The organism is Paracoccus sp. FO-3 (genome assembly GCF_006386455.1).
In the GTDB taxonomy this organism is placed as follows: domain Bacteria; phylum Pseudomonadota; class Alphaproteobacteria; order Rhodobacterales; family Rhodobacteraceae; genus Paracoccus; species Paracoccus versutus.
In genome coordinates this window covers 1-83,941 of the sequence record NZ_VCBQ01000009.1, presented here as the reverse complement: position 1 = coordinate 83,941, position 83,941 = coordinate 1, and the positions used below count along the sequence as shown (strand labels likewise).

The following is an 83,941-nucleotide window of genomic DNA, read 5'->3' as shown; positions in this document are numbered from 1 at the left end:
CCCGCAGCCGCCCGAGGCGCCGCAGGCTGCACCGCTGCCGGCGCCGATGACGCGTCACCTGCCGGTGCCGATACTGCGGCAGCCGCCGCGGCCGCCGCAGCCGCCGGTGCCGCCTCCGCCCCGCGCGGTGCGATTCGGCAGCTACAGCTGGCCCATCACCGCCCTGCGGCTGATCCGGGCCGAGGAGCATTACATCCGCGTCGTCACCAAGGAGCAGGAGGTGCTGGTGCGCTATCGCCTGTCGGACGCGGTCACGCAACTGCCCGAGGATGCGGGGATGCGGGTGCATCGCTCTTATTGGCTGAGCTACGACGCCATCGTCGAGCATGCGCCGCTGCCCGACAGCCGGCTGCTGCTGACGCTGTGGAACGGGACCACCGTCACCGTGCCCCGCGCCCACCGCAAGCGGCTGGAGGCGGCCTTTGCGGCGCGGCGGCAGGCGACGGGCCAGGGCTGATGCGGGCGCCCGCGGGCCGGGCCCGGCGCGGGAAGGGGGCGGTTGGCATGGCCCCGTGTTCTCGACTAGGCAGGGGCAGCCGACGCCATTCCTCCGGGAGCTTGCCCTGACCGTGACGACCAACTCCGACGCCCAGCCGCAATTCGGCGACGACGACCCGCGGACCGCCTATAACCGGGTCTTCTTCGCCATCCTGCGCATCCATCGCACCCTGATGCCGCAGATCGAGAAGGCGCTGCGCGAGGTCGGCATCGCCGACCCGATCTGGTACGAGATCCTGCTGGCCACCGAGGAGGCGGGCGAGGCCGGCGTGCAGATGCAGGTGCTGGAGCGGCGGCTTTTCGTGCCGCAATATGCGCTGTCGCGCCATGTCGCCCGGATCGAGAAGGCGGGCCTGATCCGGCGCGCCGCGGCGGGTGGCGCCGGGCGCGGGCAGATCCTTTACATCGCCGAGGCGGGCAGGGGCCTGCCGGCGCGGATCTGGCAGATCTATGTCGACAAGATCCAGTCCGCCTTCGCCCCCGCCCTGACCACGGACGAGGCCTATGACCTGGTGCGGGTGCTGAACCGGCTTTACCGCTGACCGGCGGGACGGCCCGTCAGAACCGTTTCGTCGCCACCAGCGAAAGGGTGCGCCCCGGCTCGCGCAGCGGGGTGACGGTGGCATAGTCGCCGCCATAGGTGGCGCGGTCGGCGTAATCCTTGTCGAAGAGATTCGCGACCTCGGCCCGCAACACCAGCCCCGGCACCGCGGTCGGCGCGTATTCCGCGAACAGGTTCAGCACGGCATAGCCGGGGATGGTGCGGTCGGAATCGCCCTCGATGCGGTCGTATTTCGCCGCCGCCTCGATGCTGCCGCCATAGGTGAAGGGGCTGCCCAGCGGCGTGTGCTGCGCCTCGATGGAAAACACCCGGCCCAGCGGCGCGCCGAAATCCAGCGCCTGGTAGCTGGAGGCCGGGTCGCCGTTCACGCTGACCCGGCTGTCCGACATGCTGGCGCGCAGATAGCCGCCGTCCCAGCCATAGCCCAGGCCCAGGTTGTAGCCCCGGCTTTCGAAGTCGAAATTCTCGATGCCGGCATAGGCCCCGCCGCGGGCGTTGTCGACCTGGGTCAGGAACAGCTCGCCATCCAGCCGCAGGTCGCCGGCCTGATAGTCGAAGCCCAGCGTATAGTTGCGCGCGCGCGCCGGCCGCAGCACGTCGTAGTCCCAGGCGCCGTTGAAGATGTAGTTGTCCTCGATGGCGATGCCGCCGAAGACGGTCGAGGCCCCGGCGCGCAGCACCAGCGCATCGGTGACGCCATAGGCGACCGAGGCATTGCCGCTGAAGCCGGAGTTCCGGTCCTTCCAGCCGCTGGTGCCGGTAAACTCCTGCCGGTCCCAGCGCAGGCCGAAGGACAGGTCCAGCCGCTCGACCGGCTCGAGCCGGGCCTGGGCGTAAAGCCCGATGTTGCGGGCGTTCTCGTCCAGCGCACTGGCGGGATCGCTGTAGGTGCTTGAACGGTCGTACCAGTCGATCCCCGCCGTCACGCTGTCGGCGTCGTTCAGGTGGAAGCGGTTCTCCAGCTTGGCCGAGAAGGTGTCGCTGTCGCCTTTGCTGACATAGGGCGGCGCAGCGGTCGGCTGGTCGACGTGCACCCGGCTTTCCGAGCGGCCGATGACGAATCGGGGATCCCAGAAGCCCTCGGCCTGGGTGTTTTCATAGGACAGCGACCAGCTGGTTCGGGTGGTGTCGTAGCGGCGCAGTTCGGGGACCGGGCTGCCGCCCTCGATATGGCCGATGTTGGCGCGATAGGGGCGCAGCGCATCGTCGTGCAGCCGCTGGCCGGACAGCTCGATCCGGTGGCCATCGGGCGTCTCGTAGGCCAGCTTCAGCAGCGCGCTTTGCAGGTCGGCGGCCGAGCCGGTGATCCTGTCGCCGCCGGCGGCCTTGTAGTCGTCGCCGGTCGCGGATTTCAGATAGCCCAGCCATTCGAAGCCGCCCGCCTGCCCGGCCAGCGTCGCCGCACGGCCGAAGGTCCGGCCGTTGTCGCCATAGGACAGGCGGATGTTGCCGCCGAAGCTGCGCCCGTCCTCGAGGATGTCGGCGGCGTCCACCGTCTCCATCACCACGGCGCCGGCGACGGCATGCGGGCCGGCATCCGCCGCCGCCACGCCGGCATCGACGCGGACGAATTTCAGCAGGCCGGGGTCGATGGCATTGGCGCTGACATGGTGGAAGGCGCGGTTGTTCTGTTCGACCCCGTCCACCGTCACCGACAGGTTCAGCATGTCCACGCCGTTGATGAAGATCTTTTGCGCCACCGGGATCGCGCCCCCGACCGAGACCGAGGCGATGCCGGTGAACAGATCCTTCAGATCGCCCATCCGCGCCCGCTCCAGCTCGGCCGCAGCGACATATTGGCTGGCGCCGCGGTCGGCGGCGCTGCCGTCGGCATCCAGCGCCTGCAGGGTGATCGGGTCCAGCAGGACCACTGTCTCTGCCGTCTCCTGGGCCGCGGCGGGCAGGGCAAGCGCCGCGGTGGCGGCCATGATCAGGCGGGGGGAAAAGGGTGCGGCCATCAGCAAGCTCCGTTCCGGGAAAGGCTGGCTGAGGCCCGCGGCCCTGGCTTTTCCACCGCCGGATAGCGGTTCCGGTTCAAACATGCAACTGCATGTTTAGACTCATCCGTAGAAAAGCGCGATGCGTTGCCCGTCGATCTCGCGCACGGCGATCTGCATCTCGTAAAGCTCGCCCAGCAGGTCGGGGGTGACGATCTGGGCCGGGGTGCCGGCGGCGAAGATGCGGCCCTGCCGCATGGCGACGATGCGGTCGGAATGGCACGAGGCGAAGTTGATGTCGTGCAGCACCACGATCACCGTCTTGCCCAGTTCCCGCGCGGCGCTGGCCAGCAGCCGCATCATCGCCTGGGCGTGCTTCATGTCCAGGTTGTTCAGCGGCTCGTCCAGCAGCAGATAGTCGGTGTCCTGCGCCAGCACCATGGCGACGAAGGCACGCTGGCGCTGCCCGCCCGACAGCTGGTCGATGAAGCGGTCGGCCAGCGGCGCCAGCTCCAGATAGTCCAGCGCCCGGTCGATGGCGGCGCGGTCCTGGGGCGTCAGCCGGCCGGCGGAATGCGGGAAGCGGCCGAAGCCCACCAGTTCGCGCACGGTCAGCCGGGCGACGAGGTGGTTTTCCTGCCGCAGGATCGCCAGCCGCCGCGCCAGCACCGGGCCGGGTGCGCGGGTCACGTCCAGCCCGTCCACCGTCACGCTGCCCGAATCCGGTGCGATCAGCCGGGCGATCAGCGACAGCAGCGTGGATTTCCCCGCCCCGTTCGGCCCGATCAGCGAAGTGATCCCGCCCCTTGGCAGGCTCAGCGACACGTCGTGCAGCACGGGTGTCGCGCCATAGCTCTTGCAGAGGTTGCTGATCTCGATCATCGGCGGCCCTTTCCGATCAATAGCGCGATGAAGGTGATGCCGCCGGCGAATTCGACCAGGATGCCAAGCGCGGTGTTGAAGGCAAAGACCCGCTCCAGCACGGTCTGGCCGCCGACCAGCAAGATGATGCCGACCAGCGAGGCGGCGGGCAGCAGGTAGCGATGCGCCGATTGCCCGACCGCCAGATGCGCCAGGCTGGCCGCGATCAGGCCGAAGAACAGCACCGGCCCGACCAGCGCCGCCGAGACCGCGACCAGGACCGAAACCGCCGCCAGCACCGAGAGCACCTCGGACCGCCAGCGGATGCCCAGGTTCACCGCCACCGGCCGGCCAAGCGCGATGACGTCCAGCCGCGACAGGCGCGGGACCAGCCACAGCGTCACCCCCGCGACCGCGGCGGCGGCGATGCCCAGGAGCGTCGGGGGGATGGTGCCGAAGCTGGCGAACAGCATGTCGGACAGCACCATGAACTCGTTCGGGTCCAGCAGGCGCTGAACGAATTCCGCCAGCATGCGCAGGAAGATGCCGAAGACCACGCCGATCAGCAGCAGGCGGTGCAGGCTGCGCTCTTCGCCGCCGAAAAGCCACAGGTAAAGCGCCATCGAGGCCCCGACCATCAGCAGGACGTTGAGGCCGAAGACCAGCCGCGGGTCCAGCCCCGCCACCGCGGCCGAGCCGAACAGCGCCACCAGCACGGTGCTGCACAGCACGAAAAGCGAATCGAAGCCCATGATCGCCGGGGTCAGGATGCGGTTCGCCGTCACGGTCTGGAACAGCACCGTCGAGCAGGCGACGGCATGGCCGACCAGCAGCAGGCCCAGCAGTTTCCTGCCGCGAAACGGCAGCACGAAGCCCCAGTTGCCGCGCGCGCCCAGCGTCATGAAGGCCAGGATCGCACTCAGGGCCAGCAGGCCCAGGACCAGCAGGGCCAGCCTGGCGCGGCGCTCATGCGGCACGGTCGCGGCTCCGCAGGATCAGGACCAGGAAGACGCCGCTGCCCAGCACGCCCAGCACCGTGCCCAGGGGCACCTCGTAGGGCGCGCGGATCACCCGGCCCAGGATGTCGCAGGCCAGGACCAGCGCCGCGCCCGAGACCGCGACCCAGGGCACCGCCCGGCGCATGTTGTCGCCAAGCGCCAGGCTGACGATGTTCGGCACGATCAGCCCCAGGAAGGGGATCATCCCCACCGTCACCACCACGACCGCCGTGACCAGCGCGACGATGGCCAGCCCCAGCGCCACCACCCGCCCATGCGCAAGGCCCAGCGAGCTGGCGATGTCCCGGCCCAGCCCGGCGACGGTAAAGCGGTTTGCGGCCAGCCAGGCAAGGGCGGCCATGGCCGCGCCCAGCCACAAGAGTTCATAGCGGCCGCGCAGCACGCCCGACAGGTCGCCCTGGGTCCAGGCCAGCACGGTCTGGATCAGGTCGAAGCGATAGGCGACAAAGGCGGTGCCGGCATAGATCACCCCGCTCAGCAGGATGCCGACCAGCGGCACCAGCATCGGGTCGCGCAGCGGCACGCGGCGCAGGATGGCCAGGAACAGCGCCGTGCCCGCCATGGCAAAGCCCGCGCCGGCGGCCATCTTGGCGATGATCGGCGCGCCGGGCGCGACCAGCGTCATCACCAGCAGCCCCAGCCCCGCCGATTCCATCGTGCCGGTATTGGCCGGCTCGACGAAGCGGTTGCGGATCACGATCTGCGTCAGCAGCCCGGCGATCGCCATCGAGGCGCCCGACAGCAGCAGGGCCAGCATCCGCGGCAGCCGGCTTTCGACCAGCACCAGCCAGTCGAGCTCCTGCCCCGCCAGGATGCCGCGCAGGCTGACATGGGACACGCCGACGAACAGGCTTGCCAGCGCAAGCCCGGCGGTCAGGGCCACCGCTGCCGCAAGCCGGGACATCTCAGGATCGCGCCGCCAGCGCCTCGGTCAGCTGGTCCAGCAGCCGGTTCAGCGCGGTATAGCCGCCGAAGGCGATATAGGCGGCATGCGGGTCCAGATGCACGACATGCCCGTCCCGCACCGCCCTGGTCCGCGCCATCAGCGGATTGTCCAGCGCGGCGCGGGCGCCCGCGCCCGCCTCGCCCACGCCGGCATCGCGGTCGATGACGAAGATCCAGTCGGGGTCGCGTTCCAGGATATATTCGAACGAGATCACGTCGCCGCCGTGGAAGCGGTCGTCGATGTCCGGGGCGACGGTGGCAAAGCCCAGCTGGCTGTGGATCCAGCCCACCCGCGACTTGGGCCCATAGGCGCCCAGCTTGCCGCCGTTCGTGACCAGGATCAGCGCGGTTCCGGCCTTCGGCGCGATTTCCTTCAGATGCGCGATCTTGGCGTCCAGCGCCTCGACCATCCGGGCCGCCTGCTCGGGCTTGCCGAAGATCCGGCCCAGCGTCTCGACATTGCCGCGGACCGAGGTGAAGAGGTCGTCGCCCAGGCTCAGGTCCACGGTCGGCAGGATCCGCGACATTTCCGCATAGGCCGGTGCGGTGCGGGTGCCGACGATCATCAGCGCGGCGTCCGAGGCGGCGATGGCCTCGTAATCCGGCTCGAAGATCGTGCCGACCTTGGGCAGGGGGTCGGCATAGTCCTGCAGGTAATCCGGCAGGTTGCTGCCCAGCACGCCGGCCGGCTGCGCGCCCAGGGCATGGGCGATGTCCAGCGCGTTGATGTCCAGGATCAGCACCTTTTCGGGCGGCGCCGGCAGAACCGTTTCGCCCTGGGAATGGGCGATGGTCATCGGCTGGGCCCAGGCCGCGGCCCCCAGGACAAGCGCCGTTGCGGTCGCTGCGATCAATCTGCCAAACATCCCTGCCTCCTGCGGATCGTCGGGCGCAGGTAAATGCCCGGCGGGGACGGGGTCAAGCTTTGACCTTGGGTTTTTATCGGGATTGCCGGGCGCGCGGCCGCTAGACCGCGTCCCGGCCCGGCAGGCCGTTGATCCGCATGGCGGCAAAGCGCTCGCGCAGCCAGCGCGCGGCGGGGCCGCTGGGGCGCTGCTTGTGCCAGACCAGTTCCAGCGCCACCGGCCAGTCGGCGCCGTCGAATTGCAGCGGCGGCGTCACCAGCTCGTCGCGGACCGGAGAGTTGTCGATGATATGGTCCGGGACCAGCGCCCAGCCGATGCCCTGCCGGACCATTTGCAGGATCACCCAGTGGCTTTCGACCCACCAGACCTCGGCCGCCGTGCGCAGGCGCTGCTTTTCCGGCCCCTCGCTGCGCACCGCCACCATCAGCTGGCGGTGGCGCTTGAGTTCCTCCCAATCGACCAGCGTGTTCGCCAGCGGGTGGTCCTTGCCGCAGACCAGCTTCAGGGGCACCCAGCCCAGGGTGTGAAAGGCGATCTCGGTCGGCAGGATTTCCTGGCGCCACATCACGCCGATGTCGGCCTTGCCGTCCAGCACCAGCCGGCTGACGTCCTCCATCATCGGGAACAGCAGCTCCAGCTCGACATGCGGGAAATGCGCGGCGAAATCGGCGAAAAGCGTGGCCAGCGGCTGTTCGGGGTAAAGCTCGTCGATGGCGACGGCCAGCCGATGCTCGACATGCGCAGTCAGGCTGGCGGCGACGCCGATCAGGTGTTCGCGGCGGTCCAGCACCACCCTGGCCTCGGCCAGCAGCCGCTCGCCCGCCGGGGTCAGCACCGGGTTGCGCCCCTCGCGGCTGAACAGCGCGACGCCCAGGTCGTCCTCCAGGTTCGAGACCTGGGTGCTGATCGCGGATTGCGCCTTGCGCAGCGCCCGCCCCGCGGCCGAGAACGAGCCGTGCTGCGCGGCGGCGACGAAAGCTTCCAGCTGGTCCAGCGATACGGTCATCGATCCATCTCGTTTTCAGATGGAAGCTAACTTTGCTCTGCTGAGAATCAAGATAGAAACGGCGCAACACGCAACAACGGAAAGATTCGGACCATGACGATGCGCAGTTTCCCCGACCGGGTGCGGCATGCGCTGATGTTCGAGACCATCGGACTGGCCATCATCACCCCGGCGACGGCCTGGCTTTACGACAAGCCGCTGCTCGACATGGGCGTGGTGGGCGTGGGGGCGGCGACGCTGGCGACGGTCTGGACCTTTGTCTTCAACCTGGGCTTCGACCATGCGATGCGCTGGCTGCACGGCCATACCCGCAAGGCGCTGCATCACCGGCTGCTGCATACCCTGCTGTTCGAGGGCGGCCTGCTGGTCATGCTGCTGCCGCCGATGGCCTGGTACCTGGGCATGACGCTGTGGCAGACGCTGCTGCTCGACCTGTTCATCGTGGCCTTCTACCTGGTCTATAACTTCGTCTTCAACATCGCCTATGACCGGATTTTCCCGCTGCCCGACATGCCGCGCGGGCAGCCGGCCTAGCCGGGATCGCGGGCGATCTCGTCCAGCAGGAAGGCGCGGAACTTGCGGATGCTGGGGCGGTTGCGGCGGCCGGTGGGATAGACCAGCCAATAGCTGCGGCCGTTCTGCGCCACCAGCGGGAAGGGCTGGATCAGCCCGCCGGTCGCCAGCTCGAAGCGAAAGAAGCGCGGCGTCAGCAGCGCGACGCCATAACCCTCCAGCGCCGCCCGCGCCTCGTGCAGGTCGGTCGAAAGCGTCAGGCCGGGCTTGGGCGGGATTTCCCAGAAATCGACGCCGGCCTCGCGCATCCAGACCGCCCAGTTCGGGTCCACCCGGTCCAGCAGCGGCAGCTTCAGCAGGTCGGCCGGTTCGCGCAATTCGTGCTTTTTTGCCAGTTCGGGCGACAGCATGGGCGTGTATTCGATGGGCATCAGGCAATGCGCCTCGAGGCCCGGCCAGCCGCCCTCGCCGGCGCGGATCGCGACGGTGATGTCCTCGCGCCCGAAATCGACCAGGTTGTCGGCGGTCTCTAGCCGCACGGCCAGGTTCGGGTGGTTCATCTGGAACTTGCCCAGCCGCGGCGACAGCCACGCCCCGGCAAAGGTCGGCACGGTCGAGATCGACAGGGTCGAGACCGAATCCGCCGAAGGGTCGGCATAAGCCTCGCGCAGCATGTCGAAGGCGTCGATGGTGGGGCGGGCGAACAGCGCCCCGGTCTCGGTCAGCACGATGCCGCGCGGCTTGCGCAGGAACAGCGGCGTCGCCAGCCGCTCCTCGAGCAGGCGGATCTGGTAGCTGACGGCGGCCTGGGTCATGCCCAGTTCCTCGGCGGCGCGGGTAAAGCTCAGGTGCCGCGCCACCGCCTCAAAGGCGCGCAGGGCGGCGAGAGGGGGGATGGACATAAGGCTGCCTTATGGGTGCTTGCCGAGGCTTTGTTGGTCAAACCGGCGCCAGACTAGCATGATCGCGTCATGGATCAACCATGACCACTGAAAGGAGGGCTGAAATGTCCGACCATCCTGCATGCGACCGTGAACGCCCTTTCCTGCCGATCCTGTCGCGGCTGTTCGCCATGCTGCGTGGCGATAAGCCCAGCCTATCGCCCTGCCTGGACCGGATGGCGGCGTTGGATCATCCGGCGACGCGCAAGGCGCTGGCCGACCTGCCCGAGCATCTGTTGCGCGACATCGGCGTGGCCGACACGCGCAGCGATGCGGCCGCCCCCTCGCAGGAAGGCGACGCGCTACGCCGTCATCTGTGGTAAACCAGCCTGTGCCGCGCGCCCCTGATGCACCGGGTGCGCGGCAGTCGCATGCCGGTGCCTGACTTGTCCGCGAGGCGCCGGCGTCAGCCCGTATCGGATCTGCAGCGCGCCAGGGCCAGGACGAAGACCGTCGCCACGCCCGATCCGGCATAGAGCGCCAGGCTGCTGACCAGGCCGCAAATTCCGAACAGGCATCCTGCCAGGGCGGAAAGCGTCGCCACCAGCATCGAAACGATCAGGATGCCCATGCAGAACCGCACCCGCCGCGCAGGTCAGTCGAGGGTGCGGGAATTTTTCGTGCCGGTCGCCGCCTGTCGTTTCTTTCCATACCTGTCTGCACTGATTCGCGTATCTACGAAGCAGACTATATAGACAAAATCCTGACGGTATCCTGATAAAAGCGTCGAAACGCATCAGGGGCGTTTCGACGCAGGGGCAGGCGCGGCCTGCCCGACCCGGATCAGAGGTGGATCGCGGCGAATTTCGTCTCGTCGATGCCCAGGCGGCGCAGGTCGGCTGCGGCGGGACGGCGGTGCGCTTCGGCCGCCGAGGCGACGGCGATGGCGGCCCGCAGGGTCGAAAGGGCCGAGGTGAGGGAATGATAAGCGCGGTGCATTTTTCTGCCTGTCTTCTAGGTTTCATCGAACATGTCGATGACAGACAGATGGGCTTCGCCCGGCCTTTCTGCAACGCGGCAAAACGGCAAGGCGGCCATGACGCCAGCACATGGCGGGCCCGGCCCTTGTCGGGCCGGGCGGCGGGTCAGTCCTCTTCGCCGGCCAGCTGGCTCAGCACCTCGCCCTTGCCGCGGGCGCGCAGGATCAGCGGCACGATCAGCGCCAGTGCGGCGATGCCCAGAAGCACCGCGGCGATGGGCGATTGCACCAGCGTCGTCCAGTCGCCCTGGCTGATCGCCAGCGCCCGGCGCAGCTGCTGCTCGGCCATCGGGCCCAGGATCAGGCCGACGACGATCGGCGCGATCGGATAGCCGAAAAGCCGCATCACATAGCCCAGCACGCCAAAGCCCAGCAGCATCCCCAGCTCGAAGGCCGAGGGGTTGGCGCCGATGGTGCCCAGCGTCGCGAACAGCAGGATGCCGGCGTAAAGCCAGGGCTTCGGCACCGTCAGCAGCTTCACCCACAGCCCGATCAGCGGCAGGTTCAGCACCAGGAGCATGGCGTTCGCGATCAGCAGGCTGGCGATCAGCCCCCAGACCAGCGTCGGGTTGGTGGCGAACAGCAGCGGGCCGGGCTGCAGCCCGAACTGCTGGAAGCCGGCCAGCATGATTGCCGCCGTGGCCGAGGTCGGCAGGCCCAGCGTCAGCAGCGGCACCAGCGTGCCGGCCGCGCTGGCGTTGTTCGCGGCCTCGGGGCCGGCGACGCCCTCGATGGCGCCGTTGCCGAATTCCTCGGGATGCTTGGTCAGCTTCTTCTCGGTGGCATAGGACAGGAAGGTGCCGATCTCGGCCCCGCCCGCCGGCATGGCGCCGATGGGAAAGCCGATGAAGGTGCCGCGCAGCCAGGGCTTCCACGACCGCGCCCAGTCGCGGCGGCTCATCCAGATCGAGCCCTTGACGGCCGTCACCTCGTCCTCGACCTGCAGGCGCTGGCCGGCGATGAACAGCGCCTCGCCCAGGGCGAACATGGCGACGGCCATGGTCGTCACCTCGATCCCGTCCAGCAGCTCGGGCACGCCGAAGGACAGCCGCGCCTGGCCGGTCAGCTGGTCGATGCCGACGCAGGCCAGCGCCAGTCCCAGGAACAGCGATGTCAGCCCGCGCAGCGCCGAATCGCCGAAGGCGGCCGAGACGGTGACGAAGGCCAGCACCATCAGCGCGAAATATTCGCGCGGGCCGAAGACCAGCGCCACCTTGACGATCCAGGGCGCAAGGAAGGCCAGCAGCAGCGTCGCGATCAGCCCGGCGATGAACGAGCCGATGGCGGCGGTGGCCAGCGCCGGCCCGCCGCGGCCCTTGCGGGCCATCTTGTTGCCTTCCAGCGCGGTGATGATCGAGGCGCTTTCGCCCGGCGTGTTCAGCAGGATCGAGGTGGTCGAGCCGCCATACATGCCGCCGTAATAGATGCCGGCGAACATGATGAGCGAGCCGGCCGGATCCAGCCGGTAGGTCACGGGCAGCAGAAGCGCCACGGTCAGCGCCGGGCCGATGCCGGGCAGCACGCCGACCGCGGTGCCCAGCGTCACGCCGATCAGCGCGTAAAGCAGCATCATCGGGTCGGCGGCGGTGCCGAGCCCCTGCATCAGGAATTCGAATGCGCTCATGGCTCAGCCCCGCGGAAAGACCAGATGCTCAAGCGGCCCGGCGGGCAAATGCAGCATCAGAAGTTGCGAGAAGATCGCCCAGACCACGAAGGCGAAGACGATGCCGATGGGGATCGTCATCGCCAGGTTGCGCTTGCCGAAGGCCCGCGCGGTAAAGGCGAAGAGGATGCCCGTGGCGATGGAAAAGCCCGCGACATGCAGCAGCATCAGCTGCGCGGCCAGGCCCGCGACGATCCACAGGACCGGCACGGCGTTCTGCGGCGGGCGCTGGGGGAAATCGCCGCGCAGCGCCTCGATGGCGGTCCAGGCGGCCAGGCCGATCAGCGCGAAGCCCACGACGCGCGGCACGCTGGCGGGGCCCACGCCGGAATAGCCGCCCAGGTCGGCCAGGCGCGCGCTGTCCCACAGCATCACGCCGCCGACCGCCACCAGCCCGGCGGCGATGATCAGCGCCGCCGTATCACGGCGGCGCGGCGGTTCGTGGCGGTTGCCGCTCATTTCACCAGACCGATGTCCTTGAGGATCGCCTCGGTCGAGGTGACGTCCTGTTCAAGCTGGGCCTCGAAGTCCGGGCCGGCCAGGTAGGTGTCCATCCAGCCCTTGTCCGAAAGCTGCTTTTGCCAGTTTTCCGACTTGGCCATCTTCTCGATGTCGGCGGTGACCTTGGCCTTCTGCTCGTCCGACAGGCCCGGCGCGGCGGCGACCATGCGCCAGTTCTCCAGCGTCACGTCCAGCCCGGCCTCTTGCAGGGTGGGCGCATCGACGCCCTCCAGCCGCTCGGGCGAGGTCACGGCCAGAAGGCGCAGCGTGCCGGCCTGGATCTGGGCCTCGAACTCGCCCAGCGAGGAAATGCCCGCCGTCACCTGGTTGCCCAGGATCGCCGCCAGGGCCTCGCCGCCGCCGGAATAGGCGATGTAGTTGATCTTGGTCGGATCGACGCCGGCCGCCTTGGCGATCAGGCCCACGGCGATATGGTCGGTGCCGCCGGCCGAGCCGCCGGCCCAGCTGACCGCGCCGGGATCGGCCTTCAGCGCCTCGATCAGCCCGGCGATGTCCTGGATGGGCGAGGCGGCGGGAACCACGATCGCCTCGTATTCGCCGGTCAGCCGGGCGATGGGGGTCACGTCCTTGAGCGAGACGGGCGAGTTGTTGGTCAGGATCGCCCCGACCATGACATAGCCGCCGACGATCAGCGTATCGGGGTTGCCCTTGTTCTGGCTGGCGAATTGCGCCAGGCCGATGGTGCCGCCGGCGCCGGGCACGTTCTGCACCTGCACCGATTTCGAGATGCCTTCCTCTTGCATCACGGTCTGCATGGTGCGGGCGGTCTGGTCCCATCCGCCGCCGGGGTTGGCCGGGGCGATGATGGTGTAATCGGCCATGGCCGGGACCGCGACGGCCCCCGCGAACAGGCTGGCGAGAACGAATTGCTTCATGGTCTTCCTCCGCATCGGCCGGACGCATCCGCGCCGGTCCCGTTATCCGCATTTTCTGGGTCTGGCCTGCATCTCTCCCGGAATGCAGGCGTCCTCCGCAAGCCCGCGCGCAGGCGGGCCCCGTGCCTTTCCAGCACAGAAAGCTGTCATGGACCTGACATCGCGGCGAAAATTATTCCCCGGCCAGCGCCTTGTTCCAGCGCGCCAGCAGCTTGGCCCGCGTCGCCTGGTCCAGATAGGCCAGAAGGCCGGGGCTGACCGGCACCGGCTTCAGCCGCAATCCCGCCAGATCCTGCATCCCGCCCGCGGGGCCGGGCTGGCCCGCGACCTCCAGGCTGACGGCCGAAAGCCGCAGGGTGCGCGACAGCAGGCTCTGCCCCTCGGGCGACATCAGGAAGGCCAGGAAATCCGTCCCCAGCCCCGGCTGGCGCGCCGCCGCCGGCACCAGCCCCACGCGCGAGACGACGACGGTGAAGTCGCGCGGCAGGATCACCCCCAGGTCGGGATGCCGCCGCGCCCAGTCCGCGGCGTAAGAGCCGAGCAGGTTGTAGCCGACCGCCAGCCGCCCGTCGGCGATCCGCTCCAGCAGCTCGGCCGAGGTGGGGAATTGCTGCACCCCCGCCCGGCCCATCGCCTGCACCACCGACCAGATGCCGGGATAAAGCTCCTGGTCGCGGGCCAGGAACAGATAGCCCACGCCCGAGCGCGCCACGTCATAGGTGCCGATCCGGCCCTGCGCCTCGGCCGGATGCTCGGCCATCCAGCGCATCAGGTCGGCGCGGGTGGCGGGCGGCGGATGATCGGCGAAGCTGGGCTTGTGATAGGCAAAGACCGCCGGCTCGAAGGTCAGCGCATAGGCGGTGTCGCGCCAGTTCGCCCAGCCGGGCCAGCCCGGCGTGTCCGGCGTTTCGACCGGGCGGGCGAAGCCGTCGTTCGCCAGCTTGACCTGCAGGTCCATGGCCGAGGAAAAGGCGAAATCCGCCGTGCCGCCGCCCGCCTGCGTCTCGGCGACGATGCGGTCGTGCAGCTGGGTCGTCAGCAGGTTCTCGTAGCGCACGGCGACGCGGGGATGGCGGCTCTGGAAGGCGGCGACCAGCGGCGCGGCCAGGTCGTCGTCGAGCGAGGAATAGACCGACAGCTCCTGCCCATCGCCCTGCGGGGCGGGAAACAGCGTCACCTGCGCCGATGCCGCGCCCGGCCACAGCGCGAGTGCGGCGGCGATGGCTGGCAAAAGGCGGGCGAGCGGGCGCATGATCGGCGACTTTGCCAAAGCGGCAGCCCGTTCACAAGCCCGCCGCGCCCCGCTAGGTTGCGGCCAAGGGGGGAACCATGCGCATCCTGCTTGTCGAGGACAATTTGTCGCTGGCCGAGGGGCTGACCGCGCTGCTGCGGCAATCGGGCTATGCGGTGGACGTGGTCCATGACGGCGCCTCGGCCGAGGCCCTGGCTGCGGCGGAAAGCTTCGACCTGGTGATCCTGGACCTGAACCTGCCGCAGATGGACGGGCTCGAGGTGCTGCGGGCGATGCGGGCGCGGCGCAATCCGGCGGCGGTGATGATCCTGACCGCGCGCGGCGCCCCCGAAGAGCGGGTGCGCGGCCTCGACCTTGGCGCCGACGACTATCTCATCAAGCCCTTCGACATCGGCGAGTTCGAGGCCCGCATCCGCTCGCTGCTGCGCCGCCAGGCGGGCTTGCGCAATTCCACCGTCAGCTTCGGCGACCTGGTGCTGGACCAGGCGGCGCGCAGCTTCCTGCTGGCGGGCCAGCCGCTGGACCTGCCGGCGCGGGAACGCGGGCTGCTGGAGCTGCTGATCATGCGCGCCGGCAAGGTGGTGGCGCGCGAATCGATCGTGCAATCGCTGACCTCGCTCGAGGACGACCTGTCCGCCAATGCCATCGAGCAATATGTCAGCCGGCTGCGCAAGCGACTGGCGCCCGCCGGGCTGACGGTCAGGACCGCGCGCGGCATCGGCTATTTCCTCGACCGGGCCTCGCCGTGATCCGGCGGCCGTTTTCCCTGCGCCGCCGGCTGCTGGGCTGGCTGCTCATGGGAACGCTGGCGCTGGGCACCGCCGCGCTGATCGACACCTGGCGCGAGGCGGTGCGCATGGCCAATGCGCTGGCCGACCGGGTGCTGGCCGGTTCGGCGCTGGTGATCGCCGAGCGCGCCTCGCTGGACGACCAGGGCCGCATCGCCATCGAGATCCCCTATGGCGCGCTGGAGATGCTGAGTTCGGCCGCGCAGGACCGGGTATTCTATCGCGTGGACGGTCCGCCCGGCCATATCGTCACCGGCTATGGCGACCTGCCGATGGCGCCGGCGCGGCCGGGGGGCGAGCCGGCCTATGCCGACGGCGTGTTCCGCGGCGAGCCGGTGCGGGTCGCCAGCCTGGCCCGCGCCGCCTCGACCGGCATCGACGAGGTGCCCTTCGTCGTCACCGTGGCCGAGACCACCAATGCCCGGCGCGAGCTGACGCGGGCGATCCTGATGCGCTCGGCCCTGCGGCTGGCGCTGATGATCGCGGGCGCGGCGCTGATCGTCTGGATCGCGGTGACGCTGTCCCTGCGCCCGCTTTACCGGCTGAGCGAAGAGATCGCCGCGCGCAACCCCGACGACCTGAGCCCGATCGAAACGCCGGTGCCGTCGGAGGTGCGCGGGCTGGTCGGCACGGTGAACGGCTTCATGCGGCGGCTGGGCGCGGCGCTGGACGGGATGCGCAACTTCACCGGCAATGCCGGGCACCAGCTGCGCACGCCGCTGACGGTGGTGCGCACCCAGCTGGCGCTGGCGGCGCGGGCCGCGACCCTGCCCGAGGCGCAGGCCGCCGCGGCCAAAGGCGACGCCGCCGTGGCCCATGCCGAGCGCATTCTGGCGCAGCTGCTGCTGCTGGCGCGGGTCGATACCGCCGAGGGCGCGGCGCTGGCCGCGCCGCTGGACCTGGCGGCGCTGGCCCGCGATCTGACCGCCGAGCATATCCCCGCCGCCGCCGAGGCCGGCATCGACCTGGGCTTCGAGGGCGAGGGGCCGGTGACGGTCCGGGCCGAGCCGCTGCTGATGGGCGAGGCGCTGAGCAACCTGATCTCGAACGCGCTGCTTCATGCGGGCCGCGCGGCGGTGGTGACGGTGCGCGTCGGGCGCGCGGGCGGCGACGCGGTGCTGGAGGTCGAGGACAACGGCCCCGGCATCCCGGCCGAGGCGCGTGCCGCCGCCGTCAGCCGATTCGCGCGGGGCGAGACCTCGGGGCCCGGCATGGGCCTGGGCCTGCCGGTGGCGCTGGAGATCGCCAGCCTGTTCGGCGGCCGGCTGACGCTGGACGAGGGCGCCGGCGGGCGCGGGCTTCTGGCGCGCATCACCCTGCCGGCGCTGGCGCGGGCCGGGTCCGTGCAAGAAAATGCCGGGATCGATACGGAACCCTTGCAATCGTGACCCGGATTCGCCATCTTTTGCGCGTTCGCGTCTTCGTGAACGCAGTTTGATGGCCGGGCCCCTCTGGCGGACGTGGCGGCACGTTCGTGATGTCGGCATCGATCTTTGACCAGCCGCCTGGATCTTGTTCTGACATGCAGCAAGGAAACAACCCGCCCTTGGGGGGCTCGACGAGTGGAACCCATCGTCCCACCCTGCAATATTTCAAATGGTCCTTCATCGTCACCGCGCTTGGCCTTGCGCTGGGCGCGTTGCTGGGATGGCAGACCACCGGAACCGTCGGCGGCACGCTGACGATCTTCTTCATCTGCGCCGTGCTGGCGGTGCTGGAAATCTCGCTTTCCTTCGACAACGCCATCGTCAACGCCAACAAGCTGAAAGAGATGACCCCGAAGTGGCAGCGCCGCTTCCTGACCTGGGGCATCCTGATCGCCGTCTTCGGCATGCGGATCGTCTTTCCGCTGCTCATCGTGGTCGTCGCGGCCAATATCGGCCCCTGGCAGGCGATGGTCCTGGCCGCAAGCCAGCCCGACGAATATTCGCGCATCATGCATGACGCGCACCTGCCCATCGCGGCCTTCGGCGGCACCTTCCTGATGATGGTCGGCCTGAGCTTCTTCTTCGACCATGAAAAGGACGTGCATTGGGTGCGCTGGCTGGAACATCGCATGCAGCGCTATGCCACCGTCCGCGGCATCGAGGTCGCGGTGGTGCTGGTCACGGTGCTGATCTTCTCGCGCTTCCTGGAAGGGGCCGATTCGCAGGTGTTCTTCCATTCCGCGATCTGGGGCCTTCTGACCTTCCTGCTGGTCGAGGTGCTGGGCGGCCTGCTGGACAGCTCGCAAGAGGCGCTGCAGGCCGGCGCCAAGGGCGGCATCGGCGCCTTCCTCTACCTGGAAGTGCTGGATGCCTCGTTCAGCTTCGACGGCGTGATCGGGGCCTTTGCGCTGACGCATAACCTGTTCGTCATCGCCATCGGCCTGGGCATCGGCGCCATGTATGTGCGCTCGATGACCATCATGCTGGTCGAGCGCGGCACCCTGGCCGAATACCGCTTTCTCGAACATGGCGCCTTCTATGCCATCATCGCGCTGTCGGTGATCATGTTCGTCCAGCCCCTGGTGCATATCCCCGAGGTCATCACCGGCCTGGGCGGCGCGACGCTGATCGGCATCTCGTTCTGGTCCTCGATCCGCTGGAACCGCAAGAACCACGCGGTCGAGGCGTAAGCCCCGCCCGACGGGACCGACACGGCCGCCGCCTTTCGGGGCGGCGGCCTTTTTGCTATCCCTGAGCCCGTGGTTCGGAACGAGGGATGGACATGCGTTACCTGCTTGCCCTGCTGGTCGTCGTCGCGGTGGCGGCGCTGTTCTATTGGCGCCATGCGCAAAGGGCCGGCGCCGCGCAGGACGACGGCGCCGACGTGCAGGCGCTTTACCAGGCCGGCCGGGCGCTGCCGCAGGGGCCGCTGCGGGTCTATCACCTGGGCCACAGCCTGGTCGGGCGCGACATGCCGGCGATGCTGGCGCAGCTGGCCGGGCAGGGGCACGACTATGCGTTGCAGCTGGGCTGGGGCACCGCGCTGCGCGAGCATTTCCAGGGCGGCGCGGCGATCAACGGCTTTGCCCAGGAAAACGCCACCCCCCGCTATCGCGACGCGCATCAGGCGCTGGCGAGCGGCGAATACGACGCCTTCGTCATGACCGAGATGGTGCGGCTGCAGGATGCGATCCAATACAAGGAAAGCCGCCTCTATGCCGGGAAATGGGCGGCCGAGGCGGCGGCGGGCAATCCGGCCGGGCAGGTCTTTCTTTACGAAAGCTGGCACGCGCTGGACGATCAGCCGGAATGGCTGTCGCGCCTGCCCGACGACCTGGAGACGATGTGGAAGCCCGGCCTGCTCTGGCCCGCCGCCCGCGCCGCCGGCAGGCCGGTCTGGCTGATCCCGGTCGGGCAGGTCATGGCCCGGCTGGTGGCCGAGGCCGAGGCCAGGGGCGGCATCGCCGAACTGCAATCGCGCGAGGATCTGTTCGCCCGCAGCCCGGACGGCACGCTGGACCCCATCCACCCCAACGACCTGGGCGTCTACCTGGTGGCGCTGACCCATTATGCGGTGCTTTACGGCCAAAGCCCGGTCGGCCTGCCGCATGCCTTGCTGCGCGCCGATGGCAGCCCCGCCGATGCGCCCTCGGCGGAACTGGCGCGGCGCATGCAGGAAGTGGTGTGGGAGGTGGTCAGCACCAACCCGCTGACCGGCTTGTGACCGCCAGGAATCCGAACGCTGTTTTTACGGATCGTTGAAAACATTTCGATTGATCCGGCGCGGGATTTGCCTTCTTGGCAGGCATGGGCTGATCGTATTCCGGGCAATTGCCCAAGACGCGGTCAGCCGTGCTGAGGAGGTCCGATGCTTACCGGGTTCGTGCTGTTCTATGTCGGCGCCGTGCTGTTTCTGAACGGGCTCTGGCTGATGGGCCGGATCGCCGATCGCGAGATCGTCGTCATCAACATCGTCGCCGCGCTGGTCTCGGGCGCGGCGGTGCTGCACGACGCCTTCGGCGCCGGGGCCAGCGCGGCCAGCATCCGCAACGGCGCGCTGAGCCTCTTGTTCTGCACCACCTATCTGTGGGTCGCCTATAACCGGCTCAGCGGGGCGGACGGGCGCGGCCTGGGCTGGTTCAGCCTGTTCGTGGCGGTGACGACGGTGCCGGTGTTCCTGCGCGCGCTTGCGGCGGCCGGCTCCGCGGCTGAGCTTTGGCTGGCGGCGAACTGGGCTGTCTGGGGCGTGCTGTGGTTTCTGTATTTCCTACTGCTGGCACTTGGCCGCCCGATCCAGCGGCAGACCGCCTGGGTCACGCTGCTGGCCGGGATCTTCACCGGCTGGCTGCCGGGTTTCCTGCTGCTCGACGGGCTGCTCTGATCACCAGAACAGATGCGCCTCGTCGATGGCGCGGCGCCAGAAGGCGTCGCGGTCGGCTTCCGGCGTCCAGCCCAGCAGGCGCTTGGGCTTGGCGTTGTCAAAGGGCGACAGGTGCCCGCGCGATTTCCAGTCCGCCAGCGAGGCGGGTGCCGCGCCCTTGCGGCGCAGCGCGTGGCGCTTCAGCCCCTGCTTGACCGCATCGACCGCCCAAAGCGCGGTCAGGTTCGAGCCGCTGACCTTCAGCCGCGCGCCGGTGCGGCGGTGGATGGCGTCGAAATAGTCGCGCCCCGAGAACATCGGCTCGCCGATCAGGTTGAAGCTTTCGCCGATGGCCTCGTCCCGCTCCATCATCGCGATCAGCCCGTCCGAGACGTCGTCGGCCAGCACGAAGGGCAGGATGTTGCGGCCGTTGCCCCAAAGCCGCACCGCGCCGGCGCCGTGCCAGCGGCCGATGCCCCAATGCTGCAACGGCCCGCCGTCGCCCAGCACGATGCCGGGCCGGGCGATGACCAGCCGCAACCCCTGCGCCTGCATGGCGATCAGCCGCCGCTCGCCCTCGGCCTTGGACCGCGCATAGATGTTGCGGCTGTCCATCTGGCCGAAATCGCTGGCCTCGGTGATGGTGCGGGCGGGGTCGGACATGTCGTATGAGGCGATGGTGCCGGTATGGACCAGCCGCCCGACGCCGGCGCGGATCGCGGCGCGGCCGATGCGCTCGGTCGTGGCCACGTCGTTTTCCAGCGCCGCCTGCCAGCTCTTGTCGGTGGATTTCGCCAGGTTGAAGACGCAATCCATGCCCTGCATGGCGGCCGCCAGCCCGTCCTCGTCGCGCAGCGAGACGCCCAGCGTCTCGACATGATCGGCGATGTCGGGGAAGGGGCCGTTGCGGCCGCGCGACAGCACGCGCACGTCATGGCCGCGCTGGACCAGCCGCCGGGTCAGGTTGCGGCCGATGAAGCCGGTGCCGCCGATCACCATGACGCGCGGCTGCGGCGTGCCGCTGGGCCGGGCCGGAACCGCGGGCAGGGCGGGCAGGCGGGCCAGCGCATCCTCGATCCCCTGCATCACCGCGCGGGCCGAGGCGGGGGCAAAGCGCGGGTCGGGCCGGCCGGCGCGGATGCCGTCGTAGAATGCCGCGACGGTGGCGCGGAAGCTCAGCCCATAGGGGCTTTTCTGGTTCAGCGAGGCGGCCTGGCGCAGGGCGTTCCGCGCGCCCTCGTGCAGATGCGCCCCGGCGCGGGACAGTTCCTTGACCAGCGGGTTCAGCACCAGGTCGGCGGTATTGTCGCGCGTGACCACCAGCGCATCGGCCGCATAATCCAGCCGCGCCATGCCGGACGAGCCGCGCAGCATGACCGAGCGGTCGTCGAAGGTCTCGACCAGCGACAGGGCGATGGTCACGTCCACCTTGCCGGCGCGGGCGAGGATGCGCCAGCTTTGCGGCCGCCGCTCGCCGCCGGGCAGGGTGATCCATTGGCCCAGGCTGACATGCTCGACCTCCAGCGCACCGAACAGGTCTACGGCGAAAGAGAAGGGGTGCGGGCCAAGCTCCAGCAGCAGGTTCTGCGTCTGCCGCAGCATCCACAGCGCGTAGGGCCCCGAGCGCAGCGGCACCAAGGGCAGCGCCCAGTTGATCTGCGCGCTGGAGACCAGGCCCAGGTCGCCCGCCTGCACCGCCCGCTTCAGCCGTTCGTAACCCGGCAGGCCCAGGAAGTTGTGGCAGGCGCCCAGCTGGCGGCCGGCGGCCTGGGCCGCGGCCTCCATCGCGTCGATCTCGGCCACCGACAGGGCCACGGGTTTCTCGACCAGCACATGCAGCCCGGCGCCCAGGCATTTCACCGCCAGGTCGCGGTGCAGGTTCGGCGGCGTCAGGATATGCACCACGTCGCAGACCCCGGCCGCGATCATCTGGTCCAGCTCGGCAAAGGCGGCGACGCCATGGCTGGAAGCCAGCGCCTCGGCCGCGTCAAGGGCGGGGTCGCAGATGGCCACCAGCCGCGCGCCCGGCGCCGCCTTGATCGCATCGGCGTGCCACGAGGCGATGTAGCCGGCCCCGACGATACCGACGCGCAAGTCCGAGGTCATGGCAAGCTCCTATTTATACTCGATAATATGCATGGCGTCGCCCCGCTGGCGGCGACGGAAATATGTCAGCATTCCCAGAAGGTTGGGGATCTTGGCCAGCGTCAGCAGCGCCGCCTGCCGGCCCGCCATCGGCTGGCCGCACAGCCCGCGCCAGGTCTTCCACAAGGACAGCGCATAAAGCCCCAGCACCGCCAGCGAAAGCCAGGGGCTGGTGAACAGCCCCAGCAGGAAGAGCAGCGGCAGCGCCAGCCCATAGGCCCAGACGCGCAGCCTTTCGCGCTTGAAATGCGGCGGATGCATGGCGCCCACCTGCGCGAAGCCGTGGCCGTTGCGGATGGTGCGCTGCCACCATTGGCCGAATCGGGTCATGTCGGCGTCGTGCCAGGTCATCTGCACCGGCAGGCGCATCAGCCTCCAGCCGGCCTTGCCGAGCCGCAGGCAGAATTCGTCGTCCTCGGCCGCGATCACGATCGGGTCGAAGCCGCCGACCTGGCGAAACGCCGCGGCGCGCACCATCATGTCGCCGCCGCAGGTGGTGATCGGCCCGGCGGGGCGATGCCAGTCCACCTGGCACATCTGGTTGTAGACCGAGGCGGTGGGGTGGATCTCGGACCGCCAGCCGGTGACGAGGCCCAGGCCGGGGTCGGCCTGCAGGGCGGCGATGCCGGCCTCCAGCCAGCCCGGCTCGACCCGGCAGTCGCCATCGACGAATTGCACCAGGTCCAGATCGCCCCCCGCCAGCAGCGCCTCGGCCCCGGCATTGCGGGCGCGGGCGGCGGTAAAGGGAACCGAGGTGTCCAGCTCGACCACGGCGACGCCTAGGCTGCGGGCGAAGGCGACGCTGTCGTCGCCCGAACCGCTGTCCACATAGACCACCCGCTCGCAAAGCGGCACCAGCGAGCGCAGGCAGGCCTTGAGCCTGTCGCCCTCGTTGCGGCCGATGGCCACGGCGCCCAGCGTGGGACGGGTCATGTCTGCCCTCGTGCTTGTTCCGGCAGGGGCAGCCTATCCCCGCCGCCGTGCGTTCTGCAATGCGGCGCGGCCTGTCGTTATCGGCATGTTCAGGGCGTCGGCGGCTCTTGCCGCAGGCTTTGCCGCGCCAGGGCCGAGATCAGGTCGGTCTGGGTCACGATGCCGACGATGCGCGACCCGTCCAGCACCGGCACCGCCTCGCATTCGCCCGAGGCGAGCATCGGCAGCAGCGTCCCGATGGGCGCGTCGGGCGCGACATGCGGCGGGTCGGTCTGCATGATCTCGCGCGCGCGGGGCGGCGTGCCGCGCCTGGGGTTCATCAGGTCCGACAGGGCGGCCAGGAAGCGGCGGTTGTGGCGAAAGGCGTCCTCGCGGGCGCGGCGGATCAGGTGCAGCTGGAAGATCACGCCGCGGAACTGGTCGCCCGCCTCGACCACCGGCAGCGAGGTGAAGCCGTGCTTGCGGAAGATGTCGGCGACGCGCACGAGCCGCGTGTGCGGCGCGACGGTGACGAGGTCGCGCGACATCACGTCCGCCGCGGTCAGCGGCCCGGTGCGATGGGCGGCGGCCTGCAATTCGGCGGCGCCGATCAGGCGCGCCAGATCCTCGACCCCCAGGTTTAGCGACTGGCGATAGCGTTGCAGGATCTCGGTCAGCTCGTCCTTGGACAGGCCCAGCCGCTCCATCGCCGGATGGTCGGCGGTGCCGTGCGGCCCCGGCTCCTCGAACTGGCGAAAGGGATAGCGCCGCCCGGTCAGCCGGGCATAGATCATCGCCAGCCCGACCAGCGCCAGCGTGCCGACCAGGACCGGCGCCAGCACGAAGTGAAAGCCAAGCTCGCGGATCGCCTCGGGGTTCAGCGCGGCGGTCATGGCGACCGCGCCGGCCGGCGGATGCACGGCGCGCAAGAGGATCATCGCGGTGATGCTGAGCCCCACCGCCATCGCGACGCAAAGCGCCGAATGCGGCGTCGCCATGCAGGTCAGCACGCCGATGGCGGCGGCGATGCAATTGCCGACCACCGCCGACCAGGGCTGGGCCAGCGGGCTGTTCGGGACCGCAAAGACCAGCACCGAGGTCGCCCCGAAGGGCGCGATCATCGACAGCCCCAGCCGCAGGTCGGTCGCGGGCGACAGCAGGAACATCCCCGCGACGCCCAGCCCGACCAGCGCGCCCACCCCCGCCCGCAGCGCCTCGCGCGGCGAGCCGGGTGCGATCGCCGGGCCGAGTGCCTGCGTGATCTGGTGCAGCACGGCCCCGGCCGGTCTGGTCATCCGAGCTTGTCCTTCGCGCCTGCCCGCAAAACGGGCTTCCGATGCGCCTAATTGTCGCAGGAATGGGCAGGTTGCAAGTCCCCGGAAAGGCTGAGCGGCGGCGGGTTCAGCCCAGCCGGGCAAAGGCTTCCAGCACGGCGCGCTCGGACTGGTTCAGGTAATCCTCCAGCATCCGGGCGGCGCCGGGCGGATCGCCGGCCTCCAGCCTGCCCAGGATCTCGGCATTGCGCGAAATATAGGGGCGGTGCAGCAGCTCGGGGCTGTCGAGCAGGCCGAAGGCCAGCCGCAGCTCGGCGATGATCTGGGTAAAGAACTGGATCAGCCGCGGGCTGTCGGTCAGCGCGACGATGGCGGCGTGGAACTCCATGTTGGCGCTGCCGACGCCGCGCCAGTCGGGGATGGCCTGCAGCGTCTCGGCCCGCTTCACCGCGGCGCGCATCCGGTCGACGGCGGCATGGCCGGGCCAGGCCTGGGCCAGGGCCGGCACCTCGATCAGCCGCCGCACCCGGTAGATGTCCAGGATCGAGGCCATCGAGGGCACCGCGACGAAGACCCCCCGGTTCGGTTCATGCCGCAGGATGCCCTCGCGCGTGAGCAGGCGGAACACTTCGCGCAGCGTATTGCGCGAAATGTCCAGCTCGGCCGCCAGCCGCGCCTCGGACAGGCGCTGGCCCGGCACCAGAGCGCCGCCGGTGACCTGGTCGCGCAGCCGGGCGGCGATGCCTTCGGCAAGGCTGGGGGCGGGTTCGCGGGCTTCGGCCATCGCGGCTGGTTCCTTTGTCATCGGGGCTGTCCCGTCCCTCGGGGGCCGCGCGATCTTGGCCGAGCGGCCGGGGGCAGGCAAGCCGCCCCGCGATGATTCGCCGGGTTTTTCGTCGCCCTGGCCTGACCAGCATCGCCGCCTGACAGGGCAGGATGCCGCCGGACTGCCCATCATCCGGGCATATCATCCCTGCTTTCCGTATGTTTTGTTCAACAATATACAGATGTATGTCAAATTATCGTTGACGGATTGTCTTGTTGAATTCACAGTCGAGCCATTCCCAAGACGCACTCCACCCTTGCAGCAGGAGCAGACCGATGGCCGAATCCGTCACCTCCCCCTCTGCCGCCTCGGCCGCCGCGCGCGGCGGTTTCCTGGCGGCGATCTTCCTGATGGCGACCTCGGCCATCGGGCCGGGCTTCATCACCCAGACCGCGACCTTCACGGCAAAGCTGGGCGCTGCCTTCGCCTTTGCCATCCTCGCCTCGATCGTGATCGACTTCGTGGTGCAGCTCAACATCTGGCGCATCACCGCGTTGACCCGGCGCAACGCCTCGGACACCGCGAACGCCGCCATTCCCGGCGCGGGCTACCTGCTGGCGGTGCTGGTGCTGGTCGGCGGGCTGGCCTTCAACATCGGCAACATCGCCGGGGCCGGGCTGGGCCTGAACGCCATGTTCGGGCTCGAGCCCAAGATCGGCGGCGCGCTGTCGGCGGCCCTGGCCATCGGCATCTTCCTGTCGCGCCGGGCCGGGCTGCTTCTGGACCGTTCGCTGATCGGGCTGGGCTTGCTGATGATCGCCATGACGGTCATCGTCGCCCTGGTCTCTAACCCGCCGGTCGGCGACGCGGTGCGGCAGATGGTGCTGCCCGAGATCGTCGATTTCGCCACCATCACCACCATCGTCGGCGGCACCGTCGGCGGCTATATCACCTATTCCGGTGCGCATCGCCTGCTCGACAAGGGACTGGTGGGCGAGCAGAACCTGGCCGCCGTCACCCGCGCCTCGCTGACCGGGATCGCGGTCACGGGGGTCATGCGCTTCATCCTGTTCCTGGCCATCCTGGGCGTCGTCGCCTCGGGGGTGACGCTGGACCTGTCGGGCCAGGCCGCGAACCCCGCCGCGCAGGCCTTTGCCGTGGTGCTGGGCGAATGGGGGATGCGCATCTTCGGCCTGATCTTCTGGGCCGCGGCCATCACCTCGGTCATCGGCGCGGCCTATACCTCGGTCAGCTTCCTGGTTGCCTTTCGCACCATGGGCGACCGCGACCGCAACATCGCGACGGTGATCTTCATCGCCATCTCGCTGGCGGTCTATCTGTCGCTGGGCACGGCGCCGGCTGCCATCCTGGTCTTTGTCGGCGGCTTCAACGGGCTGATCCTGCCCATCGGCCTGACCATCTTTACCTATGTCGGCTTCGCGCGGGCCGACCTGATGGGCGGGCATGTCTACAACCGCCCGCTGCTGATCGCCAGCGCCGTGGTCTGCGCCTTGACCTGGTACATGGGCTTCAAGTCCATCGGCCCGATCTTTGCCTTCCTGGGCGCCTGAGCCATGATCGCGGCGGGCCCCCCGCGGGCCCGCCGCCCCAATTCCCGCCCCAATTCCCGGAGGATCACATGACCCGCAACATCGACCTGAACAGCGACCTGGGCGAGGGCTATGGCGCCTGGAAGATGGGCGACGACGCCACCATGCTGGGCATCGTCAGCTCGGCCAACGTCGCCTGCGGCTTTCACGCCGGCGACCCGCTGACCATCCTGGCCACCGTGCGCGAGGCGGCGGCGCGGGGCGTGGCGGTCGGGGCGCATGTCTCCTATCCCGACCGGGTGGGCTTCGGCCGCCGGCCAATGGACGTGACCCATGCCGAACTTGTGGCGGACGTGATCTATCAGATCGGCGCGCTGCAGGGCATCTGCGCGAGCGCCGGCACCCGCGTCCGCTATGTCAAGCCGCATGGCGCGCTTTACAACACCATCGCCGTGGACCCGAAACAGGGCGCAGCGGTGATCGAGGGCATCCGTGCCGTCGATCCCTCGCTTGCCATGATGGGCCTGGCCGGGACGCAGATCCTGGCCCAGGCGGCCGAGGCCGGCCTGCCCACCATCGCCGAGGCCTTTGCCGACCGCGCCTATCGCCCCGACGGCCAGCTGGTCTCGCGCCGCGAGCCGGGCGCGGTGCTGCACGACCCCGAGGCCGTCGCCGCCCGCATGCTGCGCCTGGCGACCGAGGGCAAGATCGAGGCGGCGGACGGCTCGACCCTGCACCTTCAGGCCGACAGCATCTGCGTGCATGGCGACAGCCCCGGCGCGGTGGCCATGGCCGCCCGCATCCGCGAGGCGCTGCTGGCGGGCGGCGTCGCCATCGCCCCGGCCACGGGGGGCGCGGCATGACCCTGTTGCCCGATCCGGCCGGGGCCCGTGCCGCCCGCCTTGCCTGCCGTCAGGAAGCCCCGCGTCCCACCGCGGGCATGGCGCCGGGATTCACGCAATGCAACATGATCTCGCTGCCCAGGGACTGGGCCTGGGATTTCCTGCTTTACGCGCAGCGCAACCCCAAGCCCTGCCCGGTGCTGGACGTGACCGACCCCGGCAGTCCCCGCACCGCCCTTGCGCCCGATGCCGACCTGAGGACCGACATCCCGCTGTATCGCATCTGGCGCGACGGCGTGCTGGCTGAAGAAACCCCCGACGCCACCGCCGCCTGGGCCGAGCATCCCGACCTGGTGACATTCCTGATCGGCTGTTCCTTTACCTTCGAGACGCCCTTGCAGCAGGCGGGGATCGAGGTGCGCCACATCGCCCAAGGCTGCAACGTGCCGATGTTTTTGACCGACCGCGACTGCCGTCCGGCGGGGCGGTTGCATGGCAAGATGGTGGTTTCCATGCGGCCGATCCCGGCGGGCCGGGTGGCCGAGGCGGCGATGATCTCGGGCCGCACGCCGGCGGTCCACGGCGCCCCGGTGCATGTCGGCGCGCCCGAAGCCCTGGGCATCGCCGACCTCATGCGTCCCGATTTCGGCGACCCGGTGCAGATCCGGCCGGGCGAGGTGCCGGTGTTCTGGGCCTGCGGCGTGACCCCGCAAGCGGCGCTGATGGCGTCGAAGCCGCCCTTCGCCATCACCCATGCGCCGGGCTACATGTTCATCACCGACGTGCCCGACACGCATTGGCAGGTGTGACCATGCGCTTCCTGCCCATCGGCCCCCGCACCCTGCTGGCGGAACTGGACGACCTGGACCAGACGCTGGCGCTGTTCGACGCTTTGCTGGCCGATCCGGTGCCCGGCGTGGCCGAGATCGTCCCGGCCGCGCGCACGCTGATGATCCGCACCGCCCCCGGCACCGCCGCCGACGGCCGGCTGGCCGGCGCGGTCCTGGCCCGCCAGCCCGCCCCAGGCACGCCACCCAACGCCCGCGCCAGCGAGACGGTCGAGCTGCCCGTGACCTATGACGGCGAGGATCTGGCCGATGTCGCGGCCCATATGGGCCTGACCGAGGCCGAGGTGATCGCCGCCCATCAGGAGACCACCTGGCAGGTGGCCTTTTGCGGCTTCGCGCCGGGCTTCGCCTATATGACCTGCGACGATCCGCGCTTCGAACTGCCGCGCCGCCCGGCCCCGCGCACCCGTATCCCGGCGGGTTCGGTGGCGCTGGCCGGGCGCTTCTGCGGCGTCTATCCGCAGGAGACCCCCGGCGGCTGGCAATTGATCGGCCGCACCGAGGTGCCGATGTGGGATCTGTCCCGCGACCCGCCGGCGCTGCTGCGTCCCGGCGTGCGCTGCCGTTTCGTGGCGCGCCGGGCCGAGATTCGCCCCTTGGCCGCCGTCCCGCAGCCCCAACCCCGGCAGGGCCTGCGCGTGCTGTCCACCGCCTTTCCCATCGTCTTTCAGGACGAGGGGCGGCCGGGGCAGGGCGGGCAGGGCGTCTCGGCCTCGGGTGCGCTCGACATGGGCGCGGCGCGGCGGGCCAATCGCGCCGTCGGCAACCCCTCGGACGCGCCGGTGCTGGAGATCACGCTGGGCCCTGTCCGGCTGCGGGCCGACCAGCCGATGACCCTGGCCCTGACCGGCGCGTCGCCGGCCAGCGTCGCCGGCCATGCCGTCCCGCGCGGCGCGGCCTTTGCCGTGGATGCGGGCGACGAGATCGCCATCGACCCGCCGCAGGCCGGGATGCGCAGCTATCTGGCGCTGCGCGGCGGCTTCCGGGTCGCGCCGGTGCTGGGCTCGGCCGCCACCGATACGCTGGCCCATGTCGGGCCCGAGCAGGTCGCGGCGGGCGCGGTGCTGGCCGCCGCGAACCGTCCCGCCACCGCCGCGGCCGCGGCCGAACCCGAACCGGCGCTGCCGAAACCCGGCGATCTGGTGGAATTGCCGGTGACGCTGGGCCCCCGCGCCGACTGGTTCACGCCCCAGATGGTCCAGCATTTCCTGACCCAGGAATGGCTGGTGACGCCGCAAAGCTCGCGCGTCGGCATCCGCCTGCAAGGCGAGCCGGTGACGCGCGAGGACGCAACCGAACTGCCCTCGGAAGGGACCGAGACCGGCGCCATCCAGATCCCGCATTCCGGCCAGCCGGTGCTGTTTCTGGCCGACCATCCGCTGACCGGCGGCTATCCGGTCATCGCCACCCTGCGCCCCGAGGCGCTGGATCTGGCCGGGCAGATCCCGCCCGGCGCCCGCATCCGCTTTACCGCCAGCGCCGATTTCGCCCCCATCACGCCAGAGAGGCCCGCATGACCATTTTCGCCACCGGCCCCAGCCGCCCGATCCGCCGCCTGCTGATCGCCAACCGGGGCGAGATCGCCGTCCGCGTGATCCGCGCCTGCCGCGACGAGGGCATCGAAAGCGTCGCCGTCTATGCCGATGCCGATCGCGACGCGATCTTCGTGCGCATGGCCGACCAGGCCCATGCGCTGGGGGGCGACAAGCCCTCGGACACCTATCTGGATGCCGGCAAGATCATCGCCATCGCCCAGGCCGCCGGGGCCGATGCCATCCATCCGGGCTATGGCTTCCTGTCCGAACGCGCCGATTTCGCCCAGGCGGTGCAGGATGCCGGGCTGATCTGGATCGGCCCCGACCCCAAGGTGATCGAGGCGCTTGGCGACAAGATCGAGGCCCGCCGCATCGCCGAGGCGGTGGGTGCGCCGCTGGTCGCCGGCACCCCCGGCCCGGTCGAAAGCGCCGCCGAGGCGCTGGCCTTCGCAAAGGAACACGGCCTGCCCATCGCCATCAAGGCCGCTTTCGGCGGCGGCGGCCGCGGCATGAAGGTCGCCTGGCGGCTGGAAGAGGTCGAGGAGCTGTTCGAATCCGCCACCCGCGAGGCGCTGACCGCCTTCGGCCGCGGCGAATGCTTCATCGAGCAGTTCCTGGATCGCCCGCGCCATGTCGAGGCGCAGGTGCTGGCCGACAGGCACGGCACCGTCAAGGTGATCGGCACCCGCGACTGTTCCCTGCAGCGTCGCAACCAGAAGCTGGTCGAAGAGGCGCCGGCGCCGTTCCTGACCGACGAGCAGCGCGCCCGCATCCACGATTCCGCCCGCGCCATCTGCGCCCATGCCGGCTATTCGGGCGCGGGGACGGTGGAATACCTGCTCTCGGCCAATGGCACGATTTCCTTTCTCGAGGTGAACACCCGGCTTCAGGTCGAGCATCCTGTGACCGAGGAAACCACCGGCATCGACCTGGTGCGCGGCATGATCCGCGTGGCACAAGGCGCCAAGCTGGCCGACGAGACCGTGCCGGAGCCGCGCGGCCATGCCATCGAGTTCCGCATCAATGCCGAAGACCCCGCGCGCGGCTTCCTGCCCACGCCCGGCCCGGTCGAGGTCTTCGATGCGCCCTCGGGGCCGGGCATCCGGCTGGACAGTGGCGTCGCCCAAGGCTCGGTGGTGCCGGGCAGTTTCGATTCGCTGATGGCCAAGCTGATCGTGACCGGCGCCACCCGCGAGGAAGCCTTGCAGCGCGCCGACCGGGCGCTGCGCGAATTCCGCATCGGGGGCGTGGCCTCGGTGCTGCCCTTTGCCCGCGCCGTGCTGGCCCAGCCGGATTTCCGCGCCGAGGACGGGGATTTCCGCGTCCATACCCGCTGGATCGAGACCGATTTCGCCGAACCGCTGGCCGAGGCGGTCGCCCCCCATGCCCGCGTCGCGCCCGCCGCGCAGGCGCCGCTGCTGCGCCTGGCCATCGAGATCGACGGCAAGCGGCATGAGCTGGGCCTGCCCGCGAGCATGCTTGCGGCCTTGCCCTCGGGCGGCGCCCCCGCGGAGGCTGCGCCCGAGACGGACGAGGCCCTGCTGGCCGCCCCGGTCCCCGGCACGCTGACGCTGTGGCAGGCCGAGGACGGGGCCGAGGTCGAACAGGGCCAGGTCGTCGCCGTCATCGAGGCGATGAAGATGGAGACCCGGATCGAGGCGCATCGGGCGGGCCGGCTGACCCGCATCGCCGCGCAGGGCGAGGTGCTGGGCTTTGGCGCGGCCCTGGCGCGGATCGGCTGAGGCGCTTTGACATTTCCCGGCGGGCCGTGCCAATTCGGCCCGCCGGCCCCTGGCCGCCGGATACCTGCCGGGAAAGACGATGAGCCTGCTGAACCGCCGCCTCCTGACCTTTGCGCTGGCCGCCCTGGGCGGCGCGGCCTTTCTGCTGTTGCACCTGCCGCTGCCCATGCTGCTGGGGCCGATGCTGGCCTGCCTGGTCGCGGCGCTGGCCGGCGCGCCTTTGGCCGGGGCCGGGCAGTTCGGCATCTTCATGCGCACCATCCTGGGGGTGGCGGTCGGCGCCTCGATCACGCCCGGCGTGCTGGCGGAACTGCCGGACGTGGCGGCCTCGCTGCTGTTCGTGCCGGGCTTCATCGGGGTGATCGCGCTGGTCGGCTATCCCTTGTTCCGCCGCGCCTTCGGCTTCGACCACGCCACGGCCTGGTATGGCGCCATGCCCGGCGGCTTGCAGGACATGCTGGTCTTTGGCGAAGAGGCGGGCGGCGATGTCCGCGCGCTGTCGCTGATCCATGCGACGCGGGTGCTGGTGATCGTCACGGTCGCGCCGCTGATCCTGACCGGCTGGTGGGGCGTGGACCTGTCGCAGCCGCCCGGCGCGCCGATGCGCACGACCGGCGCGGCCGAGATCGCGCTGATGGTCGCCGCCGGGCTGGTCGGCTGGAAGGGGGGCGAGCGGCTGGGCATCTTCGGCGCCTCGATCCTGGGGCCGATGGTGCTGACGGCGGCGCTGTCGCTGTCGGGCCTGATCACCCAGCGCCCGCCGGCCGAGATGATCCAGGCCGCGCAATTCTTCATCGGCATCGCCGTCGGGGTGAAATATGCCGGCATCACCCTGCGCGAGTTGCGCCTGCATGTGACGGCCGGGCTGGTCTATGCGCTGCTCTTGGCGGGGATCAGCCTGGTCTTCATCGAGGGGATCATGCACCTGGGGCTGGCGCCGGGGCTCGACGCCTTCCTGGCCTTCCTGCCGGGCGGGCAGGCCGAGATGGTGGTGATCGCGCTGATCGCCGGGGCGGACATGGCCTATGTCGTCAGCCACCACCTGCTGCGCATGGTCATCGTGATCGTGCTGGGTCCGGTGGTGGGCAAGGTGCTGGGCCGCCGCCGGGGCTGAGGCAACCGCGGCCCCGAGGGGCCGGAACCAAGGGGAGGAACCGCATGAGCCATCGCATCCTGAAAGCCGCCGACCATCGCCGCATGCCGTGGAAGAACGGCCGCGGCGAGACGGTCGAGATCGCCGTCCACCCCGCGGGCGCGGGCCTTGCCGATTTCGGCTGGCGCGTCAGCATGGCCGGCGTGACCGAGGACGGCGATTTCTCGATCTTCCCGCAGATCGACCGCACGCTGGCGGTGCTGATCGGCGCGGGGATCGCGTTGCAGGTGCAGGGGCAGCCCGCCCAGCGGCTGACGCCGGAGAGCGCGCCGCTGGCATTCCCGGCGGATGTGCCGACCTCGGCGCGGCTGCTGGCGGGGCCGATCACCGACCTGAACGTGATGACCCGGCGCGGCGCCTTCACCCACCGGCTGGCGCGGCTGACCCAGGCGGCCGAGGGCGCGCCCGGCTGGCGGCTGTTGCTGGCGACCGCGCCGGTGGTGCTGGATTTCGCCGGCGGGACCGTGGCGCTGGACCAGCTCGATGCGCTGTTCTGCGAAGAGCCGGAGGCCGCGCTGCCGGTCGGTCCCGCGCCGGATGTCTGGCTGATCGAGATCGCCCGCGCCTAGTCCCGACGATTGCCGAGCAGCAGGTCGCGGCCGGCGAAGATGCCGCCGACGCATTCCATCTCGAAGCGCTCCATGTCGCGGCCGCGGATCTCGGCCATGACCTCGTCGACCTCGTCGGGGTCGTCGCCAAGCTGCAGCAGCGCCTCGCGGCCCAGGGCGAAGGCGCTTTCCAGCGTCTCGCGCAGTTGGTAGTCGGCGCCGGCCTCGACCAGTTCGCGCGCATGTTCGCGGTCGAAGGCGCGGGCGATGACCGGGACCAGCGGGAATTCGTGCTTGGCCAGCTCGACGATGCGGGTGGTGGCCTGCCTGTCGCCGGGCACGGCGACGATCAGGCTGGCATTGCCGGCGCCGGCGGCGTGCAGGATGTCCAGCCGCGCCCCGTCGCCATACCAGACCTTGAAGCCGAACTCGTCGGCGTCGCGGATGGTCTGCGGATCGCTTTCGACGATCGAGATGGAATGGCCGCGCGCGATCAGCGGCTGGCTGACGATCTGGCCCATGCGGCCGAAACCGATCATCAGCACCCGCGCTTGCAGCCCCTGCGCCGCCTCGACCCCGTCGAGCGAGGGGGCGGGCTTGGGCGCCAGCCGGTCGTGCAGGATGATCAGCAGCGGCGTCAGCACCATCGAGACGATGACGATGGCGGTCAGGATGGCATTGTCCTGGCCGCTGATGATGCCGAACTGCATGGCGCTGGAATAAAGCACAAAGGCGAACTCGCCGCCCTGCGCCATCAGCACCGCGCGCTCCAGCGCCTCGGCCCGGCTCGCGCGCAGCACCCGGCCGACGGCATAGATCACCAGCATCTTCAAGAGCATGTAGGCCGGCACGCAGATCGCGATCAGCGCCCAGTTGGCGGCGATGACGGTCAGGTCCAGCGCCATGCCGACGCCCAGGAAGAACAGGCCCAGCAGCAGGCCGCGGAACGGCTCGACATCGGCCTCGAGCTGGTGGCGGAAGCTGGATTCGGACAAGAGCACCCCGGCCAGGAAGGCGCCCATCGCCATGGACAGCCCGCCCCATTGCATCAGCAGCCCCGCGCCCAGCACCACCAGCAGCGCGGCGGCGGTCATCACCTCGCGCCCGCCGAAGCGCGCCAGCAGGCCGAACATCGGGTTCAGCAGATAGCGCCCGGCCGCGACCAGCGCGGCGATGCAGCCCAGCCCGATGGCGATGCCGGCCAGGCGCTGGGGCAAGGTCACTTCCTCGCCGCCCGGCGCCAGGAAGGCGACCAGCGCCAGCAGCGGCACGATGGCCAGATCCTCGAACAGCAGGATGGCGATGATGCGCCGGCCCTTGGGCAGGGCGATTTCGCCCCGCTCGGCCAGCATCTGCATGACGATGGCGGTCGAGGTCAGCACGAAGCCGGTCCCCGACACGAAGCTGGCGGCGACCGGAAAACCCAGCGCCAGCCCGACGCAGGTCAGCGCCGCGATGGCCAGCAGCACCTGGGCAAAGCCCAGCACGAAGATCTCGCCCCGCATCGCCCAAAGCCGCGAGGGCTGCATCTCCAGCCCGATCACGAACAGGAACAGCACCACGCCCAGCTCGGCCACATGGATGATCGCCTGCGGGTCGTCGAAGAAGCCCAGGCCGAAGGGCCCGATCGCCAGCCCCGCCGCCAGATAGCCCAGCACCGAGCCCAGCCCCAGCTTGCGAAACAGCGGCACCGCCAGCACCGCGGCCGCCAGCAGCACGACCACCCCCACAAGCGGCATCCCGCCGCCGCCATGCCCCGCCGCCTCGGCGGCGGCCGTCATCTCTGTCGCCATCCGGTCCCCGTTCGCGCTGGTTTCCGGGGGTAAGCCTATACCCGGCGCCCCCGATCACAAAGCGCCGCGCTCAGCGCCAGCCAAGCGCCGGGGCGACATGGGCCAGAACTGCCTCGATCACATGCAGGTTGTAATCGACGCCCAGCTGGTTCGGCACGGTCAGCAGCAGCGTGTCGGCCTCGGCGATGGCCTCGTCCTCGCGCAGATCCTCGACCAGCCGGTCGGGCTCGCCGGTATAGCCGCGGCCGAAGATCGAGCGGGTCTCCTCGATGAAGCCGATCTGGTCGGCCTCCTTGCCGCCATGGCCGAAATACATCCGGTCGCGGTCGTCCATCAGCGGAAAGATCGAGCGGCTGACCGAGACGCGCGGCTCGCGCTCATGCCCCGCCGCCGCCCATGCCTCGCGATAGGCGCGGATCTGCTCGGCCTGCTGGACGTGGAAGGGCTTGCCGTTCTCGTCGGTCTTGAGCGTCGAGCTTTGCAGGTGCATGCCCAGCTGCGCCGCCCAGCGGGCGGTGTCGTTCGAGGCCGCGCCCCACCAGATTCGCTGGCGCAGGCCGGGCGAATGCGGCTCGATCCGCAGCAGGCCGGGCGGGTTGGGGAACATCGGCCGCGGGTTCGGCCGCGCGAAGCCATGCCCCTCGATCACGTTCAGGAACACCTCGGCATGGCGCCGCGCCATGTCGGCGTCGCTTTCGCCCTCGGCCGGGGAGTAGCCGAAATAGCGCCAGCCCTCGATCACCTGCTCGGGCGAGCCGCGCGAGATGCCCAGCTGCAGCCGCCCTTGCGAAATCAGGTCGGCGGCGCCGGCATCCTCGGCCATATACAGCGGGTTTTCATAGCGCATGTCGATGACGGCGGTGCCGATCTCGATACGGCTGGTGCGCGCGCCCACCGCCGCCAGCAGCGGAAAGGGCGAAGCCAGCTGGCGGGCGTAGTGATGGACGCGGAAATAGGCGCCGTCCGCGCCCAGCTGCTCGGCGGCGACGGCCAGCTCGATGGATTGCAGCAGCGTGTCCAGGGCGCTGCGGGTGTGCGAGGCGGGCTCGTCCGACCAATGGCCGAAGGACAGGAAACCGATCTTCTTCACGGGACCACCTTTGGGATTGCGGGTTCCTGGGATATGGGATCGCTGCGGCCCCCACCCCAGCCCGCCTGCCACGAGGGCTGGCGCAATTCCGCCGCCACATGGTCGATGAAGCGGCGCAGCTTGGCGGGCATGGGCAGGACCGGCGGCCAGACCGCGACGATGGGCAGCGGCCTGGTGCCAAAGCCGGGCAGCACCCGTTCCAGCCGCCCGTCGGCCAGCGCCGGCGCGACGATGAAGCCGGGCAGGATGGCCAGCCCCAGCCCCTCGACGGCCATGTCGCGGATCGCCTCGCCATTGTTCATCGACAGCCGCCCCTGCACCAGCGGCGAGACGAAGCGGTCGCGGTCCTGGAACTGCCACAGCTGGCTGTTGGGCAGGTGGCTGTAGCCGATCACCTCATGCTCGCGCAGGTCGGCCAGGGTTTGCGGCCGGCCCTTGCGGTCCAGATAGGCGGGGCTGGCGCAGGCGACGCTGGCGTCCTCGCACAGCTTGCGCTGCATCAGCGCCTTGTCGCGCATCTTGCCGATGCGGATGCCGATGTCGAAGCCCTCGCGCGCCAGGTCGCGGCTGCGGTCGTCGTAGTCGACGCTGATCTCCAGCTCGGGGTTCTGGGCGGCGAAGCGGGCGATGATCGGCCCCAGGTGCAGCACGCCAAAGCTCATCGGCGCGGCGACGGACAGGCTGCCGCGCAGGGGCGCCAGCCCGTCCATGTCCCAGGCGGTGCTTTCGGCCGCCGCGACCAGTTCGGCCAGCGCGGGACGCAGCCGCTCGGCCAGGCGCAGCGCCGCCTCGGTCGGGGTGATGCGCCCGGCATTGCGGCGAAACAGGGCGGCGCCCAACGTCGCCTCCAGGTCGGTGATCCGCTTGCTGACCACCGATTTCGACAGGTTCAGCCGCGCGGCGGCGGCGGTGACGGTGCCCAGTTCCATCACCGTCAGGAAGGTTTCCAGGTCGTTCAGGTCATAGCGCATGGCCCGAGCTTACCCGTTCGTCGGCGCCGAACACAAGGTTCGCAGCCGGCGCCGTGGCGCAAAAGCCGCCCATGGCCGATATTGGTGCCGACAGAAAGGAGGCCCATCATGGAGCTGACCGGAATTCACCACCTGACGGCGATCACCGCCGATGCGCCCGGCAACAAGCGGTTCTATACCGACACGCTGGGGCTGCGGCTGGTCAAGAAGACCGTCAACCAGGACGACACCAGCGCCTATCATCTGTTCTATGCCGACGGGCTGGCACGGCCTGGCACCGACCTGACCTTTTTCGACTGGCCGGCGGCGCGGGAACGGCGCGGGACGCATTCGATCAGCCGCACCGGGCTGCGGGTCGCGGGCGACAGCCTGGACTATTGGGCCGGGCGGCTTCAGGACCGCGGCCTGACCGTGGGGCAGATCGCCCGGATCGACACCCGCGCCAGCCTCGATTTCGAAGACCCCGAGGGCCAGCGTTTCCGCCTGGCCGAGGACGCCGCCGATGCCGTGGCCGCGCCCTGGGAAAAAAGCCCGGTGCCGGCGCAGCACCAGATCCACGGGCTGGGGCCGATCACCATCTCGGTGCCGGAACTGGCCCCGACCGAGGCGGTGCTGACCCATGTCATGGCCATGCGCAAGGTCCGCGACTATGCCAGCCCCGACGGGCACGGCACCGTCCATGTCTACGAAATGGGACAGGGCGGCCCTGCGGCCGAGCTGCATGTGGCGGTCCAGCCCGACCTGCCGGTGGCGCGCCAGGGTGCGGGCGGGGTGCATCACGTCGCCTTCCGCGTGCCCGACAAGCCGGCGATCCACGCCTGGGCCGCCCGGCTTTCCGAGATGCGGGTGCCCAATTCGGGCGAGGTCGAGCGCTATTATTTCCGCTCGCTCTATTTCCGCGAGCCGGGGGGCAACCTGTTCGAGATCGCCAGCGACGATCCCGGCTTCGCCGTGGACGAGCCGCTGGAGAGCCTGGGCGAGACGCTGTCCCTGCCGCCTTTCCTGGAAGGGCAGCGCGCACAGATCGAGGCGCGGCTGAAGCCGCTGGACTGAACCCTGCCGAACCGAACGAAAGGCCGCCGGATCGCTTCGGCGGCCTTTTTCTTGCGCGCAAGAATCCGCCCGCGGCCTTCGGGCCTGTTGCCGCATCGGGGGTTTCGCCCCATGCTCTGCTGCGCGACAGGACGAAAGGGAGCGATACCCCATGAGCCAGCCGGAAACGGACAAGCCCGCCTCGGAACTGATCGACGCACGGATCAAGGAGCTGGGCGACTGGCGCGGCGAGACCTTGGCGCGGCTGCGCGCCCTGATCCACGAGGCCGATCCCGAGGTGGTCGAGGAATGGAAATGGCGCGGCGTGCCGGTCTGGTCGCATGACGGCATCCTCTGCACCGGCGAGACCTACAAGCAGGTGGTCAAGATGACCTTCGCCAAGGGCGCGGCGCTCGAGGATCCGGCGGGCCTGTTCAACGCCAGCCTGGAAGGCAACACCCGCCGCGCCATCGACCTGCGCGAGGGCGAGCGGATCGACGCCGAGGCGCTGAAGGCGCTGATCCGCGCCGCCGTGGCGCTGAACACGGCCAGCAAGAAAAAGGGGCGGTCGAAGTGACCGCCCCGTGAACTGATTAACAAGATAATATCAGGCGGTCTTGGCGCGCTGCGCCATGGTCGCCTCGGCCCACCAATGCAGCTCGTCCAGCATGGCCTCCAGCGCGGGCAGCAGGTTCGCCTCGACCTCGGCCATCTCGCCATTGGCGCCCAGGGGCGAGACCTTGAAGAAATCGCCGCCGCCCAGATGCACGGCGTTGCGCAGCGGCACCATCTGCAATTCGACGGCGATGCCGCGCAGATGCTCGATGGCGCGGGCGGCGCCGACGCCCCCATAGCCCATGGCCGCCGCCGGCTTGCGGTTCCATTCCTTGTAGGCCTGATCCAGCGCATTCTTCAGCGAGCCGCTGACCGAGTGGTTGTATTCCGAGGTCAGGAAGACATAGCCGTCGAACTCGGCCAGCTTCTGCTGCCATTTCACCGCGCGCGCATCCTGCGACGGCACCCAGAGGTTCGAGGCGACCTCGTCGAACAGCGGCAGGTCGTAGTCGCGCAGGTCCACCAGCTCGAAGCTCATGTCCTCGCGCTTCCGGGCGTTTTCCAGCAGCCAGGCGGCGGGCTTGTCGGCAAAGCGCGCCGCGCGGGTCGAGCCGATGATGATGGCGATATGCGGTTTCCGGGTCATGGTCTGGTCCTTCGTCATGGTTTGGCGGGCCGGACGCGGCCCTTCTGGTTGAATGTCGTGGCCTCAAATTGGGCCCTGCGAGGCTTTCGGACAAGCCAACCGAAATCGGAAGCGGCGTTCGGAAATCGGAAACAGGCCGCGCCGGAAGGAAGCAGGCGGGCTTCGCGACCCGCCTGTCCATCTTCTCTGTTCCACAAATACCCATGCGGCAGCGCGGACGGGCGCCGCGCTGCCGGCCTGGGCGTCAGTCGCGGCCCAGCCATTCGCCGGCCAGCGACACGTCCTCGGGCCGCAACTCGTGCCCCGCATCGACGGTCCGCGCCTCCAGCGCCGCGCCGCCGCCCTGCAAGGCGCGCTCCAGCGCCGGGGCCATGCGGGCAAAGGGATCGCGGGCGCCGGTCAGCATCAGCACCCGGCTGCCGGCCAGGGCCTGCGCGTCCAGCGCCGGCGGCGCCTCCAGCACCTGCACGGCGCGGATCAGCACCGCGCGCCCGATCAGGCCGGGATGCAGCTGCAGCACCGCGCCCAGCAGGTTCGCGCCGTTGGAATAACCCAGGTAGACCAGCGCCTCGGGGTCCAGGCCATAGGCCCGCGCGGCTTCGTCGATGAAGCCGGCAAAGGCCTCGGCCTCGGCCCGGACATCCGCCTGATCGTAGGTCACCGCGTCATAGCGGCGGAACCAGCGGTTGATCCCCTCTTCGGTCGAGCGGCCGCGGACGCCCAGCAGCGTGGCGCGGGGCGCGATGCGATGGGCCAGCGGCATCAGATCGGTTTCGTTGCCGCCGGTGCCATGCAGCAGCACGATGGTGCTGCCGTCCGGGTTTTCCGGCCGGTGGAAGCGGTGGATGAAATGCAGATCGCGCATCGGGCTCCTTTCCTCGCCCGGCAGGGCGAATTGCGGCAGGATCACGCGCAGGTCGTCGGCGCGGGCCGCGTCATCGGGCGGGACGAACAGCGTTCGGCCCAGATCCTCGGGCGTCTCGTCCAGGGTGAAGCCGGGCGCGTCGGTGGCATATTCCAGCAGCGTCCCCGCCGGCTCGCGCACATAAAGCGACAGGAAATATTTCCGGTCATGCACGCTGGTTGCATCGGTATCCTGCAACGCCAGCCGCATCCGGCGCAGCGCATCGGCATCCGGCGCGCGAAAGGCGACGTGGTCCAGGATGCCGGTGCCGGGAATGCCCGGAAAGAAGCCGGTGGCGTCGCGGATGTCGACGACATCCGTGTCTGAGGCCATGCGCTGCACCGCGCCCTCGGCCGTGCCGGGGCGATAGCCGAAGCGGGTCAGAAAATCGCGCGTCGCCGCAGGCTGCTCGGTCAGGATGGTGACGCCGCGCAGCCGCGTCGGCGCGATCGGGTCGGGCAGGGGGGCCGTGGCAGGCAGGTCCGCCCCCACCAGCTTGACGATCACGCCGTCGGGGTCTTTCAGCCGCAGCACGGTTTCGCCCCGCTCGCGCAGCGGCCCCTCGACCGGCACGCGGGCGGTCATGGCGCGGGTCAGCCAGTCGCCGATGCTGTCGGGCGGCACGGCCAGCGCGATCTCGGCGACCTGGCCATGGCCGACCCGGCCCCTTGCCCCGTCCTCCCACACCAGGAAGGTGACGAGCGAGCCGGGCGAGCCGAGCGCGTCGCCATAGAACAGGTGCAATTGCTCGGCATCCTCGAAGCCGCCGGTGCGCTTGACCAGGCGCAGGCCCAGGAAGCCGGCGTAGAAATCGACATTGGCCTGGACCCGGCGGGTGATGCCGGTGACGTGATGGATGCCACTGGGCATGGCTTTCCCCTTTATGCGCCCTCTTCGCGGGCCAGGACGGTCTGCACGGCCGGATCGGCCGCGATGCGGTCATGCAGGGCCTGCACATTGGCCCAGCCCTGGGTGCCCTCGGGCAGCAGCTTCCCGGCCCAACGCAGCATCGGAAAGGCATAGGCGTCGATCACCGAGCGGCGGCCCAGGATCCAGTCGCGGCCGTCCAGATGCGCGTCCAGCAGCGCCAGCCGCTTGCGGACCAGCTTGCGCGCGGCCTCTTGCACCGCTTCGCGGTCGGCCTCATCGCGGCGGGTGGTATAGCGCTGCGGCGTGAACAGCGGGAAGAAGGCCGGATGCAGGTCGCCGGTGAAGAAGCTCGACCAGCGGTCGAGTTCCGCCTGCGCCCGCAACTCGTCGCCGCCGGCCAGGTCGGCCTCGGGATGCTTGCGGGCCAGGTGGTGCAGGATCGCGCCCGCCTGGGTCAGGATCCAGCCGTCATCCTCGCGCAGCACAGGCACGGCGCCGGCCGGGTTCACCGCCATCAGTTCCGCCGAGCCGAATTCGACCGCCACCGCCTCGTAGGGCGCTTGGGTCCATTCCAGCACGATATGGGGCGCGAGCGAGCAGGCGCCGGCATGGTAGAACAGGGTGGGCATGGGATCCTCCGTCTTGCGATGCGTCCAAGATAGCGTCGCGCCGCGTTTCCCCAACCGGCAAAGGCTGGAACGCGGCGTTCTGCATCATCGAACGCGCCGGGGCGGGGATCGGTTCAGGCGCTATGCGCGCCCTTGGCCAGGTCCGCGACGAAGGACAGGATCTCGGGCACCGGGCGGCCCTCGCCGATCAGCTTGACGATGGCCGAGCCCACCACGCAGCCGTCGGCCACGCCCGCCACCGCCTGCGCAGCCTCGGGCGTCGAGATGCCGAAGCCGACCACGACCGGCAGCCCGGCGCTGGCGCGGATCCGGGCGACCTCGGGCGCGACCTCGGCCGCGTTCGCCGCGGGGCCGCCGGTGATGCCTGTGACCGAGACGTAATAGACGAAGCCGCTGGTGTTCTGCACCACGGCGGGCAGGCGCCGGTCGTCGGTGGTCGGCGTCGCCAGGCGGATGAAGTTCAGCCCGGCCTCGCGCGCCGGCAGGCACAGCTCGGCATCTTCCTCGGGCGGCAGGTCCACCACGATCAGCCCGTCCACCCCGGCCTCGACCGCCTCGGCGATAAAGCGGTCCACGCCGCCCTTGCGGGCATAGATCGGGTTGTAATAGCCCATCAGCACGATGGGCGTGGCGTCGTCCTGGGCGCGAAAGGCGCGCACCATGTCCAGCACGCGGGTCACGCTGCCGCCCGCCGCCAGCGCGCGCTGGCCCGCCGCCTGGATCGTGGCGCCGTCCGCCATCGGGTCGGTGAAGGGCATGCCCAGCTCGATGATGTCCACTCCCGCGCCGGGCAGGCCGCGCATGATCTGCAGCGAGGTGTCGAAATCCGGGTCGCAGCCCATCATATAGGCGACGAAGGCCTTGCCGCCGGTTTCGGCCAGCCGCGCGAAAGTGTCGTCGATTCTGCTCATGCGCCCCGTTCCCTCATGGTCCGCCCAGCCCTAGCCCGGCTTGAGGGGCAAGATCAACGGCCCGCCACTGGACTTGCGCGTCATCGCCCCATAATAAGCGCGGAAATCCGGGAAAAGGGGTGCATCATGGGCTTTCGCATGGGGATCGTCGGCCTGCCGAACGTGGGCAAATCGACGCTGTTCAACGCGCTGACGAAAACCGCCGCCGCGCAGGCCGCGAACTTTCCCTTCTGCACCATCGAGCCGAACGTGGGCGAGGTCGCCGTGCCCGATCCGCGGCTGGACAGGCTGGCCGAGATCGCGGGGTCCAAGCAGATCATCCCGACCCGCATCACCTTCGTCGACATCGCCGGCCTGGTGAAGGGCGCCAGCAAGGGCGAGGGGCTGGGCAACCAGTTCCTGGCCAATATCCGCGAGGTCGATGCCATCGCCCATGTGCTGCGCTGCTTCGAGGATGGCGACGTCACCCATGTCGAGGGCCGCGTCGACCCCATCGCCGACGCCGAGACCATCGAGACCGAGCTGATGATCGCCGACCTGGAATCCGTCGAGCGCCGGCTGGCCAATATCCAGCGCAAGCTGAAGGGCGGCGACAAGGAGGCGGTGGCGCAGGAAAAGCTGCTGAAAGCCGCGCAGGCGGCGCTGGAATCCGGCCGCCCCGCCCGCACCGTCGAGGTCGCGGACGAGGATCGCAAGGCCTGGGACATGCTGCAACTGCTGACCGCCAAGCCGGTGCTGTTCGTCTGCAACGTCGAAGAGGACAAGGCCGCCAGCGGCAACAGCCAGTCCGAGCGCGTGGCCCGGATGGCGGCCGAACAGGGCGCCGGCCATGTGGTGATTTCCGCCAAGATCGAGGAGGAGATCAGCCAGCTTCCGCCCGAGGAGGCCGGCATGTTCCTCGAGGAGATGGGCCTGCACGAGGCTGGCCTGGATCGCCTGATCCGCGAGGGCTACAAGCTGCTGGGCCTCGATACCTATTTCACCGTCGGCCCCAAGGAGGCGCGCGCCTGGACCATCCACAAGGGCACGCTGGCCCCGCAGGCGGCGGGCGTGATCCACGGCGATTTCGAGCGCGGCTTCATCCGCGCCGAGACCATCGCCTATGACGACTATGTCACCTGCAAGGGCGAGGCCGGCGCGCGCGAGGCCGGCAAGTTCCGCGTCGAGGGCAAGTCCTATGTGGTGCAGGACGGCGACGTGCTGCATTTCCTGTTCAACGCCTGACCGGCAGCCTTGTCCTCACCTTCCGCGTCGCATCCTGGCCGCGGGTATGGCCGGGCGCATCGTCCTTCTGCTCCCGAGGCGGAGGATGCAGGGCCTTGGCGCGGGCTGCCGGGGCCGCGCCGGTCTGCAGGCTGACGCCCCGCCCTGTCTCGCACCTTTTCCCGGACCGCGCCGGCCTGCTGGCGGCGCCGATCGCCCTCGCCGGCCTGCACCGGGTTTTGCTCGCGGCCCGGCGCCTGGCCCCGACCGTCCGGGCGGGGCGGATTTGGTCGACCGGAGCGACGGACGCATCGCCTCCGCGGCCCGTGCGGCAGGGCACCCGGCGCCGTTCGCGGCCCGCTGCGGAGAATTTTGCGTGAAACGCCCCTTCCATGCGATTTGCCCTTGTTTTTCCCGCCTCTGCCCTGCTAGACCGCGCGGCGGAGACGTGGCCGAGTGGTCGAAGGCACACCCCTGCTAAGGGTGCAGGCGGGAAACCGCCTCGAGGGTTCGAATCCCTTCGTCTCCGCCACACTCAGATACTGAATCCGACCAAGGGCCCCGATTGGGGCCTTTTTTCTTTTTGTTTCAAAGGGCGTTGGTAGGGCCATCCGCCCTTCGGAGACTGGGCGCTTGACGCGGAATGGGTCTCCGAATGGCCTGCGTCTCTCTTCGAGCGCCCCTCGACGGCCACGGGACGGCGTAAAACATCTTTGCATTTCCAATGGGTTGCCGCGTTCATGGGGTCGTCCCGTTCGCGAGACAATCCGGTGGCGGAGACTGACATGAAGGCGCAGGGCGGTCAGAAGGACGGCTCCGTGGCGGCCGATCACCAGGCCTTGGCGCTGGTGCATGGGGCCGGCGATAGCAGCGAGATCCCTGCCGGAAGTCTCTGATGACAAACAGACTTCGTGCCCATAGCCTGGCGCAATGTCGAACGGGCCCTGGACGGATCAAGAGAACGACCTGATCGTCGCGGATTACTTCGCGATGCTGGCCGACGACATCTCCGGGCGCCGCTACAGCAAGGCCGAGCATCGCCGCGCACTCCTCCTGCTGCTGAACGACCGGTCCGAGGGGTCCGTCGAGTTCAAGCACCAGAATATCAGCGCGGTGCTGAAGGGGCTCGGCGAGGACTGGATCCCCGGTTACAAGCCCGCGTTCAACTTCCAGATTACCCTGGTGGATGCCGTGGCGCGGTGGCTGGCGCTGAATCCGGCCTGGCTCGGGCGCGAACCTGGCCTGCAACCCGCAGGCGGTTTGCGCGAGGCGGCGCAGATCAGGGTGGGGCCGCCGCCGACGCTGTCGAACCAGCCGCCGCCGCAGGAGCTGGAGCAGATGCTGCACATCGCCCGCAAGTTCGACGTGGCGGCCAATGTTCTGACGCCGCTTGTTGATCAGATCGACACGCAGCAAGCCGAAATCGCATTGGTCGCAGACAAGCTCCGGTCCGTGTTTCGACGCCATCGGATACTGGCCCGCGGCGGCCAGGCTGTCGAACTCACCCGGGTCGGGGACAACATGGCAACTCTGTTTGTTCCGGGGAAAGGCAGCATCGACATCAAGGGCGAGAACCGCATTGATGTCAAGCGCTGCCACCACCTTCAGGACGGTGCTGAACTCGGGATTGCCCTTCTCGCTCAAGGCGCGGTAGAGGCTTTCGCGCGACAGCCCGGCATCCTCGGCGATCTGCTTCATGCCCTTGGCGCGCGCGACCACGCCCAGCGCATCCGCGATGAACGCCCCATCCCCGGTTGCCAGGGCATCGGACAGGTAGCCCGCAATCGCCTCGTCGTTGTCGAGGTATTCGGCCGGGTCAAAGGCCGTGGTTTCCAGTGCCATGCTCAACCCTCCATCTCTGCGACAAGCCGCTTCGCCTGTTCGATGTCCGCCTGCTGGCGGCTCTTGGTGCCGCCGCACAAAAGCACGACCAGCACCGATCCGCGCTGAACGAACTGGACCCGATAGCCGGGCCCCTCGTTGATGCGCCTCTCGCTCGCGCCAGCGCCAACCGGCTTCACATCTCCGGGGTTTCCGAACCGCAGCCGCTGGATGCGGCTGGCAATCTTCCGGTTGGCCCTTGCATTGCGAAGGGACAGCAGCCATTCCCGGAAGGTATCTGTCTGGCGGATCTCGATCATGAGATGTAGCTTGCAGGCTACATGAAATCAAAGGCAGCAGGATGGTTCAATCAAAGGCAGCAGGATGGTTCCTTGGTTGCCGCTCTGAGGTGGCCAGCGCCAATGCATGCAGCGGGGATGGATCACGGCGGGGTCACCCATGCAGCAGGCGGTCAGCAGCCTCGCGAAGAACGCGCGCCACCTCGGGATGAGAGACGGCGGCCTTGTCCTGGTAGGATCGGGCGGTCTCATGCTCGCGCCCCGGCCGCAGCAAGGGCGAACTCAGCAGCAAGTCCATCACGAATGCCTCGAGCGCCTCACCACGTTTGTCGTTGCTTTCCATCGTTTCATCCCTCTCCGAACTCTGCCCGATCCTGCCCCACGGTTGGCGTGATGTGCAGGCAGCGGAAGGGCGAGACATTTTCAAAGGATCCGGGGGAATTTCGAAGCTTCGGTGTCAGGGAATATCTTGATGTCTGTATCATCACACGATACGTATCGTTGCATGATACAGAGCATCAGGGGCGAGTTGACCGCGCAAGTCCTGGCTGGCAAGCCGGGCAAGGGCTTTCCCGCCAACCTGTCCAAGATCGCCGTCCGCAAGGTGGCGATGCTGCAAGCGGCTCACCTCCTGGACGACCTGCGGGCGCCCAAGGCGAACCGGCTGGAAGCCCTCAAGGGCGATAGGGCGGGCCAGCATTCGATCCGGGTCAACGACCCGTGGCGCATCTGTTTCACCTGGACCCAGAACGGCCCTGCCAATGTCGAAATCGTGGACTACCACTGAAAGGAACCGCCATGACCATGCTGCAAGTGCCGGTCCATCCCGGCGAAATCCTGAAGGAAGAATTCCTGGACGACTTGGGGATCAGCGCCGGCAAGCTGGCCCGGCATATCCATGTGCCCCGCACCCGCATCGAGCGCCTTGTGAAGAAAGAAACCGCCATGACCGTGGACACGGCGCAGCGGCTCGCCAAGGCCCTGGGAACCTCGGTGGAGTTCTGGATGAACCTTCAACTGAACTACGACCTGATTACGAACACGCCAGATCCAGACGTGGCCGATATCCAGCCGCTGGCAGCGGCGTGAGCGTGCTTGTGCTGACCCTGCTCGCCGTGTTCGCCTTCCCGCCGCTGACGCCCGTCGCGCTGGCGGTCATCACCGCGGGCGTAGTCTGAGCCGCCCGCGGACAGGGGTTGCTGCGGTCTGGCTGTGTCCGCCTTGGGTCATGGTGTTGCGTCCTCCGGCGCGTCTAACCGTGCCGGAGGCGGGATGTTCCAGCAGAGCCTCTCAGCGGCCCTTGAGCCGGTCGATGGACAGCGCTCCGGGGCCGGTGGTCACGAGCAACAGGAAGACGAAGCAGAACAGGATGGCTGCATCGCCGCCGTTGGCCACGGGGAAAACGCTCTTGGGGGCATGCGCCATCCAATAGGCAAAGGCCATGTGCCCGGACAGGACGAACGCCACCGGCCGAGTGAACAGACCGAGGATGATCAGGGCGCCGCCGATGACCTCCAGCAGCCCGGAGACGAGCGGCAGCGTGCCGAGGGTTTCGGGGCCGGGGATGGGGATGCCGAACAGCTTTTGGGTTCCATGCTCGAAATAGAGCAGCCCGGCGACGATGCGCAGGGCTCCGATTGCATAGGGCTGTAGCGCCGAAAGCTTGCCAGTCATTGCCGTCCCTCATCTTTGGGTTGATGCTGCGGACAGTGGATGGTCGCGTTCGTCAGAATGCAAGCGGGATGAAAGGCGGAGCGCAAAGCAATCGCATTGATCTTCGAGAGAATGCCGCGATGCAGAGCCGCACGGTTTCAAGCCGTATCGGACCCATCAGCTCTCATCGCCACCCCAGGCCCCACCGCGACCTGCCCGCCTTCGAGGAACTGAACGCCTCGGGCCTCAAGGGCCTTGCGGATAGCTTCCTCGTTCTCCAGGTCCAGGGCTTTTGTGCGGCCACTCTCGAAGGAGCGCAGCGTGTCATGTGATACGGCAGCAGCATCCGCAAGGTCGGAAGCCTTCCAGTCAATGAGCAACCGACGCTGAGTTCAGCGCTCTGTGCGCACGTCGCCATGCCATGGAAGTGGCCCTAATCGACCTGCCGGCAGCCAACGCGCAAGACGCCATAGCGAAGGTGGTGGTATATGCCGGCATCGGCGTTGACGACCTGCGCGCAGAAGCCAAGCTTGAAGAAATCTTGTCCGAAGCCCGCGCGCTCGTCGGAGGTGCAGCATGATAGTGCAAGACATCACGATACCGGACGACAGGATCGACCGCTTCATCCTCGACCTGCTGACCGCGCTGGACGAGACGCAGATCAGCATGACGGAGATCCGCGTCTACCTCGTTCTCAGCCAGTCGCCCCAACCGCTGAGCCTGAGCGAGATAGCAAGGCGGATCAATTGAGACCGGAAGATGGCTCGAACCATCATCAATAAGATGCGCGAATCCAGCTTCGTCGCCAATGAGCGAGATGGGATTTCCCTCACGCAGGAGGGTGAGGATGAGCGGCAGAGGCTCAATGGTCTCGTGGCAGATGCTCTTGGGGCTAGTGTCGGGACCAGAAAGCGCAGTTCTGGGCCGAGGCCCGCAGAATGATCGGTTGAAACAGAAGTCCCCAGCTCCAGTCGGGCGCCTCCATTCTTTCATCCCATCTTCAACCGGCGCGAGGGCGCATCTGCATGGACACGGCCTATTCGATCAACCGGCACTGGTCGGATCGTTTCATCCCCGAGATCCGCCGCATCGTCGGCGCGCATCTGCTGCGGGTCGCGCCGGATTACCTCGATACCCGCCATGCCACCGATCTGCTGATGCTGGATGGGCGCGACATGCGGATTGCCGCCAGAGTGCGGCGCCACGGCTATGCCGGCCGCTATCCCTATGACTTCACCATTCGCTCGCGCCTGCCTTCGGGCAACCCGACCGAACTGGCCAAGATTGTGAACGGCGAGGGCGACTGGCTGTTCTATGGCCACGCCAACGCCGCCGGGACGGGCTTTGACCTGTGGTGGCTGCTGGACCTGCGGGCCTTCCGGGCCGGGCGGATCCGCCATGCCTCGAACGGCTACCCCATCGCCTCGGGCGACCGGGTGAACACGGACGGCACCTGCTTCAAGTGGTTCGATATCCGTTCCTTCCCCAAGGAGCCGCCGCTGGTGCTGGCGACCTCGGGGACTCGCAGCGCCGGCCCGTCGCCCTGGCATGACTGACCGCTGATTTCTCGGCCCAACCCAGAAGGGGGTGAACAAGAGCGCATTGGCAGCCTCCGCATGGTGCGGGGCTTCGCCGTGTCAGGGGCTGCGGATCTGCCATGCCTCGGCCGATCCCTGTTCCATGGGCTGGTCGACCCTCCCATTCTGGCAAGCACAAAGCACAGCGGCCAGTGTTATCGCTTGTCCGGGACCTCAGGACTTCCTAGCCTAGGCCCAAGCGTTGAAGGGAAAGTGGATCATGCAGAAAAAAGCCATTCTGATCGTCGGGCCGTTGCTGCTCGCCGCCTGCACCGCATCGGACAATTACAGCGAAATCATCGCGCGCTCCACGCCGCCCAGCGCCGCCTTGAAGTCCGAGATTGTGGCTGGTGCCAAGGAACTCATCTATGACCCCGCCTCGATCCGCGATGCCGAGATTTCCAACGTGGCGACCTTGCCGGATGGGTTGCAAGGCGTCTGCGTCCGTGCCGACAGCAAGGATGTCTCGGGCCGCTATCTGGGGGTGCACAGCATCGGCATCCCGATCCGGGACGGCAAGATTGCCGGCGGCAGCCTGGATCACCCCCTCTGTGACCGCTCGGACATTCAGTGGCAGCCCTTCCCCGAGCTTGAGCGGCTTCCTGGCGCATAGGGGCTCCTGCTTCGTGTTTGCCGCTCCCTCCGCTGCATCCCTTGTGTAGTGGAAGGAGCGGTTTGCGATTCCAAAGGGCCATGCTCCTCCCGACGCCTGCGACACACACGCCCTTTGTCGCGAATGTCGCGACATCCAATCCTCGCCCCATGGTGTTATCCTTCGACAGGAGCAATCGGAGCGCGCACAGCCATGGCAGAGGAACGGAACGAGCGGGCAGCGGCGGTGAGAGGGCTGATGGGCAGGTGCCCGCATTGCGGCAAGGGTCGGCTGTTCAGGGGATACCTGACCATCGTGCAGGAGTGCGAATCCTGCGGCGAGCCGCTGGGGCTCTATCGGGCGGCCGATGGCCCGGCCTTCTTCACCATGACCATCATGCTCCTGCTGTTGATCCCGATGATCGGCCTTGCCTGGGGGCTTTATCGGCCGGATCCGGTCACGCTGCTGGTCTCGGTAGGGCTGGCGACAACCGTGCTGACCCTGGTCATCCTCCGTCTCGTGAAGGGCGCGTTCGTGGGATACCTGTGGGCCAAGCATGAACAGGACAGGGGCGCCTGACCCTGCGCCGGCCAAGGCCAGCCCCCGCGAACCCGTTTCCGCAGGGGCGGCCGCCGGTCAGCCGAGCAGCCAATAGGCGGCCAGGGCAATCCCGCCAAAGCCGGCAAGCATGATGCACCAGTTCAGCAGCACGGCCTTGCCGGACTGGAGCTGTTCGGGTGTGGGCGGTGTTTCGGCAGGTTCAGGCGCATCGCCGGTCTTTGGTTTTTCGGCAAAAGGTGTCCGGCGCGTGGCCGGTTCATCTTCGTGGGAAGTCATCTGTCGTCCTTCGTGAACGCAAGGGTCATGATCTGCCAGCCCGGAACCGGGGGCAGAATGCTGTCAGGCGGTCATGGGAAGGGACGGGGGTGCACGGGCGCAGGGGGCAAGCCTGCCGGCACAGACACCGGTTTGTGGCTGATAGGCATAGGCGAGAGATGCCGCGATGCGCGGCGGAAGAGACGGGGGCTCTGGTGGCGGCAGCGCCGTCGCGGCCAGCGGGCGGATCTGCACCGCATCCTTGCGGGCGATCAGGTCGCGCCCGTGGATCGCCGCCAGGGTCAGGGCCGGCGCGGTCAGTTTCTGGGACTGGCCTGCCGCCTCGGTGACCTGTGGTCCGGGCAACATAACGACCAGCAGGGCCAGCAGCAGGGCCAGCCACAGCCTTGCCACATGCGATGGATGTGCCGTTTCAGGGGCCTGTGGGTCCGTCATGCTCCGACTGATCCATGTATTCCGGCTGGGACGCAAGGCTTCAGGGTTGCCCCCACCCGGCAGAGTGGCAACCGAATAGCCGCAGGTTGCGATTCCTGATCGTCGCGAAAGCCAGCCACGGCAACCCTTCTGACGACCCGATTGCCCAGAATCGCGGAATAGCGACAATCGCAGGTCGAGAAAGATGGAAATGCTCGGGTGCGACAATGCTCGCACAGCGCCGGCAGGCCCGTTCCGCTGGCCGGGGTGTCTGACAGAGCGAATCTCAGCCTGCCTGGGACTATCGCGCCGACCTCCGGGCGCGGGCTGTCGCAGCGGCGCCAGCAGACTGTCCGATCAAGGGCAACATCTCGAACAAGGGCGAGCGGATCTATCACACGCCCTGGTCGCCGGCCCATACCAAGACCCGGATCGATGAGAGCAGGGGCGAGCACTGGTTTTGCAACGAGGCCGAGGCCATTGCGGCCAAGTGGTGCGCGGCGCGCTGGCGCTAGATTCGGAGCGTCCTGAGCGGCTTCGAATTGTCCCCCATGTGTCCCCCAGGGAGGTGTTAGCGCCCAAACCGCCTCGTAGACAGTTTCTCGTAACCGCTTGTCATGTAAGGAAGTTCAGTGGTGAGCCCGACAGGATTCGAACCTGTGACCCACTGATTAAAAGTCAGTTGCTCTACCAACTGAGCTACGGGCCCATCGCACGGGGGGCTAACTACGGTCGGCGGCTGACAGGGTCAAGCGGAAAAATCGCGCCTCTGGCAGAATCTTTTCGGCAGGAGTATGTCAGCGCCATGGAACACCAGCAAAACCTCGGTCAGGGCACCCCTCTGCCCTTCATGAAGATGCACGGGCTCGGCAACGACTTCGTCGTCGTGGACAGCCGCCGCTCGGGCGCGCTGCCCGATGCCGCGACCGTGGCCGCCATCGCCGATCGCCATCGCGGCGTCGGATTTGACCAGCTTGCCGTCATCCTGCCCGGCGAGAATGCCGATGCGCGGCTGGTGTTCTTCAACGCCGATGGCTCGGTCTCGGCGGCCTGCGGCAATGCCACGCGCTGCGTCGCGCGCTTCCTGATGGACGAGACCGGCGCCCCCGCGCTGCGGCTGGCCACCGACCACGCCGTGCTTGCGGCCGAGGATGCCGGGAACCGCCTGACCCGCGTCAACATGGGTGCGCCGGTGCTGGACTGGGCCGGGATCCCGCTGGCCGGGGATGTCGATACGCTGCACCTGCCCGTCGAGGGCGATCCGGTGGCGACCGGCATGGGCAACCCGCACATGACCTTCTTCGTGCCCGATGCGGCGGCGGTGGACCTGGACCGCTTCGGCCCGGCGCATGAGCATCATCCGCTTTATCCGCAGCGGACGAATGTCGAGATCGTTCAGGTCGTCTCGGACAGCGAGATCATCCTGCGCATCTGGGAGCGCGGCACCGGCATCACGCTGGCCTCGGGGTCGTGTTCCTGCGCGGCCGTCGTCGCCGCCGCAAGGCGCGGGCTGACCGGGCGGCGGGTCAGGGTCAACGTGCCGGGCGGCGTGCTGGAGATCGACTGGCGCGAGGACGGGGTCTGGATGACCGGCCCGACCGCGCATGTCTTCGACGGGGTCTGGCGCGGATGAAGGACATGAAGCCCCCGGTTTTCGCGACCCTCGGCTGCCGGCTGAACGCCTACGAGACCGAGGCCATGCGCGAGATGGCCGAGGCCGCCGGGCTGCAGGGCGCGGTGATCGTGAACACCTGCGCGGTGACGGCCGAGGCGGTGCGCAAGGCCCGGCAGGAGATCCGCCGGCTGGCGCGGGAAAATCCCGGCGCCCCGGTCATCGTCACCGGCTGCGCGGCGCAGACCGAGCCCGAGACCTTTGCCGCCATGGCCGAGGTCAGCCGGGTCATCGGCAACCATGAAAAGATGCAGCCCGCGACCTGGGCCGCGATGCAGGCCCCCGATCTGATCGGCGAGACCGAGAAGGTGCAGGTCGACGACATCATGTCCGTGCGCGAGACGGCGGGCCACCTGATCGACGGCTTCGGCCGGCACCGCGCCTATGTGCAGGTGCAGAACGGCTGCGACCATCGCTGCACCTTCTGCATTATCCCCTATGGCCGCGGCAATTCGCGTTCCGTGCCGGCCGGGGTGGTGGTGGACCAGATCCGGCGGCTGCGCGACCGCGGCTTCAACGAGGTGGTGCTGACCGGGGTCGACCTGACCTCCTGGGGGGCGGACCTGCCGGGGCAGCCGCGGCTGGGCGACCTGGTCATGCGCATCCTGCGGCTGGTGCCGGACCTGCCGCGGCTGCGGATCAGCTCGATCGATTCGATCGAGGCGGACGAGAACCTGATGCTGGCCATCGCCACCGAGCCGCGGCTGATGCCGCATCTGCACCTGTCCTTGCAGGCGGGCGACGACATGATCCTGAAGCGGATGAAGCGCCGCCACCTGCGCGACGACGCCATCCGCTTTTGCGAGGAGGCGCGGCGGCTGCGGCCCGGCATCGTCTTTGGCGCCGACATCATTGCCGGCTTCCCGACCGAGACCGAGGCGATGTTCGACAATAGCCTGAAGCTGGTCGAGGATTGCGGGCTGACATTCCTGCATGTGTTCCCCTATTCGGCGCGCAAGGGCACGCCCGCGGCGCGGATGCCGCGCGTGCCCGGCCCGGCGATCAGGGAGCGGGCGGCGCGGCTGCGGGCGGCGGGCGATGCGGCGCTGGCCCGGCATCTCGAGGCCGAGGTCGGCGCGGCGCGCATGGTGCTGACCGAGGGGCCGCGCCTGGGCCGGACGGAGCATTTCACCGAGGTTGCCTTTGATCGCGACATGCCCGAGGGCACGCTGATGGATGTGCGCATCGCCGGCCATGACGGGCAGCGGCTGAGGGCCTGAGGGCGGTCCATCGTCGCGGTCGCCGGGGGGCTGTCTGCCCCCCGTCCATCGGCCTGGGGCCGATGGCCTCCCCCCGAGGATATTTGTCCACGGAAGAAGCCGGGGAGGGGTGCCGCCATTGCGGTCCTGATGGGCATTTGCCCTGCCGGGGGGCGGGATTTTCGGCCAGGTCGGGAACATTTCCTTGCCGGGCGGGGCGGCTGTCCATAATCCTTGGGCCGATGACCTTGCTTTATACGCATCCCTCGGGGCTTTTGCATGTGACGCCGCCCAGCCATCCCGAGCAGGTGGCCCGGCTGGATGCCGTGCTGGCGGCGCTGGAGGGGGCCGACCTGCAGCGGCGCGAGGCGCCCGAGGCGGTAGACCGGGACATCCTGCGCGCCCATCCGGCCGAATACCTGGCGCTGTTGCGGCGGAAGGTGCCGGCCGAGGGCTGGAGCATGCTCGATTCGGACACCTACCTGGCGCCGGGCAGCCTGGAGGCTGCGCGCCATGCCGTGGGCGGGGTTTGCGCCGCCGTGGATGCGGTGCTGGCGGGCGAGGCGCCCAATGCCTTCGTCGCCATGCGCCCCCCCGGCCACCATGCCGAGCGCATGAAGGCGATGGGATTCTGCATCCTGTCCTCGGTCGCGATCGGGGCCAAGCGGGCGCTGGAGCATCATGGGCTGGACCGGGTGGCGGTGCTGGATTTCGACGTGCATCACGGCAACGGCACCCAGGACGTGCTGTGGGACGAGAAGCGGGCGCTGTTCGCCTCGACCCACCAGGTGCCGCTTTATCCCGGCACCGGCGCGCCGGCCGAGCGTGGCGCGCATGGCCAGGTCGTCAATGTCGCGCTGGCGCCGGGCAGCGGCGGGGACGAGGCGCGTGCCGCCTGGGCGGCGATCTGCGGCCGGGTCGCGGCATGGCGGCCGCAGCTGGTGCTGGTCTCGGCCGGGTTCGACGCCCATGCCGCGGACCCGCTGGCCTCGCTGATGTGGGACGAGGCCGATTTCACCGCCATCACCCGGATGATCTGCGATACGGCGGCCGCCTGTTCGGCCCCGGTGGTATCGGCGCTGGAAGGCGGATATGATCTTGCCGCTCTGGGCCGCTCGGCGCGCGCCCATGTCGATGTGCTGAGGGAGACTGCGGCGTGACCGAGATCGAGAACATGTCCTTCGAGGATGCGATGAAAGAGCTGGAGGCGACCGTCGGCCGGCTGGAGCATGGCGAGGCCACGCTGGAGGAATCGATCAAGCTTTACGAGCGCGGCGCCTTGCTGCGGGCGCATTGCGACCAGCGCCTGCGCGAGGCCGAGGAGCGGGTGGAAAGGATCACGCTTGCCGCGAACGGCCAGCCCCAGGGCACCGCGCCGGCCGAGGGGCTGTGATGCAGGAGCGCCTGGGCGAGGTGAAGGCGCAGGTCCAGGCCGCGCTGGACGGGGCCATGGCCGGCCTGCCCGCGGGCGAGCTGGCCGATGCCATGCGCTATGCCTGCACCGGCGGCAAGCGCATCCGCGCCTTCCTGGCCATGGAATCGGCGCGGCTGTTCGGCCTGGGCGACGCGGCTGCGCTGCCGGTCGCGGCGGCGGTCGAGGCGCTGCATGCCTATAGCCTGGTCCATGACGACCTGCCCTCGATGGACGACGACGACCTGCGCCGCGGCCTGCCGACCGTGCATGTGCAATGGTCCGAGGCGACCGCGATCCTGGCCGGCGATGCGCTGCAAAGCCTGGCCTTCGGCCTGCTGACCGAGCCGCAGATCGGGCCGCCCGAGGCCCGGCTGGCGCTGGTGCGGGGCCTTTCGGAGGCGGCGGGCGGGCGCGGCATGGTCTGGGGCCAGGCGCTGGACATCGCCGCCGAGACCGCCGCCGCGCCGCTGGACCTTGCCGCCATCACGCGGCTGCAGCAGGCCAAGACCGGGGCGCTGATCCAGTTCGCCGCCACCGCCGGCGCGGTCATGGCCGGCAAGGATCCCGGCCCGCTGGCGGACTATGCCCGCAACCTGGGCCTGGCCTTCCAGATCCAGGACGACATCCTCGACGTGACCGGCAGCGAGGCCGAGACCGGCAAGCGCACCGGCAAGGACGGGGCCGCGAACAAGGCGACCTTCGTCTCGCTCTTGGGGCTGGAGGGCGCGCGGGACAAGGCGCGCGCGCTGGTCCGCGACGCCGAAACCGCCCTGGATGCCTATGGCGAGGGCGCAGGAAACTTGCGGCAGCTCGCGCGTTTCGTTATCGAACGCGACGCCTGACAGCCCGCCCGGAGAGGGGCAAGCCATGACCCATGAGACTTCCGACCGCCCCGCGACGCCGATCCTGGACCGGGTGCATCTGCCGTCCGACCTCAAGGATCTGACCGATCGCGAGCTGCGCCAGCTTGCCGACGAGCTGCGGGCCGAGACGGTCAGCGCGGTTTCCGTGACCGGCGGCCATCTGGGCGCGGGCCTGGGCGTGGTCGAACTGACCGTGGCGCTGCACGCGGTCTTCGACGCGCCGCGCGACAAGATCATCTGGGACGTGGGGCATCAATGCTATCCGCACAAGATCCTGACCGGGCGGCGCGACCGCATCCGCACCCTGCGGATGGAGGGCGGGCTTTCCGGTTTCACCAAGCGGTCGGAAAGCGCCTATGATCCTTTCGGGGCCGGGCACAGCTCGACCTCGATCAGCGCGGCGCTGGGCTTTGCCATGGCGCGCGAGCTGGGCGGCGATCCGGGCGATGCCATCGCGGTGATCGGCGACGGCGCGATGAGCGCGGGCATGGCCTTCGAGGCGCTGAACAACGCCGGCGACCTGGGCAAGCGGCTCTTCGTGGTGCTGAACGACAACGAGATGTCCATCGCGCCCCCGACCGGGGCGCTGTCGCGCTATCTGACCCGGCTTTACGCCGAGGGGCCGTTCCAGGACTTGAAGGCCGTGGCCAAGGGCGCCGTGGGCTTCCTGCCGCCCAGCCTGCAAGAGGGCGCGCGCCGCGCCAAGGAGATGCTCAAGGGCATGGCCGTCGGCGGCACGCTGTTCGAGGAACTGGGTTTTTCCTATATCGGCCCGGTCGACGGCCATGACCTCGACCAGCTTCTGCCGCTTCTGCGCACGGTCAAGGCGCGGGCGACGGGGCCGGTGCTGCTGCATGTCGTGACCCGCAAGGGCAAGGGCTATGCCCCGGCCGAGCGCGCCGCCGACAAGGGCCATGCCACGGCGAAATTCGATGTCGAGACCGGGACGCAGGCCAAGGCCAAGTCGAACGCGCCCAGCTATACCTCGGTCTTCGCCCGCGCGCTGGTCGATCAGGCCAGCCGCGACGCCCGAATCGTCGCCGTCACCGCCGCCATGCCGGACGGCACCGGGCTGAACCTGATGGCCGAGCGTTTCCCGCGCCGCTGCTTCGACGTGGGCATTGCCGAACAGCATGCCGTGACCTTCTCGGCCGGGCTGGCGGCGGGGGGGATGAAGCCCTTCTGCGCGCTTTATTCGACCTTCCTGCAGCGCGGCTACGACCAGGTGGTGCATGACGTGGCGATCCAGCGCCTGCCGGTGCGCTTTGCCATCGACCGCGCCGGTCTGGTCGGGGCCGATGGCGCCACCCATGCCGGCGCCTATGACATCGCCTTCCTGGCGAACCTGCCCGGCATGGTGGTGATGGCCGCCGCGGACGAGGCGGAACTGGTGCATATGGTCGCCACCGCCGCTGCCCATGACGAAGGCCCCATCGCCTTCCGCTATCCGCGCGGCGAGGGCACCGGCGTCGAGATGCCCGAGCGCGGCGAGGTGCTGGAGATCGGCAAGGGCCGGGTCGTCGCCGAGGGCAAGCGCGTCGCCATCCTGTCCTTTGGCACCCGGCTTGCCGAGGTCATGCGCGCGCGCGAGGCGCTTTCTGCGCGCGGGATCTCGCCCACGGTGGTCGATGCCCGCTTCGCCAAGCCGCTGGACCGCGCGTTGATCCTGCGCCTGGCCCGCACGCATGAGGCGCTGATCACCATCGAGGAGGGCGCGGTCGGCGGCTTCGGCAGCCTGGTCGCGCAGTTGCTTGCGGACGAGGGCGTCTTCGACGGCGGGCTGCGCTTCCGCCAGATGGTGCTGCCCGACACGTTCATCGACCACGCCAGCCCCGAGGCCATGTATCGCGACGCCCGCATGTCCGCCCCCGACATCGAGGCCAAGGTGCTGGACGTCCTGGGCGTGGCCCGGATCGGGGAAAAGCGGGCGTGAGCGAAATTCCGTCAAGCAGCGATATGCTGCCTGTATGTTTACGCTTGTTGGCCGATGGCGCGCGGAATGCGCGTGAATGCTTGCCGGGTCTGCAACGGCATTTTTCCCTGAACGATGAGCAGATGGCTGAACTCATCCCCAGCGGAGGCCGCACGCGCGTCTTTGATCGGGCGGATTGGGCAATGCTCTGGTTGCAACAAGCCGGGTTAACAGAAAAAGTCGAGCGTGGTCATAATGTGATTACCCCAACCGGTCGTGAACTGGTTGCGTCGGGTAGATCCTTCGATAGGAAATATGTTCAAGGGCTGCCTCCATATATCGCGTGGCGGGCCAAACGAAAGGGCCGGACCGCAACCTCTTCTGCTGCCCAAACTGTCGAGGTTGCCGAGGAAGCACAGACTCCATCTGAACTGATCGAGTTTGCCTATTCTCAACTCGACACCGCTCTGGCCGACGACCTGCTCGAACAGGTTCTGGCGCTGACCCCTGCCCGTTTCGAATGGCTGATCGTCGAGCTTCTGCTGGCCATGGGCTATGGCGACGGTCGGACCGAGATGGGGCAGGCCATCGGAAAATCCGGCGACGGTGGCATCGACGGCGTGGTCAACGAGGACAAGCTGGGCCTTGACGCCGTCTATATCCAGGCCAAGCGCTACGGCCTGGACAATGTCGTCGGGCGCCCGGCATTACAGGCCTTCATCGGCTCGATGACCGGCGAAAGCGCCACGAAGGGCGTGTTCGTGACCACCTCGTCCTTTTCGCGCGAGGCGCGGGAGTATGTGCGCCGCGTGCAGCAGCGCGTGGTCCTGATCGACGGTGCCCGGCTGGCCCGGCTGATGATAGACCATGGCGTCGGCGTCAGGATCGACAAGACCTATGTGCTGCGCTCGATTGACGCTAACTTCTTTGATGTGGACTGACCGGAGGCGACGCTTACCATGAGCAAGCAGATTCTGCGTATCCTTCTGACCGGCCTTGCCCTTGCCGCGCCCCTGGCGGTGCAGGCGCAGGATCATCTGCCCAACCTGTTCGACGTCACCGTGGTCGAGACCTGGGACACGCTGAACGTGCGCGAGGCGCCGGACGGCAAGGCCAAGGTCATCGGCCGGCTCGCCTCGACCGCCAAGGGCGTGGAACTGCTTTCCCGCGACGCCAGCGGCAAATGGGGCCGGGTGAACGTGGGCGAGACCACGGGCTGGGTCGCGCTGCGCTTTCTCAAGCCGCAGGCGACGGTGTGGAAACCGGCCGAGCTGCCGCTGGCGCTGCATTGCAGCGGGACCGAGCCCTTCTGGTCGGTCAAGACCGTGCAGAAGGGGCTGGTCTTCAGCGAGCCCGACCAGCCCGAGCGCCAGCTTTCGCTGCGCAAGGTCATGGATCGCGGCATCGAGGGCGAGCCCACGCGCGGCATCATCGCCGGCGACGACAAGGGCCGGCTGACCGCCTTCCTGCGGCCCGAGCAATGTTCGGACGGCATGTCGGACCGCAGCTATGCCCTGGCCGTCGCGGTGATCCTGGACGGGCAGGAGCAGCCCTCGCGCATGCTGACGGGCTGCTGCTCGATCGCGCCCTAGCAGGCTGCTGAAAAAGTCCTTGCGACAGGACAGCGCGGGCGGGGAACTGGGAAATCCGCCTCAAATTTGCCGAAAACACCCTATTTTCGGGCCAATATCAGCTGGATCCAGAACGATTTCCGCTGCGTCGCCCTCTCAAAATACTTTTTCAGCAGCCTGCTAGGCCTCGATCCCCTCGGCGCGGGCCAGTGCGGCCAGCCCGGCGCGATAGTCGGGATAGCGCAGGGTCACGCCCAGCTCGCGCTTGATGCGGTCGTTGGCGACGCGCTTGTTCTCGGCATAGAAGCTGCGCGCCATGGGGGTCATCTCGGCGCTCGCGTAATCCTCGGCAGGGGGCAGGGGCAGGCCCAACAGCTCCGCGGCATGGCCGATCACCGCCTCGGGCGGGGCCGGGTCGTCGTCGCAGACATTGTAGATCGCGCCCGGCCGCGGCGCGTGGATCGAGGCCAGCAGCACCTGGGCGATGTCCTCGGCATGGATACGCGAGAAGACCTGGCCGGGCTTGACGATGCGCCGCGCCGTGCCCGCCCTGACCTTGGCAAAGGGGCCGCGCCCCGGCCCATAGATCCCGGCCAGGCGAAAGATGTGCAGCGGCAGGCCGTGTTCGGCGGCGAGCCGCTGCCAGCCCTGCTCGGCCGCGACCCGCTCGCGCCCGCGCCGGGTCGAGGGGGTGCAGGGCGTGTCCTCGTCCACCCAGCCGCCCTCCCGGTCGCCATAGACGCCGGTGGTGGAAAGATAGCCCAGCCAGCCCGGCCGCGCCGCCGCGATCTCGGCCCCGAAGGCGGCCATGACCGGGTCCGCGCCCTGTTCCGGCCCGACCGAGACCAGGATCGCGTCGGCCTGGGCGATGGCGCGGCGCACGTCATCCTCTTGCCCCGGCCAGCGCAGCGGCTGGGCGCCGGCCTGCGCCACGCGATCGGTGGCGGCGCGGGTGGTGCCGGTGACATGCCAGCCCTCGGCCAGCAGCAGGGGCGTCAGGAAGCCGGCGGAATAGCCGTGGCCGAAAACCAGCATCCTCGTCATGCGCGCGCCCGCAGGATCTCGGCCGCCATGGCGAAGGAGCGGTGCCGCGCGCCCTGGTCGTAGATATTGCCGACCAGGATCAGCTCGTCGGGCTGGTGGCGGGCGATCAGCCGGTCCAGTTCGGCGGCGACGGTATCGGGGCTGCCGACGGCGCTGACCGCCAGCGCGGCGTTGACCGTGGGCAGGATGCGCACCGGGATCGCCTCAAGCACGTCGTCGACCGGGGGCGGCAGCAGGCCCGGCATGCCCAGCCGCAGCCGGGCGAAGCTGATCTGCTGGCTGCTGCGCAGCCGCTGCGCCTCGGCGTCGCTGTCGGCGACGATGACGTTCACCGCCAGCATGAAGCGCGGCGCCTGGCCAAACTCGGTGGGCTGGAACCGCTCGCGGTAAAGCCGCAGCGCGTCCTCGAGGTCGCCGGGGGCGAAATGGCTGGCGAAGGCATAGGGCAGGCCAAGCGCCGAGGCGAGGCTCGCGCCGTAAAGCGACGAGCCGAGGATCCAGACCGGGACATTCGTGCCCTGGCCCGGATGGGCCGCGACCGGGACGCCGGGGCGGGGCGGGCCGAGATAGTGCATGAGCTCGACCACGTCGTTCGGAAAATCCTGGTTGCCCTGCAGGGACCGGCGCAGCGCATGCATCACCGCCCCGTCGCCGCCCGGCGCGCGGCCCAAGCCCAGGTCGATGCGCGGCCCGTGGATCGTCGCCAGCGTGCCGAACTGTTCGGCGATGGCCAGGGGCGCGTGGTTGGGCAGCATGACGCCGCCGGCGCCGACGCGGATCGTCCGGGTATGGTCCGCCACATGGCCGATCAGCACCGAGGTGGCGGCACTGGCGATGCCCGGCATGTTGTGATGTTCGGCCAGCCAGAAGCGGCTGTAGCCCCAGCCCTCGGCGGCTTGCGCCAATGCCACGGAATTGGCGATGGCCCGGCGCGCGTCCGAGCCCTCGGCCACCACCGCCAGATCGAGAATGGAAAATTCCATGCGCATCACTCCTTTGCCTTCCCCAGATAAGGCGTCCGGTGCCGGCTTGCCAGCCCGCCGCCGCGCTGGCACTCTCCGCCGAAACTGGAGAGCGCGCATGTTGACCGACAGCCGGAGACTTCCCATCGAGACGCCCGAGCCCGCCGAGCGCGTCTATTTCGACGACCCGGCCGCCGCCGTCGCCCGGCTGGTCGAGCTTTACGAGCGCGCCTCGCATTTCCTGCTGGACCATTTCCTTGCCACGCTGAAGGGCGGCCGGCCGGCGGCGCGCTATCGCGCCTTCTACCCGGAACTGCGCATGACGGTGCCGATCCATTCCAAGACGGATTCGCGGCTGTCCTTCGGCCATGTCGCGCTGCCGGGCACCTATTCGACCTCGATCACCAGGCCGGACCTGTTCCGCGGCTACCTGACCGAGCAGATCGGGCTTTTGATGCGCAACCACGGCGTGCCGGTGGCGATCGGCGAAAGCGGCACGCCGATGCCGGTGCATTTCGCCGTGGCCACGCAAAGCGACCTGAACGTGCCGCAGGAAGGCGTGCTGGACTATTCGCTGCGCGACGTCTTCGACGTGCCGGACCTGAACACGATGAACGACGACATCGTCAACGGCACCGCCGGGCCGAACCCGGACGGCAGCCATCCGCTGTCGCCCTTTACCGCGCAGCGCGTCGACTACTCGCTGGCGCGGCTGGCGCATTACACCGCGACCCTGCCCGAGCATTTCCAGAATTTCGTGATGTTCACGAACTACCAGTTCTACGTGGACGAGTTCGAGCTTTTCGCCCGCCGGGCGCTGGCCGATCCGCATTCGGGCTATACCGAGTTCGTCGCGCCGGGCAACCAGGTCCTGGAACGCCCCGAGGACATCATCGCCACCGGCGCCAAGATGCCGCAGATGCCGGCCTATCACCTCAAGCGCGCGGACGGCGACGGCATCACCCTGGTCAATATCGGCGTCGGCCCCTCGAACGCCAAGACCGCGACCGACCATATCGCCGTGCTGCGCCCGCATGCCTGGCTGATGGTCGGCCATTGCGCCGGGCTGCGCAACAGCCAGAGCCTGGGCGATTTCGTCCTGGCCCATGCCTATCTGCGCGAGGATCACGTGCTGGACGACGACCTGCCGGTCTGGGTGCCGATCCCGGCCCTGGCCGAGGTGCAGGTCGCCCTGCAAGAGGCGGTGGCCGAGGTCACGCAGCTGGAGGGCTATGAGCTCAAGCGCATCATGCGCACCGGCACGGTGGCCACCATCGACAACCGCAACTGGGAATTGCGCGACCAGTCCGGCCCGGTGCAGCGGCTGTCGCAATCGCGCGCCATCGCGCTGGACATGGAAAGCGCCACCATCGCCGCGAACGGGTTCCGCTTTCGCGTGCCCTATGGCACGCTCCTGTGCGTCAGCGACAAGCCGCTGCACGGCGAGTTGAAGCTGCCCGGCATGGCCACGGATTTCTATCGCACCCAGGTCGCGAACCACCTGCTGATCGGCATCCGGGCCATGGAAAAGCTGCGCGAGACGCCGTTGGAGCGCATCCACTCGCGCAAGTTGCGCTCGTTCAACGAGACCGCCTTTCTCTAGAATAGGGCCCTTGGCGACGAATTTCGCAGCGTTTGCTGGGGAAAGACGCCGAAAAAGCTTGATCTGCGCTTAAAAAGCTTGTGTAGCGGCAAGCGTGCCGCCAAGGTGGCGTCCGAAAATTTCCCGAACGGGGAACAACGAGGAGACAGAATATGGCCCAGGCCGCTTCGAAACCGATGACCAAGACCCAGCTCGTCGCCACGCTGGCCGATGAAATGGGCAGCGACAAGAAGACTGCCGCGGCGGCTCTGGACGCGCTTTCGGCCGTCGTGTCGCGCACGGTCGCCGAAGGTGGTGCCGTCACCCTGCCGGGCATCGGCAAGGTTGCCTGCCGCACCCGCCCCGAGCGTCAGGTCCGCAATCCGCAAACCCAGGAGATGATGACGAAGCCCGCCGACAAGGTGGTCAAGGTCACCATCGCCAAGGCGCTGAAGGACAGCGTGAACGCCTGATCCCGGCTTTCGCCGCAGAAGGGGCCGCGCATGACCTGCGCGGCTTCTGTCGTTTCCGGCCCTTGCGCCCGCCGGCCCATCTGCTAGCCCATGGGGGTGCGGGCAGGGGGGCGACATGGATTTCAGGGCCATTCTGATGGGCTTCGGCTTTGCGGTCGTCTGGGCCTCGGCCTTTACCTCGACGCGCATGATCGTCACGGCCGCGCCGCCGCTGACCGCGCTGGTCATCCGCTTCGGCCTGTCTGCCATGGTCGCGATCCCGCTGGCCCGCGCCATGGGCCAGAACTGGCGCCTCAGCCGGGCCGAATGGCGCACGGTGGTCCTGTTTGGCCTGTGCCAGAACGCGCTTTACCTGGGTTTCAGCTGGGTCGCGATGCAATATGTCGAGGCATCCGTCTCGGCCATCATCGCCTCGATGATGCCGCTGGCCGTGGCCTTCCTGGGCTGGCTGCTCTATGCCGAGCGGCTGCGCCCCATCGCCGTGGCCGGGCTGGTCGCGGGGGTGGCCGGCGTCACGCTGATCATGGGGGTGCGGCTCCGGCACGGGCTGGACGTGCCGGGGGTGATCCTGTGCCTGATCGGCATGGTGGCGCTGACCTTTGCCACGCTGGCGGCGCGCGGCGCCGGCGGCAGCCGCAACATGATGATGATCGTCGGGCTGCAGATGGCAGTCGGCGCCGGCCTGCTGCTGGTCCCGGCCATGCTGATGGAATGGGGCCGCCCGGTGGAATGGAGCGCGGGCCTGCTTTGGGCCTTTGCCTATACGGTGATCGCGCCGGGCATCGGCGCGACCTGGCTGTGGTTCCGGCTGGTCAACCGCATCGGCGCGGTGCGGGCGGCGACCTTTCATTTCCTGTCGCCGATCTTCGGCGTCGCCATCGCCGCCGCTTTGCTGGGCGAGCGGTTCGGTGCCTCGGACGTGATCGGCGCGCTGATCGTGGCGGCGGGCATCCTGATGGTGCAGCTGGCCAAGCTGCCCGCCGCCGCCGCGGCGGCGCCTCAGCCGCCCAGTTCCGCCGCCCGCGCCATCGAGGGGCGCGACTGAACCCGCCGCGCCCAGTCGTCGATGGCGGGCGTGCGCGGCATCCCCTCGCCAAAGAACAGGAAGGGGCTGGCGATCAGCAGGTCGGCGCCCGAGAAGCGGTCGCCTAGCAGCCAGGGCTGCTTGCCCAGCACCTCGTCCAGCCGCCGGATCGCGGTGTCGTAGTCGCGGAAGGTCGCCTCCAGCGCCGGATGCCGGATCTTGAAGAAGTTCAGGATCGCCACCGGCTCCAGCACGCCCTGATACCAACTGAGCCAGCTCAGATACTGGCCGCGCCTGGGATCGCCCGGCAGCGGGCCCAGCCCCGCCTCGGGGAACATGTCGGTCAGATACAGGATGATGGCGCCGCGTTCGCGCACGTGATCCTCGCCATCGACCAGATAGGGCACCTTGCCCTCGGGATGCGGGTTCGCCGGGTCGCGCCCGCCCGAGCCGTCCTGGCGCGGGATCGTGACATGGCGGATCTCGACCTTGTCGGGGATGCCCAACTCGTCCAGCAGGGCAAGGATGCTCGACGAGCGGCTTTTCGGGGCGTGGTATAGGGTCGGCATCTTGGCCTCCTGTGTTGACGGGGGCAGAATGGCGCAGGGCCCCTGACAGAAGGTGACAGCATGTCCCGCACCGACCGGCTGATGCGCCTGATGGATGCGCTGCGCCGCCTGCCCGCGCCGGTGACGGCCGCGCGGCTGGCCGAGGAGACCGGCGTCTCGCGCCGCCAGCTTTACCGCGACATCGCCACGCTGCGCGCCGGCGGCGCGCTGATCGACGGCGAGGCGGGGCTGGGCTATGCGCTGACCGAAGACCCGGCCCTGCCGCCGCAAAGCTTTTCGCGGCTGGAGATCGAGGCACTACTGCTGGCCGTCTCGGGCCTGCGCACGCTGGGCGATCCCGAACTGACCCGCGCGGGCGAGGATGCGCTGGCCCGCATCATCGCCACCCTGCCCGAAAGCCAGGGCCGGCACGCCATGCACACCACCATGCGCCTGTTTCGCGAACCGGCGCAGCGTCCCAGCCCGCAGGTGGACATGGCGCTGCTGCGCGAGGCGCTGTGGGAAGAGCGCAGCCTGGTCATCGACTATCTCGACCTGCAGGACGCCGCCACGACGCGCGAGATCTGGCCCTTGGGCCTCAGCTACAGCGACAACCACATGATGCTGCTGGCGCATTGCACGCTGCGGCAGGATTTCCGCACCTTTCACGTGCCGCGCATCCGGGCCATGCGTCCCGGCGGCACCAGCTTTCGCCCGCGCCGGGTGGCCCTGGTGCGGGACTATATCTCGCGCCCCTGCGCTAGGCGGCCGCAACCGGGGTGAAGATCGCGGTGGCGCGGTCGCAGCGGTAATGCGCCAGGTGGTCGGCCGCGTGATCGGCCAGGTCGCAGACGGCATCCAGGATCGCCTCGACCTCGGCGCGCGGGGCCGCCCAGCACAGGTTCAGCCGCACGAAGCCGGGCTTCTCGATCTCGTCCCCGGCCAGGATCGCGGCGCGCAGCCGGGCCGAATCCTCGGGGCCCAGCCCCAGCAGGTGATGGACATAGGGCCCGGCGCAGGCGCAGCCGCCGCGCGCCTGCACGCCGTAAAGGTCCGACAGCATCCGCGTCGCCAGCTGCTGGTGGACAAAGCCGCCCCGCCCGTCGCGGATGCGGAAGCTGAAGAAGGGCAGGCGCGGCGCGTCCGGGTTGCCCAGCAGCTCGATCCGCGGATGGCTCCGCAGCCGCGCCATCCCCAGCGCCAGCCATTCGGCATTGCGCGCGTCGATGGCGTCCTGCCCCACGGCGGCCTTGGTCAGAAAGACCAGCGCGGCGCGGATGTCGCCGATCACGTTCGGGGTGCCGCCTTCCTCGCGCGCCTCCAGCGACGGCGCATAATCGTGGCCCTGGGGCGAGACGAAGCGCACCGTGCCACCGCCGGGCAGGGTGGGGCGCCCGGCCAGCACCGCGTCGCGGCGCAGGATCAGGACGCCCGAGGCGCCGGGCCCGCCGATGAACTTGTGCGGCGAGATCACCACCGCATCCATGCCCAGCCGCATGTCGATGGGCAGATAGGGCGCGCCGCCGGCCTGGTCCCAGACCACCCTGGCCCCTGCCGCCTTCAGGATGCGCGTGACCTCGGCCATGTCGGTCAGCGTGCCGGTGACGTTCGAGGCGGCCGAGAAGCTGCCGATCACCGGGCCGCCCGCGCGCGCCAGCGCCTGCCGTAGCGCCGCCAGGTCCGGCCCGCCGGTCGCGGCCTCGGGGATCGTCACCACCTCGGCCCCGCTTTCGCGCCAGGGCAGGATGTTCGAGTGATGCTCGTAAGGCCCGATCAGCACCGTCGTTCCCGGCCCGGCGGCCATGAGATGCACCAGCCGGTTGATGCCCTGCGTCGCGCCCGAGCCGGTGAAGATCACCGCATGTTCCGCCCCGGCATGGGTGCAAAAGCCGATCGCCTCGCGCGCCGCGCGGCGCATCCGGGTCATGGTGCCGCCGCAATGGCTGGCCTCGGTATGGCTGTTGGCATACCAGGGCAGGACGTTCTCCATCACCCAGTCCTCGATGGGCCGCAGTGCCCGGCCCGAGGCGATGTAATCGGCATAGATCATCCGGCGCGGCCCGAAGGGGCCGTCGATCACCGCGTCGCGGCCGATCACGCCGTCATGGATCACCTGCATCGGGTCGTCGCCCAGCCGGGCGAGATAGCTGTCGAAAGGCGGCATCGGATTCCTCGTCTTCATGCGCGCATCTTGACCCGCCGCTGGCGAGAAATCATTCTGAATATCTGCCAGTATCCCACTGATCGGTTGTCAAATGAACGACAAGACCTCTTCCATAGACGAAATCGACAACCGCCTTCTGGCGCTGCTGCAACGCGATGCCGGCCTGTCGCAGCGCGAACTGGCCGAGCGGGTGGGCCTGTCGCAGAACGCCTGCTGGCGGCGCCTGCAGCGGCTGACCGAGGCCGGCGTGCTGCAAGGCAGCCGCGCCGTCATCGACGCGGCGGCGCTGGGGCTGGGGCTGACGGTCTTTGTCATGATCCGCACCCGCCATCATGACGACGCCTGGGCGCGGCGCTTTCGCGCCCGCATCGAATCGCTGCCGCAGATCACCGAGTTCCACCGCATCGGCGGCGAATGGGACTATATGGCCAAGGCGGTGGTGGGCGGCATGGCGGGTTATGACGCGCTTTACAAGCAACTGATCGCCGACATGGATCTGGAACGCGTCACCGGCGTTTTCTCGATGGAGACGATCTTCGAGGGCCGGCCGCTGGCGCCGGCTTGATTTTCACGAAATGTTCTACATCTTCGGGTCATGCGTGCCGATTCCATCCTGTTCCCGACCGAAGCCGGCCTTTTCTGCCCCGAGGGCGGCTTTCACATCGACCCGCTGCGTCCGGTCGAGCGCGCGCTGATCACCCATGGCCATTCCGACCACGCCCGTTTCGGCCATGGCGCGGTCATGGCCACGGCCGAGACGCTGGAGATCATGCGGCTGCGCATGGGCGACGGCTTTGCCGGCGCGACCCAACTGGCCGAGGCCGAGACGCGCATCGGCGGCGTCACCGTCAGCTTCCACCCGGCCGGTCATGTGCTGGGATCGAGCCAGATCTCGGTCGAGGCCGGCGGTTGCCGCATCGTCGTCTCGGGCGATTACGCGCGCCAGCCGAACCCGACCTGCGCGCCCTTCCAGCCGGTGCCCTGCGACGTCTTCGTGACCGAGGCGACCTTCGGCCTGCCGGTATTCCGCTTTCCCGAGCCCTCGGCGCAGGTGGCCAAGCTTCTGGCCAGCATGGCCGAGTTTCCCGACCGCCCGCACCTGATCGGCGCCTATGCGCTGGGCAAGGCGCAGCATGTCATCGCGCTGATGCGCGAGGCCGGCTATGACGCGCCCATCGCTATCCATGGCGCGCTGAAGGCGCTGTGCGATTTCTACACCTCCCGCGGCATCGACCTGGGCGCGCTGGTGCCCGCCACGGCCGAGGATGTGGCGGCGCAGCTGGTGATCGCGCCGCCCTCGGCATTCGCCAGCCCCTGGGTGCAGCGGTTCCGCGACCCGGTGATCGGCTTCGCCTCGGGATGGATGGCGGTGCGGGCGCGGGCGCGGCAGCGCGGGGTCGAACTGCCGCTGGTCATCAGCGACCACGTGGATTGGCCGGCGCTGACCGGCACGTTGGCGGAACTGGCGCCGTCCGAGGTCTGGGTCACGCATGGCGCCGAAGAGGGCGTGATGCGCTGGTGCGAACTGGCGCAGATCCCCGCCCGGCCGCTGCGGCTGGTCGGCTACGAGGACGAGGCGGAATGAAGGGTTTTGCCGCCCTGCTGGAACGGCTGGCCTTCACGCCGGCGCGCAATGCCAAGCTGCAGCTTTTGCAGCACTATCTGGAGCGCACGCCGGACCCGGATCGCGGCTGGGCCCTGGCGGCGCTGACCGGCGATCTGGCGTTGCGCCGGGTCACGCCCTCGCTTCTGCGGGCCCTGGCGGCCGAGCGGGTGGACGCCGAGCTTCTGGCGCTGAGCTATGATTTCGTCGGCGACCTGGCCGAGACCATCGCGCTGGTCTGGCCCGAGGGGGCCGAGGACGACCCCTCGCTGTCCCAGGCGGTGGCCTTGTTGCAGGGCACCGGCAAGGCGGCGCTGCCCGGCGCCATCGCTGCGTTGCTGGACCGGCTGGGCCCGTCCGAGCGGCTGGCCTTCCTGAAGCTCGCCACCGGCAACCTGCGCGTGGGCGTCTCGGCCCGCATGGCGCGGATGGCGCTGGCGGCGATGGGCGTGCCCTCGGTCCCCGAGATCGAGGAGATCTGGCACGGGCTTACGCCGCCCTATGCGCCGCTGTTCGGCTGGCTGGGCGGTGGGGCGCGGCCGGAAAGCGCGGCGCTGGCGCCGTTTCGCCCGGTGATGCTGTCGACGCCGACCGACCTGGACGAATTGCGGGCGCTGGAGCCCGGCGATTATTTCGCGGAATGGAAATGGGACGGCATCCGCGTGCAGGCGGTGGCCGAAGGCGGCATGCGGCGGCTGTATTCCCGCACCGGCGAGGACATCTCGCACGCCTTTCCCGACGTGATCGAGGCGATGGATTTCCACGGCAGCGCCGATGGCGAGCTGATCGTGCGCCGCGAGGGCGAGGTCGCGCCCTTCGGCGAGTTGCAAAAGCGGCTGAACCGCAAGACCGTCGGCAAGGGCCTGCTGGCCAGCCACCCGGCGGGCTTGCGGCTTTACGACCTGCTGCTGTGGGATGGCCGCGATCTGCGTGCCGAGCCGCTGGAGGCGCGCCGCAGGGTGCTGGAGGCGGTGGATTTCGGTGCCCGCATCGACATCTCGCCGCTGTTGGACTTCGCCACCTGGGAAGACCTGGCCGCGCTGCGTGCCGAGCCGCCCGCGGCGGTGATCGAGGGGGTGATGGTCAAGCGCCGCGATTCGACCTATGTCGCCGGCCGGCCGCGCGGGCCCTGGTTCAAGTGGAAGCGCGACCCGATGGTGGTCGACGCGGTGCTGATCTATGCGCAGCGCGGCCATGGCAAGCGTTCGGGCTTTCACTCCGACTTCACCTTTGGCCTGTGGGACGGCGGTGAACTGGTGCCGGTCGGAAAGGCCTATTTCGGCTTTACCGATGCCGAGCTGCGCGAGCTGGATCGCTTCGTGCGCCAGAACACCGTCGAGCGTTACGGGCCGGTGCGGGCGCTGGCGCCGAAGCTGGTGGTCGAGGTGGCCTTCGAGGGGCTGAACCGCTCGGCCCGGCACCGTTCGGGCGTGGCCATGCGCTTTCCCCGCATCAGCCGCATCCGCTGGGACAAGCCGGCGGCCGAGGCGGACCGGCTGGAAACGCTCGAGGCGATGCTGTGATCCTGCCGCCCGCGTTCCAGGACTGGTTCGCGCGCCAGGGCTGGCAGCCGCATCCGCATCAGCTGGCGCTGCTGGCGGCGACGGGCGACAGCCTGCTGATCGCGCCGACCGGCGGCGGCAAGACGCTGGCGGGGTTCCTGCCCTCGCTGGTGGAGCTGGCGCAGGCGGCGCGGCCGGATGGGTATTGGGGCAACAGAGAAGCGGCACGGGGCGGGCTGCATACGCTTTACGTCTCGCCGCTGAAGGCATTGACTGCCGACATCGGCCGCAACCTGGCGCGGCCGGTGGCCGAACTGGGGCTGGGGGTGCGGGTCGAGGACCGGACCGGCGACACCGGGCAGAGCCAGCGCCGGCGCCAGCGCGTCGATCCGCCCGAGATCCTGCTGACCACGCCCGAGAGCCTGGCCCTGATGCTGAGCTATCCCGAGGCGCCGGCGATCTTTGGCGGATTGCGCCGGGTGGTGCTGGACGAATTGCACGCCCTGGCGGAAAGCAAGCGCGGCGACCAGCTGATGCTGGGCCTGGCGCGGCTGCGGGCCTTGTCGCCGGGGCTGCGGGTGACGGGCCTGTCGGCGACGGTCGAGGATCCGCAGGCGCTGGCCGGGTTCATGGCAGGCGCTGCGCCGGTCACGGTGGTCGAGGCCGATCCCGGCCCCGATCCCGACATCGCCATGCTGGCCACTGCGCGGCCTGCGCCCTGGTCCGGCGGCGGCGGGCATCATGCCATCCCCGAGGTGCTGGCGGCGGTGAAGGCTGCGCGCACCACCATCATCTTCATCAATACCCGCGCCCAGGCCGAGCTGTTCTTCCAGGCGCTTTGGGCTGCGAATGACGAGAACCTGCCCATCGGGTTGCACCACGGCAGCCTGGCGCGCGAGCAGCGCGCGCGGGTCGAGGCGGCGATGGCGGCGGGCGAATTGCGTGCCGTGGTGGCGACCGGCAGCCTGGACCTGGGCATCGACTGGGGCGCGGTGGACCTGGTGATCCAGGTCGGTGCGCCCAAGAACGTCAAGCGGCTGGTGCAGCGCATCGGTCGGGCGAACCATCGCTATAATGCGCCCTCGAAGGCGCGGATCGTGCCGGCGAACCGTTTCGAGCAGATCGAATGCGTCGCCGCGCTGGAGGCGGTGCGGGCGCGCGACCTGGATGGCGATCCGCGCGGGCCGGGGCCGCTCGATGTGCTGTGCCAGCATATCCTGTTGACTGCCTGCGCCGCACCCTTCGACGCCGATGCGCTTTATGCCGAGGTCGCCACCGCCGGCCCCTATCGCGGGCTTTCCCGCGCCGATTTCGACGCCTGCCTGGATTTCGCCGCGACCGGCGGCTATGCCCTGCGCGCCTATGACCGCTGGCAGCGGCTGATGCTGCGCGGGGGCCTGTGGCATCTGCGCGACGCGAGAGCGGCGAAACTGCTGCGGATGAATGTCGGCACCATCGTCGAGGCCGAGATGATGAAGGTCCGCCTGCGCGGCCGCGGCGGCGCGCCCCTGGGCGAGGTCGAGGAAGCCTTTGCCGCCAGCCTGACGCCGGGCGACAGCTTCCTGATCGGCGGGCGGGTGGTGCGCATGGATGCGATGCGCGAGATGGTGATCGAGGTCACGCCCGACCCGACGCGGCAGCCCAAGATCGCGGTCTATTCCGGCGTCAAGCTGGCCATGTCCACGCAGCTTTCGCATCGGGTGCTGGCGCTGATCGGCGATCCGTCGCGGCACGATGCCTTGCCCGCGCAGACGCGGGACTGGCTGGGCTTGCAGGCCGAGGTCTCGGCCCTGCCGGAACCGGGGCTGCTGCTGTCCGAAAGCTTTCCCCATGCCGGGCTGTGGCATTTCGCGCTTTACGGTTTCGCCGGTCGCAATGCCTTGCAGACGCTGGGCCTGCTGCTGACCCGCGAGATGGAGGAGGAGGGGCTGGGCCCGCTGGGTTTCCTGTCGACCGATTACGCGCTGCTGGTCTGGTCGCTGGACCCGCTGTGCGATCCCGCGCCGCTGCTGGACCGGGCGCGGCTGCGGGCGGGCCTGGGCGACTGGCTGGGCGGGAATGCGGTGATGAAGCGCACCTTCCGCAACGTGGCCACCGTCGCCGGGCTGATCCAGCGCAACATGCCCGGCCAACGCAAGAGCGGGCGGCAGGCGACATTCTCCAGCGACATCCTTTACGACACCCTGCGCAAATACGACCCCGGCCACCTGATGCTGCGCATCACCGCCGAGGAGGCGGGGCGGGGCCTTGTCGATTTCGGCCGGATCGAGGAGATGCTGGACCGCTCGCCCCGGCGCGAGCATCGGATGCTGGACCGCGTTTCGCCCATGGCCGCGCCCTTGCTGCTGGAGGTCGGCCGGGTGCCGATCCGCGGCGAGGGCCGCGAGCGGCTGGCGCAGATCGAGGCCGAGGCACTGATGCGCGACGCCGGGCTGGAAGGGATTGCATGAGCGGATATGTCTTTGACTTCCACGGCTTGTGGCTGGAGGCGCGGGGCTCGGGCGTGCTGTGGTGGGGGATGGGCGGCTGGCTGGTCGTGGCCGACCTGCACCTGGGCAAGTCCGAGCGCATGGCCCGGCGCGGCGGCCCGCTGCTGCCGCCTTACGAGGGGCTGGCGACGCTGGAGCGGCTGGCGGCCGAAATCGCGGCGCTGGACCCGCAGGTGGTGGTCAGCCTGGGCGACGGTTTCGACGACCTGGCGGCGGCCGAGGCGCTGGACCCGCTGGTCGCCGGCGCCCTGGCCCGGCTGGCGCAGGGGCGGGACTGGGTCTGGATCGGCGGCAACCACGATCCCAGCGCGCCGGCGGGCCTGCCGGGCCGGGCGGCGGACAGCCTGCGGCTGGGCCGGGTCACGCTGCGGCACCAGGCGGGGCAGGGGCCGGACATATCGGGCCATTTCCACCCCGCCGTGCGGCTGGCAGGAGAGCGGCGGCGCGCCTTCCTGCTGGGCGGCGATCACCTGCTGCTGCCGGCCTTCGGCGCCTATACCGGCGGGCTTTTGCAGGACGATCCGGCGCTGGCGGCGCTGGTGCCGCAGGGGCTGGCCATCGCTTGCGGCGCCCGCGCCATTCCGCTGCCGCTGGGCCGCCGACGGTCGTGAGAAACGAAAAAGAGCCGCCCAGGGCGACCCTTTCCCGTCCGTGGAGCCGGATCAAGCGTTCGGGGTCAGAACTTGAAGTTCAGGCCCAGTTTCAGGTTGTGATAGTCGGGGGTGGCCTGAGTCGATGCCGTTTCACTATTGAGAGTGAAGGTGCGCGTGGACTTGCCGAAGTTGGCATATTCATATTCGCCCGTTACCGACATGCGATCGTTCAGCTTCTTTTCGACGCCAAGGCCCAGGATATAGCCGCTCTGCTTGTAATTCGCTTCGTCGCTGAAGGAACCGCCTGCGTCATCCGTGGCAGCGACCCGATACTCGATGTCGGCCCTGGCAAGGCCTGCCACGCCATAGACCAGCAGGTCGGGCTGAACCACATAGCCGGTCTTGACGCGCAGGGCCAGGACGCTCTTGACCTTGGAGGACACATCGGTCGAGCCGTCGTATGCGTTGTCATAGGTCAGCACGTCGTCGATATTGCCGCCTTCAAAGCCCAGTTCCGGGCCGAACACCCAGCGGTTGCGCTGCCAGCGATAGCCGATGCGCAGCCCGGCATTGGCGCCGCTAAGCTCAAGCTTGCCGGCGGTGCCCAGATAGCCGCCTGGGATCTCGGTGAAGCCCACGTATTCGCCCTCGCCGAAGGCATAGCCCAGCGTCACACCGGCATAGCCGCCGGCCCATTCGCCGGCGGGGACTTCGACGATCGGGGCGGTGACGCCGCTGTCAACGATCGGCAGTGTAAAACCTCCCGCATTCGCGGCCAAAGCGGCGGCCAGCGTCAGCGAGGCGGCGGCCGCAGTGGCGTGAAGGGCGTTCATCCGAACAGCGCACATGTCCACATCTCCTATGCGTGATGCCTATAGAAGGTCCAAAATCCCCGGCATCAAAATCAATTAACAACTCGGCCTGCGGTCGGAAGGCCGCAAGCGGCGCCTGAAGGCGCCGCCGTTTTGTGGCGCAGATCGCGACATGATAGCAACATAAAACTAAAGATCGTGTAAAATTTAAGGGGTTTGTGGCGCCATTGGCACCGTTAAGCCTTATATGTCCAGATTCTCCACGCTCAGGGCGTTCTGCTGGATGAAATCGCGGCGCGGTTCGACCACATCGCCCATCAGCTTGGTGAAGATGTCGTCGGCCTCGCCCAGATCCTCGACCCGCACCTGCAGCATGGTGCGCGCCGCCGGGTCCAGCGTGGTTTCCCAAAGCTGCTCGGGGTTCATCTCGCCCAGGCCCTTGTAGCGTTGCAGCGACAGGCCCTTTTCGCCCTCCAGGAAGATGGCTTGCAGCAGGCTCATCGGGCCGTGGATCGGGATGCCGCGATCCTTGCGGATCAGCTGCGCCGGCTGGCCATAGACCTCGTGCAGCGCATCGGTCATGGCGCCCAGCCGCCGGCTTTCGGCGCTGCGCAGCATCGGGCCGTCCAGGGTGCGGCTTTCCTCGACGCCCCGCAGCAGCCGGGTCAGGCGGATGCCGGCATCCTGGGTCGGGCGGCCGGTCCAGCCGCGCTCGTATTCCTCGGCGATCAGGTCCAGCCGCTGGGCCACGGCATTGGCCACGCCCTGCGCATCGGCATCGACCCGGCCCTGGACCAGCGCGCCGGCGATGGCGGCCTGTTCGGTGATATGGGGCGGGTAATGCGTCGGATAGGCGCGCAGGATGCGGCGCACGGTGCGCGCCTCCTCGACCACGCGGGCCAGGTCGGCGCCGGTCAGGGTCTCGCCATTGCCCAGCCGCAGGCTGGCGCCGTCGATGCCCTGCTCGATCAGGTAGTCCTCAAGCGCCGCCTCGTCCTTGAGATAGACCTCGGACCGGCCGCGGCTGACCTTGTAGAGCGGCGGCTGCGCGATATAGAGATGCCCCGCCTCGATCAACTCGGGCATCTGCCGGAAGAAGAAGGTCAGCAGAAGCGTGCGGATATGCGCGCCGTCCACGTCGGCATCGGTCATGATGACGATCTTGTGGTAGCGCAGCTTGCCCAGGTTGAACTCGTCCCGGCCGATGCCGGTCCCCAGCGCGGTGATCAGCGTGCCGATCTGGTCGCTCGACAGCATCCGGTCGAAGCGCGCCCGCTCCACGTTCAGGATCTTGCCGCGCAAGGGCAGCACCGCCTGGTTCTGGCGCGAGCGGCCCTGCTTGGCGGACCCGCCGGCCGAGTCGCCCTCGACGATGAACAGTTCCGACAACGCCGGATCCTTTTCCTGGCAATCGGCCAGCTTTCCGGGCAGGCTGGCCACGTCCATCGCGGTCTTGCGGCGCGTCAACTCGCGCGCCTTGCGCGCCGCCTCGCGCGCCAGCGCCGCCTCGACGATCTTGCCCAGGATGGATTTCGCCTCGGCCGGGTTTTCCTCGAACCATTCGGCCAGCTTCTCGCCCACCAGCCCCTCGACCGCGGGACGCACCTCCGAGGAAACCAGCTTGTCCTTGGTCTGGCTCGAGAATTTCGGGTCCGGCACCTTGACCGACAGCACGCAGGTCAGCCCCTCGCGCGCGTCGTCGCCGGTGAAATCGACCTTTTCCTTGCGCGCCTGGGCATTGGTCTGCGCGTAATTGTTGATGACGCGGGTCAGCGCGCCGCGGAAGCCGGCCAGATGCGTGCCGCCGTCGCGCTGCGGGATATTGTTGGTAAAGGGCAGCACCGTCTCGTGGTAGCTGTCGTTCCACCACATCGCCACCTCGATGCCGATGCCGCCGCGCTCGCCGGTGATGAAGATCGGCTCGGGCATGACCGGGGTTTTCGAGCGGTCGATGAATTTCACGAATTCCCGCACGCCGCCTTCATAGAAAAGCTCGGTCCGCAGCGGTTCGGCATGGCGCTCGTCCTCCAGGATGATGCGCACGCCCGAGTTCAGGAAGGCCAGCTCCCGCAGCCGGTTCTCCAGCACCTTATAGCTGAAGTCGCGGTTCGAGAAGGTGCCGTCCGCCCGGTCCTCCTTGGACGAGGCCAGGAAACGCACCTCGGTGCCCTTCTCGCCCGGCTCGGCATCGCCGACCACGCGCAGGTGCTCGACGGTGTCGCCGTTCTCGAAGCGGGCGTAATGTTCCTTGCCGTTACGCCAGATGCGCAGCTCCAGCCAGTCCGACAGCGCGTTGACGACCGAGACGCCGACGCCGTGCAACCCGCCCGAGACCTTGTAGCTGTTCTGGTCGAACTTGCCGCCGGCATGCAGCTGGGTCATGATGACCTCGGCCGCGCTGACCCCTTCGGTCGGGTGCATGTCCACCGGGATGCCGCGGCCGTTGTCGCGCACCGAGACGCTGCTGTCGGCGTGAATCCTCACCCGCACGAAATCGGCATGTCCGGCCAGCGCCTCGTCGATGCCGTTGTCCACGACCTCATAGACCATGTGATGCAGGCCCGAGCCGTCGTCGGTATCGCCGATATACATGCCGGGACGCTTGCGCACGGCTTCCAGGCCCTTGAGAACCTTGATGGAATCGGCGCCGTAGTCGGAGGTCTGGGGGGCGGGTTCGGTCATTGTCTTCTTATCCTGCCTTGGACTCGCATCTTATAGTGTGCGCCGCACGGAATGTCACGGGAAAGCCACAAGATTTAGCGGCTTCCCACCGGCCGGCGCCCCGCCATGCCCGCCGCGCCGCGCGCCCGGCCATCCGGCGCGAAACCTCCGGCTTCTTCGTTCCCCAAATACCCATGCCGCCCGCCCCGCCAGGCGCTCCGCCCGCCGCCTTGTCCTTGGGCTTTCACCGTTTCCCAAATACTCCCGCCCGGCGCGCAATGTGCCCCGCCCCGTCCGGCCTTCCACCCTCTCGGGCGATACCCAGGCCGGTTCAAGCCAGCCCGTCCTCCTCCAGCAGGGTCCGGCCGTCGCGGCTCTCGATCTCGATCACCCACAGGTCGGGGTCGCGGGCGATGTTGCGGGCGATCCCGGCGTCGATCTCGCGCTCCTCGGCCTCGTTCAGCTGCAGCCAGGCCCGCCGGTCGGTCTCGAAATCCCATTCCCGGATCCACAGGCTCGCCCGGCCGTCCAGCGTGGCGCATTTCACCATCACGCTGCCGGCGGTGTCGTCGCCATGCCGGGTGACATAGGCCGGGATGCCGACAAGCCCCAGCCGGCGCAGATAGGCCGCGACCCAGACGCCGGCGGCCAGGCGCGGCTCAGGCATCGGGCGCCTCAGGCATCGCCGTCGCGGAAATCGAGGCCCATCTCGTTATAGCGCTCGGCCTCGTCCAGCCAGTTCTCGCGCACCTTCACCTGCAGGAACAGGTGGACCGGGCGGCCCATGAACTCGGCCAGTTCGGCCCGCGCCGCCTGGCCGATGGCCTTGATCGTCTCGCCGCCCTTGCCCAGGACGATGCCCTTGTGGCCGGGGCGGGCGACATAGACGATCTGGTCCACGCGGGCCGAGCCGTCCTTGCGCTCTTCCCATTTCTCGGTTTCCACCGTCAGCTGATAGGGGATTTCCTCGTGCAGGCGCAGGGTCAGCTTTTCGCGGGTGATCTCGGCGGCGATCATGCGCATCGGCAGGTCGGCCACCTGGTCCTCGGGGTAAAGCCACGGCCCCTCGGGCACTTCCTGCGCCAGCCAGTCCAGCAGGTCGTCGCAGCCATAGCCCTTTTCGGCCGAGATCATGAAGGTGCGGGTAAAGTCGAAGGCGGCATTCAGCTGTTGCGACAGCGCCAGCAGCGCCTCGGACTTCACCCGGTCGATCTTGTTGATGACCAGCGCCACCGGGGTCTGGCCGGCATGCTGGCGCAGGTTGTCGATGATCGCCTGCGCGCCGTCGGTCAAGCCGCGATGCGCCTCGATCAAGAGCAGGATCACATCGGCATCGGCCGCGCCCCCCCAGGCCGCCTTGACCATCGAGCGGTCGAGCCTGCGGCGCGGGCGAAAGATGCCGGGCGTGTCGACGAAGACGATCTGGCTGTCCCCTCGCATGGCGATGCCGCGGATGCGGGCGCGGGTGGTCTGCACCTTATGCGTCACGATCGAGACCTTGGCCCCGACCATCCGGTTCAGCAGGGTGGATTTCCCGGCATTCGGCTCGCCGATCAGGGCGACGAAGCCCGCGCGTGTCTGGGTCATGGCGTTCTTTCGATCTGTTCCAGCATGGCGCTGGCGGCGGCCTGCTCGATGCTGCGTTTGGTGCCCCTGCCGCTGGCGGCGGCCTCGCGGCCGTCGTCCAGCCGGACGGTGATCTGGAATTCCGGCGCATGGTCGGGGCCGCTGCGCGCGGTCTGGATATAGCGCGGCGGGCTCATGCCCTGCGCCTGCGCCCATTCCTGAAGCGCGGTCTTGGCGTCGCGCGCATCGCTTTCGACATTGGCGAGCCGGCTTGCCCATAGGCGCAGCACCAGTTGGCGCGCCGCCTCGAAGCCGGCATCCAGATAGACGGCGGCGATCACCGCCTCCATCGCATCGGCCAGCAGCGCCTCCTTGCGCCGGCCGCCCGACAGCATCTCGGAGCGGCCGAGCTTCAGCACCTCGCCCAGCCCGATCTCGCGGGCGACGGCGGCGCAGGTCTCGCCCTTGACCAGCGTGTTGTAGCGCGGCGCAAGCTGGCCTTCGGTCGCGGCGTGGTCGGCCGAGAACAGCGCCTCGGCGATGGTCAGGCCCAGCACGCGGTCGCCCAGGAATTCCAGCCGCTGGTTGTCGGGCCGGGTGGCGCTGGCGATCGAGCCATGGGTCAGGGCGCGGCGCAGCAGGTCGGGGCGCGAGAATTCGTGCCCCAGCCGTTCCGAGAATGCGCGCAGGTCTGCGGAAATCTTCATGTCGCGATCCTGCCACGGCGCGGGGCGCCGCGGCAATTCTTCCCTTAGTCCACGGCCTTCAGGAAGCGGTCTGCCCGCCAGGTCCAGAAATACAGCAGCGACTTGCCGGCCGAGGAGAACATGATCCGGTCGGCGCGCCCGATCAGGTATTCCGCCGGCACCATGCCGACGCCGCCCACCGCCGCCGGCCAGCGCGAGTCGCCGGAATTGTCGCGGTTGTCGCCCAGGAAGAAGTAGTTCCCCTCGGGCACGGTGAACTCGGCGGTATTGTCGCCCGGTCCGTTGTCGAAGATGTTCAGCACGTCATGCGTGCGCCCGTTGGGCAGCGTCTCGGTGTGGCGGTCCTTTTCGCAGGCGGCGCCCTCGGGGACCGGCTCGTTGCGGCATTTCGGCAGGCTTTGCTGCGGGCCCTGCGGGGCATAGGGTTCGGTGAAGGTGCCGGCGGGCTGCTGCGGCACCTCCTGCCCGTTGATCCACAGCACGCCGTCCCTCATCTGGATGCGGTCGCCGGGCAGGCCGATCACCCGCTTGATGAAATCGTCGCCCCGCGTCGGGTGGCGAAAGACCACGACATCGCCGCGCTCGGGCTCGGAGCCCAGGATGCGGCCCGAGATCGGGCAGATCGCGAAGGGGCAGGACACCCGCGAATAGCCATAGGCCATCTTGTTCACGAACAGGAAGTCGCCGATCAGCAGCGTGTCCTTCATGCTGCCCGAGGGAATCCAGAACGGCTGGAAGAACAGGGTGCGGAACACGCCCGCGATCACCAGCGCCCAGAAGATGGTCTTGACGGTTTCCCAGATGCCGCCATCCTTGCGGGCTTCGCTTTTGGCCATGGATGCCATTCCCTTCATCGGCAAGTCGCGCGTTCATGGGGCGCGGGGGGCGGCAAAGTCAAGCCGTGCCTGCCCCGCCGTCATCCGGAAGCGCCTCGATCACCACCAGGGCCTGCGCCCAGGGATGGTCGTCGGTCAGCGTCACATGCACATGCGCGCGGTGGCCGGGGGGCGTCATCGCCGCCAGCCGCTCGGCCGCCCAGCCGGTCAGCTCCATGGTCGGCTGGCCGGTCGCAAGGTTCCTGACCGCCATGTCGCGCCAGGCGATCCCCATGGCCAGCCCGGTTCCCAGCGCCTTGGAGCAGGCCTCCTTGGCCGCCCAACGCTTGGCGAGCGTCGCGGCCTCTTGCCGGCGCCGCGCGGCCAGCGCCAGTTCGCGTTCGGTAAAGACCCGCCGGCGGAAGCGGTCGCCGTGGCGCGCGAGCACCCCGGCGATGCGGTCTATGTTGCAGAGGTCCGAGCCTATGCCGAGAATCATGCGCCTGGTTGGTCCTGTGGTGACATGGGTATTTGGGCAACGGAGAAATCAGGCGCGGGTGGCGTCCATGCGCCGGCGCATTTCGCGGATGGCCGGGCCGAGGCCGAGGAAGACCGATTCGGCGATCAGGAAATGGCCGATGTTCAATTCGCGCAATTCGGGGATGGCGGCGATGGGGCCGACCGTGTCGAAGGTCAGGCCGTGGCCGGCATGGACCTCGAGTCCCAGCAGATGCGCCTGGGCCGCGGCCTTGCGCAGCGCCTCGAGCTCCAGGTCGCGTTCGGCCGGCCGCCCTTCGGTGTCGAGGTCGCAATAGGCGCCGGTATGCAGTTCCACCACCGCGGCACCGATGCGGGCGGCGGCCTCGACCTGGCGCGGCTCGTGGCCGATGAAGAGCGAGACCCGGCAGCCCGCCTCGCGCAGCGGCGCGATGAAATCGGCCAGGAAGGCCTCGTTGCCGGCGACGTCGAGCCCGCCTTCGGTCGTGCGCTCCTCGCGCTTTTCGGGGACGATGCAGACGGCATGCGGGCGGTGGCGCAGCGCGATGGCCTGCATCTCGGCCGTCGCGGCCATTTCCAGGTTCAGCGGCAGGTTCAGCGCGGCCATCAGCCGGTCGATGTCCGCGTCCGAGATATGGCGGCGATCCTCGCGCAGATGGGCGGTGATGCCGTCGGCGCCCGCCTCCTGGGCCAGCGTCGCCGCGCGCAGCGGGTCGGGCCAGGGCGTGCCGCGGGCGTTGCGGATGGTGGCGACGTGGTCGATGTTGACGCCAAGGCGCAGCATGGTTTTCCCCTTGTGGATTTCAGCGGCAGGTTAGTGCTTTGCCGGCGCAAGTCCAGATGCCGCCACCCACCAGCCGGGATTTGCCCCGGCGATGCGGGCGCGGGCGGCCTGGGCCTGGGCCGCGGTTGCGAAAAGCCCGAAGCAGGTCGCGCCCGAGCCGGACATGCGTGCAAGCGCCGCCCCGGTCGCGCGGATCGCGGCCAGGCAATCGGCGATCTCGGGCATCAGGGCGATGGCCGGCGCCTCGAGGTCGTTGCGGCATTCCTGCAGGAAGGCGATCAGAGCCGGCGCGTCGGGGAAATCGGGCAAGGGCTCGGGCATGGGCGGATTGTCGCGCTGCGCCAGGGCCTTGAACACCGCGGGCGTGGGCAGGCCGCGGCCGGGATTGACCAGCAGCACATCCAGCTGGGGCAGCGGCGGCAGCGGCACCAGGATCTCGCCCAGGCCCCGCATCCGCAGCGGACGGCCGGCCAGGCAGGCGGGCAGGTCGGCGCCCAGCATTTCCGGCCGCTCGGGGCGGGCATCCAGCGCGCGCAGCACCGCCGCCGCATCGGCCGAGCCGCCGCCGATGCCCGAGGCCACCGGCAGGTTCTTTTCCAGGGTGATCCGCGCCTCGCGCCCGGCCAGCCGCGCGGCGCGCAGGCACAGGTTGTCGGGCTCGGCCGCCAGGCCCTGGGCGAAGGGGCCGGTCAGGCTGAGCGACAAGGGCCCCGGCGCCACCGTCACCACGTCGCCCAGCTCCAGGAACACCACCAGCGAATCAAGCAGGTGATAGCCGTCCGCGCGGCGGCCGGTCACATGCAGGGACAGGTTCAGCTTGGCGGGCGCGGCCTCGCGCCGGGGCAGGGGCATGGGTCAGTCGGCCTTGGCCGGTTCCGGGGCGCGGACCTCGGGGCGCCGGCGGCCGGCGGCCGTTTCCTCTTCCAGCACCGCATCGAGGCCGCGCTCGAGCTTGATGCGGATGCGTTGGGCGTCGGCTTCGGTTTCCGGCTTCAGCGACAGGGCGCGGTGCCACTGGATCTCGGCCTCGCGCTTGCGGCCGACCATCCAGTAGATGTCGCCCATGTGGTCGTTGACCAGCGAATCGCTGGCCATGGCGGCCACCGCGCGCTCCATCGGCGCCACCGCCTCCTGGTAGCGGCCGAGGCGGAAATAGGCCCAGGCCAGCGAATCGAGGATATAACCGTCGTCCGGGCGCAGCTCGACCGCGCGCTGGATCAGCGCCAGCGCCTCGTCCAGCTTTTCGTTGCGGTCCACCAGGCTGTAGCCCAGATAGTTCAGCACCTGCGGCGAATCGGGGCGGATCTTCAGCGCGGCGCGGAAATCCGCCTCGGCCCTGGGAAACTGCCCCGAGCGTTCCAGCGCGATGCCGCGGGCGTAAAGCGGGAACCAGCGCGCCTCGGGGCTGGCGTCGCCGATCAGGTCCAGCGCCTTGTCATAGGCCGGGACCGCCTGGGCGAACTTGTCCTGCTGGCGCAGCATGTCGCCAAGCGCGATCCAGCCCTGGGCCAGTTCGGGATGGGCGGCGGTCAGCGCCAGCGCGGCCTTTTCGGCATCCCCCAGCCGCTCGGCGCGGGCCAGGGCGTCGATGCGCGACAATTCCGCGACCGGGCGCATGTCGCCCAGCTCGCGCAGGGCCTCGAACTCGCGCTCGGCCAGGTCGAACTGGCCGAAGCCCTGCAAGAGCTGCGCCGCCAGAAGCCGCGCCTCGCCCAGGTCGGGGGCCAGGTATTCGGCCAGCCGGGCATGGATCAGCGCCAGCGGATCGGGCTCGTCGGTGGTGGCCAGGACCGAGCCGAAGGTCAGGAACAGCTGCGCCATGCCGTCCGCCGGACCGCGGGCGGAATCGAAGGGCAGCGTCTCGCCCCGTGCCATGCGGTCGCGCAGGGCGACCAGGTAGGGCTCCTCGGCAAAGCCGGGCGTCGCCTCGATCATGGCGATGGCGTCGCGGTTGCGTTCCAGCTGCGACAGCACCTGGGCGCGGGCGATGACGCCCAGGATATGCGCCCCGGTGACGGGATCGGCCAGCAGCAGCTCGGCGCCCTCGAAATCGCCGACCCGCGCCTTGGCGAGCGCCAGGTGGTAGTTCACCATCGGCGCGGCGCCGCGCAATTCGGCCATTTTCTTGAAGGCGGTCAGCGACTCGCCGGCCTTTCCGGCGCCCAGCAGCGCCCAGGCCCGCATCATGCCGTCGATCAGCATGCCGCCGCCGGGCGTGCCGGCGTCGCCTTCGGGCGAGGGGGCGGCGTCGATGGCCTCGATCAGCGCGTCCCAGCGCCCGGCGCGTGCCATCTCGGCGCGCTGCACCAGCCGCGCCAGTTCCGTGGCGCGGCCCTGGCCGGACATGGTGCCGGCAAGCGCGGTGGCGCGCTCCATCTCGCCGGCCGAGATCAGCGCGACCAGCGCGCTGTCCTGCAGGAAGGGATCGCTGTCGTCATGGGCCAGCGCCTGGAGGTAATAGCGGGCGGCTTCGGGATAGTCGTTCTGGATCGCGGCCATGCGCGCGGCCAGGTAGGGCCCCGAGAGGCCGCGAACCTCGGGCGCCGTATCCGCCGGGCGATGCGCCGGGCGCTCGCTGTTCTGGGGCTCGGGCTTTTCGGCCTGGGCAAGCGAGGGTGCGGCCATGGCGGTGCCCTGCGGCATCGGCGCGGCGATCAGCGCGATCAGCGCCATGGGGATCAGTCTTGTGGTCACGGCTTGGGCCCATGTCTCGGCGATTTGCGCAGGCGACCCTAGCCGCCGCCGGGCCGATGGGCAACGGCGGGGCGGCGGCGGCGGGCGTCCTGGCGATCACATATTCGGGTAGTTCGGCCCGTCTCCACCTTGGGGTGTTGTCCAGTTGATGTTCTGGGCGGGG

Annotated in this window: 87 protein-coding genes, 2 tRNA genes and 2 pseudogenes; 45 read left to right on the top strand and 46 right to left on the bottom strand. The window is 69.0% G+C overall.

All coding sequences use genetic code 11. The features are described 5' to 3' along the window. Both FE811_RS04230 and FE811_RS04225 read left to right on the top strand, forming a co-directional pair. A partial coding sequence (locus FE811_RS04230; protein ID WP_219848865.1) for a LytTR family DNA-binding domain-containing protein occupies positions 1 to 457 on the top strand: 457 nt, incomplete at its 5' end. Between the two features lie 112 nt (positions 458 to 569). Further along, positions 570 to 1,040, top strand: coding sequence for a MarR family winged helix-turn-helix transcriptional regulator (locus tag FE811_RS04225; protein ID WP_244295150.1), 471 nt, complete (start codon positions 570 to 572; stop codon positions 1,038 to 1,040). Positions 1,041 to 1,056: 16 nt separating this feature from the next. On the opposite strand, the gene FE811_RS04220 is transcribed toward FE811_RS04225, so the two are convergent. The 6 genes from FE811_RS04220 to FE811_RS04195 form a co-directional block, all read right to left on the bottom strand. Further along, complete coding sequence (locus tag FE811_RS04220) at positions 1,057 to 3,018, bottom strand: TonB-dependent siderophore receptor (RefSeq protein WP_116221833.1); 1,962 nt, start codon at positions 3,016 to 3,018, stop codon at positions 1,057 to 1,059. A gap of 102 nt (positions 3,019 to 3,120) precedes the next feature. Then, positions 3,121 to 3,879, bottom strand: a complete 759-nt coding sequence (locus tag FE811_RS04215; protein ID WP_114535171.1) for an ABC transporter ATP-binding protein — start codon at positions 3,877 to 3,879, stop codon at positions 3,121 to 3,123. Beyond that, complete coding sequence (locus FE811_RS04210) at positions 3,876 to 4,835, bottom strand: iron chelate uptake ABC transporter family permease subunit (protein ID WP_116221834.1); 960 nt, start codon at positions 4,833 to 4,835, stop codon at positions 3,876 to 3,878. The genes FE811_RS04215 and FE811_RS04210 overlap by 4 nt, the downstream gene beginning before the upstream one ends. Beyond that, positions 4,825 to 5,781: an ABC transporter permease gene (locus FE811_RS04205; RefSeq protein ID WP_116221835.1), complete on the bottom strand. Its 957-nt coding sequence runs from the start codon at positions 5,779 to 5,781 to the stop codon at positions 4,825 to 4,827. Before FE811_RS04205 ends, FE811_RS04210 begins: the two co-directional genes overlap by 11 nt. 1 nt (position 5,782) lies before the next feature. After that, positions 5,783 to 6,688, bottom strand: a complete 906-nt coding sequence (locus FE811_RS04200) for a siderophore ABC transporter substrate-binding protein (RefSeq protein ID WP_116221836.1) — start codon at positions 6,686 to 6,688, stop codon at positions 5,783 to 5,785. A gap of 100 nt (positions 6,689 to 6,788) precedes the next feature. Next, a complete protein-coding gene (locus FE811_RS04195) occupies positions 6,789 to 7,694 on the bottom strand; it encodes a LysR family transcriptional regulator (protein ID WP_036749878.1) in 906 nt (301 codons plus the stop codon). A 93-nt stretch (positions 7,695 to 7,787) separates the two neighbouring features. Between FE811_RS04195 and FE811_RS04190 the strand changes: the two genes are divergently transcribed. Beyond that, positions 7,788 to 8,228 (top strand): PACE efflux transporter, encoded by a 441-nt coding sequence (locus FE811_RS04190; protein WP_072463557.1) that lies wholly within the window; start codon positions 7,788 to 7,790, stop codon positions 8,226 to 8,228. Here FE811_RS04190 and FE811_RS04185 read toward each other — a convergent pair. Then, positions 8,225 to 9,109 carry a LysR substrate-binding domain-containing protein gene (locus FE811_RS04185; RefSeq protein WP_114535174.1) on the bottom strand — a complete coding sequence of 295 codons (885 nt, stop codon included), beginning with the start codon at positions 9,107 to 9,109 and terminating at the stop codon, positions 8,225 to 8,227. The genes FE811_RS04190 and FE811_RS04185 overlap by 4 nt on opposite strands. 104 nt (positions 9,110 to 9,213) lie before the next feature. Here FE811_RS04185 and FE811_RS04180 point away from each other — a divergent pair, with 104 nt between their 5' ends. Continuing rightward, positions 9,214 to 9,471: a DUF1127 domain-containing protein gene (locus FE811_RS04180; protein ID WP_036749884.1), complete on the top strand. Its 258-nt coding sequence runs from the start codon at positions 9,214 to 9,216 to the stop codon at positions 9,469 to 9,471. Positions 9,472 to 9,554: 83 nt separating this feature from the next. Here FE811_RS04180 and FE811_RS27345 read toward each other — a convergent pair whose 3' ends face one another. From FE811_RS27345 to FE811_RS04160, 6 genes are all read right to left on the bottom strand, one after another. Further along, a complete protein-coding gene (locus FE811_RS27345; protein ID WP_157034044.1) occupies positions 9,555 to 9,719 on the bottom strand; it encodes a hypothetical protein in 165 nt (54 codons plus the stop codon). Positions 9,720 to 9,931: 212 nt separating this feature from the next. Beyond that, positions 9,932 to 10,087: a hypothetical protein gene (locus FE811_RS27340; protein ID WP_166435514.1), complete on the bottom strand. Its 156-nt coding sequence runs from the start codon at positions 10,085 to 10,087 to the stop codon at positions 9,932 to 9,934. A gap of 146 nt (positions 10,088 to 10,233) precedes the next feature. After that, complete coding sequence (locus FE811_RS04175) at positions 10,234 to 11,751, bottom strand: tripartite tricarboxylate transporter permease (protein WP_116221838.1); 1,518 nt, start codon at positions 11,749 to 11,751, stop codon at positions 10,234 to 10,236. Between the two features lie 3 nt (positions 11,752 to 11,754). Beyond that, positions 11,755 to 12,249 carry a tripartite tricarboxylate transporter TctB family protein gene (locus tag FE811_RS04170; RefSeq protein ID WP_036749888.1) on the bottom strand — a complete coding sequence of 165 codons (495 nt, stop codon included), beginning with the start codon at positions 12,247 to 12,249 and terminating at the stop codon, positions 11,755 to 11,757. Then, positions 12,246 to 13,187, bottom strand: coding sequence for a tripartite tricarboxylate transporter substrate binding protein (locus FE811_RS04165; RefSeq protein ID WP_036749889.1), 942 nt, complete (start codon positions 13,185 to 13,187; stop codon positions 12,246 to 12,248). The genes FE811_RS04170 and FE811_RS04165 overlap by 4 nt, the downstream gene beginning before the upstream one ends. Before the next feature lie 172 nt (positions 13,188 to 13,359). After that, complete coding sequence (locus FE811_RS04160) at positions 13,360 to 14,439, bottom strand: ABC transporter substrate-binding protein (RefSeq protein WP_244295152.1); 1,080 nt, start codon at positions 14,437 to 14,439, stop codon at positions 13,360 to 13,362. Positions 14,440 to 14,516: 77 nt separating this feature from the next. On the opposite strand from FE811_RS04160, the gene FE811_RS04155 reads away from it, so the two are divergent. From FE811_RS04155 to FE811_RS04135, 5 genes are all read left to right on the top strand, one after another. After that, complete coding sequence (locus tag FE811_RS04155) at positions 14,517 to 15,188, top strand: response regulator transcription factor (protein WP_036749890.1); 672 nt, start codon at positions 14,517 to 14,519, stop codon at positions 15,186 to 15,188. Continuing rightward, a complete protein-coding gene (locus FE811_RS28615) occupies positions 15,185 to 16,615 on the top strand; it encodes a sensor histidine kinase (protein WP_116221840.1) in 1,431 nt (476 codons plus the stop codon). The genes FE811_RS04155 and FE811_RS28615 overlap by 4 nt, the downstream gene beginning before the upstream one ends. 134 nt (positions 16,616 to 16,749) lie before the next feature. Beyond that, positions 16,750 to 17,844, top strand: coding sequence for a DUF475 domain-containing protein (locus tag FE811_RS04145; RefSeq protein WP_116221841.1), 1,095 nt, complete (start codon positions 16,750 to 16,752; stop codon positions 17,842 to 17,844). Positions 17,845 to 17,936: 92 nt separating this feature from the next. Then, entirely contained in the window at positions 17,937 to 18,878 is a 942-nt protein-coding gene (locus tag FE811_RS04140) for a hypothetical protein (protein WP_072463577.1), read from the top strand. Positions 18,879 to 19,022: 144 nt separating this feature from the next. After that, the gene (locus FE811_RS04135) at positions 19,023 to 19,535 is read left to right on the top strand and encodes an AmiS/UreI family transporter (protein ID WP_036749893.1); all 513 of its coding nucleotides are present in this window, start codon (positions 19,023 to 19,025) and stop codon (positions 19,533 to 19,535) included. Here FE811_RS04135 and FE811_RS04130 read toward each other — a convergent pair whose 3' ends face one another. The 4 genes from FE811_RS04130 to FE811_RS04115 form a co-directional block, all read right to left on the bottom strand. Next, entirely contained in the window at positions 19,536 to 21,620 is a 2,085-nt protein-coding gene (locus tag FE811_RS04130) for an NAD-dependent epimerase/dehydratase family protein (RefSeq protein WP_116221842.1), read from the bottom strand. Between the two features lie 9 nt (positions 21,621 to 21,629). Then, positions 21,630 to 22,592, bottom strand: coding sequence for a glycosyltransferase family 2 protein (locus tag FE811_RS04125; protein ID WP_116221843.1), 963 nt, complete (start codon positions 22,590 to 22,592; stop codon positions 21,630 to 21,632). 89 nt (positions 22,593 to 22,681) lie between these two features. Beyond that, entirely contained in the window at positions 22,682 to 23,866 is a 1,185-nt protein-coding gene (locus FE811_RS04120) for an HPP family protein (RefSeq protein WP_116221844.1), read from the bottom strand. A 106-nt stretch (positions 23,867 to 23,972) separates the two neighbouring features. Then, positions 23,973 to 24,650, bottom strand: coding sequence for a GntR family transcriptional regulator (locus FE811_RS04115; protein ID WP_208021300.1), 678 nt, complete (start codon positions 24,648 to 24,650; stop codon positions 23,973 to 23,975). A gap of 296 nt (positions 24,651 to 24,946) precedes the next feature. On the opposite strand from FE811_RS04115, the gene FE811_RS04110 reads away from it, so the two are divergent. The 7 genes from FE811_RS04110 to FE811_RS04080 all read left to right on the top strand — a co-directional run bounded on the left by FE811_RS04110 (position 24,947) and on the right by FE811_RS04080 (position 32,850). Further along, positions 24,947 to 26,182: an NRAMP family divalent metal transporter gene (locus tag FE811_RS04110; RefSeq protein WP_072463562.1), complete on the top strand. Its 1,236-nt coding sequence runs from the start codon at positions 24,947 to 24,949 to the stop codon at positions 26,180 to 26,182. Positions 26,183 to 26,250: 68 nt separating this feature from the next. Next, a complete protein-coding gene (locus FE811_RS04105; protein WP_116221845.1) occupies positions 26,251 to 27,024 on the top strand; it encodes a LamB/YcsF family protein in 774 nt (257 codons plus the stop codon). Then, positions 27,021 to 27,812 carry a putative hydro-lyase gene (locus FE811_RS04100; protein ID WP_116221846.1) on the top strand — a complete coding sequence of 264 codons (792 nt, stop codon included), beginning with the start codon at positions 27,021 to 27,023 and terminating at the stop codon, positions 27,810 to 27,812. The genes FE811_RS04105 and FE811_RS04100 overlap by 4 nt, the downstream gene beginning before the upstream one ends. A 2-nt stretch (positions 27,813 to 27,814) precedes the next feature. Beyond that, positions 27,815 to 29,368: an urea amidolyase family protein gene (locus tag FE811_RS04095; protein ID WP_140846813.1), complete on the top strand. Its 1,554-nt coding sequence runs from the start codon at positions 27,815 to 27,817 to the stop codon at positions 29,366 to 29,368. After that, complete coding sequence (locus tag FE811_RS04090) at positions 29,365 to 31,128, top strand: biotin carboxylase N-terminal domain-containing protein (protein ID WP_116221848.1); 1,764 nt, start codon at positions 29,365 to 29,367, stop codon at positions 31,126 to 31,128. The genes FE811_RS04095 and FE811_RS04090 overlap by 4 nt, the downstream gene beginning before the upstream one ends. Before the next feature lie 79 nt (positions 31,129 to 31,207). Further along, positions 31,208 to 32,242: an AbrB family transcriptional regulator gene (locus FE811_RS04085; protein WP_116221849.1), complete on the top strand. Its 1,035-nt coding sequence runs from the start codon at positions 31,208 to 31,210 to the stop codon at positions 32,240 to 32,242. A gap of 44 nt (positions 32,243 to 32,286) precedes the next feature. Next, a complete protein-coding gene (locus FE811_RS04080) occupies positions 32,287 to 32,850 on the top strand; it encodes a HutD family protein (protein WP_116221850.1) in 564 nt (187 codons plus the stop codon). On the opposite strand, the gene FE811_RS04075 is transcribed toward FE811_RS04080, so the two are convergent. The 3 genes from FE811_RS04075 to FE811_RS04065 form a co-directional block, all read right to left on the bottom strand. Then, positions 32,847 to 34,622 (bottom strand): monovalent cation:proton antiporter-2 (CPA2) family protein, encoded by a 1,776-nt coding sequence (locus tag FE811_RS04075; protein ID WP_114535186.1) that lies wholly within the window; start codon positions 34,620 to 34,622, stop codon positions 32,847 to 32,849. The two genes, FE811_RS04080 and FE811_RS04075, sit on opposite strands and share 4 nt — an antisense overlap. A gap of 70 nt (positions 34,623 to 34,692) precedes the next feature. Beyond that, positions 34,693 to 35,712, bottom strand: coding sequence for an LLM class flavin-dependent oxidoreductase (locus FE811_RS04070; protein ID WP_116221851.1), 1,020 nt, complete (start codon positions 35,710 to 35,712; stop codon positions 34,693 to 34,695). Beyond that, positions 35,709 to 36,683 carry a LysR family transcriptional regulator gene (locus FE811_RS04065; RefSeq protein ID WP_036749926.1) on the bottom strand — a complete coding sequence of 325 codons (975 nt, stop codon included), beginning with the start codon at positions 36,681 to 36,683 and terminating at the stop codon, positions 35,709 to 35,711. Before FE811_RS04065 ends, FE811_RS04070 begins: the two co-directional genes overlap by 4 nt. Positions 36,684 to 36,791: 108 nt before the next feature. Between FE811_RS04065 and FE811_RS04060 the strand changes: the two genes are divergently transcribed. Both FE811_RS04060 and FE811_RS04055 read left to right on the top strand, forming a co-directional pair. Beyond that, positions 36,792 to 37,736, top strand: a complete 945-nt coding sequence (locus tag FE811_RS04060) for a ring-cleaving dioxygenase (protein WP_116221852.1) — start codon at positions 36,792 to 36,794, stop codon at positions 37,734 to 37,736. 151 nt (positions 37,737 to 37,887) lie between these two features. Beyond that, positions 37,888 to 38,292: a DUF1801 domain-containing protein gene (locus tag FE811_RS04055; RefSeq protein ID WP_116221853.1), complete on the top strand. Its 405-nt coding sequence runs from the start codon at positions 37,888 to 37,890 to the stop codon at positions 38,290 to 38,292. Positions 38,293 to 38,322: 30 nt separating this feature from the next. Here FE811_RS04055 and FE811_RS04050 read toward each other — a convergent pair whose 3' ends face one another. The 4 genes from FE811_RS04050 to trpA all read right to left on the bottom strand — a co-directional run bounded on the left by FE811_RS04050 (position 38,323) and on the right by trpA (position 42,230). Further along, complete coding sequence (locus FE811_RS04050) at positions 38,323 to 38,916, bottom strand: NADPH-dependent FMN reductase (RefSeq protein WP_116222414.1); 594 nt, start codon at positions 38,914 to 38,916, stop codon at positions 38,323 to 38,325. 244 nt (positions 38,917 to 39,160) lie between these two features. After that, positions 39,161 to 40,690 carry a VOC family protein gene (locus FE811_RS04045; protein WP_116221854.1) on the bottom strand — a complete coding sequence of 510 codons (1,530 nt, stop codon included), beginning with the start codon at positions 40,688 to 40,690 and terminating at the stop codon, positions 39,161 to 39,163. Positions 40,691 to 40,701: 11 nt separating this feature from the next. Further along, positions 40,702 to 41,319: a glutathione S-transferase family protein gene (locus FE811_RS04040; RefSeq protein ID WP_116221855.1), complete on the bottom strand. Its 618-nt coding sequence runs from the start codon at positions 41,317 to 41,319 to the stop codon at positions 40,702 to 40,704. A gap of 113 nt (positions 41,320 to 41,432) precedes the next feature. Further along, a complete protein-coding gene (trpA, locus tag FE811_RS04035) occupies positions 41,433 to 42,230 on the bottom strand; it encodes a tryptophan synthase subunit alpha (RefSeq protein WP_116221856.1) in 798 nt (265 codons plus the stop codon). A 126-nt stretch (positions 42,231 to 42,356) separates the two neighbouring features. Here trpA and ychF point away from each other — a divergent pair, with 126 nt between their 5' ends. From ychF to FE811_RS04020, 3 genes and pseudogenes are all read left to right on the top strand, one after another. Next, positions 42,357 to 43,454, top strand: coding sequence for a redox-regulated ATPase YchF (gene ychF, locus FE811_RS04030; protein WP_036749941.1), 1,098 nt, complete (start codon positions 42,357 to 42,359; stop codon positions 43,452 to 43,454). A gap of 421 nt (positions 43,455 to 43,875) precedes the next feature. After that, positions 43,876 to 43,965: transfer RNA gene (locus FE811_RS04025), tRNA-Ser, on the top strand. Between the two features lie 398 nt (positions 43,966 to 44,363). Continuing rightward, positions 44,364 to 44,807, top strand: a pseudogene (locus tag FE811_RS04020) (hypothetical protein); the annotation flags it as partial. A gap of 261 nt (positions 44,808 to 45,068) precedes the next feature. Here FE811_RS04020 and FE811_RS04015 read toward each other — a convergent pair. From FE811_RS04015 to FE811_RS04005, 3 genes and pseudogenes are all read right to left on the bottom strand, one after another. Next, positions 45,069 to 45,275, bottom strand: a pseudogene (locus FE811_RS04015) (addiction module antidote protein); the annotation flags it as partial. A 2-nt stretch (positions 45,276 to 45,277) separates the two neighbouring features. After that, entirely contained in the window at positions 45,278 to 45,574 is a 297-nt protein-coding gene (locus FE811_RS04010; protein WP_140846810.1) for a type II toxin-antitoxin system RelE/ParE family toxin, read from the bottom strand. 133 nt (positions 45,575 to 45,707) lie between these two features. Next, positions 45,708 to 45,896, bottom strand: coding sequence for a hypothetical protein (locus FE811_RS04005; protein WP_036749949.1), 189 nt, complete (start codon positions 45,894 to 45,896; stop codon positions 45,708 to 45,710). 162 nt (positions 45,897 to 46,058) lie between these two features. On the opposite strand from FE811_RS04005, the gene FE811_RS04000 reads away from it, so the two are divergent. Together FE811_RS04000 and FE811_RS03995 are read left to right on the top strand one after the other, a co-directional pair. Next, positions 46,059 to 46,340: a type II toxin-antitoxin system RelE/ParE family toxin gene (locus FE811_RS04000; RefSeq protein ID WP_116221908.1), complete on the top strand. Its 282-nt coding sequence runs from the start codon at positions 46,059 to 46,061 to the stop codon at positions 46,338 to 46,340. A gap of 11 nt (positions 46,341 to 46,351) precedes the next feature. Next, positions 46,352 to 46,642, top strand: coding sequence for a HigA family addiction module antitoxin (locus tag FE811_RS03995; RefSeq protein ID WP_116221909.1), 291 nt, complete (start codon positions 46,352 to 46,354; stop codon positions 46,640 to 46,642). Between the two features lie 201 nt (positions 46,643 to 46,843). On the opposite strand, the gene FE811_RS03990 is transcribed toward FE811_RS03995, so the two are convergent. Beyond that, a complete protein-coding gene (locus FE811_RS03990) occupies positions 46,844 to 47,227 on the bottom strand; it encodes a DoxX family protein (protein WP_116221910.1) in 384 nt (127 codons plus the stop codon). Between the two features lie 400 nt (positions 47,228 to 47,627). Here FE811_RS03990 and FE811_RS27335 point away from each other — a divergent pair, with 400 nt between their 5' ends. From FE811_RS27335 to FE811_RS03970, 5 genes are all read left to right on the top strand, one after another. Further along, positions 47,628 to 47,786, top strand: a complete 159-nt coding sequence (locus tag FE811_RS27335) for a hypothetical protein (protein ID WP_166435524.1) — start codon at positions 47,628 to 47,630, stop codon at positions 47,784 to 47,786. Then, positions 47,783 to 47,956, top strand: a complete 174-nt coding sequence (locus FE811_RS27330; protein ID WP_166435525.1) for a hypothetical protein — start codon at positions 47,783 to 47,785, stop codon at positions 47,954 to 47,956. Before FE811_RS27335 ends, FE811_RS27330 begins: the two co-directional genes overlap by 4 nt. Before the next feature lie 275 nt (positions 47,957 to 48,231). Beyond that, entirely contained in the window at positions 48,232 to 48,762 is a 531-nt protein-coding gene (locus tag FE811_RS03980) for a hypothetical protein (protein WP_116221911.1), read from the top strand. A gap of 241 nt (positions 48,763 to 49,003) precedes the next feature. Then, positions 49,004 to 49,396 carry a hypothetical protein gene (locus tag FE811_RS03975; RefSeq protein WP_116221912.1) on the top strand — a complete coding sequence of 131 codons (393 nt, stop codon included), beginning with the start codon at positions 49,004 to 49,006 and terminating at the stop codon, positions 49,394 to 49,396. A gap of 192 nt (positions 49,397 to 49,588) precedes the next feature. Then, complete coding sequence (locus FE811_RS03970; RefSeq protein WP_116221913.1) at positions 49,589 to 49,954, top strand: DUF983 domain-containing protein; 366 nt, start codon at positions 49,589 to 49,591, stop codon at positions 49,952 to 49,954. Between the two features lie 57 nt (positions 49,955 to 50,011). On the opposite strand, the gene FE811_RS03965 is transcribed toward FE811_RS03970, so the two are convergent. From FE811_RS03965 to FE811_RS03955, 3 genes are all read right to left on the bottom strand, one after another. Continuing rightward, complete coding sequence (locus tag FE811_RS03965) at positions 50,012 to 50,212, bottom strand: hypothetical protein (protein WP_116221914.1); 201 nt, start codon at positions 50,210 to 50,212, stop codon at positions 50,012 to 50,014. Positions 50,213 to 50,275: 63 nt separating this feature from the next. After that, on the bottom strand, positions 50,276 to 50,647 hold the full coding sequence (locus FE811_RS03960) for a hypothetical protein (protein ID WP_114535201.1): 372 nt from the start codon (positions 50,645 to 50,647) through the stop codon (positions 50,276 to 50,278). A 612-nt stretch (positions 50,648 to 51,259) separates the two neighbouring features. Further along, positions 51,260 to 51,335, bottom strand: a tRNA-Lys gene (locus tag FE811_RS03955). Positions 51,336 to 51,431: 96 nt separating this feature from the next. Here FE811_RS03955 and dapF point away from each other — a divergent pair. The 8 genes from dapF (at position 51,432) to FE811_RS03915 (ending at position 59,278) form a co-directional block, all read left to right on the top strand. Next, on the top strand, positions 51,432 to 52,259 hold the full coding sequence (gene dapF / locus FE811_RS03950) for a diaminopimelate epimerase (RefSeq protein ID WP_036749975.1): 828 nt from the start codon (positions 51,432 to 51,434) through the stop codon (positions 52,257 to 52,259). Between the two features lie 5 nt (positions 52,260 to 52,264). Continuing rightward, entirely contained in the window at positions 52,265 to 53,518 is a 1,254-nt protein-coding gene (mtaB, locus tag FE811_RS03945) for a tRNA (N(6)-L-threonylcarbamoyladenosine(37)-C(2))-methylthiotransferase MtaB (RefSeq protein WP_116222419.1), read from the top strand. 221 nt (positions 53,519 to 53,739) lie between these two features. Beyond that, positions 53,740 to 54,657: a histone deacetylase family protein gene (locus FE811_RS03940; RefSeq protein WP_116221915.1), complete on the top strand. Its 918-nt coding sequence runs from the start codon at positions 53,740 to 53,742 to the stop codon at positions 54,655 to 54,657. Continuing rightward, the gene (locus tag FE811_RS03935) at positions 54,654 to 54,890 is read left to right on the top strand and encodes an exodeoxyribonuclease VII small subunit (RefSeq protein ID WP_036749981.1); all 237 of its coding nucleotides are present in this window, start codon (positions 54,654 to 54,656) and stop codon (positions 54,888 to 54,890) included. Before FE811_RS03940 ends, FE811_RS03935 begins: the two co-directional genes overlap by 4 nt. Continuing rightward, complete coding sequence (locus FE811_RS03930; RefSeq protein WP_036749984.1) at positions 54,890 to 55,753, top strand: polyprenyl synthetase family protein; 864 nt, start codon at positions 54,890 to 54,892, stop codon at positions 55,751 to 55,753. Before FE811_RS03935 ends, FE811_RS03930 begins: the two co-directional genes overlap by 1 nt. A gap of 25 nt (positions 55,754 to 55,778) precedes the next feature. Further along, positions 55,779 to 57,707 (top strand): 1-deoxy-D-xylulose-5-phosphate synthase, encoded by a 1,929-nt coding sequence (gene dxs, locus FE811_RS03925; RefSeq protein ID WP_072463712.1) that lies wholly within the window; start codon positions 55,779 to 55,781, stop codon positions 57,705 to 57,707. 23 nt (positions 57,708 to 57,730) lie between these two features. Beyond that, positions 57,731 to 58,627: a restriction endonuclease gene (locus tag FE811_RS03920; protein ID WP_116221916.1), complete on the top strand. Its 897-nt coding sequence runs from the start codon at positions 57,731 to 57,733 to the stop codon at positions 58,625 to 58,627. An 18-nt stretch (positions 58,628 to 58,645) separates the two neighbouring features. Then, the gene (locus FE811_RS03915; RefSeq protein WP_240540305.1) at positions 58,646 to 59,278 is read left to right on the top strand and encodes a COG3650 family protein; all 633 of its coding nucleotides are present in this window, start codon (positions 58,646 to 58,648) and stop codon (positions 59,276 to 59,278) included. Between the two features lie 159 nt (positions 59,279 to 59,437). Here FE811_RS03915 and FE811_RS03910 read toward each other — a convergent pair whose 3' ends face one another. Both FE811_RS03910 and FE811_RS03905 read right to left on the bottom strand, forming a co-directional pair. Next, positions 59,438 to 60,301 carry an SDR family oxidoreductase gene (locus FE811_RS03910; RefSeq protein WP_116221917.1) on the bottom strand — a complete coding sequence of 288 codons (864 nt, stop codon included), beginning with the start codon at positions 60,299 to 60,301 and terminating at the stop codon, positions 59,438 to 59,440. Beyond that, entirely contained in the window at positions 60,298 to 61,284 is a 987-nt protein-coding gene (locus FE811_RS03905; protein ID WP_116222420.1) for an LLM class flavin-dependent oxidoreductase, read from the bottom strand. The genes FE811_RS03910 and FE811_RS03905 overlap by 4 nt, the downstream gene beginning before the upstream one ends. A 97-nt stretch (positions 61,285 to 61,381) precedes the next feature. Between FE811_RS03905 and FE811_RS03900 the strand changes: the two genes are divergently transcribed. From FE811_RS03900 to FE811_RS03890, 3 genes are all read left to right on the top strand, one after another. Continuing rightward, positions 61,382 to 62,866 (top strand): AMP nucleosidase, encoded by a 1,485-nt coding sequence (locus FE811_RS03900; protein WP_036749994.1) that lies wholly within the window; start codon positions 61,382 to 61,384, stop codon positions 62,864 to 62,866. 152 nt (positions 62,867 to 63,018) lie between these two features. Further along, complete coding sequence (locus FE811_RS03895; RefSeq protein WP_024845371.1) at positions 63,019 to 63,318, top strand: HU family DNA-binding protein; 300 nt, start codon at positions 63,019 to 63,021, stop codon at positions 63,316 to 63,318. A 115-nt stretch (positions 63,319 to 63,433) separates the two neighbouring features. Beyond that, positions 63,434 to 64,363 (top strand): DMT family transporter, encoded by a 930-nt coding sequence (locus FE811_RS03890; protein ID WP_116221918.1) that lies wholly within the window; start codon positions 63,434 to 63,436, stop codon positions 64,361 to 64,363. On the opposite strand, the gene FE811_RS03885 is transcribed toward FE811_RS03890, so the two are convergent. Beyond that, positions 64,318 to 64,911, bottom strand: coding sequence for a glutathione S-transferase family protein (locus FE811_RS03885; protein ID WP_116221919.1), 594 nt, complete (start codon positions 64,909 to 64,911; stop codon positions 64,318 to 64,320). The two genes, FE811_RS03890 and FE811_RS03885, sit on opposite strands and share 46 nt — an antisense overlap. Before the next feature lie 60 nt (positions 64,912 to 64,971). On the opposite strand from FE811_RS03885, the gene FE811_RS03880 reads away from it, so the two are divergent. Next, positions 64,972 to 65,673: a YafY family protein gene (locus FE811_RS03880; protein WP_036750003.1), complete on the top strand. Its 702-nt coding sequence runs from the start codon at positions 64,972 to 64,974 to the stop codon at positions 65,671 to 65,673. On the opposite strand, the gene FE811_RS03875 is transcribed toward FE811_RS03880, so the two are convergent. Beyond that, the gene (locus tag FE811_RS03875) at positions 65,651 to 67,072 is read right to left on the bottom strand and encodes an aminotransferase class V-fold PLP-dependent enzyme (RefSeq protein ID WP_116221920.1); all 1,422 of its coding nucleotides are present in this window, start codon (positions 67,070 to 67,072) and stop codon (positions 65,651 to 65,653) included. The genes FE811_RS03880 and FE811_RS03875 overlap by 23 nt on opposite strands. 73 nt (positions 67,073 to 67,145) lie before the next feature. Here FE811_RS03875 and FE811_RS03870 point away from each other — a divergent pair, with 73 nt between their 5' ends. From FE811_RS03870 to pdeM, 5 genes are read left to right on the top strand one after another with little or no spacing between them, the layout of a single operon-like run. Next, positions 67,146 to 67,619: an Lrp/AsnC family transcriptional regulator gene (locus FE811_RS03870; protein ID WP_116221921.1), complete on the top strand. Its 474-nt coding sequence runs from the start codon at positions 67,146 to 67,148 to the stop codon at positions 67,617 to 67,619. 30 nt (positions 67,620 to 67,649) lie between these two features. Next, positions 67,650 to 68,639: a ligase-associated DNA damage response exonuclease gene (locus FE811_RS03865; RefSeq protein ID WP_116221922.1), complete on the top strand. Its 990-nt coding sequence runs from the start codon at positions 67,650 to 67,652 to the stop codon at positions 68,637 to 68,639. Next, positions 68,636 to 70,180: a cisplatin damage response ATP-dependent DNA ligase gene (locus FE811_RS03860; RefSeq protein ID WP_116221923.1), complete on the top strand. Its 1,545-nt coding sequence runs from the start codon at positions 68,636 to 68,638 to the stop codon at positions 70,178 to 70,180. Before FE811_RS03865 ends, FE811_RS03860 begins: the two co-directional genes overlap by 4 nt. Continuing rightward, on the top strand, positions 70,177 to 72,609 hold the full coding sequence (locus FE811_RS03855; protein WP_116221924.1) for a ligase-associated DNA damage response DEXH box helicase: 2,433 nt from the start codon (positions 70,177 to 70,179) through the stop codon (positions 72,607 to 72,609). The genes FE811_RS03860 and FE811_RS03855 overlap by 4 nt, the downstream gene beginning before the upstream one ends. Continuing rightward, a complete protein-coding gene (pdeM, locus tag FE811_RS03850; protein ID WP_116221925.1) occupies positions 72,606 to 73,259 on the top strand; it encodes a ligase-associated DNA damage response endonuclease PdeM in 654 nt (217 codons plus the stop codon). The genes FE811_RS03855 and pdeM overlap by 4 nt, the downstream gene beginning before the upstream one ends. Before the next feature lie 65 nt (positions 73,260 to 73,324). On the opposite strand, the gene FE811_RS03845 is transcribed toward pdeM, so the two are convergent. From FE811_RS03845 to FE811_RS28680, 11 genes are all read right to left on the bottom strand, one after another. After that, positions 73,325 to 74,089: an outer membrane protein gene (locus FE811_RS03845; protein WP_116221926.1), complete on the bottom strand. Its 765-nt coding sequence runs from the start codon at positions 74,087 to 74,089 to the stop codon at positions 73,325 to 73,327. A gap of 207 nt (positions 74,090 to 74,296) precedes the next feature. Beyond that, the gene (gyrB, locus tag FE811_RS03840) at positions 74,297 to 76,735 is read right to left on the bottom strand and encodes a DNA topoisomerase (ATP-hydrolyzing) subunit B (protein ID WP_114535244.1); all 2,439 of its coding nucleotides are present in this window, start codon (positions 76,733 to 76,735) and stop codon (positions 74,297 to 74,299) included. Between the two features lie 310 nt (positions 76,736 to 77,045). Then, positions 77,046 to 77,381: a DUF1491 family protein gene (locus FE811_RS03835; protein ID WP_116221927.1), complete on the bottom strand. Its 336-nt coding sequence runs from the start codon at positions 77,379 to 77,381 to the stop codon at positions 77,046 to 77,048. An 8-nt stretch (positions 77,382 to 77,389) separates the two neighbouring features. Then, positions 77,390 to 78,301 carry a GTPase Era gene (gene era / locus FE811_RS03830; RefSeq protein ID WP_072463724.1) on the bottom strand — a complete coding sequence of 304 codons (912 nt, stop codon included), beginning with the start codon at positions 78,299 to 78,301 and terminating at the stop codon, positions 77,390 to 77,392. Beyond that, positions 78,298 to 78,987, bottom strand: a complete 690-nt coding sequence (rnc, locus tag FE811_RS03825) for a ribonuclease III (RefSeq protein WP_116221928.1) — start codon at positions 78,985 to 78,987, stop codon at positions 78,298 to 78,300. The genes era and rnc overlap by 4 nt, the downstream gene beginning before the upstream one ends. Positions 78,988 to 79,031: 44 nt before the next feature. Continuing rightward, on the bottom strand, positions 79,032 to 79,832 hold the full coding sequence (gene lepB, locus FE811_RS03820; RefSeq protein WP_116222421.1) for a signal peptidase I: 801 nt from the start codon (positions 79,830 to 79,832) through the stop codon (positions 79,032 to 79,034). Positions 79,833 to 79,881: 49 nt separating this feature from the next. After that, positions 79,882 to 80,301, bottom strand: coding sequence for a holo-ACP synthase (gene acpS / locus FE811_RS03815; RefSeq protein WP_072463727.1), 420 nt, complete (start codon positions 80,299 to 80,301; stop codon positions 79,882 to 79,884). A 48-nt stretch (positions 80,302 to 80,349) separates the two neighbouring features. Beyond that, a complete protein-coding gene (locus FE811_RS03810; RefSeq protein WP_072463728.1) occupies positions 80,350 to 81,084 on the bottom strand; it encodes a pyridoxine 5'-phosphate synthase in 735 nt (244 codons plus the stop codon). 30 nt (positions 81,085 to 81,114) lie between these two features. Beyond that, on the bottom strand, positions 81,115 to 81,936 hold the full coding sequence (locus tag FE811_RS03805; protein WP_072463729.1) for a 4-(cytidine 5'-diphospho)-2-C-methyl-D-erythritol kinase: 822 nt from the start codon (positions 81,934 to 81,936) through the stop codon (positions 81,115 to 81,117). A 3-nt stretch (positions 81,937 to 81,939) separates the two neighbouring features. After that, positions 81,940 to 83,778, bottom strand: a complete 1,839-nt coding sequence (locus FE811_RS03800; protein WP_244295155.1) for a tetratricopeptide repeat protein — start codon at positions 83,776 to 83,778, stop codon at positions 81,940 to 81,942. 96 nt (positions 83,779 to 83,874) lie between these two features. Continuing rightward, positions 83,875 to 83,941: 4Fe-4S dicluster domain-containing protein (locus tag FE811_RS28680; protein ID WP_181180815.1), on the bottom strand; the 67-nt coding region annotated here is incomplete at its 5' end.

Excerpts from the sequence above, each read along its gene's own strand:
- FE811_RS04220 (WP_116221833.1), bottom strand. The coding sequence starts at position 3,018 with ATGGCCGCACCCTTTTCCCCCCGCCTGATCATGGCCGCCACCGCGGCG.
- FE811_RS04215 (WP_114535171.1), bottom strand. The coding sequence starts at position 3,879 with ATGATCGAGATCAGCAACCTCTGCAAGAGCTATGGCGCGACACCCGTG.
- FE811_RS04205 (WP_116221835.1), bottom strand. The coding sequence starts at position 5,781 with ATGTCCCGGCTTGCGGCAGCGGTGGCCCTGACCGCCGGGCTTGCGCTG.
- FE811_RS04200 (WP_116221836.1), bottom strand. The coding sequence starts at position 6,688 with ATGTTTGGCAGATTGATCGCAGCGACCGCAACGGCGCTTGTCCTGGGG.
- FE811_RS04195 (WP_036749878.1), bottom strand. The coding sequence starts at position 7,694 with ATGACCGTATCGCTGGACCAGCTGGAAGCTTTCGTCGCCGCCGCGCAG.
- FE811_RS04190 (WP_072463557.1), top strand. The coding sequence starts at position 7,788 with ATGACGATGCGCAGTTTCCCCGACCGGGTGCGGCATGCGCTGATGTTC.
- FE811_RS04185 (WP_114535174.1), bottom strand. The coding sequence starts at position 9,109 with ATGTCCATCCCCCCTCTCGCCGCCCTGCGCGCCTTTGAGGCGGTGGCG.
- FE811_RS04180 (WP_036749884.1), top strand. The coding sequence starts at position 9,214 with ATGTCCGACCATCCTGCATGCGACCGTGAACGCCCTTTCCTGCCGATC.
- FE811_RS27345 (WP_157034044.1), bottom strand. The coding sequence starts at position 9,719 with ATGGGCATCCTGATCGTTTCGATGCTGGTGGCGACGCTTTCCGCCCTG.
- FE811_RS27340 (WP_166435514.1), bottom strand. The coding sequence starts at position 10,087 with ATGCACCGCGCTTATCATTCCCTCACCTCGGCCCTTTCGACCCTGCGG.
- FE811_RS04175 (WP_116221838.1), bottom strand. The coding sequence starts at position 11,751 with ATGAGCGCATTCGAATTCCTGATGCAGGGGCTCGGCACCGCCGCCGAC.
- FE811_RS04170 (WP_036749888.1), bottom strand. The coding sequence starts at position 12,249 with ATGAGCGGCAACCGCCACGAACCGCCGCGCCGCCGTGATACGGCGGCG.
- FE811_RS04165 (WP_036749889.1), bottom strand. The coding sequence starts at position 13,187 with ATGAAGCAATTCGTTCTCGCCAGCCTGTTCGCGGGGGCCGTCGCGGTC.
- FE811_RS04160 (WP_244295152.1), bottom strand. The coding sequence starts at position 14,439 with ATGCGCCCGCTCGCCCGCCTTTTGCCAGCCATCGCCGCCGCACTCGCG.
- FE811_RS04155 (WP_036749890.1), top strand. The coding sequence starts at position 14,517 with ATGCGCATCCTGCTTGTCGAGGACAATTTGTCGCTGGCCGAGGGGCTG.
- FE811_RS04145 (WP_116221841.1), top strand. The coding sequence starts at position 16,750 with ATGCAGCAAGGAAACAACCCGCCCTTGGGGGGCTCGACGAGTGGAACC.
- FE811_RS04140 (WP_072463577.1), top strand. The coding sequence starts at position 17,937 with ATGCGTTACCTGCTTGCCCTGCTGGTCGTCGTCGCGGTGGCGGCGCTG.
- FE811_RS04135 (WP_036749893.1), top strand. The coding sequence starts at position 19,023 with ATGCTTACCGGGTTCGTGCTGTTCTATGTCGGCGCCGTGCTGTTTCTG.
- FE811_RS04130 (WP_116221842.1), bottom strand. The coding sequence starts at position 21,620 with ATGACCTCGGACTTGCGCGTCGGTATCGTCGGGGCCGGCTACATCGCC.
- FE811_RS04125 (WP_116221843.1), bottom strand. The coding sequence starts at position 22,592 with ATGACCCGTCCCACGCTGGGCGCCGTGGCCATCGGCCGCAACGAGGGC.
- FE811_RS04120 (WP_116221844.1), bottom strand. The coding sequence starts at position 23,866 with ATGACCAGACCGGCCGGGGCCGTGCTGCACCAGATCACGCAGGCACTC.
- FE811_RS04115 (WP_208021300.1), bottom strand. The coding sequence starts at position 24,650 with ATGACAAAGGAACCAGCCGCGATGGCCGAAGCCCGCGAACCCGCCCCC.
- FE811_RS04110 (WP_072463562.1), top strand. The coding sequence starts at position 24,947 with ATGGCCGAATCCGTCACCTCCCCCTCTGCCGCCTCGGCCGCCGCGCGC.
- FE811_RS04105 (WP_116221845.1), top strand. The coding sequence starts at position 26,251 with ATGACCCGCAACATCGACCTGAACAGCGACCTGGGCGAGGGCTATGGC.
- FE811_RS04100 (WP_116221846.1), top strand. The coding sequence starts at position 27,021 with ATGACCCTGTTGCCCGATCCGGCCGGGGCCCGTGCCGCCCGCCTTGCC.
- FE811_RS04095 (WP_140846813.1), top strand. The coding sequence starts at position 27,815 with ATGCGCTTCCTGCCCATCGGCCCCCGCACCCTGCTGGCGGAACTGGAC.
- FE811_RS04090 (WP_116221848.1), top strand. The coding sequence starts at position 29,365 with ATGACCATTTTCGCCACCGGCCCCAGCCGCCCGATCCGCCGCCTGCTG.
- FE811_RS04085 (WP_116221849.1), top strand. The coding sequence starts at position 31,208 with ATGAGCCTGCTGAACCGCCGCCTCCTGACCTTTGCGCTGGCCGCCCTG.
- FE811_RS04080 (WP_116221850.1), top strand. The coding sequence starts at position 32,287 with ATGAGCCATCGCATCCTGAAAGCCGCCGACCATCGCCGCATGCCGTGG.
- FE811_RS04075 (WP_114535186.1), bottom strand. The coding sequence starts at position 34,622 with ATGGCGACAGAGATGACGGCCGCCGCCGAGGCGGCGGGGCATGGCGGC.
- FE811_RS04065 (WP_036749926.1), bottom strand. The coding sequence starts at position 36,683 with ATGCGCTATGACCTGAACGACCTGGAAACCTTCCTGACGGTGATGGAA.
- FE811_RS04060 (WP_116221852.1), top strand. The coding sequence starts at position 36,792 with ATGGAGCTGACCGGAATTCACCACCTGACGGCGATCACCGCCGATGCG.
- FE811_RS04055 (WP_116221853.1), top strand. The coding sequence starts at position 37,888 with ATGAGCCAGCCGGAAACGGACAAGCCCGCCTCGGAACTGATCGACGCA.
- FE811_RS04050 (WP_116222414.1), bottom strand. The coding sequence starts at position 38,916 with ATGACCCGGAAACCGCATATCGCCATCATCATCGGCTCGACCCGCGCG.
- FE811_RS04045 (WP_116221854.1), bottom strand. The coding sequence starts at position 40,690 with ATGCCCAGTGGCATCCATCACGTCACCGGCATCACCCGCCGGGTCCAG.
- FE811_RS04040 (WP_116221855.1), bottom strand. The coding sequence starts at position 41,319 with ATGCCCACCCTGTTCTACCATGCCGGCGCCTGCTCGCTCGCGCCCCAT.
- trpA (WP_116221856.1), bottom strand. The coding sequence starts at position 42,230 with ATGAGCAGAATCGACGACACTTTCGCGCGGCTGGCCGAAACCGGCGGC.
- ychF (WP_036749941.1), top strand. The coding sequence starts at position 42,357 with ATGGGCTTTCGCATGGGGATCGTCGGCCTGCCGAACGTGGGCAAATCG.
- FE811_RS04010 (WP_140846810.1), bottom strand. The coding sequence starts at position 45,574 with ATGATCGAGATCCGCCAGACAGATACCTTCCGGGAATGGCTGCTGTCC.
- FE811_RS04005 (WP_036749949.1), bottom strand. The coding sequence starts at position 45,896 with ATGGAAAGCAACGACAAACGTGGTGAGGCGCTCGAGGCATTCGTGATG.
- FE811_RS04000 (WP_116221908.1), top strand. The coding sequence starts at position 46,059 with ATGATACAGAGCATCAGGGGCGAGTTGACCGCGCAAGTCCTGGCTGGC.
- FE811_RS03995 (WP_116221909.1), top strand. The coding sequence starts at position 46,352 with ATGACCATGCTGCAAGTGCCGGTCCATCCCGGCGAAATCCTGAAGGAA.
- FE811_RS03990 (WP_116221910.1), bottom strand. The coding sequence starts at position 47,227 with ATGACTGGCAAGCTTTCGGCGCTACAGCCCTATGCAATCGGAGCCCTG.
- FE811_RS27335 (WP_166435524.1), top strand. The coding sequence starts at position 47,628 with ATGGAAGTGGCCCTAATCGACCTGCCGGCAGCCAACGCGCAAGACGCC.
- FE811_RS27330 (WP_166435525.1), top strand. The coding sequence starts at position 47,783 with ATGATAGTGCAAGACATCACGATACCGGACGACAGGATCGACCGCTTC.
- FE811_RS03980 (WP_116221911.1), top strand. The coding sequence starts at position 48,232 with ATGGACACGGCCTATTCGATCAACCGGCACTGGTCGGATCGTTTCATC.
- FE811_RS03975 (WP_116221912.1), top strand. The coding sequence starts at position 49,004 with ATGCAGAAAAAAGCCATTCTGATCGTCGGGCCGTTGCTGCTCGCCGCC.
- FE811_RS03970 (WP_116221913.1), top strand. The coding sequence starts at position 49,589 with ATGGCAGAGGAACGGAACGAGCGGGCAGCGGCGGTGAGAGGGCTGATG.
- FE811_RS03965 (WP_116221914.1), bottom strand. The coding sequence starts at position 50,212 with ATGACTTCCCACGAAGATGAACCGGCCACGCGCCGGACACCTTTTGCC.
- FE811_RS03960 (WP_114535201.1), bottom strand. The coding sequence starts at position 50,647 with ATGACGGACCCACAGGCCCCTGAAACGGCACATCCATCGCATGTGGCA.
- dapF (WP_036749975.1), top strand. The coding sequence starts at position 51,432 with ATGGAACACCAGCAAAACCTCGGTCAGGGCACCCCTCTGCCCTTCATG.
- mtaB (WP_116222419.1), top strand. The coding sequence starts at position 52,265 with ATGAAGCCCCCGGTTTTCGCGACCCTCGGCTGCCGGCTGAACGCCTAC.
- FE811_RS03940 (WP_116221915.1), top strand. The coding sequence starts at position 53,740 with ATGACCTTGCTTTATACGCATCCCTCGGGGCTTTTGCATGTGACGCCG.
- FE811_RS03930 (WP_036749984.1), top strand. The coding sequence starts at position 54,890 with ATGCAGGAGCGCCTGGGCGAGGTGAAGGCGCAGGTCCAGGCCGCGCTG.
- dxs (WP_072463712.1), top strand. The coding sequence starts at position 55,779 with ATGACCCATGAGACTTCCGACCGCCCCGCGACGCCGATCCTGGACCGG.
- FE811_RS03920 (WP_116221916.1), top strand. The coding sequence starts at position 57,731 with ATGCTGCCTGTATGTTTACGCTTGTTGGCCGATGGCGCGCGGAATGCG.
- FE811_RS03915 (WP_240540305.1), top strand. The coding sequence starts at position 58,646 with ATGAGCAAGCAGATTCTGCGTATCCTTCTGACCGGCCTTGCCCTTGCC.
- FE811_RS03910 (WP_116221917.1), bottom strand. The coding sequence starts at position 60,301 with ATGACGAGGATGCTGGTTTTCGGCCACGGCTATTCCGCCGGCTTCCTG.
- FE811_RS03905 (WP_116222420.1), bottom strand. The coding sequence starts at position 61,284 with ATGGAATTTTCCATTCTCGATCTGGCGGTGGTGGCCGAGGGCTCGGAC.
- FE811_RS03900 (WP_036749994.1), top strand. The coding sequence starts at position 61,382 with ATGTTGACCGACAGCCGGAGACTTCCCATCGAGACGCCCGAGCCCGCC.
- FE811_RS03895 (WP_024845371.1), top strand. The coding sequence starts at position 63,019 with ATGGCCCAGGCCGCTTCGAAACCGATGACCAAGACCCAGCTCGTCGCC.
- FE811_RS03890 (WP_116221918.1), top strand. The coding sequence starts at position 63,434 with ATGGATTTCAGGGCCATTCTGATGGGCTTCGGCTTTGCGGTCGTCTGG.
- FE811_RS03885 (WP_116221919.1), bottom strand. The coding sequence starts at position 64,911 with ATGCCGACCCTATACCACGCCCCGAAAAGCCGCTCGTCGAGCATCCTT.
- FE811_RS03880 (WP_036750003.1), top strand. The coding sequence starts at position 64,972 with ATGTCCCGCACCGACCGGCTGATGCGCCTGATGGATGCGCTGCGCCGC.
- FE811_RS03875 (WP_116221920.1), bottom strand. The coding sequence starts at position 67,072 with ATGAAGACGAGGAATCCGATGCCGCCTTTCGACAGCTATCTCGCCCGG.
- FE811_RS03870 (WP_116221921.1), top strand. The coding sequence starts at position 67,146 with ATGAACGACAAGACCTCTTCCATAGACGAAATCGACAACCGCCTTCTG.
- FE811_RS03865 (WP_116221922.1), top strand. The coding sequence starts at position 67,650 with ATGCGTGCCGATTCCATCCTGTTCCCGACCGAAGCCGGCCTTTTCTGC.
- FE811_RS03860 (WP_116221923.1), top strand. The coding sequence starts at position 68,636 with ATGAAGGGTTTTGCCGCCCTGCTGGAACGGCTGGCCTTCACGCCGGCG.
- pdeM (WP_116221925.1), top strand. The coding sequence starts at position 72,606 with ATGAGCGGATATGTCTTTGACTTCCACGGCTTGTGGCTGGAGGCGCGG.
- FE811_RS03845 (WP_116221926.1), bottom strand. The coding sequence starts at position 74,089 with ATGTGCGCTGTTCGGATGAACGCCCTTCACGCCACTGCGGCCGCCGCC.
- gyrB (WP_114535244.1), bottom strand. The coding sequence starts at position 76,735 with ATGACCGAACCCGCCCCCCAGACCTCCGACTACGGCGCCGATTCCATC.
- FE811_RS03835 (WP_116221927.1), bottom strand. The coding sequence starts at position 77,381 with ATGCCTGAGCCGCGCCTGGCCGCCGGCGTCTGGGTCGCGGCCTATCTG.
- era (WP_072463724.1), bottom strand. The coding sequence starts at position 78,301 with ATGACCCAGACACGCGCGGGCTTCGTCGCCCTGATCGGCGAGCCGAAT.
- rnc (WP_116221928.1), bottom strand. The coding sequence starts at position 78,987 with ATGAAGATTTCCGCAGACCTGCGCGCATTCTCGGAACGGCTGGGGCAC.
- lepB (WP_116222421.1), bottom strand. The coding sequence starts at position 79,832 with ATGGCATCCATGGCCAAAAGCGAAGCCCGCAAGGATGGCGGCATCTGG.
- acpS (WP_072463727.1), bottom strand. The coding sequence starts at position 80,301 with ATGATTCTCGGCATAGGCTCGGACCTCTGCAACATAGACCGCATCGCC.
- FE811_RS03810 (WP_072463728.1), bottom strand. The coding sequence starts at position 81,084 with ATGCTGCGCCTTGGCGTCAACATCGACCACGTCGCCACCATCCGCAAC.
- FE811_RS03805 (WP_072463729.1), bottom strand. The coding sequence starts at position 81,936 with ATGCCCCTGCCCCGGCGCGAGGCCGCGCCCGCCAAGCTGAACCTGTCC.